Annotated in this window: 90 protein-coding genes and 2 tRNA genes (2 of these 92 cut by a window edge); 40 read left to right on the top strand and 52 right to left on the bottom strand. The window is 59.9% G+C overall.

Features of this window, described 5'->3' with window-relative positions; all coding sequences use genetic code 11:
* The 11 genes from urtB to GQ39_RS27875 all read left to right on the top strand — a co-directional run.
* Nucleotides 1-962 carry the 3' portion of an urea ABC transporter permease subunit UrtB gene (gene urtB / locus GQ39_RS27925; protein WP_047536904.1) on the top strand. It extends 541 nt beyond the left edge of the window, so only the last 962 of its 1,503 coding nucleotides appear in the window; its start codon lies off the left edge, out of view; the stop codon is at nucleotides 960-962.
* Nucleotides 962-2,041: an urea ABC transporter permease subunit UrtC gene (gene urtC, locus GQ39_RS27920; RefSeq protein WP_047536902.1), complete on the top strand. Its 1,080-nt coding sequence runs from the start codon at nucleotides 962-964 to the stop codon at nucleotides 2,039-2,041. The genes urtB and urtC overlap by 1 nt, the downstream gene beginning before the upstream one ends.
* Before the next feature lie 10 nt (nucleotides 2,042-2,051).
* Nucleotides 2,052-2,921, top strand: a complete 870-nt coding sequence (gene urtD / locus GQ39_RS27915) for an urea ABC transporter ATP-binding protein UrtD (protein ID WP_047536900.1) — start codon at nucleotides 2,052-2,054, stop codon at nucleotides 2,919-2,921.
* Between the two features lie 109 nt (nucleotides 2,922-3,030).
* On the top strand, nucleotides 3,031-3,729 hold the full coding sequence (urtE, locus tag GQ39_RS27910; RefSeq protein WP_047536898.1) for an urea ABC transporter ATP-binding subunit UrtE: 699 nt from the start codon (nucleotides 3,031-3,033) through the stop codon (nucleotides 3,727-3,729).
* Nucleotides 3,730-3,772: 43 nt separating this feature from the next.
* The gene (locus GQ39_RS27905) at nucleotides 3,773-4,609 is read left to right on the top strand and encodes an urease accessory protein UreD (protein ID WP_047536895.1); all 837 of its coding nucleotides are present in this window, start codon (nucleotides 3,773-3,775) and stop codon (nucleotides 4,607-4,609) included.
* A gap of 139 nt (nucleotides 4,610-4,748) precedes the next feature.
* Entirely contained in the window at nucleotides 4,749-5,051 is a 303-nt protein-coding gene (ureA, locus tag GQ39_RS27900) for an urease subunit gamma (RefSeq protein WP_007937143.1), read from the top strand.
* A 9-nt stretch (nucleotides 5,052-5,060) separates the two neighbouring features.
* Complete coding sequence (locus tag GQ39_RS27895) at nucleotides 5,061-5,594, top strand: GNAT family N-acetyltransferase (protein WP_047536891.1); 534 nt, start codon at nucleotides 5,061-5,063, stop codon at nucleotides 5,592-5,594.
* A gap of 6 nt (nucleotides 5,595-5,600) precedes the next feature.
* Nucleotides 5,601-6,134 carry a GNAT family N-acetyltransferase gene (locus GQ39_RS27890; protein WP_047536889.1) on the top strand — a complete coding sequence of 178 codons (534 nt, stop codon included), beginning with the start codon at nucleotides 5,601-5,603 and terminating at the stop codon, nucleotides 6,132-6,134.
* On the top strand, nucleotides 6,134-6,439 hold the full coding sequence (locus GQ39_RS27885; protein WP_047536887.1) for an urease subunit beta: 306 nt from the start codon (nucleotides 6,134-6,136) through the stop codon (nucleotides 6,437-6,439). The genes GQ39_RS27890 and GQ39_RS27885 overlap by 1 nt, the downstream gene beginning before the upstream one ends.
* A 139-nt stretch (nucleotides 6,440-6,578) precedes the next feature.
* On the top strand, nucleotides 6,579-8,279 hold the full coding sequence (ureC, locus tag GQ39_RS27880; protein WP_047536884.1) for an urease subunit alpha: 1,701 nt from the start codon (nucleotides 6,579-6,581) through the stop codon (nucleotides 8,277-8,279).
* Between the two features lie 303 nt (nucleotides 8,280-8,582).
* Nucleotides 8,583-8,948: a DUF6124 family protein gene (locus tag GQ39_RS27875; protein ID WP_047536881.1), complete on the top strand. Its 366-nt coding sequence runs from the start codon at nucleotides 8,583-8,585 to the stop codon at nucleotides 8,946-8,948.
* Between the two features lie 116 nt (nucleotides 8,949-9,064).
* On the opposite strand, the gene GQ39_RS27870 is transcribed toward GQ39_RS27875, so the two are convergent.
* The gene (locus GQ39_RS27870; protein ID WP_047536878.1) at nucleotides 9,065-14,314 is read right to left on the bottom strand and encodes an NEL-type E3 ubiquitin ligase domain-containing protein; all 5,250 of its coding nucleotides are present in this window, start codon (nucleotides 14,312-14,314) and stop codon (nucleotides 9,065-9,067) included.
* Nucleotides 14,315-14,562: 248 nt separating this feature from the next.
* Between GQ39_RS27870 and GQ39_RS27865 the strand changes: the two genes are divergently transcribed.
* Both GQ39_RS27865 and GQ39_RS33440 read left to right on the top strand, forming a co-directional pair.
* Nucleotides 14,563-15,690, top strand: a complete 1,128-nt coding sequence (locus GQ39_RS27865) for a sensor histidine kinase (protein WP_047536875.1) — start codon at nucleotides 14,563-14,565, stop codon at nucleotides 15,688-15,690.
* 108 nt (nucleotides 15,691-15,798) lie between these two features.
* Entirely contained in the window at nucleotides 15,799-16,722 is a 924-nt protein-coding gene (locus GQ39_RS33440) for an RHS repeat-associated core domain-containing protein (protein WP_081997988.1), read from the top strand.
* A 62-nt stretch (nucleotides 16,723-16,784) separates the two neighbouring features.
* Here the strand turns inward: GQ39_RS33440 and GQ39_RS27855 are convergent, their stop codons facing one another.
* Both GQ39_RS27855 and GQ39_RS27850 read right to left on the bottom strand, forming a co-directional pair.
* The gene (locus GQ39_RS27855) at nucleotides 16,785-17,090 is read right to left on the bottom strand and encodes a chaperone modulator CbpM (RefSeq protein WP_047536870.1); all 306 of its coding nucleotides are present in this window, start codon (nucleotides 17,088-17,090) and stop codon (nucleotides 16,785-16,787) included.
* 23 nt (nucleotides 17,091-17,113) lie between these two features.
* Entirely contained in the window at nucleotides 17,114-18,058 is a 945-nt protein-coding gene (locus GQ39_RS27850; RefSeq protein WP_047539226.1) for a DnaJ C-terminal domain-containing protein, read from the bottom strand.
* A gap of 297 nt (nucleotides 18,059-18,355) precedes the next feature.
* Here GQ39_RS27850 and GQ39_RS27845 point away from each other — a divergent pair, with 297 nt between their 5' ends.
* A complete protein-coding gene (locus tag GQ39_RS27845; RefSeq protein WP_047536869.1) occupies nucleotides 18,356-19,621 on the top strand; it encodes an Hsp70 family protein in 1,266 nt (421 codons plus the stop codon).
* A 212-nt stretch (nucleotides 19,622-19,833) separates the two neighbouring features.
* Here GQ39_RS27845 and GQ39_RS27840 read toward each other — a convergent pair whose 3' ends face one another.
* From GQ39_RS27840 to GQ39_RS27825, 4 genes are all read right to left on the bottom strand, one after another.
* On the bottom strand, nucleotides 19,834-20,847 hold the full coding sequence (locus GQ39_RS27840; RefSeq protein ID WP_047536867.1) for an AI-2E family transporter: 1,014 nt from the start codon (nucleotides 20,845-20,847) through the stop codon (nucleotides 19,834-19,836).
* Between the two features lie 191 nt (nucleotides 20,848-21,038).
* Nucleotides 21,039-21,347, bottom strand: coding sequence for a PsiF family protein (locus tag GQ39_RS27835; protein ID WP_047536865.1), 309 nt, complete (start codon nucleotides 21,345-21,347; stop codon nucleotides 21,039-21,041).
* A 90-nt stretch (nucleotides 21,348-21,437) separates the two neighbouring features.
* Nucleotides 21,438-25,754, bottom strand: coding sequence for a dermonecrotic toxin domain-containing protein (locus tag GQ39_RS27830; RefSeq protein WP_236693123.1), 4,317 nt, complete (start codon nucleotides 25,752-25,754; stop codon nucleotides 21,438-21,440).
* A gap of 215 nt (nucleotides 25,755-25,969) precedes the next feature.
* Complete coding sequence (locus tag GQ39_RS27825; RefSeq protein WP_047536863.1) at nucleotides 25,970-26,752, bottom strand: AraC family transcriptional regulator; 783 nt, start codon at nucleotides 26,750-26,752, stop codon at nucleotides 25,970-25,972.
* Between the two features lie 97 nt (nucleotides 26,753-26,849).
* Between GQ39_RS27825 and GQ39_RS27820 the strand changes: the two genes are divergently transcribed.
* On the top strand, nucleotides 26,850-27,737 hold the full coding sequence (locus GQ39_RS27820) for a DMT family transporter (RefSeq protein WP_047536860.1): 888 nt from the start codon (nucleotides 26,850-26,852) through the stop codon (nucleotides 27,735-27,737).
* A 90-nt stretch (nucleotides 27,738-27,827) separates the two neighbouring features.
* Here the strand turns inward: GQ39_RS27820 and GQ39_RS27815 are convergent, their stop codons facing one another.
* Nucleotides 27,828-28,718, bottom strand: coding sequence for an esterase/lipase family protein (locus tag GQ39_RS27815; protein ID WP_047536857.1), 891 nt, complete (start codon nucleotides 28,716-28,718; stop codon nucleotides 27,828-27,830).
* A gap of 211 nt (nucleotides 28,719-28,929) precedes the next feature.
* Nucleotides 28,930-31,005 carry an AsmA family protein gene (locus tag GQ39_RS27810; RefSeq protein WP_047536854.1) on the bottom strand — a complete coding sequence of 692 codons (2,076 nt, stop codon included), beginning with the start codon at nucleotides 31,003-31,005 and terminating at the stop codon, nucleotides 28,930-28,932.
* 376 nt (nucleotides 31,006-31,381) lie between these two features.
* Between GQ39_RS27810 and GQ39_RS27805 the strand changes: the two genes are divergently transcribed.
* From GQ39_RS27805 to GQ39_RS27775, 7 genes are all read left to right on the top strand, one after another.
* Nucleotides 31,382-31,837 (top strand): hypothetical protein, encoded by a 456-nt coding sequence (locus GQ39_RS27805; RefSeq protein ID WP_047536851.1) that lies wholly within the window; start codon nucleotides 31,382-31,384, stop codon nucleotides 31,835-31,837.
* Nucleotides 31,838-32,007: 170 nt separating this feature from the next.
* Nucleotides 32,008-32,640, top strand: a complete 633-nt coding sequence (locus GQ39_RS27800) for a TetR family transcriptional regulator (RefSeq protein WP_047536848.1) — start codon at nucleotides 32,008-32,010, stop codon at nucleotides 32,638-32,640.
* Nucleotides 32,641-32,840: 200 nt separating this feature from the next.
* Nucleotides 32,841-33,341, top strand: a complete 501-nt coding sequence (gene ureE, locus GQ39_RS27795) for an urease accessory protein UreE (RefSeq protein WP_047536845.1) — start codon at nucleotides 32,841-32,843, stop codon at nucleotides 33,339-33,341.
* Complete coding sequence (locus GQ39_RS27790; RefSeq protein WP_047536842.1) at nucleotides 33,338-34,012, top strand: urease accessory protein UreF; 675 nt, start codon at nucleotides 33,338-33,340, stop codon at nucleotides 34,010-34,012. The genes ureE and GQ39_RS27790 overlap by 4 nt, the downstream gene beginning before the upstream one ends.
* A 23-nt stretch (nucleotides 34,013-34,035) precedes the next feature.
* Nucleotides 34,036-34,650 carry an urease accessory protein UreG gene (gene ureG, locus GQ39_RS27785; protein WP_047536839.1) on the top strand — a complete coding sequence of 205 codons (615 nt, stop codon included), beginning with the start codon at nucleotides 34,036-34,038 and terminating at the stop codon, nucleotides 34,648-34,650.
* Between the two features lie 29 nt (nucleotides 34,651-34,679).
* Nucleotides 34,680-35,252: a HupE/UreJ family protein gene (locus tag GQ39_RS27780; protein WP_047536837.1), complete on the top strand. Its 573-nt coding sequence runs from the start codon at nucleotides 34,680-34,682 to the stop codon at nucleotides 35,250-35,252.
* Between the two features lie 165 nt (nucleotides 35,253-35,417).
* Complete coding sequence (locus GQ39_RS27775; protein ID WP_047536834.1) at nucleotides 35,418-36,551, top strand: AGE family epimerase/isomerase; 1,134 nt, start codon at nucleotides 35,418-35,420, stop codon at nucleotides 36,549-36,551.
* A 120-nt stretch (nucleotides 36,552-36,671) separates the two neighbouring features.
* Here GQ39_RS27775 and GQ39_RS27770 read toward each other — a convergent pair whose 3' ends face one another.
* From GQ39_RS27770 to amaB, 8 genes are all read right to left on the bottom strand, one after another.
* The gene (locus GQ39_RS27770; RefSeq protein ID WP_047536831.1) at nucleotides 36,672-37,442 is read right to left on the bottom strand and encodes an SDR family oxidoreductase; all 771 of its coding nucleotides are present in this window, start codon (nucleotides 37,440-37,442) and stop codon (nucleotides 36,672-36,674) included.
* Between the two features lie 853 nt (nucleotides 37,443-38,295).
* The gene (locus tag GQ39_RS27765; RefSeq protein WP_047536828.1) at nucleotides 38,296-39,012 is read right to left on the bottom strand and encodes an ABC transporter ATP-binding protein; all 717 of its coding nucleotides are present in this window, start codon (nucleotides 39,010-39,012) and stop codon (nucleotides 38,296-38,298) included.
* Entirely contained in the window at nucleotides 39,009-39,884 is an 876-nt protein-coding gene (locus GQ39_RS27760; RefSeq protein WP_047536826.1) for an ABC transporter ATP-binding protein, read from the bottom strand. The genes GQ39_RS27765 and GQ39_RS27760 overlap by 4 nt, the downstream gene beginning before the upstream one ends.
* On the bottom strand, nucleotides 39,881-41,164 hold the full coding sequence (gene livM / locus GQ39_RS27755) for a high-affinity branched-chain amino acid ABC transporter permease LivM (RefSeq protein ID WP_047536823.1): 1,284 nt from the start codon (nucleotides 41,162-41,164) through the stop codon (nucleotides 39,881-39,883). The genes GQ39_RS27760 and livM overlap by 4 nt, the downstream gene beginning before the upstream one ends.
* A gap of 3 nt (nucleotides 41,165-41,167) precedes the next feature.
* Nucleotides 41,168-42,082, bottom strand: coding sequence for an ABC transporter permease subunit (locus GQ39_RS27750; RefSeq protein WP_047536821.1), 915 nt, complete (start codon nucleotides 42,080-42,082; stop codon nucleotides 41,168-41,170).
* A gap of 171 nt (nucleotides 42,083-42,253) precedes the next feature.
* Nucleotides 42,254-43,387 carry an ABC transporter substrate-binding protein gene (locus GQ39_RS27745; RefSeq protein WP_047536819.1) on the bottom strand — a complete coding sequence of 378 codons (1,134 nt, stop codon included), beginning with the start codon at nucleotides 43,385-43,387 and terminating at the stop codon, nucleotides 42,254-42,256.
* Nucleotides 43,388-43,747: 360 nt separating this feature from the next.
* The gene (gene amaA / locus GQ39_RS27740) at nucleotides 43,748-45,031 is read right to left on the bottom strand and encodes an L-pipecolate oxidase (protein WP_047536816.1); all 1,284 of its coding nucleotides are present in this window, start codon (nucleotides 45,029-45,031) and stop codon (nucleotides 43,748-43,750) included.
* A 159-nt stretch (nucleotides 45,032-45,190) separates the two neighbouring features.
* Complete coding sequence (gene amaB / locus GQ39_RS27735) at nucleotides 45,191-46,681, bottom strand: L-piperidine-6-carboxylate dehydrogenase (protein ID WP_047536813.1); 1,491 nt, start codon at nucleotides 46,679-46,681, stop codon at nucleotides 45,191-45,193.
* 175 nt (nucleotides 46,682-46,856) lie between these two features.
* Here amaB and GQ39_RS27730 point away from each other — a divergent pair, with 175 nt between their 5' ends.
* The 3 genes from GQ39_RS27730 to nadE all read left to right on the top strand — a co-directional run bounded on the left by GQ39_RS27730 (nucleotide 46,857) and on the right by nadE (nucleotide 49,964).
* Nucleotides 46,857-47,768 carry a LysR family transcriptional regulator gene (locus GQ39_RS27730; RefSeq protein ID WP_047536810.1) on the top strand — a complete coding sequence of 304 codons (912 nt, stop codon included), beginning with the start codon at nucleotides 46,857-46,859 and terminating at the stop codon, nucleotides 47,766-47,768.
* 140 nt (nucleotides 47,769-47,908) lie between these two features.
* Entirely contained in the window at nucleotides 47,909-49,132 is a 1,224-nt protein-coding gene (gene pncB, locus GQ39_RS27725; protein ID WP_047536807.1) for a nicotinate phosphoribosyltransferase, read from the top strand.
* Between the two features lie 4 nt (nucleotides 49,133-49,136).
* Nucleotides 49,137-49,964 (top strand): ammonia-dependent NAD(+) synthetase, encoded by an 828-nt coding sequence (gene nadE / locus GQ39_RS27720; protein ID WP_047536805.1) that lies wholly within the window; start codon nucleotides 49,137-49,139, stop codon nucleotides 49,962-49,964.
* Nucleotides 49,965-50,139: 175 nt separating this feature from the next.
* Here nadE and azu read toward each other — a convergent pair whose 3' ends face one another.
* On the bottom strand, nucleotides 50,140-50,586 hold the full coding sequence (gene azu, locus GQ39_RS27715; RefSeq protein WP_047536804.1) for an azurin: 447 nt from the start codon (nucleotides 50,584-50,586) through the stop codon (nucleotides 50,140-50,142).
* A 343-nt stretch (nucleotides 50,587-50,929) separates the two neighbouring features.
* Here azu and GQ39_RS27710 point away from each other — a divergent pair, with 343 nt between their 5' ends.
* Both GQ39_RS27710 and GQ39_RS27705 read left to right on the top strand, forming a co-directional pair.
* Nucleotides 50,930-51,517: a TIGR00730 family Rossman fold protein gene (locus GQ39_RS27710; protein ID WP_047536801.1), complete on the top strand. Its 588-nt coding sequence runs from the start codon at nucleotides 50,930-50,932 to the stop codon at nucleotides 51,515-51,517.
* Nucleotides 51,518-51,585: 68 nt separating this feature from the next.
* Nucleotides 51,586-51,765, top strand: coding sequence for a hypothetical protein (locus tag GQ39_RS27705; protein ID WP_047536798.1), 180 nt, complete (start codon nucleotides 51,586-51,588; stop codon nucleotides 51,763-51,765).
* Nucleotides 51,766-51,985: 220 nt separating this feature from the next.
* Here the strand turns inward: GQ39_RS27705 and GQ39_RS27700 are convergent, their stop codons facing one another.
* The 11 genes from GQ39_RS27700 to rnr all read right to left on the bottom strand — a co-directional run bounded on the left by GQ39_RS27700 (nucleotide 51,986) and on the right by rnr (nucleotide 68,756).
* A complete protein-coding gene (locus GQ39_RS27700; protein WP_047536795.1) occupies nucleotides 51,986-52,876 on the bottom strand; it encodes a transglutaminase family protein in 891 nt (296 codons plus the stop codon).
* Complete coding sequence (locus tag GQ39_RS27695) at nucleotides 52,876-55,362, bottom strand: circularly permuted type 2 ATP-grasp protein (RefSeq protein ID WP_047536792.1); 2,487 nt, start codon at nucleotides 55,360-55,362, stop codon at nucleotides 52,876-52,878. Before GQ39_RS27695 ends, GQ39_RS27700 begins: the two co-directional genes overlap by 1 nt.
* An 89-nt stretch (nucleotides 55,363-55,451) precedes the next feature.
* Nucleotides 55,452-58,724, bottom strand: a complete 3,273-nt coding sequence (locus GQ39_RS27690) for a transglutaminase family protein (protein ID WP_047536789.1) — start codon at nucleotides 58,722-58,724, stop codon at nucleotides 55,452-55,454.
* Nucleotides 58,725-58,944: 220 nt separating this feature from the next.
* The gene (locus tag GQ39_RS27685) at nucleotides 58,945-61,245 is read right to left on the bottom strand and encodes a YgiQ family radical SAM protein (protein WP_047536786.1); all 2,301 of its coding nucleotides are present in this window, start codon (nucleotides 61,243-61,245) and stop codon (nucleotides 58,945-58,947) included.
* A 186-nt stretch (nucleotides 61,246-61,431) separates the two neighbouring features.
* On the bottom strand, nucleotides 61,432-62,829 hold the full coding sequence (gene dnaB / locus GQ39_RS27680; RefSeq protein ID WP_047536783.1) for a replicative DNA helicase: 1,398 nt from the start codon (nucleotides 62,827-62,829) through the stop codon (nucleotides 61,432-61,434).
* 134 nt (nucleotides 62,830-62,963) lie between these two features.
* On the bottom strand, nucleotides 62,964-63,410 hold the full coding sequence (rplI, locus tag GQ39_RS27675) for a 50S ribosomal protein L9 (protein ID WP_007939577.1): 447 nt from the start codon (nucleotides 63,408-63,410) through the stop codon (nucleotides 62,964-62,966).
* A gap of 19 nt (nucleotides 63,411-63,429) precedes the next feature.
* The gene (locus GQ39_RS27670) at nucleotides 63,430-64,323 is read right to left on the bottom strand and encodes a hypothetical protein (RefSeq protein ID WP_047536780.1); all 894 of its coding nucleotides are present in this window, start codon (nucleotides 64,321-64,323) and stop codon (nucleotides 63,430-63,432) included.
* A 36-nt stretch (nucleotides 64,324-64,359) separates the two neighbouring features.
* Nucleotides 64,360-64,590, bottom strand: coding sequence for a 30S ribosomal protein S18 (gene rpsR / locus GQ39_RS27665; RefSeq protein ID WP_002551829.1), 231 nt, complete (start codon nucleotides 64,588-64,590; stop codon nucleotides 64,360-64,362).
* Between the two features lie 28 nt (nucleotides 64,591-64,618).
* A complete protein-coding gene (rpsF, locus tag GQ39_RS27660) occupies nucleotides 64,619-65,041 on the bottom strand; it encodes a 30S ribosomal protein S6 (RefSeq protein ID WP_008035342.1) in 423 nt (140 codons plus the stop codon).
* Nucleotides 65,042-65,355: 314 nt separating this feature from the next.
* A complete protein-coding gene (gene rlmB / locus GQ39_RS27655; RefSeq protein WP_047536745.1) occupies nucleotides 65,356-66,123 on the bottom strand; it encodes a 23S rRNA (guanosine(2251)-2'-O)-methyltransferase RlmB in 768 nt (255 codons plus the stop codon).
* Nucleotides 66,120-68,756, bottom strand: a complete 2,637-nt coding sequence (gene rnr / locus GQ39_RS27650; protein WP_047536743.1) for a ribonuclease R — start codon at nucleotides 68,754-68,756, stop codon at nucleotides 66,120-66,122. The genes rlmB and rnr overlap by 4 nt, the downstream gene beginning before the upstream one ends.
* A gap of 225 nt (nucleotides 68,757-68,981) precedes the next feature.
* Between rnr and GQ39_RS27645 the strand changes: the two genes are divergently transcribed.
* The 4 genes from GQ39_RS27645 (at nucleotide 68,982) to GQ39_RS27630 (ending at nucleotide 72,173) form a co-directional block, all read left to right on the top strand.
* Nucleotides 68,982-69,068, top strand: a tRNA-Leu gene (locus tag GQ39_RS27645).
* Nucleotides 69,069-69,234: 166 nt separating this feature from the next.
* Nucleotides 69,235-69,321: transfer RNA gene (locus GQ39_RS27640), tRNA-Leu, on the top strand.
* Nucleotides 69,322-69,597: 276 nt separating this feature from the next.
* Nucleotides 69,598-70,608, top strand: coding sequence for an extracellular solute-binding protein (locus tag GQ39_RS27635; protein WP_047536741.1), 1,011 nt, complete (start codon nucleotides 69,598-69,600; stop codon nucleotides 70,606-70,608).
* Entirely contained in the window at nucleotides 70,608-72,173 is a 1,566-nt protein-coding gene (locus tag GQ39_RS27630; RefSeq protein ID WP_047536739.1) for an ABC transporter permease, read from the top strand. The genes GQ39_RS27635 and GQ39_RS27630 overlap by 1 nt, the downstream gene beginning before the upstream one ends.
* A gap of 46 nt (nucleotides 72,174-72,219) precedes the next feature.
* Here the strand turns inward: GQ39_RS27630 and GQ39_RS27625 are convergent, their stop codons facing one another.
* The 12 genes from GQ39_RS27625 to GQ39_RS27570 form a co-directional block, all read right to left on the bottom strand.
* On the bottom strand, nucleotides 72,220-74,154 hold the full coding sequence (locus tag GQ39_RS27625) for a methyl-accepting chemotaxis protein (RefSeq protein ID WP_047536738.1): 1,935 nt from the start codon (nucleotides 74,152-74,154) through the stop codon (nucleotides 72,220-72,222).
* A gap of 150 nt (nucleotides 74,155-74,304) precedes the next feature.
* Nucleotides 74,305-75,597, bottom strand: a complete 1,293-nt coding sequence (locus GQ39_RS27620) for an adenylosuccinate synthase (RefSeq protein WP_047536735.1) — start codon at nucleotides 75,595-75,597, stop codon at nucleotides 74,305-74,307.
* Nucleotides 75,598-75,651: 54 nt separating this feature from the next.
* A complete protein-coding gene (locus tag GQ39_RS27615; protein WP_047536733.1) occupies nucleotides 75,652-76,839 on the bottom strand; it encodes an ATP phosphoribosyltransferase regulatory subunit in 1,188 nt (395 codons plus the stop codon).
* A gap of 304 nt (nucleotides 76,840-77,143) precedes the next feature.
* Nucleotides 77,144-78,013, bottom strand: coding sequence for a protease modulator HflC (hflC, locus tag GQ39_RS27610; RefSeq protein WP_047536730.1), 870 nt, complete (start codon nucleotides 78,011-78,013; stop codon nucleotides 77,144-77,146).
* Nucleotides 78,013-79,185 (bottom strand): FtsH protease activity modulator HflK, encoded by a 1,173-nt coding sequence (gene hflK / locus GQ39_RS27605; RefSeq protein WP_047536727.1) that lies wholly within the window; start codon nucleotides 79,183-79,185, stop codon nucleotides 78,013-78,015. Before hflK ends, hflC begins: the two co-directional genes overlap by 1 nt.
* A gap of 96 nt (nucleotides 79,186-79,281) precedes the next feature.
* Nucleotides 79,282-80,583 (bottom strand): ribosome rescue GTPase HflX, encoded by a 1,302-nt coding sequence (hflX, locus tag GQ39_RS27600; protein ID WP_046819838.1) that lies wholly within the window; start codon nucleotides 80,581-80,583, stop codon nucleotides 79,282-79,284.
* Between the two features lie 12 nt (nucleotides 80,584-80,595).
* Entirely contained in the window at nucleotides 80,596-80,856 is a 261-nt protein-coding gene (gene hfq / locus GQ39_RS27595) for an RNA chaperone Hfq (protein ID WP_007902656.1), read from the bottom strand.
* A 94-nt stretch (nucleotides 80,857-80,950) separates the two neighbouring features.
* Nucleotides 80,951-81,922: a tRNA (adenosine(37)-N6)-dimethylallyltransferase MiaA gene (miaA, locus tag GQ39_RS27590; RefSeq protein WP_047536719.1), complete on the bottom strand. Its 972-nt coding sequence runs from the start codon at nucleotides 81,920-81,922 to the stop codon at nucleotides 80,951-80,953.
* A complete protein-coding gene (gene mutL / locus GQ39_RS27585; RefSeq protein WP_177329369.1) occupies nucleotides 81,922-83,820 on the bottom strand; it encodes a DNA mismatch repair endonuclease MutL in 1,899 nt (632 codons plus the stop codon). The genes miaA and mutL overlap by 1 nt, the downstream gene beginning before the upstream one ends.
* Before the next feature lie 8 nt (nucleotides 83,821-83,828).
* Nucleotides 83,829-85,259, bottom strand: a complete 1,431-nt coding sequence (locus GQ39_RS27580) for an N-acetylmuramoyl-L-alanine amidase (RefSeq protein ID WP_047536714.1) — start codon at nucleotides 85,257-85,259, stop codon at nucleotides 83,829-83,831.
* Entirely contained in the window at nucleotides 85,260-85,730 is a 471-nt protein-coding gene (gene tsaE / locus GQ39_RS27575; RefSeq protein WP_047536712.1) for a tRNA (adenosine(37)-N6)-threonylcarbamoyltransferase complex ATPase subunit type 1 TsaE, read from the bottom strand.
* Nucleotides 85,718-87,217 carry a bifunctional ADP-dependent NAD(P)H-hydrate dehydratase/NAD(P)H-hydrate epimerase gene (locus GQ39_RS27570; RefSeq protein WP_047536709.1) on the bottom strand — a complete coding sequence of 500 codons (1,500 nt, stop codon included), beginning with the start codon at nucleotides 87,215-87,217 and terminating at the stop codon, nucleotides 85,718-85,720. Before GQ39_RS27570 ends, tsaE begins: the two co-directional genes overlap by 13 nt.
* 63 nt (nucleotides 87,218-87,280) lie before the next feature.
* Here GQ39_RS27570 and queG point away from each other — a divergent pair, with 63 nt between their 5' ends.
* On the top strand, nucleotides 87,281-88,351 hold the full coding sequence (gene queG / locus GQ39_RS27565) for a tRNA epoxyqueuosine(34) reductase QueG (RefSeq protein WP_047536706.1): 1,071 nt from the start codon (nucleotides 87,281-87,283) through the stop codon (nucleotides 88,349-88,351).
* A 13-nt stretch (nucleotides 88,352-88,364) separates the two neighbouring features.
* Here queG and GQ39_RS27560 read toward each other — a convergent pair whose 3' ends face one another.
* From GQ39_RS27560 to orn, 5 genes are all read right to left on the bottom strand, one after another.
* A complete protein-coding gene (locus tag GQ39_RS27560; protein WP_047536703.1) occupies nucleotides 88,365-93,113 on the bottom strand; it encodes an RHS repeat domain-containing protein in 4,749 nt (1,582 codons plus the stop codon).
* 90 nt (nucleotides 93,114-93,203) lie between these two features.
* On the bottom strand, nucleotides 93,204-94,238 hold the full coding sequence (locus GQ39_RS27555; protein WP_236693122.1) for a hypothetical protein: 1,035 nt from the start codon (nucleotides 94,236-94,238) through the stop codon (nucleotides 93,204-93,206).
* 358 nt (nucleotides 94,239-94,596) lie between these two features.
* Nucleotides 94,597-98,436 carry a dermonecrotic toxin domain-containing protein gene (locus GQ39_RS27550; protein ID WP_236693121.1) on the bottom strand — a complete coding sequence of 1,280 codons (3,840 nt, stop codon included), beginning with the start codon at nucleotides 98,434-98,436 and terminating at the stop codon, nucleotides 94,597-94,599.
* A 278-nt stretch (nucleotides 98,437-98,714) separates the two neighbouring features.
* Nucleotides 98,715-99,326 carry a trimeric intracellular cation channel family protein gene (locus tag GQ39_RS27545; protein ID WP_047536697.1) on the bottom strand — a complete coding sequence of 204 codons (612 nt, stop codon included), beginning with the start codon at nucleotides 99,324-99,326 and terminating at the stop codon, nucleotides 98,715-98,717.
* A gap of 244 nt (nucleotides 99,327-99,570) precedes the next feature.
* Nucleotides 99,571-100,113 carry an oligoribonuclease gene (gene orn / locus GQ39_RS27540; protein WP_047536695.1) on the bottom strand — a complete coding sequence of 181 codons (543 nt, stop codon included), beginning with the start codon at nucleotides 100,111-100,113 and terminating at the stop codon, nucleotides 99,571-99,573.
* Between the two features lie 107 nt (nucleotides 100,114-100,220).
* On the opposite strand from orn, the gene rsgA reads away from it, so the two are divergent.
* The 4 genes from rsgA to GQ39_RS27520 all read left to right on the top strand — a co-directional run bounded on the left by rsgA (nucleotide 100,221) and on the right by GQ39_RS27520 (nucleotide 103,324).
* Complete coding sequence (gene rsgA / locus GQ39_RS27535; protein WP_047536692.1) at nucleotides 100,221-101,252, top strand: small ribosomal subunit biogenesis GTPase RsgA; 1,032 nt, start codon at nucleotides 100,221-100,223, stop codon at nucleotides 101,250-101,252.
* 211 nt (nucleotides 101,253-101,463) lie between these two features.
* Nucleotides 101,464-101,871 carry a TIR domain-containing protein gene (locus GQ39_RS27530; protein ID WP_047536690.1) on the top strand — a complete coding sequence of 136 codons (408 nt, stop codon included), beginning with the start codon at nucleotides 101,464-101,466 and terminating at the stop codon, nucleotides 101,869-101,871.
* Between the two features lie 2 nt (nucleotides 101,872-101,873).
* Nucleotides 101,874-102,833 carry a caspase family protein gene (locus GQ39_RS27525; RefSeq protein WP_047536687.1) on the top strand — a complete coding sequence of 320 codons (960 nt, stop codon included), beginning with the start codon at nucleotides 101,874-101,876 and terminating at the stop codon, nucleotides 102,831-102,833.
* Nucleotides 102,833-103,324 (top strand): toll/interleukin-1 receptor domain-containing protein, encoded by a 492-nt coding sequence (locus GQ39_RS27520; RefSeq protein WP_047536684.1) that lies wholly within the window; start codon nucleotides 102,833-102,835, stop codon nucleotides 103,322-103,324. The genes GQ39_RS27525 and GQ39_RS27520 overlap by 1 nt, the downstream gene beginning before the upstream one ends.
* 49 nt (nucleotides 103,325-103,373) lie before the next feature.
* Here the strand turns inward: GQ39_RS27520 and motB are convergent, their stop codons facing one another.
* Nucleotides 103,374-104,444, bottom strand: a complete 1,071-nt coding sequence (motB, locus tag GQ39_RS27515; RefSeq protein ID WP_047536681.1) for a flagellar motor protein MotB — start codon at nucleotides 104,442-104,444, stop codon at nucleotides 103,374-103,376.
* A gap of 2 nt (nucleotides 104,445-104,446) precedes the next feature.
* Nucleotides 104,447-105,298: a flagellar motor stator protein MotA gene (gene motA / locus GQ39_RS27510; protein WP_047536678.1), complete on the bottom strand. Its 852-nt coding sequence runs from the start codon at nucleotides 105,296-105,298 to the stop codon at nucleotides 104,447-104,449.
* Nucleotides 105,299-105,463: 165 nt separating this feature from the next.
* On the opposite strand from motA, the gene GQ39_RS27505 reads away from it, so the two are divergent.
* The 3 genes from GQ39_RS27505 to asd are packed head-to-tail and all read left to right on the top strand — an operon-like array spanning nucleotide 105,464 to nucleotide 108,739.
* Nucleotides 105,464-107,002, top strand: coding sequence for an HDOD domain-containing protein (locus tag GQ39_RS27505; RefSeq protein ID WP_047539216.1), 1,539 nt, complete (start codon nucleotides 105,464-105,466; stop codon nucleotides 107,000-107,002).
* Nucleotides 107,003-107,044: 42 nt separating this feature from the next.
* A complete protein-coding gene (locus tag GQ39_RS27500; RefSeq protein WP_047536675.1) occupies nucleotides 107,045-107,860 on the top strand; it encodes a rhodanese-like domain-containing protein in 816 nt (271 codons plus the stop codon).
* Nucleotides 107,861-107,878: 18 nt separating this feature from the next.
* Nucleotides 107,879-108,739 (top strand): archaetidylserine decarboxylase, encoded by an 861-nt coding sequence (asd, locus tag GQ39_RS27495; protein WP_047536672.1) that lies wholly within the window; start codon nucleotides 107,879-107,881, stop codon nucleotides 108,737-108,739.
* 128 nt (nucleotides 108,740-108,867) lie between these two features.
* On the opposite strand, the gene serB is transcribed toward asd, so the two are convergent.
* Nucleotides 108,868-110,082: a phosphoserine phosphatase SerB gene (serB, locus tag GQ39_RS27490; RefSeq protein WP_047536669.1), complete on the bottom strand. Its 1,215-nt coding sequence runs from the start codon at nucleotides 110,080-110,082 to the stop codon at nucleotides 108,868-108,870.
* A gap of 135 nt (nucleotides 110,083-110,217) precedes the next feature.
* Between serB and GQ39_RS27485 the strand changes: the two genes are divergently transcribed.
* On the top strand, nucleotides 110,218-111,732 hold the full coding sequence (locus GQ39_RS27485) for an AhpA/YtjB family protein (RefSeq protein ID WP_047536666.1): 1,515 nt from the start codon (nucleotides 110,218-110,220) through the stop codon (nucleotides 111,730-111,732).
* Between the two features lie 273 nt (nucleotides 111,733-112,005).
* On the opposite strand, the gene GQ39_RS27480 is transcribed toward GQ39_RS27485, so the two are convergent.
* The 3 genes from GQ39_RS27480 to GQ39_RS27470 form a co-directional block, all read right to left on the bottom strand.
* Nucleotides 112,006-112,719, bottom strand: a complete 714-nt coding sequence (locus GQ39_RS27480) for a PqiC family protein (RefSeq protein WP_047536663.1) — start codon at nucleotides 112,717-112,719, stop codon at nucleotides 112,006-112,008.
* A 176-nt stretch (nucleotides 112,720-112,895) separates the two neighbouring features.
* Nucleotides 112,896-115,163: a DNA topoisomerase IV subunit A gene (gene parC, locus GQ39_RS27475; protein ID WP_047536659.1), complete on the bottom strand. Its 2,268-nt coding sequence runs from the start codon at nucleotides 115,161-115,163 to the stop codon at nucleotides 112,896-112,898.
* Between the two features lie 10 nt (nucleotides 115,164-115,173).
* Nucleotides 115,174-115,343, bottom strand: the 3' end of a protein-coding gene (locus GQ39_RS27470) for a retropepsin-like aspartic protease family protein (RefSeq protein WP_047536656.1). Its footprint extends 352 nt past the window's final position; the window shows 170 of its 522 coding nt (coding positions 353-522); its start codon lies beyond the right edge, outside the window; the stop codon is at nucleotides 115,174-115,176.

Raw genomic sequence — 115,343 nt, 5'->3', positions numbered from 1 at the left:
ATGCCGGCGTGCGCACCGCCGCCGAAACCAGCCTGGCTCAAGTCAAACGCAAACTGCTGGTCGGCGAGTTGCTCGGCCAGGCTTTCAGCGGCATGTCACTGGGCTCGATCCTGTTGTTGGCGGCGCTTGGCCTGGCGATCACCTTCGGCCTGCTCGGCGTGATCAACATGGCCCACGGCGAGATGCTGATGCTCGGCGCCTACTCGACCTACGTGGTGCAGTTGATGTTCCAGCGCTTTGCCCCGCAGGCCATCGAGTTCTATCCGCTGATCGCCTTGCCGGTGGCGTTTTTCGTCACGGCGGCCATCGGCATGGCCCTTGAACGCACGGTGATTCGTCACCTCTATGGCCGCCCGCTGGAAACCCTGCTCGCCACCTGGGGCATCAGCCTGATGCTGATTCAGCTTGTTCGATTGGTGTTCGGCGCGCAGAACGTCGAAGTGGCCAACCCGGCCTGGCTGTCGGGCGGGATTCAAGTGCTGCCCAATCTGGTGCTGCCGTACAGCCGCATCGTCATCATCGCCTTCGCGCTGTTTGTGGTGGTGCTGACCTGGCTGCTGCTGAACAAGACCCGCCTGGGCCTGAACGTGCGCGCCGTCACCCAGAACCGCAACATGGCCGCCTGCTGCGGCGTGCCCACCGGCCGCGTGGACATGCTCGCCTTTGGCCTCGGCTCGGGCATCGCCGGCCTCGGTGGCGTGGCCCTGAGCCAGATCGGCAACGTCGGCCCGGACCTGGGCCAGAGCTACATCATCGATTCGTTCCTGGTGGTGGTGCTCGGTGGCGTCGGGCAATTGGCCGGTAGCGTGCTGGCGGCCTTCGGCCTGGGCATTGCCAACAAGATTCTCGAACCGCAAATCGGTGCCGTGCTCGGCAAGATCCTCATCCTCGCGCTGATCATTCTGTTCATCCAGAAACGTCCGCAAGGCCTCTTCGCACTGAAAGGACGGGTGATCGACTGATGAACCAGCCCCTGCTCGTTACCGCAACACAAAAAGCCGGCCCCAAAGTCACGATTGCCGTGGGTGCAGTCATCCTGATCCTGCTGCTGGCGTTGCCGTTGCTGTCGCTGTTATCGGCGGACAGCGCCTTTCACGTTTCGGCCTACACGCTGACGCTGGTGGGTAAAATCCTGTGCTACGCCATCGTCGCCCTGGCGCTGGATCTGGTCTGGGGCTATGCCGGATTGCTGTCCCTCGGCCACGGTTTGTTCTTCGCCCTGGGCGGCTATGCGATGGGCATGTACCTGATGCGCCAGGCTTCGGGCGATGGCCTGCCGGCGTTCATGACCTTCCTGTCATGGACCGAACTGCCCTGGTTCTGGACCGGCACCAGCAGCTTTCTCTGGACCTTGTGCCTGGTCGTGCTGGCGCCAGGGTTGCTGGCGCTGGTGTTCGGTTTCTTCGCCTTCCGTTCGCGGATCAAGGGCGTGTATTTCTCGATCATGACCCAGGCCCTGACCTTCGCCGGCATGCTGTTGTTCTTTCGCAACGAAACCGGGTTTGGCGGCAACAACGGCTTCACCAACTTCCGCACGATCCTCGGCTTCGGCATCACCGAACCGGGCACCCGCGCCGTGCTGTTTTTCGCCACGGTGCTGTTGCTGGTGGCGAGCCTGTTCATTGGCTGGCGCCTGGCGCAGAGCAAGTTCGGCCGAGTGCTGACCGCGCTGCGCGATGCGGAAAACCGCCTGATGTTCTGCGGCTACGACCCGCGCGGCTTCAAGCTGTTCGTCTGGGTGCTCAGCGCAGTGTTGTGCGGGCTGGCCGGTGCGTTGTACGTGCCGCAGGTCGGCATCATCAACCCCAGTGAAATGTCGCCGACCAACTCCATCGAAGCGGCAGTCTGGGTGGCACTGGGCGGTCGCGGCACGCTGATCGGCCCGCTGCTCGGCGCCGGCGTGGTCAACGGCATGAAGAGCTGGTTCACCGTGGCGTTCCCTGAGTACTGGCTGTTCTTCCTCGGCGCGCTGTTCATCGTCGTGACCCTGTACCTGCCCAAGGGCGTGATCGGTTTGCTGAAGAAGAACGGCGAACAATGAGGATTGTAAAATGAGAACCACTGCGACGGCTGAATTCATGCTCGAACCAGCGTTTTTCCCCGTGGAGCCCAACAAGGACGCCGGCACCAGCCGCGACACGATCGGCCTCGGCCAGCGCGCCGGCAAAGGCCTGAACACTCGGCACGGCACCATCCTGACCCTGGAAGACATCAGCGTCAGCTTCGACGGCTTCCGCGCACTGAACAACCTGAACCTGTACATCGGCGTCGGCGAGTTGCGCTGCATCATCGGCCCCAACGGCGCGGGCAAGACCACGTTGATGGACGTGATCACCGGCAAGACCCGCCCCAGCCACGGCAATGCCTGGTTCGGCGAAACCCTGGACCTGACGCAGATGAGTGAAGTGCAAATCGCCCAGGCTGGCATTGGTCGCAAGTTCCAGAAGCCCACGGTGTTCGAAGCGCTGAGCGTGTTCGAGAACCTGGAACTGGCGCAGAAAACCGACAAGTCGGTATGGGCCAGCCTGCGGGCACGGCTCAGCGGCGAGCAGAAGGATCGCATCGCCGAAGTGCTCGACACCATCCGCCTGACCCCTTCGGTCAATCGCCCCGCCGGTTTGCTCTCTCACGGCCAGAAGCAGTTCCTGGAAATCGGCATGTTGCTGATGCAGGACCCGCAACTGCTGTTGCTCGACGAACCGGTGGCCGGCATGACCGACGCCGAAACCGAATTCACCGCCGAGCTGTTCAAGCGCCTGGCCGGCAAGCATTCGCTGATGGTGGTGGAACACGACATGGGCTTCGTCGGCTCGATTGCCGACCACGTCACCGTGTTGCACCAGGGCAGCGTACTGGCCGAAGGGTCGCTGGAGCAGGTGCAGGCCGATGAGCGAGTTATTGAGGTTTATTTGGGTCGGTGAATCGGCCAGCTACAAGCTTTCAGCTACAAGCGGCAAGTTACGAGCGAAAAGCCGTCCGGCTTTTTCTTGCAGCTTGTAGCTTGCCGCTGACAACTGCCCGGAGGGCCCTATGCTGCAAGTCGACAAACTGCACCAGTACTACGGCGGAAGCCACATCCTGCGCGGCCTGACGTTTGACGTGAAGGTCGGCGAAGTCACCTGCCTGCTCGGGCGTAACGGCGTGGGCAAGACCACGCTGCTCAAATGCCTGATGGGCCTGCTGCCGGCCAAAGAGGGCGCGGTGAATTGGGAAGGCAAACCGATCACCACGTTCAAACCGCATCAAAGGGTGCATGCCGGGATCGCTTACGTGCCCCAGGGCCGGGAAATTTTCGGGCGCCTGACCGTGGAAGAAAACCTGCTGATGGGCCTGTCGCGCTTTCCCGGCTCCGAAGCCAAAGCAGTGCCGGCGTTCATCTACGAGCTGTTCCCGGTGCTGCTGCAAATGAAGCACCGACGCGGCGGCGACCTGTCCGGTGGCCAACAACAGCAGCTCGCCATCGGCCGCGCCCTGGCCAGCCGTCCACGCCTGTTGATTCTCGACGAGCCCACCGAAGGCATCCAGCCGTCGGTGATCAAGGAGATCGGTGCAGTGATCAAGAAGCTCGCAGCTCGCGGTGACATGGCGATTTTGCTGGTGGAACAGTTCTACGACTTCGCCGCCGAACTGGCCGATCAATACCTGGTGATGTCACGGGGCGAGATCGTGCAACAGGGTCGCGGTGAAAATATGGAAGCCGAGGGTGTGCGCGGCCTGGTTACCATCTAAAGTTGCGATCTGATCCGTAGCATCCTAACGATAATTAGACATCATGAATCTACCCGCCTCGCCGTTGTTCACGCCCAGTTGGCATGCCGAACTCGAACTGGCTTACGCCCGTTTCGGTGACAGCACACGTCCGGTGCAGCGCCGCCACCTGGGCCCGTTGCGGGTGCAGAAGCACCTGTACGCCGAAGGGCCGCAGGTCTGCCAGCACATCATCGTCCACCCGCCGGGCGGAATCGCCGGCGGTGATCGCCTGAACATCTCGGCCAGCGTCGGCCGCGATGCCTGGGCACAGATCACCAGCCCCGGCGCGGCCAAGTGGTATCGCGCCGCCGGCCCCGCTTATCAGCAATTGAAATTGCAGGTCGCGGCCGGTGCGACACTGGAGTGGTTGCCACAAGAGACGATCGTTTTCAGCGCGGCGCAGGCTGAACTCAGCACCGCCATCGACCTTGAAGGCGATGCGCGGTTGTTCTACTGGGATGTCGTCGCCCTGGGTCGCCCGGCCAGCGGCGAGCGTTTCGACCTCGGACACTTTCAGGCGCAACTGGATATCCGCCGCGATGGCCAGTTGCTCTGGCACGAACGCCAGCGCATTGTCGGGGCTGACGGTTTGCTCGACTCACCGATTGGCCTGGACGGGCAACCGGTGTTCGCCACCCTGTTGGTGACCGGGGAAATCGATAGCGATTTGTTGGAGCGTTGTCGCTCGCTGCCCCATGCCGTACGCGGGGATCTGACGCAATTGCCGGGGCTGTTGGTCGCCCGGTGCCTGGCCAGCGAAGCGCTGCTGGCCCGTGGCTGGCTGATTGATGTGTGGCGAATGCTCAGGCCTGTGTTGCTCGGCCGTGAAGCGGTCCCACCCCGAATATGGAACACCTGAACACTGATCCCTGTGGGAACTGGCTTGCCAGCGATGCTTTTGGCGACCTTGAGGTCCCCATCGCTGGCAAGCCAGCTCCCACAGGGGTCGTGTTTATGTACCCGAATACCTTTTTAATCTGCCCTGATGGATTGCACCAATGGACCTGACCCCACGCGAAAAAGACAAGCTGCTGATCTTCACCGCAGGCCTGGTGGCCGAGCGGCGTTTGGCGCGCGGCGTAAAACTCAATTACCCGGAGGCCATGGCCTACATCTCCGCGGCGCTGCTCGAAGGTGCCCGCGATGGCCAGACCGTGGCCGAGTTGATGCACTACGGCACCACCCTGCTCAGTCGCGAGCAAGTGATGGAAGGCATCCCGGAAATGATCCCGGAGATCCAGGTCGAAGCGACTTTTCCCGACGGCACCAAACTGGTCACCGTCCATCAACCGATCGCCTGAGACCACGCCATGACTTACCACATCCGCGATGCGGTACATGCCGACCTGCCGGCCATCCGCGACATCTACAACGACGCCGTGCTCAACACCACGGCCATCTGGAACGAACAGGCCGTGGACCTGGGCAATCGCCAGGCCTGGTTCAGCGCCCGGCAATCCCAGGCGTACCCGATCCTGGTAATCGTCAACGCCGAAAACCAGGTGCTGGGCTACGCTTCATTCGGCGACTGGCGGCCTTTTGATGGCTTTCGTCACACCGTCGAACATTCGGTTTACGTCCGCAGCGACCAGCGCGGCAACGGCCTCGGTCCTCGGCTGATGGAGGTGCTGATCGAGCGCGCCAAGGGATGCGACAAACACGTGATGGTGGCCGCCATCGAAAGCGGTAACGCCGCGTCCATTCGCCTGCATGAGCGCATCGGCTTCGTGACCACCGGGCAAATGCCTCAGGTGGGCACCAAGTTCGGGCGCTGGCTGGACCTGACCTTTATGCAATTGACCCTCAATCCTGGCGCGCAACCCCCGAGCGCCAACAAGGAGTGATACCCCATGAACCCCGCCCAACTGCGACGCGTCAATGTTGAGAGTTTTGCGCACTATCGTCAGGGCTTGATTGATCTGCTTCTGGACGCCGTGGGCTATGGCGCCAGCGTCGGTTTCATGGCCGACCTGGATGCAACTCAGGCCCGCGCGTATTTCGATGAAGTCCAGGAAAACCTGAACAAGGGCCATGTGCTGCTGTGGGTGGTGGTCAAGGACGAACAAGTGCAGGCCAGTGTGCAACTGACCCTGTGCCAGAAAGCCAACGGCCTGAACCGTGCCGAAGTGCAAAAGCTGCTGGTGCGCGAACACGCGCGGCGCCGTGGGTTGGGCCAACAGTTGATGAATGCACTTGAGCAAGCGGCCCTGCAGCACAAGCGCGGCATGCTCTACCTCGATACCGAAGCGGGCTCTGTGGCGGAAGATTTCTACAAGGCCCTGGGTTACACCCGAGCCGGCGAAATCCCCGACTACGCCTGCGACCCGAGCGGACGCTACAAGCCGACCGCCCTCTACTACAAGATTCTGCAAGGAGCCCATTGATGATTCCCGGTGAATACCAGATCCAGCCCGGCAACATCGAACTCAACGCTGGCCGTCGCACCCTGAGCCTGACGGTGGCCAACAGCGGCGACCGGCCGATCCAGGTCGGCTCGCACTACCACTTCTTCGAAACCAACGACGCCCTGACCTTCGACCGCGCCGCCAGCCGAGGCATGCGCCTGAACATTCCCGCCGGCACCGCCGTGCGCTTCGAGCCGGGGCAGAGCCGCGAGGTCGAGCTGGTCGACCTGGCCGGGCATCGACGAGTGTTCGGGTTTGCCGGGCGGATCATGGGAAATCTCTGATTAAGGCAGTGTCTGTTCCGGCCCCTTCGCGAGCAGGCTCGCTCCCACAGGGAAATGCGATCAACTGTGAGAGCGAGCCTGCTCGCGAAAGTGAGCGCAGCGAACGATTTCAAATTCAATTGAATCTCAAGGCAAACGAATGAAAATTTCCCGTCAGGCCTACGCCGACATGTTCGGCCCCACCGTCGGCGACAAGGTGCGCCTGGCCGACACCGACCTGTGGATTGAAGTGGAAAAAGACTTCACCACCTACGGCGAAGAAGTGAAATTCGGCGGCGGCAAAGTGATCCGCGATGGCCAGGGCCAGAGTCAGTTGCTCGCCGCCGACGTGGTCGACACCCTGATCACCAACGCGCTGATCATCGACCACTGGGGCATCGTCAAGGCTGACGTCGGCCTCAAGGACGGGCGCATCGCCGCGATCGGCAAGGCCGGCAACCCGGATGTCCAGCCCGATGTCACCATCGCCATTGGCGCCGGCACCGAAGTCATCGCCGGCGAAGGCATGATCCTCACCGCCGGCGGTATCGACACGCACATCCACTTCATCTGCCCGCAGCAGATCGAAGAAGCGCTGATGAGCGGCGTCACCACCATGATCGGCGGCGGCACCGGCCCGGCCACCGGCACCAATGCCACCACCTGCACTTCCGGCCCGTGGCATTTGGCCCGGATGCTTCAAGCCGCCGATGCCTTCCCGATGAACATCGGCCTGACCGGCAAAGGCAACGCCAGCCTGCCGGGGCCGTTGATCGAGCAGGTCAAGGCCGGCGCCATTGGCCTGAAGCTGCACGAGGATTGGGGCACCACGCCCGCGAGCATCGACAACTGCCTGAGCGTCGCCGACCAGTACGACGTGCAGGTAGCGATCCACACCGACACCCTCAACGAATCCGGCTTCGTCGAAACCACCCTCGCCGCCTTCAAGGGCCGCACCATTCACACCTACCACACCGAAGGCGCGGGCGGTGGTCATGCCCCGGACATCATCAAGGCCTGCGGTTTCGCCAACGTGTTGCCGAGTTCCACCAACCCGACCCGGCCGTTCACCCGCAATACCATCGACGAGCACCTCGACATGCTGATGGTCTGCCATCACCTGGACCCGAGCATTGCCGAAGACGTGGCCTTCGCCGAAAGCCGCATCCGCCGCGAGACGATTGCCGCCGAAGACATCCTCCACGACCTCGGCGCGTTCTCGATGATCAGCTCCGACAGCCAGGCCATGGGCCGCGTGGGCGAGGTCATCACCCGCACCTGGCAAACCGCCGACAAGATGAAAAAGCAGCGCGGCCCGCTGCCCGGCGACGGTGAAGGCAACGACAACTTCCGCGCCAAACGCTACATCGCCAAATACACCATCAACCCGGCGATCACCCACGGCATCAGCCATGAAGTGGGCTCGGTGGAAGTCGGCAAATGGGCCGACCTAGTGCTCTGGCGCCCGGCGTTCTTCGGGGTCAAACCGACGCTGATCCTCAAGGGTGGCGCCATCGCCGCCAGCCTGATGGGCGACGCCAACGCTTCGATTCCGACGCCGCAACCGGTGCATTACCGCCCGATGTTCGCAAGTTACGGCGGCTCGTTGCACGCCACCAGCATGACCTTCATCAGCCAGGCCGCACAGGAGGCAGGCCTGCCCGAAGCCCTGGGCCTGAAGAAGAAAATCGCCGTGGTCAAAGGCTGTCGCCAGGTGCAGAAAACCGACCTGATCCACAACGACTACCTGCCGAACATCGACGTCGACCCGCAGACCTATCAGGTCAAGGCCGACGGCGTGTTGTTGTGGTGTGAGCCGGCGGATGTGTTGCCGATGGCGCAGCGGTATTTCCTGTTCTGAAGGTGAGCGGCTCGCCAAATAAAAACCCGATGGCGGTCACCCTCCATCGGGTTTGCTTTTTCTGCCGTACGCGTCAACAGGCTTAACTGTAGGCAATGGTCAAAGATTTTGTAGCTCTGATGACATAACCCTGAAAGCGCTTAAACAGGCCCTGTCGAAATGCGTTTAGCGGACAAAGACGCAACGTTTAGAAACGATGAAAACCCTTGAAAAATCGAGGAAGCATCCGACGTAGTTTTAGGGTTGGCCGTCGGAAGTCAGAGGGGTAGCGTGGCCACTCCAGACCTTCCACGGAGACTCTCCATGCCTAACGTCACCGACTCACCCGCTGGAACAGAAACTCAAAACACCGATGCGCACCTCTGCACGCCGTCAAAAAAGCTTCACCCTGCGGTTGATCGCGCACTGGACTATTACCTCAAACCCAATATGCCGACGACGGCCGCCACGCGTTCGCCCAGCACCATTTTTGTCGTTGCACCGGACGTCGACAACGAAACGCTATTGGCCCATGCCTGCGAGTCGTTGGCGTCGGCGAGCGTGATGGCGAGCGAGTTTGCCGGGATGCTGGACGGGGCCAGCCGCAACGCCATGCTGGCGCTTCAGCAGGTGATCATGCTCAGTGAGCTGGCGGTGAATCGGGTATTGGATAATCGTGCGCGAACCTGAAAAAGCGCTGTTCGGTTCAGGACCAACACCGTACCTGTGGCGAGGGAGCTTGTCGGAGCGCCGCCCCGGAACAAGCTCCCTCGCCACAGGTTTATGACTGTTGTACGGGCTCGCGGTTATTGACCAGGCTCAAGCTCAAGGCGCGGTAACCGGGCTCGTTCGATCGCTTGTTGAGTGATCGATTTCAGCGTCTGCCGGATCTGCCGGTCGATGTCGGTCAACGCTTTGATGTAGTCCTCATCACTCATGACCTGCCCCTCGCTGAAGGCGTTTTCGTCGCGGTTCAACTCGCGACAGAGCGCCTTGATCTCCGCCTCAAAAGCCACCTTCGCCGTCGGTTCCACGGCCTCGGAGCGACGCAGCAACGCATCTTGCAACTCCGTGGTCGCGTCGATCTGTCGCTTCAAACTGTCCAGTTCTTTCGCGCTGGAAGACTCCAGCCAGGTGTTCCACAAGGGCTGTTCAAGGATTCGATCCGTGAGCAAGTCGCCTTCCTCCAGCGCCACGATTCGCCGGAACGCCGCCTCGATCATTTCCTTGCTGACCCCGGCAATCTTGCGGAACTGCATGCCCCGGGCCTGCCACGGCAAATCAAGGCGCTGCGCCAGGTCAGTCATGTAAGCCAGGTGCACTTCCACCTCATCGATGGTCCCGGTGACATTGCCCTGCCCGTCGAGTCGCCGAAACCGCTCCCCCGCCGCCAACCGTGCCGCCACCCGTTGACGAGCGATGGCGCCCAATTCATCGAGCCTGGATTTGCCCTGGGCCAGCTCCAGCAACCGAGTTTCGATCAGGTCCGCGCTGCCCAGGGCGTAGGCCTCGTGAATCAGCACTTGCAGGCCCATGGCGTTGAACAGTTGCGTGCCGCCATCCACACACTCGGTGGGCGTGGCGGCCTCGTTGAACAACTTGACCCGCAGTTCGCTGTCCTTGGCCATGGCCTCGAGCATGCGCCAGACCTTGGCGGTCAAGTCCGTCTTGTAGGCGCCGCCCGCCGTGAAGTCGGCCGATTGAGTGAGCTTGCGGATTTCATTGAAGAATGGCACCGAGTCGAACTCATCCTCGACCTCGTTCCAGATTTCCTGTTTTTCCTGCCATTGCCGATCGGTCATGCCCATCCACCAGTCAGAGCTGTCCAGCGTGCCGCGCGGTGGGTACGGTCGCTCCGGGTCCATGCCCACCGATTCAATGTAGGACTTGAGGGTGTCGAGGTTATCCGGCGAAATCCAGCGGGGTTCACGGCTGATCAAGGTGCGCGCCAGCAGTTCGGCGCGAAACGAACCCGGTGCGACCTCCGGGATCCGGGTGATCGGGTTGTGTCGCAGATCGAGGTAAATACTGCGCGGCCGCGACTGGGAAAACAGTCCGACGGGCCAGCTGTCCAGGCCCGTTTCGTTGAGCAAAATGACCTGCAATTGCGGCATCCGGCTGATGTTCGGCGCGAGCTTCAACGGGTTGCCCCGCAAGCCCAGCGACCGCAATTGAACCAGCTTTTTCAGGCGATCCACCGCCAGCGCATCCAGTTCGATACGATTTTCATTGAAGGAAAGGTCCGTGAGATGACTCATCTCGTTGATCACCTCTGGAACGGCGGTCAGCAGGTTGTCCTGCAGGTTGAGATAACGCACCCGGCGAAACGAGCTGAGAAACCCCAGGTGCTCGTTGCGCAACTCGCCGCTGCGCACGCTCAGGCTGGTGACGTGATCGAAATTGGCCTCCAGTTTCGGCAGCGTCTCAAGCAGCCGACGGATCAGAGGAAAATCGTCGAGCTGCAGCCATTGCGTGTGCGCCACACCTGCCACTTGCACGCCCTCGGGCCCGCTGCGCTGCCAGCATTGCCGGATCACCTTGTAGAAGCGCTCCCGGGCGCGCAATTCGGCAATCCCTGACGGCGTGAAACGGAAGGACGCCGTCGGTGAAGTCATCCAGTTTTGCATCGTCCGGTTCAATTGATCGAACTCGGCCTCCAGCGCGGTCAGCCTTTCATGGGCCGAACCACCGTTCTGAGTGAACTCGGTCAACAGCGTTTCAACCTCTTGCGCAGTGAAACCCGGATACAGCGAACGAGCCCGGCGCCGCAATCCCATGCCGCGCGGGACCTGTGCATAACCTGGCATGCCGCCGCGCAAGCGCATGACGCTCGGGTCGTAGGACGGCTTGAGGACCGGGTTGTCCCGCAGGACCGGTTCGAACACGGATCGATCCAGCGGCAGTGCCTTTATCGCTTGCTCAAGTCCCGCAGCATCATGGATTTCATAACCCAGGGCTACGCGCTGTTGGTCGGGCAATGCGTGCAGCACGGCGGCATAAAGCGTGTCCGCGCCGTGCAGATGTTGATCGAGCGCATCCCGCGCTTCATATCGGCCATCCTCGCCCAGAATCAGCACCTTGCGGATCGGCGCGTCCTCCGGGCCAAGACTGTCGCGCAACGTGCCCGAAAATGAATATTCACGAATCTCCAGACGCAGGTCCGCAGGCCAGCCAGGCAGGGCTGCCAGGGAGTGCAGCTGCAGTCGCTCGGTGTCGGTGTTGTGCAATTCGCCGAGGTACAGGCCCTCATACGCTCGCGCCACCCTGAGCTGGTGCGCCGCTTCCCGGGCCTGTTGCGAAAGCCTCAAGGGCACGCGTTTTTTCTCGGCCAGATGCCGCAGGTCCGAAGGGTCTGCGTGATCCAGAAGCGCTTGCGCCACGCTGGTCGACAGCGAGGACTCGTCGCCCTTGAGCAAATTCAGTCGGGCATCGTCCGTACCCTCCCGGCGCTCGTACAACTTGTCGAACAAACGCCTTTTACTGCCTCGCGCCTGATCGGCCAGGCGATCGCGCAACGCCTTGACACGCGCCTTTGAATCCCCGGAAAACCACTGCCCCAGCATTTCGCGCAGGGCCTGTTCATCCAAGAACCCGACCACACGCCCAGGCAAGGCACCGGCCAACAAATCCTGCCAGGTCATTTGCAAGGTGTCGGCCGGCAACGCGTCGGCATAGCCCTCCTTGATCGCCGCCCCCGACAGGCCCGGCCCCTCGAACACTTCGATGGCCTTGCCCTCGGGCCAGCCTGGCAGTTCCGTCATGAAGCGCACGGCATAATCGCCCCAGTCCTGGCCGACTCGATTGGCCTGAATCTGTTCCGCACAGGCCTCGGCGTCGGCGTATGCCCTGAAGCGCTTGAGGGTATCGGTCAGCAGCGCGGGCGGGGTTTCGTGTTCCACGTGCAGCCGGCGCAATGCATCTTCGTGAACGCCACTGACGGTCAGGATCTGCTCCAGGGTTTGATCCGTGAATCCGTCCACCGAGGCGCCCAAACGCTGGAGCAATTGACGCCGATCCCATTCCAGCGGTTGATCAAGCTCCGTCTTCCACAGGCCCGCGCCGTTGTGTTCCAGCAAGGGTTGATAGGCGTTTGCACGGGTTGGGTGTTGCAGGCGATGCTGGCCCGTGTCCGGGTCCTGTTTGACTTCATAGCATTTTTCATCGATGCGCAGCAGGTCCCGATCCTGATGCCGGTACAAGCCTTTTTCACCGACGACGCCCTCCTTGGGCACGGTGACCGATTGCTCATAGGGCGTCAGATCCGGATTCCACAACCGCTGCTTGCCCGCGACCTCCACAGGCTTGAGCCCTTCGACGAAGGGCGAGACCTTGAGCGGTGTCAGCTGGCCGCTTGGCAATGCATGACCGGCGCTCATCAGCGCCAACTGTGCAAAGTTGATCAGCACGCCATTGAAGTAGGCAGAGGCCTCTTCCTTGTCGCCTTTGCTCCAGTCTTCGACACCTTCGGCTACCTCGGCGAGCATCTGCGCAATCATGATGCCGAGCATCGCTTCGCCCACGCCGGGCACCAGCATCGCGGCGAAATTGAACAGGTTCCAGCCGATGTCCAGGTAACTGGTCAGGCGCTTGAAGCGGGCGTTGGCGTCCTCATCGTCGGTCGGCACCGCGATGCGTCGGGCATCGGCGATGGCCTTGTCGCGGCGCTGCACGAACAGTGTCGCCCACAGATCGCCGGTGATCTGATTGGTAATGGGTTCCGCATCCGGATTCTCCACCGCCGTTTCGCGCCACCACGGCCCCATGTCCAGCGGCTCGCGTTGCTGCCAGGTAAACGTCTTGAGGCGCTCGTTGACCCGGTGGAAAAACAGCCCTTTGTCCTTTTGCGCCACGAACCGGCTGAAAAAGGCCTGGTACTTCGCGTCGCGCAGCTGTCCGATCAGGGTTTTCATGAACTCGGTCAGCGACGAGTATTCCTTGAGAGGATGCTCCGGATCATCCGGAACATAGGCGATCAAGTGGCCGGACAAACGACTCTGATGGTAGACGTCGTCCCGGCGCAGAAGCTCATCGCTGAGACCCTGGGGCCCATTGGCAAAAAACGCCTGCAGCAGTTTGAACCGCTCGTACTCTGTTCCGGGCAATACCGGGACACGCTGCGACCATTCGCTCCAGAACTTCAACCCTTCAGGGGTCAAGGCATCGATCGCCTGCTTGATCTGCGACGGATCGCTCACGGCGCTGAACAGCACGATGCCCGTCAACCGAAAGCCCATCAGCGACAATCGGTGGCACTGCAACGGCCGATCGTACAGCGTGGTATTGGCCTGGCTCTCGCGTATTTGCCTGAGCTTGCCGTAGGCATGGTCGCTGATATCGCCCTTCAATCGCGCGACCAGTGACGCCAGCTGAAACGTGGCTTTTTCACTGGCCACGGATTCGTCCTGCAAGGCGCTCCGGGCTTCGGCTGTTGCGGGCAGCAGGACGGATATGATGTGCCGCTGGTACTGTCCGCCAAGGTCGAGGCTGCGGCACATCGATGCAAACCCGGACAAGGAAATCGCGGGCTCAAGCGCAAGAGCGCCACGCTCATCCTTGCGATAGATGCCGGAGTTGATGCGCCAGGCGTCCTCGGTGGTTTCAGATTCCTCGAAATTGTGCAGCGCCGCCTCCAGCAACGTGGACTGCCGAACGCGACTGGCCCCGGTATCAATGACAAGGCCAATTTTGCTGGGCACTTCAAGTTGTACGCTGAGCCCGTCGATGCCTTTGACGTTTTTGAAATTCGATTGCATTGCCGTGCGCAGCAGTGGCTCGGCGAAGGCATTGATGTCGTGCTGCAAATCGCCCAGGGTCTTGTCCAGTACGCCTTGCAGACGCCCCTGTTCTTCAATCAATTCCTTCAGGTATTGGCGGTCGGTTTCCCGTGCACTGCTATACCACTCGGGGGGCTCTGGCCTGAGCGTTTCAAGGCTTTCCAGTCTCGACATCGAGGCCTTTTTGATCGCCTCAGGTAGTACCGCGAGTACACGACGGTAATAAACTCCATTATTTTGCGCGGGCGTTGCCCGCACGTTGCTTCCATGCAAATCAGACACTGTTCAATCACCTTGATGACAGGATAGGAAGCCACAGGTTCATTCACCGGAGCGGGAAAAAAAAGAGCAAATTCCTGCTGGACCACTCCATAAAACAGGTGCAAACGGGTCGAAAATCAAAGAGCTATCGATAGGTATGTACCGCCACAAATGCGCTGGGTCATGCCGTCGCATCAGCGGTCGTATTTTTCCCGCCAAAGAGACTAATATTCGAATCGCTGTCCCCGATTCATGCTCAGGTAACCACCATGCGTCTTTCCGAATTCATCGCCTTGAACGTTAATCGAATCGTCGATGAGTGGGAGCATTTCGCCAAAACCATCACCCCGGCCGCGCATTCGATGGATAGCGTCTCGCTGCGCGACCATGCGAAGTCGATCCTGCTGGCCGCGGCCAGGGACATGACAAAGCCTCAGACCCCCAGCGAACAGGCGGCCAAAGCCCGCGGCGAAGGGCCGGAAAAAACCCCAAGCCTGGATGAGGCCGGCGCCAGTCATGGCGAATTGCGCCACAACGTGGGGTTTGATCTGGTGCAGATGACCAGCGAATTTCGCCATTTGCGCGCCACTGTGATTCGTTTGTGGGTCGGCAGCCTGGACAGCCCCAACCTGGCTTACTTCCAGGACATGATTCGCTTCAATGAAGCCATCGACGAAGCCCTGGCCGAGTCCACGGCGGCCTATGCCGAACAAGTCAATCGTTCACGGGACATCTTTCTGGCGATTCTCGGCCACGACCTGCGCGCGCCGCTGCAAGCGGTGAGCATGTCTACCGAACTGCTGATGCGCAAAACCACACTGGAGGGCGATGCCCTGGCCTGCGCGTCCCACATCCAGCGCGGGACGCGCCATATGGCGGTGATGGTCAGCGATTTACTGGAACTGGTACGCAGCCGCCTGGGGCGGAGCCTGCCGATCGAACCGGCGCCCATGGACATGGCCGAAGCAGCACACGCGGCGATTGCCGAAGCCTGTGCGGGCAATCCGGAGTGCGATCCGACGCTGCAAGTGCTGGGCGACGCTCGTGGTAACTGGGATCCGGGGCGCATCGCTCAGATGTTGCAAAACCTGATCGGCAACGCCTTGCAGCATGGTTCGAACAAACGCGACGTAATCGTGACCCTCAAAGGCGAGCCGCTCTCCGTTCGTCTTACCGTGCACAATTTCGGAATACCCATCCCCGAAGACGCTATCGCCACGATTTTCGATCCACTGGTGCGCAACGCCGACGAAGAACTGGGCCAACCTTCAACCAGCCTGGGTTTGGGGTTGTTTATCGTCAAGGAGGTGGTGGATGCCCACAAGGGGACGATTGAGGTCAGCTCGAATGAAGTTGAGGGCACGACGTTCACCGTCGTTTTACCAAAGCGCACATAACGTCAGCTTCCAGTCCTATCAGATCTGTTAGTACCGGGCCCCGAATATTGCGAGTACAAAAGGATGATCCGCTTAACGTCAACCTTATGACTCCCAAGGAAGGCCGCCGTGACTCGCTCAGATACCAATGTCCCCAACAACTCGCGTCAGCAACGCACCGTCCTGTTGGCCACCGATCAGAAAAACTCGGCGCTCGCCGATATCGGTGGCGACGGCATCAATCGCATGGCCTACAGCGCCTATGGTTTTCAATCCACCGAACATGAGGTGGACACGCGACTGGGATTCAATGGCCAGTTTCGCGAGGCATTGAACTGGTATTTCCTGGGCAATGGCTATCGCGTCTACAACCCGCGACTGATGCGTTTTCATAGCCCGGACAGTTGGAGTCCGTTTGGGGAGGGCGGTTTGAATGCGTATATGTATTGCGCGGGCGATCCGGTGAATTTTTCGGATCCGACGGGGCATATGCCTATTAATTTTTTAAAAAAAATTAACCTGCCTCGCCATCCTGTAAGCCGAAATGACAGTACGTCCAGCCTGACTCAACTAATCCCTGCCGATGGATCTCCCCTACTAACAAGGGCTGTTGCCCGTCCAGTGGGTTCAGCCAATGGGCCTGCATCAACCAGTCTCGATACTGTCAGCGAACGACCACCCATGCGGAGTTCTGACAGCATGACACCGCGACGGGACCCGACCACTAGAGAATATATCCACAGTACTTTGCCTAGCGGACGACGGTACTTGACTCCGCCGTCATCATCCCCGCTACCAAGAGAGATGATGACTTATGAGGAAATGGCTCAACGACAAGGTCACACTGGAGGGGGCTCGATGCCAGGCCTGGCAAGCCAATCACCTCCTGGCCCACCGGTGGACAGGTCCACAAAGCCGAAGATCCGCAAATCTGCCCAACGCGCTTTGCCTCTTACTCCCGATGATCACGCAATGGGCTTGAGCATGGACTCAACCGGTGAAGTACGTGTGGATTTGAACACTTACAGCCAACACATGAGAAGAAAAACGTAGGGCAGCAACCAGCGTGGACAATTATCCAAGCTCATTGGTTTACGCGTATTCCAAAGCTTGGCCTACTCCACCACCAACCGCCCCAACCGCTGCCGCAACATCCGGTTCTCCGCCCGCAGTTGCTGCACCTCTTCGAGCAGGTTCAGCGCCAGGGCGACGCCTTCCCATTCCAGTTCCAGGTCGCGCCGCAGCTTGGCGGCGCGCTTGGCCAGGGTCAGTTCGTAATCGGTGAAGCGCCAATCCTTGGGCGTGCCCCCTTGGGGTTCGAGGATGCCGTGTTCGACGATTTCGATCACGTAGACGTCCGACAGGTCGGTCGCCTCACAGAATTCGGCCAGGTCCAGTTGAACGATCAGAGGGCTGCTCATTACGGGCTACTCCGGGTCTTGGATCAGAAATTTTCTCTCGGGTCGAACGCGGCTTTTTGCGCCAGTTCCTGCCACAGGGCCTTAATGTCATCGTCCGATTTTTTCGGCATGACGGCCTTCAGTTGCACGAACAGGTAACCCCGCTCGCCCGCCTTGCTCCGCAGGCCATGGCCCTTGGCGCGCATGCGCTGGCCGTTCTGGCTGCCGGCCGGCACCTTGAGGTTGATCTTGCCGGTCAGGGTCGGCACGGCCACTTCGGTGCCCAGGGCCAGTTCCCAGGGAGCCAGAGGCAGCGTGATGATCAGGTTTTCGCCTTCGACATCGAATTTCGGGTGCGGCGCGAAACGGATGGTCAGGTACAGATCGCCATTGGCGCCGCCACCGACACCCGGCGCGCCCTGGCCCTTGAGGCGAATGCGCTCGCCGTCGGTCACGCCGGCGGGGATCTTCACGTTCAGACTTTTAGTGGTATTGCTGACGTGCTGGCCGGCGGCGTTGTACTGCGGCACCTGGAAGGTGACCTTCTTCGACTCGCTCGAAAGGGTTTCTTCCAGAAAAATCGCCAGTTCCATTTCCACGTCCTGTCCTCGACGCCCGCTGCTGCGACGCGACTCTGCCCCGCCAAAGCCGGGGCCACGGTTACCGAAGATCGAACTGAAGAAGTCCGAAAAATCGCCAGTGTCCTGACCGCCGCCACCGAAACCGCCACGGCTTTGCCAGCCTGGCGGCCCCTGGAACGGTTGACCATGCTGGCCATAGCGGCGCAAATCGTCGTATTCGGCGCGTTTGTCGGCGCTTTTCAACGCCTCGTAGGCCTCGGAGACATCCTTGAACTTGGCCTCGGCGTCCTTTTCCTTGCTGACGTCGGGGTGGTATTTGCGCGCCAGCTTGCGATAGGCGGCCTTGATCGCCTTGTCGTCTGCGGTCGGCTCCACACCGAGAATCTTGTAATAGTCTTTGAAGTCCATCGTGGGAATCACCATCCGTTATCGAAATCGCGCCACCTGACACAGCATGCGCCTTATTTGCCGCACAGAGTTTGACCGATCTCAAGTTTGTGACCGGGCAGCGCTTCATAAGTTTATCGGCAGCCGGAGGGGCTTCTTGCGATTGCCCTGCGGCTGTCCGGTTGATGCAGGGTAGTTTGGGGGTGATCGCGCCTCTTTCAAGCGGTTGATCGGCAGAATTAGCGGATGGTCGGCCTTCGATTCTGTGCCGCACTGACATACACTGCGCGGCCGTTTTTTAACCGGAACTTGAAAGACATGAAAAACGCATCTCCAGCCCGTGCCTGTGGCATCGACTTTGGCACGTCCAACTCCACCGTCGGCTGGCTTCGCCCTGGCATGGAAACGCTGATCGCGCTGGAGGACGACAAGATCACCCTGCCTTCGGTGGTCTTCTTCAACATGGAAGAACGTCGCCCGGTGTACGGCCGGCTGGCGCTGCACGAGTACCTGGAAGGCTACGAGGGGCGCCTGATGCGCTCGCTCAAGAGCCTGCTGGGTTCCAAGCTGATCAAGCACGACACCAGCGTGCTGGGCACGGCGATGCCGTTCAAGGACCTGCTCGGACTGTTCATCGGGCAGCTGAAAAAGCGTGCCGAGGCTGCCGCTGGTCGGGAATTCGAAGAAGTCGTGCTGGGTCGCCCGGTGTTCTTTGTCGATGACGATGAAATGGCCGACCAGGAAGCGGAAAACACCCTGGTGGACGTCGCCCGCGCCATCGGCTTCAAAGACGTGTCCTTCCAGTACGAACCGATTGCCGCGGCATTCGACTACGAGTCGACCATCGAAAAAGAAGAGTTGGTGCTGATTGTCGACATCGGCGGTGGTACTTCGGACTTCTCCCTGGTGCGCCTGTCCCCGGAACGTCGCAACCACGACAACCGTCACGACGATATCCTGGCCACCGGTGGCGTGCACATCGGCGGGACCGACTTCGACAAGCAACTGAGCCTGCAGGGCCTGATGCCTCTGTTCGGCTACGGCAGCCGGATGAAAAGTGGCGCCTACATGCCCACCAGCCACCACATGAACCTGGCGACCTGGCACACCATCAACTCGGTGTACTCGCAAAAGTCGACCCTGGCGCTGGGCAGCATGCGGTATGACATCGAAGACACCGGTGGCATCGATCGCCTGTTCAAGTTGATCGAACAGCGCGCCGGACACTGGCTGGCCATGGAAGTGGAAGAAACCAAGATCCAGCTGACCCATGCCCACAGCCGCCACGTCGCGCTGGACCGCATCGAACCCGGCCTGAGCGTGGAATTGAGCCGTGCACTGTTCGAGTCAGCCATCGAGAACCTGCTCGAGCGCGTGCGCGACAGCGTGACCCGGTTGCTGGCGGACGCCGATGTGCGGGTCGATCAGGTGGACACCGTGTTCTTCACCGGTGGTTCGAGCGGGATTCCGGCCCTGCGCAACAGCGTTTCGGCGATGCTGCCGAATGCGCGGCACGTGGAAGGGAATATCTTTGGCAGCATCGGCAGTGGTCTGGCCATCGAGGCCGCAAAACGCTATGGCTGAGGAGCAGCTTCAAGCTTCAAGCTTCAAGTAAAAGCAGGACGGTGTTCGCTCTGGGTTCTTACTTGCAGCTTCAAGCTTCAAGCTTCAAGCTTCAAGCTTCAAGCTTCAAGCTTCAAGCTTCAAGCTTCAAGCTTCAAGCTTCAAGTAAAAGTAGGACGGTGTTCGCTCTGGGCTCTTACTTGCAGCTTGAAGCTTGCAGCTAATAGCTACCGTCAAACCATCCCTACCTGCTTCAACTCGCTCTTCAGATACGCGTAATAAATCGGCCCTGCCACCACCCCAGGCAGGCCGAACGCGGCCTCGAACACCAGCATCGCCAGGAGCAACTCCCAGGATTTGGCACTGATCTGTCCGCCGACAATGCGCGCATTGAGAAAGTATTCGAGCTTGTGGATAAAGATCAGATAACCCAATGCCGCCACGGCCACCCAGATCGACAGCGACAGGCCGACGATGGTGATCAGGGTGTTTGACATCAGGTTGCCGATCACCGGCAACAGTCCCAACAGGAAGGTCAGCACGATCAGGGTTTTGGTCAGCGGCAGCTTGATGCCGAACAGCGGCAGGATCACCGCCAGAAAAATCCCGGTAAAGAATGTATTGAGCAGGGAAATCTTGATCTGCGCGAACACGATGTTGCGGAATGCCTGGACCAGCAGGTGCAGGCGATCAAACAGCGCCGCGGCCAATGGCTTGCGCTTGGTCAGATCCGGAACGCGCTGCAAGGCAATGATCGCACCCAGCACCATTCCGATCAGCAGTGTCACAAACATGTGCGCCGCGTCTTTGCCCACCAGTTGCAAGTCGCTGAGGTGCTTGCTCATCCACTCGCCAATCGCCACGCGAAACTCGGCGGCGCTGGCCGGCAGGTAAGCGTCGATGAACGGCGGCAGCTGTCCGCGAGCGCGGTCGACAACGTGCATGAATTTATCGAGGGAAGCGCCTGGGTTTTCCGCCTCGTGCAGCAGAAAACTGATGGCGCCGGCGAAGATCAGCGTCAGCACACTGACCACTAATGTCCCCAGCAACGCCACGGCCAGCCAGCGCGCGCGCCGCCCTTCGATCAGCCGCTGCAGCTGCGGGGTGAGCATGTTGACCAGTTCAAACACCAGCAACCCGGCCAGCAGGCTGGGCAGCAACCGCAACGGAATCACCAGCAGCAGCCCGCCGAAAATGATGACCCAGCTGATGACCAGCAACACTTGACGCTGAGAAAACGTTGGCATACAGCCTCAAAACGAACGGCGTAAAAGGATGGGCAGTCTGCCAGCGATCCGGTGGCAGCACTAGAGATTGTGTGGGACGACCTTGGTGGTGCGGCGTTCGGTTATTTTTCTGCGGCCGTACCGGCCCCATCGCAGGCAAGCCCGCCATGAGGCCCGAACAGTCACCGCAGGCCCGCGCCCCGGCCCATGACTCATTTTTTCTTCAGGCAATCGCTCATGAACGCCTTGCGCGCGTCACCCTTGAGGGCTTTGGTGGTGGCGTCGGCGTTACAGGTTTTCATCTTCTCTTGCTGAGGGGTCAGGGCTTTGCCGGCATCGTTGGCCGCTGGAGCGGCTTTCAGACAATTGCTCATGAAGGCTTTGCGCTCATCGCCCTTGAGGCTTTTAGCGGTAGCGTCGGCATTGCAAGTGGTCATTTTGTTCTGTTGTTCAGTGGCCGCGAAACCCTGGGAACAGAGCAGCAAACCGATCATCAACAAGGGGACACGCACTATCTTCATGGAGTTTTCTCCTTGTCGCCGCATCGAGCGATGCAGCCTCCCCGAGGAGTGTAGTCAAGCCTTGTTACACCTTCCTCCAGACATAAACGATCATTGCCCCGCAGATTCGATTGCGGCCTCTTCGGCCAAAAGATCCTTGAAGGCCAGGTTATAGCCTTCCCAGGCCGAGATGCGATTTTCGATCACTGAGACAGGCACTCGCTCGAACGACACCCCGACTTCTCCCGGCAGACTGTACTGCGTGCCCAGCGCCTTTACAGACGTGAACTGGGTGAAAGCCCCCGACTTATACAGTTTGTTGATTTTTATCTGCCGGAAGGTGTTGCTCTGCGAAACCTCCGGCAACGCAGCCCGGCCAGCCGGCACATCGTTGATAAAGGCAAATTCCGCGCTTGCCGGACCTGGCTCAAGGGTTTCAATGGGCGGCAGTTCGAACTGGAAACAGCCGTTGTCCGCCGTATGCGCGGCCGGGAACTCCGGCCACGAATCGGCAACGACCAGTTGCTTGAGATTGGTCAAGTCATCGCCGATCACCACGTACTGATGATCGAATGCGGTGGCTTTGACGAGGTGGATCCGGGAGGTTCTCGGTTGGCTGGCCAACAACGCAAACGTCACCTTGGAATTTTCCGAGCAGTTACCCCCCTTGATTTCAATGGCTTTACGCGCATGTTCGGCAATGGTCATGCGTGCGGTGAACTCCCCTTCGTGAAGATCCAGCCCTCGCAGCCCCTTGATTTTCGCGATCGCTGAACCGCCGTTTTCCCAGATGCTCACCAACTGGTTGCCCGACAGAGGCAGCAGTTCCTTGGTTCGATAGATGGCGCGCTGTGCCAGTTGCAAGTCAGCCATGACCTGGGGCGTCACTTCAGTCGGCTGGGCTGCCGTCGTGACGTCTGATATCAAATCGTTTGCATAGCTTTCCAACGGGGCCCATCGCTCGCTGGACGTCGGCATGTAGTCCCTCACGGCACGTTGCAGAGCCTGATACTCATCCAGACGCCCGGTTTGCTCGAGATTGCGCGCGAGGGCACCCAGATTGCGCTCGGATTCCGTAAGCGCCACCAACCCATCCTCGGGGAACAATCGCTCGATCAATGCCAGATACTGTTCGGTCGACATCAGATTCTTGAGATCAGGCAACACTTCAATACTTTGTACGGTTCTCAGATTGGCCTCGGCGCTCTCGCCGTTCGCCTTGGCAAGTCCATCCCAGAGTAAGCCCTGGCAATCGAGGTACAAGGTGTCGACCATCAGCTTGAGGCCGCGCAGGAAGTTGTATCGTTCAATCGAGGGAACGCTCGGATGGAACGCTCCGCTGACGAATTCCGGAAATTCTTTCTCGACCGTTTGCAACTGCGCGAGTTCGCCCGCCTGCGTGGGGGCTCCGCCACGCAGACGCATGATTGTCGGATCGAATGCCGCGCTTTTCAGCTCCGGCAAATCGGAAAGGACGCTTAACAGCCTGTAGGGTTTCAGGGCATTGTCGCGCAATGTCGCCTTCAGGACCGGGCCCTGGCCGATCTGAATCTGCAATGCATTTCGCTCGGCATCGGGTAGCGCCTGCAGGATCGAGGTAAACAAATCAGCGCCTGAATGCAGGACGTTCCCCTGCTCGTCGCACGCCTGGAAAACGCCGCTGTCGCTCATGACCAGCGTACGTCTGATCCCAGCGTCATCAGGACCGATGCTGTCCAGTTTTTGCCCGTCGAAGCGGTAGTGACGCAGCTCGATCCTGACATCGGCATTCCAGCCAGGCAGGTTTTCCAGGGAATGCAACGCCAGGGCGTCGAAGTCCGGATTGTCGACCGACTCCAGGTAAAAGCCCTCGTACGCACGGCTGATCCGCACGTCCCTGAGCGCCCAACGGGCCAAGCCTTCAAGCCGCTGGGGAAGCTTGCGCAGTTTGAGCGCCTGCAGCTCATCCGGACGCGCCTGCAGCACCAGCTCCTGTGCGACGATACCGGGCAATCCGACGACCTCGTCCTGGATGAACCTCGCCTCGGCACTGACAGCGCGCTCGACGCTTCGGTAACGCCTGTCGAACAACGAAGCCTTGCGCTGTTGCGCCCGTTTCGCGAGCTCCCCCCTCAAACGCTCGGCATTGCGCACGCGATCGCCGACCGGTGCATCGGGCTCATCACCCAGCAGTTGACGGGTCTGGGCGTCATCGAGCAACAACAGCAGAACGTCGATCAGATCCGTGTCCGCCAGTTGATCCGTCGGGAAAGACACCGGTTCTTCACCGGCCCCGATGCTGTACAACACACGGCCGTCGGCGCCCTTGAGCTCGATCGCCCTGCCGGGCCACATGCCATCCAGCAGTTGAAACTGCCAGAGCGGATCGGCCTGCAGATAATCCTGAGCGCGGGCACTGCCGATGTTGCGGATGAAGGTGTCGATGTCCCGGTCGATCCTGAATCGGGTCACCGTATCGCTCAGCAAAGGGATTGCGCGTTCGTTATCGGCGTACATGCGTACAAGCGCGCCGATGTCCGCACGGCTGACGGTGCGGATGTCACCGAGCCTGTCCGTCAACCCCTCGACCGACGGGCCGAGTCGCTTGATCAGCGTATCGGCATCCCAGGCATGGGGTTGCTCGCCCTCGATCACAAAAGCCCCCGTACCGTTAGTCTTCGCCACCGGCTGATAGGCCTCGGGGCGGGTCGGATGCTGGACGCGGTGCTTGCCGGTGCGCGAATCGACCTTGAGTTCGAAATGGCGATCATCCAGCGGCAAAATCTGCCGGCCCTGGTGCTGATGCAGGCCATGGAGGTCAGGTTTGGAGTCCGCCGCCAGGCGCAGATTCTGTTGCTGGTAGGGCTGCAGATTTTGCCCCCATAGCCGCTGTTCACCGTTTCTCAGCGTGACGGGGCGGGCCCCTTCGAGAAATGACGACAACCTGGGCTTCAGCACTTGGGTGGCGATAACCCCTCCCGCGGCAAAGGTGCCCAACTGAATCAGGTTTTCAGCGACCCCAACCAGATGCTCCGCGGCTTCCACATACTCGCCCTCGGCAAGCTCCACGACACCTTCCACGACCCCGTCGACCAGTTGATAGACGACGTACCCCAACATGAGCTCGCCCAGCACCGGCACAAACGGGGTGGCGACGAACAGGGCCACTTGCAGGATGTCGGTGAGCATTTTTTCCAGGTTTTCAATCCAGGCCCAGCGCGCGGTACTGTCCGCATCGGCGCTGGACACGGCCAGCGCGCGCCCGTCGGAAAGGATCTTGTCCACCTGCCGCTGATAGAGATAAGACCACAGGTCGCCGTTATAACGGTTGGCGGTGTCGCTTTCGAACGACACGGTGGTCAATCGCAAGTCAGGGCGTTCAACCCGGGTTTCGCGCCAGGCAGGCAAATTGGAGCCAGGCTGCGCACCGTGATAGGTGACTTCCCACAATTTCGCCTTGAGCGCGGCGAAGAAATGACCGCGCTGGGCATGGTCCACGAATCGACTGAAAAACGCCTGATACGTTCGCCGGGATGAAGGGGGCGCCTGATCATCGCTCTGTAGCTGGCGGGTCAGCTCACGCACGAAATCGACCGACGAGGAATACTCCTTCAGTGGATGCTCTGGATCGTGCGGCACATAAGCGATAACGCGGCGGACATTGGCATTAGGCGTGTCGAGATCGGCGGCGATCAGCACAATCCCGGTCAGACGGGTGCCGAGCATGTTCAAGTGATAGAAGCGTACCGGCGAGCCATCAAACACCAGCCCCCGCTTGCCCAGGGCCAGGTTCAATACCGTCAGGTACGCCTCGGTCCCGATGTCTTTTTTCATCAATGCCAAATGAGCTGCGGCTTTCATGGCGCTCTGCTGGCTGGCGACAATACGCTTTTGCAGCAACGCCCGGGCCATGGCCTCTTCGGGCAACAGGTAACTTTGCAGATAGGTCTGATAGCGGGCGCCGATATCCAGCGTTCGGCAAAGTGCCTTGAACTGTTGGACCGTTATACCTAACTTCTTTATTTCAAAGCGATCGGCTGCGTCAGGCTTTGTGATAAATGCAGAGTCGGCGGTAAACACTTCGCCTTCGGCAAAGTTGTGCAGCGATGCATCGAGTAAAGAAACCGTTCGACTACTGACACTACCTGTAATGTTAAAGGACCAGGCCGATGTTTTGGCCGGGTAATACAAGCGCAGAAAAGTTTCACGAACATCCAGTCGCAGACCGTACTGGTCATTGAGGGCACGGGTCAGCAGTGGCTGGGCGAAGGACACCACATCTTGCAGCTTCCCCAGCATTCGATCGACTGTATTCTGCGCCTGCCAACTGGCCTGCATGGCACCTTTCGCGGCCAGATGTTCCAGGTAGGTTGCCGCTTTGCTCCATTCGGGAAGCACTTTGGGAGTGGTGCGCAAATCCGCGATTCGCTGCAGCGAGGCATTGGTCATCCAGTCGGGAATCACGCTTTTTATAAAAACCGAATGAATACTTTCCCGGCGCTCAATATCGGAAGTTTCCGAAGCACGTTCAGAATTAATTATTAAGTCATTCACAATAGTTACCCACAAACTTATACAAAGAGCGTCGAAGCCTACAACGCCTCAATCCTGCCCCCGTGAAGCTTGTTTCGGATAATGCTGTATGAAACATCTCAACAAGTTGGTTAAAACATCTTATTGCGCCGATAGTAATCCGGTGTACATCCAGCCTGGCGCTGGAACATCGCGATAAATGCCGAGCCGGTGCTATAGCCCAGGTCAAAGGCGATTTCCTGAATGCTGCGGTGGCTGTCCAGCGCCTCAATCGCCGTCAGAAAGCGCAAACGCTGGCGCCACTCGCCGAAACTCATGCCCAGCTCGCGGACAAACTGCCGCGCCAGGGTGCGTTCACTGACATGAATGCGCCCGGCCCAATCCGCCAGTGGCCGATTATCCCCGGGATCGGCTTGCAGCGCTTCGAGTATGCCCAGCAGCCCGGGCGTGCTGGCGTAGGGCAAGTAACACTCATGCACCGGCGCCTGTTGCAACTGGTCCACCAGGATCTGGGCCAGACGTTTGTCGGCCTCCCGCTCGGGGATCTTCACGTCCCGGGCCGCGAAGTCCTTGAGGATCGCCTTGAGGATGTCGCTGATGGCCAGCGTGCAAGCCTGCTGTGGCAGATCGGCACAAACCGTCGGCGCCAGGCATACGGCACGGTAATTGATCGGCTGATGGCTGTAGAAACTGTGCTCGACTTGCGGCGGCACCCACACCGCATATTGCGGCGGCGACATGAAACGGTTGCCGTCGACATCCATATGAAGCACCCCGTGGGCCGCATACTCCAGCGTGCCCCAGGGGTGGCGGTGCGGTGCGGCGAATTCATGGGTATCGAAGTCGGCGTAGCGGAAGTAGACCGCTGAAGGCAGTTCGCTGAAATCCAGCAGGTCGATGTGTTTTCGGTTCATGCTGTCCGGAATCAGGGGCGGGTTGTCTGGATCGAAGTATAGGCTTGCATCCAGACAGGGGATAATCACCCTTCATTAACGTTCTGGTTTTTCCCTGATGCAATACGCGTATCCCCTGCTGGCCATCTTTATCTGGGCCGGCAACACCGTGATCACCAAAATGTCGGCCGGGGCGATCTTCCCCGCCGAGATCGGCTTCTACCGCTGGCTGCTGGCCGGACTGCTGTTCACCCCCTTCATGCTCAAACCGGTGATCGCCCATTGGCCGGCGATCCGCCCGAACCTGGGCAAGATCTTTGTCCTCGGCGTGCTCGGCATGGCGGTTTACCAAAGCCTGGCGTACTTCGCCGCAGGACTGACCTCGGCCACCAACATGGGCATCATCCTGTCGTTGATGCCCTTGATGTCACTGGCCATGGCGATCATCAGCCTCGGCCAGCGCCTGACCATCGGCGCACTGGCCGGAGCGGTGCTGTCGTTTGCCGGGGTATTGGTGGTGATCTCGTCCGGCAGCCTGGGCGTACTGCTCGAGCATGGCGTGAACCTGGGCGATGCGATGATGCTGATCGCCACCCTGGCCTACGCGATCTACAGCACGTTGCTGAAAAAATGGCAGCTGCGCTTGCCGCCCTTGGTGTTGCTGTACTTGCAGGTACTGGTTGCGGTGGTGGTGCTGTTTCCACTGTTTCTCGCCTCACCGAAAGTCGGCCCGACTTTGCAGAATATTCCGCTGGTGCTGTACGCCTGCCTGCTGGCCTCGATGGTCGCCCCCCTGGCGTGGATGCAGGCCGTGGTGCGCCTGGGACCGAGCCGGACCACGTTGTTTTTCAACTTGCTGCCGTTGATCACCGCGCTGATTGCGGCGGTGGTATTGCATGAGCAGTTGGCGCTGTATCACTTGGTGGGCGGCTTGTTGACCTTGGGTGGGGTGATTCTTTCCGAGCACTGGACTACGGTGTTGGGCCGCAAGACAAGCGTTGCCTGAACTGGCCTCATCGCGGGCAAGCCACGCTCCCACAGGGATCGCGCCATACCTGTGGGAGCGTGTCTTGTCCGCCAGGAACAAGAACGCGGTCTAGAGACCTGCCGCGTTCAACCGGGCCGCATGTTCGACAAACAACCGGATCGGCTCGGCCTCCTTGCCCACCCACCCCCAGGGCTGATTGACGATGTCGAAATGGTTCAGCGGAAACTCGTCGCCAATCACCCTTCCAAGGTGCGAGCTGTAGCGCCCGACCATCCCGTCGCAATACCCGGATTCGCGAACGAAGGTTTTGGCGAACAACCGGCAACTGCGATGGGTGCCATCAAGCGGATTGCGCCCCCGGTCGGTCTTGCCCGGTTGCAAGGTTCCGGACCAGGAGTAATAACGCACGCCGTTGACCTCTTCCGGTCCGTGCCCGCCCCAACACTCGGGCAAGCCTTGTGGATAACGTTGATTGAACAACGCCACGCCTGCGCTGGTGAGTGAATGGTGGGAGGCATGGATATCCACCGGCAGCTTCGGCCCGCGATAGCCGGTTTCGAGCAGGCTCATCAGCGCCGCGACCCACCGTAGCAGGCTGCTCAGCATCCGCCCTCTGACGCTGTCATGGGGATAGTGTTCGTGCAGGTAGTCCGCCAGCTCCGAGCCGTGATTCGGCCCCGCCACCGATGTGACTGACGCCACCCGGTCAGGGCGTTTGGCGGCGGCGTATCGAGCGGTCAACGAACCCTGGCTATGACCGATCAGGTTGACCTTCTCGGCCCCCGTCTCGCGCAGAATCTCGTCGATCCGCGCCAAGAGTTGCTCACCGCGCACTTCGCTGGAATGCAGCGGCGAAACCTGTACCGCAATCACCACCGCCCCACCCTGACGCAGCGCGGAAATGATGCCGTGCCAATAGGGATAAAGCAGCAACCGGACAAACCCGAGCATTCCCGGGACCAGCACCAGCGGGTAACGCGGAGCGGAATCTTGCGACATGGGCGGACATCCTGATGATCGATGAGGCGATGCAAGGCGCGAAGCAAAGACTCGCCAAGCATCGCCAGCAAAGATGACAACTCATACACCAGTTTATGACATCCACCCTGCTTCAGATCCCCCCGCGACGATCAGCCCGACGAGAGCGACTCGATCACGGGCAGGCAATACTCAGCGGCCGGCTCGCGATGGGGCCCTGATGGACGCCCGATTACCGGGTGGGCTTGACGGTCACCGGGGCCTTGCCCGACTTCATCTGCTCCAGCAGCGGCGCACACTGATTCGGCTCGCCCCCACTCGGGGCCACCAGCGCCAGCAAGCCTGCCGCCGGCGCGGCGATCACGCCCAATGCGACCATGCCGGCGCCGCGCAACATCAACGGCACGGCTTTCACCCCGGCATCAGGCTTGATGAACTTGCCCCGCACGTACAGCGGCGAACGCAACGAAATCAAGCGCCAGCCCTTGGATTCCGGGGTGATGGTCAGGTCCAGTTGCTCGGTTGCCATGTTCGCCGTGCCATCGATGTAGATGATCGCGTTCTCGGTATCGAACACGAACAGCCGAGTGGTGGCCAAGCCGGTCTTGATGTCGAAGTCGGCGGCCGCGCAGTTGATCTTCACCTCCTTGTCGCCAAAGATCCGACCGACCACATAATTACCGACGTTCAACCCGGCCAGCTCCATCAATTCGCGACTGATGGCACCGTCGTTGATCAGCATCTTCAGAGTGCCGTTGGCGCTGCCCAGCAATTTGGCCACCGAGTTGCCGCGACCGGTGATGTCGGCATCGCCATTGAGCTCGCCGAAACTGGTTTTCATCGGCTCGAAGGTCGGGAACAACTGTTTGAGCTTGAACCCCCGGGCCGTGAGTTTGGCCTTGCCTTCCAGCGGCTCGGTCTGACCGTTCAGGCGAATCTGCGCATCCAGTTTGCCGCCCGCCACGCCGAATCGCAGCGGCTCGAGGCTGAGGACGCCATCGGTGAGCACCAGGTGCGTATAAAGATCGTTGAACGGCAGTTTTTCGCTGTGGACGATGCGCTTGCCGGTGAATTCGACATCCGCGTCCATATCGCGCCAACGCTCGGTCTTGAATGCTTCGACCGGCAACACTTTGTCCGCCGGTTGCTTGCTCTCACCACCCCGGGCCTTCTGTTTGGCATTGGAATCAGCACCGATCAGCGGCGCCAGGTCGGCAAACAACAATTGATTGGAAAGCAGCGAGCCGCTGAGTTTCGGCCGAGGCTGGCTGGCGACGTAAGCCAGACTGCCGTGGATGTCGCTGGCGCCGATCTTGCCGTTGAAGTCCTCATAGCGGAACACCGCGCCAGTCGGCTCGTGCAGCTTGGCGATCAAGTGACCGTCGGTGGCGTAAGGCGGTGTGTCCGGCAGGGTCACGCCGGTCAGTGGGTAGAGATTGCCCAGACTGGTGCCGGCCAGTTTCAGACGCAGATCCAGGGCGCCAAGATTCAGCGGATCGGTCAGGGTGCCGGCCAGTTCGACGCTGGTGTCGGCAATCGTTGCCTGTGCCTGGAGCGGAAACGGTCTGGCGGCATCCTGCAAGGCCAGCAAGCCGCCGACCTTGCCCTGACCCGCGAGTTTCTGCCCATGGTATTGGCCTTTGACCTTCAAGGCGAAGGCGTAGTCCTGGGGGGCTGCGCCCTTTTCTTGCGCGGTTTTCGCGGCTTTGTCGCCAACGATCTCGTTGAATGGAATCGGTTTGCCCAGCGGGTCGATCAGCAGGTCGAGTTGAGTCTTGAGGCTCTGGTCATCCAGCGTGACGTGCCCCTTGTCGAAGCCGATCGCGCCGATATCCACCACCCACGGAGACGGTTGGGCATTCGGGTCTTTGGGGTCGAACTTGAAGGTCCAGTTGGCGCGACCGTCGGCCAGACGTTGCAACTCGGCATTGGGCTCAGTGAGGTCAATGCGCGGGATCACCACGCGCTGCGCCAGCAGGGCCAGGGGCGAGATGCGCAGTTCGACACGCTTGAGACTGGCCATCTGCGGCGCTTTCGACCAGTCCGGGTTGCCCAGACTCAGGTCCTCGGCCACCACATGCGGCCAGGGCACCCACGCCCGCCAGCCACCCTCATCGAGTTCACGCCGCCAGACCACCGCCAGGTTGCCGTTGATGGCGAACGGGCGGTGCAGTTCTTCAGAGACTTTGGCATTGAGGGCTGGTTTGATCCGGTTCCAATCGAAGAACACGATGATCAGAACCAGGGCCGCCAGCAGAACAACCAGGCTGACGATGCTCCAGGCGAGAATTTTACGAGTGCGCGTCATTGCACAGGGCTCCTGATACGACTGAGCGCCCCGACCGCGACGCACATGAGAAACGCGGAGCCAGAACCGGCCCGCTATGGAATCTACGACTGAAAAACCACCCGCAGGTTTAATCGAAAAGCCGATTTTGCCGCCATCGCCCCACCGAACGCAGCGCTCTTGCGCCCCCAGCGTTACCTTCCCCGCACTTTTGCGTGGCGCCAGTGAGTCGAAAATACCCACCTCGGTGCACCGCAAAGGCCCGTTTTACAAGGGCTGCAGAGAACAATCAATTCCGTTGATTATTACCATTGCGTTTATGAACTTTTATATCGACTTATCGAGAGTAGCATTGCCTTCGTACCCAATTTATCGCCCTCCTACGGAGCACCCGAACATGAAACGCCAACTTCTGCTTAGCCTGACACTCTCTATGTTGGCCAGCACTGCATTTGCACTGCCGGCCGCCGAGCAAGCCACTCCACAAGTGAAAGACAGCCACTCGGTGTTCAGCCACACCCTCGCCGCTGACGGTTCCGACCGCACTCCTGGTCAAACCCTGGCCGAAGGTGGTAACGATCGCCTGAAAGAAAAAGGTCTGATCACTGAAGATGGCTACGACAAGACCCCTCAGGGCCAAACTGTGGCTGCCGACGGTTCCGACCGTACCCCAGGCCAAACCCTGGCTGCCGATGGTTCTGACCGCACCCCTGGTCAAACCCTGGCTGCCGACGGCTCCGACCGTACTCCAGGCCAAACCCTGGCTGCCGATGGTTCTGACCGCACCCCTGGTCAAACCCTGGCCGAAGGTGGTGGTGATCGTGTGATCGAACGCAACAGCGCTATGAGCTAAGCCCATGGCGGCCGTGAAAAAAGCCCAATCACCCGATTGGGCTTTTGATTTTCTGGCGATTCACCTGATAGAAATCGCCTCTGTGCAATTGATCTCCTCTCGTCGTTCGACGCCAGCAAAGCCGATTTGCTAGAGTGCGCCGCTCTCCTTCTCCAGAAAACGCCCTTGCGATGCTGCCCCGCGCCGAACAGAAGCAACAAACCCGCACTGCCCTCATGGACGCTGCTCGCCATTTGATGGAAGGCGGCCGAGGATTCGGCAGTTTGAGCCTGCGCGAAGTGGCGAAAACCGCCGGGATTGTCCCCACGGGTTTTTACCGGCACTTCGCCGACATGGACGAACTGGGTCTGGTGCTGGTCAGCGAAGTCGGTCAGACCTTCCGTGAAACCATCCGCCTGGTGCGGCACAACGAGTTTGTCATGGGCGGCATCATAGACGCCTCGGTGCGGATCTTTCTCGATGTCGTCAGTGCCAACCACTCGCAATTTCTGTTTCTCGCCCGCGAGCAGTACGGCGGCTCGCTGCCGGTGCGCCAGGCCATCGGCCGCCTGCGCGAGGACATCAGCTCGGACCTGGCCGCCGACCTGTCGTTGATGCCGAAGCTGCAACACCTGGACATCGCCGGCCTGAGCGTTATGGCGGACCTGATCGTCAAAAGCGTGTTCGCCACGTTGCCAGACATCATCGACCCGCCTCTAGAGGCGCTGCCTGCACACCTGACCCCTCAGGCCAAGATTACCCAGCAACTGCGGTTCATCTTTATTGGCTTGAAGCACTGGCAAGGGCTCGGCAGCACTGAATAACCCTGTCGAGCAGGTTCGCGCCCCCAGCAAATCGTCGCGCATTAAATCGGTGCGCTCAAAAAAACAACGCACCAAAATCATCCAAAACCTGCACCAAGACCGACCTCGCCCTCCCTTTCCCACAGGCATTTCCTACAATTCCATCGATTGGCAAGCCCCTTGCTCTAGCCTGAGCATTGTCCATTGCTGGAAGCTTTCCGATGCTGGTGATTCACCGCAGAATCGACCCTCAACCCGTCTGGGCCGCCGAGTTGCACCTGACCTTCGAAGCCCGGAGCAAAAGCCGGCTGCGCTGTTTCAGTGCCGAGGGCGAAGACGTCGGTTTGTTTTTGGAACGTGGTCAGTCGCCTCTTTATGACGGCGAATGCCTGCAGGCCGAAGACGGGCGCATCGTCCGCGTTTGCGCCCGCCCCGAACAACTGCTGCACGTCACCTGCGCCAATGCCTTCGAACTGACCCGTGCCGCCTATCACCTGGGCAACCGGCACGTCGCCTTGCAGGTCGGCGACGGCTGGTTACGCCTGCTCGATGACTACGTGCTCAAGGCCATGCTCGAACAACTCGGCGCCACCACCGAGCACATCGAAGCGCCGTTCCAGCCGGAACACGGGGCTTACGGCGGAGGCCATCACCATTCGCGCCACGGCGATGAAGACTTCAACTACCCGCCCAAACTGCACCAGTTCGGCGTGCGCCCATGAACCCGGCCTGGGCGCTGCTGCGTCTGGCCAGTCCGCAATTGCCGATTGGCGGCTACAGCTATTCCCAAGGCCTGGAAATGGCCGTGGAGAACGGTCGCGTTCATGACCCTGCCAGTGCTCGGCGCTGGATCAGCGATCAGTTGCTGTTGAACCTGGCCCGCTTCGAAGCCCCGCTGTTACTGGCCCATTGCATGGCGGCAGCCGAGGACAACTGGAGCGAACTGCTGCAGTGCTGCGAAGAACACCGCGCCAGTCGGGAAACTCGCGAGCTGCATCAGGAAAGCCGGCAAATGGGCTACTCCCTGCAACAACTGCTCAATGGCTTGCCCGAACTCGATGCACCGGCCCGCACCTTCCTCGAACAACGCGCCGAACCGCACCTGGCCCTGGGCTGGGCGCTGGCCGCTCGCGCCTGGCATATCAGTCCGCAGGACGCGCTGGCCGCCTGGCTCTGGAGCTGGCTGGAAAACCAACTGGCGGTGCTGATGAAAACCCTGCCGCTGGGCCAGCAAGCCGCGCAACGCCTGACCAGCGAACTGCTGCCGCTGTTGCAGCAAGCCCAGCAGAACGCTACGCGAATCAACCCCGAACACTATGGCAGCGCCGCTTTCGGCCTGTCCCTGGCGTGCATGGCTCACGAGCGCCAGTACAGCCGTCTGTTCCGCTCCTAGGGCCCTTTATTTTGGAGAACCACATGAACACACAACCTCTGCGCGTCGGCATCGGCGGCCCGGTCGGTTCCGGCAAAACCGCCTTGACCCTGGCCCTGTGCCTGGCCCTTCGCGACCGCTACAACCTGGCGGTGGTCACCAACGACATCTACACCCGCGAAGACGCCGACTTTCTGGTGCGCAATGAAGCGCTCGCGCCGGAACGCATCATTGGCGTGGAAACCGGCGGCTGCCCGCACACGGCGATTCGCGAAGATGCCTCGATCAACCTCGAAGCCGTGGATCAACTCAACCGGCGCTTTCCTGGCCTGGACCTGATTCTGGTGGAGTCCGGCGGCGACAACCTGTCGGCCACCTTCAGCCCGGAACTGTCGGACCTGACCATCTACGTGATCGACGTGTCGGCCGGCGACAAGCTGCCGCGCAAGGGCGGGCCGGGGATCTGCAAATCCGACCTGCTGGTGATCAACAAAATCGACCTCGCACCGCTGGTGGGGGCATCGCTGACCTTGATGGACAGCGACACCACCCGCATGCGCAACGGCAAGCCTTTCGTATTCAGCAACCAGAAAACCGGCCAGGGCCTGGAAGAGATCATCGCCTTCATCGAGCGCCAGGGCCTGCTGACGGCAGCCTGATCATCACTTATCAACAAGGAAGCTTATCCATGACACTCAAACGCATCCTCGGCACCCTGGCACTGCTGCTGACCCCGACCCTCGCCTTCGCCCACCCTGGGCACGGCGACAACGGCTTGATCGCCGGCATCAGCCACCCGCTCGGCGGCCTCGATCACTTGCTGGCGATGCTGGCCGTCGGCCTCTGGGCGGCGCAGCAACAAGGCGCCGCGCGCTGGGTGCTGCCGTGCACCTTCGTCGGCACCCTGCTGATGGGCGGGCTGCTGGGCTTTGAAGGGCTGAACCTGCCGGCGCTGGAAAGCGGGATTGCCGCGTCCGTGCTGGCGCTGGGCCTGGCCGTGGCGCTGGCGGTGCGTCCGCCGTTGAGCGTGGCGGTGGCTGCAACAGCGCTGTTCGCGCTGTTCCATGGCGTGGCCCATGGCCTGGAACTGCCGGACATGTCGAGCCCCTGGACCTATGCCGCTGGTTTTGTAGTGGCGACAGCTGCATTGCATGCGGCGGGTTATGCCATGGTACGCGTGCTGCCCCGGGCAGCAGCGCCGTTGGTTCGACTGGCGGGTGCGGCTTCGGCGGCGACGGGAGTGTGGTTGTTGGCAGGTTGATTCTCTATAGCCTGTGATGGCCTCTTCACGAGCAGGCTCGCTCCCATATTGAAATGCCTGCCCCTGTGGGAGCGAGCCGGCTCGCGAAAGCGGCCTGACAGACAACACACCGCTCAGGCCTGCTAACATGTCGCGCAATCGCCCCTGCCGTGACGACGCCAGCCAATGCCGCATGTTTCCCGCTCCGCCTCCCAGCCTGAACTGACCGCCCTGTTCTCCTCGGTGCAACAGCACTTCCAGGACGTGATCGTGCCCCTCTGGCAAGGCCCCGGCTGGAATGCCGACATGGCGCTGCCCTATGAGGCGCTGGATGCCGAGCATCAACCTCTGCCCCCTCAGCGCTACCGGGCCATGGCCTGTGCGCGACAGCTGTACCTGTTTTCCAGCCTGATCGGCCAGGTGCCGGCCGCCGAAGAACGCGCGGCAGCCCTGTTCCGCTCTTTGCAGCGGCATTTTCACGACGCCGAGCATGGCGGCTGGGTTTACAGCATCGACCCGCACGGCGCGCCGCTGGATCAGCGCAAAGACCTCTACACCCACGCCTTCATTCTGTTCGCCTGCGCCCATTACTGGGACAAAGTGCGCGAGCCGCTGGTGGAGTCGGTGCTCAACGCCGCCCTGGAAGTGATCGCCCGGCGATTCGCCACGGGTGACGGCCTCTACGAAGCCAGCCTCGACCGCAACTGGTGCTCCCTGGGCAGCGGGCCGCTGCAGAACCCGTTGATGCATCTGGCGGAAGCCTTTCTCGCCACGCTCTCGGTACGCGAAGACCGCGCCGTGCAACGAGCACTCCTCGAGTTATGCACAGCCATGCAGAAGCGTTTCATCGATCCGCGACACGGCGTGTTGATGGAAAAACCGCTGGGCGCTGTGGATAACTGGTTTGAACCGGGGCACCAGTTCGAATGGTATTTCCTGCTGGAGTCATCGCCGCTGCTACGCGGCTCGACACTGCATGCGTCCCTGGAACGCGCCTTTGCCTTCACCGAACAACTGGGGGTCGATCAACAGACCGGTGCGGTGCGGGCCATGCTCGACTTCGGACCGGACGGCGGCTGTCGGGACGCCACACAGCGCATCTGGGCCCAGGCCGAATACCTGCGCGCGTTGACCCTGCGTCCGGACAGCGAGCCAGCGGTGTTGCGCCAGTTGCAGGCGCTGCAACAGCATTCGCTGCACTCGCGTGGCTGGTACGAGTGCCGTGACGAGCAGGGTCAAGTAAGCCGTCGGGACATGCCGTCGACCACGCCTTATCACTTGGCGACCTGTTATCGCGGGTTGGCCGAGTATCTCGCCTGACCGATAGATTGCTATCGCGGGCAAGCCCGCTCCCACAGTGGATTGTTGTGAGCAAAGATAGCTTGCACACCGTAATGCCCTGTGGGAGCTGGCTTGCCAGCGAATGGCCGTTACGCGGTCTTAAGCCTTGCCACCACTGCGATCAATGGCAAACCCGGCCCAGGTCTGGCTCACCGGCATCAGCTCCAGGCTGTTGATGTTGATATGGGCCGGCGCATTGAGGACCCAGAAAATGGTGTCGGCGATGTCTTGCGGCTGGATCGGATCGGCACCGGCGTAAGTGGCGTTGTAACGCTCCTGATCACCGGCAAAACGCACCAGCGAAAACTCGCTCTCGCACAGGCCAGGTTCGATGTTGCTGACCCGCACGCCGGTGCCTTGCAGATCGCAGCGCAGGTTCAGGGAGAACTGTTTGACGAACGCCTTGCTCGCGCCATACACGTGGCTGCCCGGGTACGGGTAGTTGCCGGCGATGGAACCCAGGTTGACGATGCCAGCCCCGCGACCATGGGCGATCAGGCGAGGCAGCAGCAGACGGGTGCTGTACATCAGGCCTTTGATGTTGGTGTCGACCATGGTGTCCCAATCATCCAGATCGCACTTGGGTGCCGGGTCAACGCCCAGGGCCAGGCCAGCGTTGTTGATCAGCCCGCGCAGCTTGGCGAAGGACGGCGGCAGGTTGGCGATGGCCTCTTCCATGGCCTTGCGGTCACGCACATCGAGGACCAGGCCATGAACCTCAGTCTGCTTCGACAGTTCGGCGCACAGCGCGTTGAGGCGTTCTTCACGACGACCGGTCAGCACCAGTTTCCAGCCGGCCTCGGCAAAACGATGGGCACAGGCTTCACCAAAACCGGAGGTCGCGCCGGTAATAAACAGGGTGTTGGACATCGTGTTCTCCTTGCTTCGGCTGATCGACAGCCATTGGAATAGAAAATCAGCAAGCAGCATGCCCGGCCTTGTCCACAGCGGCAACCACCACCCAACCTGTACAAAAAACGATCAGACCTCGTCACCCCTTGTCCAGCGTGGCCTGCAGACAGGTGCGCGCATGTTATCCACAGGTGGGTCCACAGTCTTTGGGGGCAAGTGTAAAAAGCTGAAAGCCGCTATCCACAAGGCTTTGCGACGGATTTTGAAATTTTTTTACTTGACCCTCATTGGTCTGCTGTGCACCAAAGGGCAAACAACCCGACCGGGCGGTCAAGTCGATGATGGCGCCAAGCCTCTAACTACGGCCTTTATCCGGGTCTTTCCAGAGTTTAGTCACAGACTTATCCACAGGCTTGTCCACGCCTTTTCGAGCGGTTTTCGACGCCAATAAAAAGGTTGACAAAGCGGCCTCATGGCTGCGCAAAAACGCCTGATCAAAAAACAACCACACGCCTGCAGGCCTCGAATTCAAAGGCGTTCAGCCAGCTACTCCCACGTTATTCACAGCCAGCTCCACAGCAAACGGGGACAAGTCAAAACCTCGGTAAAACAACTATTTGCAGCGGCTTTATGTCGCGCTTTCAGAGCTTGGCTAATTTGTTTTCCACAATTTCCCGAAGGCACACCACAGCCCACTGTAGGAGCGAGCTTGCTCGCGATGGACGTTAACGAAAACGCGAATATTCTGAATAAACGCGTAGTACTGAAGACCTTCGCGAGCGGGCTCGCTCCTACAAGGGATTGTGGCGAATTGGAGGTGTAAAAAAGCCCCGGCGATTGCGCGCCGGGGCTTGGATTACATCAGGTGGAATCAATGCCCGCCGAGATAGGCGTTACGCACGTCCTCGTTGACCAGCAGCTCCTTGCCTGTGCCAGTCATGCGAATCTCGCCGTTGACCATCACATAGGCCCGGTCCGAAAGCCTCAGGGCGTGGTTGGCGTTCTGCTCGACCAGGAAGATGGTCATGCCGGTCTTGGCCAGTTCCCGCAGGGTGGCGAAGATCTGTTTCACCACAATCGGCGCCAGCCCGAGGCTAGGCTCGTCCAGCAGCAGCAGTTTCGGGCGGCTCATGAGCGCACGAGCGATGGCGAGCATTTGCTGCTCGCCGCCGGACATGGTCATGGCGCGCTGGTTGCGCCGCTCTTCGAGCCGCGGGAACAATTCGAACATGCGCTGCATGTCTTCCTTGGCGTACTTGTCACCGATCGGGATGGTGCCCATCAGCAGGTTTTCCTCGACGGTCATGTCGGGGAACACCCGCCGCCCTTCCGGCGATTGCGCGATGCCGTTGGAGGCAATGTAGTGCGACGACTTTTGGGTGATGTTCACCCCCTGATAAATGATCTGCCCGTCCGCCGCCCGTGGCTGACCGAAGATCGACATCAGCAGGGTCGACTTTCCGGCGCCGTTGGAGCCGATCAGGCTGACGGTTTCCCCTTCGTTGATGTGCAGCGAGACTTTCTTCAGGGCCTGGATCGGCCCGTAAAACACGTCCAGATCCTTCAATTCGAGGATGGGTTGGCTCATAGCACCACTTCCTCTTCATCAGCGCCCAGGTAGGCCGCAATCACTTTCGGATCGTTACGGATCGCATCAGGTCCGCCCTCGGCAATGACAATGCCGTGGTCCAGCACCACGATGTGGTCGGAAATACTCATAACCATGCCCATGTCGTGTTCGATCAGCACCACGGTCAGATCGTGCTCGTCGCGCAGCAGCCGGATCATCGCGCTCAGCGCTTCGGTTTCCTGAGGGTTGAGGCCGGCGGCCGGTTCGTCGAGGCAGATGATCTGCGGGCGGGTGCACATGGCCCGGGCGATTTCCAGGCGACGTTGCTGGCCGTAAGACAGTTCACCGGCCAGACGGTTGGCGCAGTCCACCAGGTCCACCACTTCCAGCCAGTAGAACGCATGGTCCAACGCATCGCTTTCGGCCTTGCGATAGCCCTTGGTGTTGAGGATGCCGGCCAGCATGTTGCGGTTGACCCACATGTGCTGGGCCACCAGCAGGTTTTCCAGCACCGACATTTCCTTGAACAGGCGAATGTTCTGGAAGGTCCGCGCCAGGCCGGCACGGTTCACCAGGTGGGTGCCACCGAACGCCTTGTAGAACAGGCGACTGGCGAAGGATTTCGGCGAGACGAAATCGGTCGGTTTGAACGATTCGCCGAGCAACTTGATGACGTTGGTTTTCTCGCCGCGCACATTCAGTTCGATCTTGCCGCCCGAGGCCTTGTAGAACCCGGTCAGGCAGTTGAACACGGTGGTCTTGCCGGCACCGTTGGGGCCGATCAGGGCGAAGATCGAGTTGCGCTTGACCTGCAGGCTGACATCATTCAACGCCTTGATGCCGCCGAAGTGCATCATCAGCTTCTCTACGGAGAGTACGACTTCGCTCATGGCGCTACTCCTTTACGCGGGGTCACACCGGTACGGCTGATCCGAATCAGGCCGCGCGGTCGCCAAATCATCATCAACACCATCAGGATGCCGAACAGCAGCACGCGGTACTCCGCAAAGCCGCGCAGCAGTTCCGGGGCCACGGTCAGCACGAAGGCTGCCATCACGACACCGATGGTCGAACCCATGCCGCCGAGCACCACGATGGCGAGGATCAGCGCCGATTCGAAGAAGGTGAACGAGGTCGGGTTCACAAAGCCCTGGTACGTGGCAAAGAACACGCCGGCCAGACCGGCCGTCGAAGCGCCGATGGTAAACGCCGAGAGCTTGACCAATACGTGGTTCAGCCCCATGGAGCGGCAGGCGATTTCATCTTCACGCAGGGCTTCCCAGGCACGCCCCACCGGCATCTTGACCAGACGATGCTTGATGTAGAGCACAGCCAGCACCACCAGGAACAACACCGCATAGATGAAGTAGTACTTCACGTCCGGGTTATAGGCGATACCGAAGAACTCGTGGAAAGGCACCCCGCCATCCTTCGCCCGCTTGCCGAACTCGAGGCCGAAGAATGTCGGCAACGGTGCCGGCATGCCGTTCGGGCCACCCGTCAGGGACAGCCAGTTGTTGAGGATCAAGCGGATGATTTCACCGAAACCCAAGGTCACGATCGCCAGGTAGTCACCGTGCAAACGCAGCACCGGGAACCCGAGGATGCAACCGGCCAGACCGGCGGTGATCGCCGCCAGAGGCAGCACCGTCCAGAAACCCAGTCCCAGGTACTGATACCCGAGCGCCAGACCGTAGGCCCCGATGGCGTAGAACGCCACATAACCCAGGTCGAGCAGGCCGGCCAGGCCGACCACGATGTTCAGCCCCAGCCCCAGCAACACATAGATCAGGCCGAGGATAACCACGCCCAGCAGGTAGGAGTTGGAGAAGAACGGAAACACCACCGCGATGACGATCACCAGCGGGATGATCCAGCGCAAGCGGGATTTGTAATCGGGTGGCAGCACATGCACCCCGGAGCCGGTAGTTTCAAAACCTTCGAGGATTTTCAGGCCCTTCGGGGTTTGCAGGAACAGGCTCAAGACAAAGCGACCGGCCATGACGATGGCGACAATCCATGCCACCCGGGTCGTTTCCAGGTTGAAGCCGTAGCCGTCGAGCACGACGCCGACGATCGGTCCGAACACAATCAGGGCGATGAGACCGGCAAGAATCGCGTCAACCAGACTTTTTTTGACATCAATGGATTTTTTAGTGGTTGAAGACATCGCTTACACCTTCGACACAAGAGGACGGCCGAGCAGGCCTTGAGGCCGAAAGACCAGAACGAGAACCAGCAGCGAGAAGCTGAAAACGTCTTTGTAGTCCGAGTTGACCAGACCAGAGAACAGCGACTCGGAAATCCCGAGAATGATCCCGCCGAGCATGGCGCCAGGCAGCGAACCAATCCCGCCGAGTACGGCGGCGGTGAACGCCTTGATGCCGATGATGAAGCCGGCATAGAAGTCGAATGTGCCGTAGTTCATGGTGATCAGCACGCCGGCCAGGGCCGCCATCGCTGCACCGATGATGAACACATAGGAGATCACCCGATCGGTGTTGATCCCGAGGATCGAGGCCATCTTGCGATCTTGCTGTGTTGCGCGGCACATGCGGCCGAGCTTGGTGTACTTGATGATGTAGGTCAGCACGGCCATGCCGGCAAACGCAGCGACCAGAATGAAGACCTTGGTGTAGGTCAACTGCACGAAACCGGTGCCGATGTCGACGCGCCAGGCACCCGTCAGCAAGGTCGGTACACCTTGTTGCTTCGCGCCTTGGGCGATCTGTGCATAGTTTTGCAGGATCAGCGAAATACCGATGGCGCTGATCAGCGGTGCCAGTCGGGTGGAGTTACGCAGGGGTTTGTAGGCGACACGCTCGATGACCCAGCCATACACCGCCGTGACGACGATGGTGAAGATCAGAGTGCCGAGCATCAGCAGAGGGAAGGATTCAATACCGAAGTATGCCAGCAGAGCCAGACTGATTGCCGCGAGGTAAGCGGAAATCATGTAAACCTCGCCGTGGGCGAAGTTGATCATGCCGATGATGCCATAGACCATTGTGTAGCCGATGGCGATCAGGCCATAGACCGACCCGAGGGTCAGGCCGTTGACCAGTTGCTGCAGGAAAATACCATCCATAACGCAATCTCACGCATTTGAGAGACTGCACAGAAGCCGGTTGCGACGGACCGGGGTTCAGCCGCCGGCGCAACACGGTTGTGTGCAGCTCTACGAGAAAAGACAGGTACTGCACGGACATGTTTCAGGATTGCCCGACACCCAGGGCGTCGGGCAAATCAGCTGTTCATATCACTTCTGTTTTTCCAGTTGATGGTATTTGCCGTCCTTGTCCCACTCGTAAACCACGTAGTCGGAGACTTTCAGGTCGCCCTTGCTATCCCAGGACTTCTCGCCCATGACGGTCTTGACCGGGTGTGCTTTCAGCCATTTGGCAGCGTCCTCACCCTTGTTGGATTTGGCGCCGTTGAACGCTGCTGCCAGAGTCTGGACCGAAGCGTAGGCATACAGGGTGTAGCCCTCTGGCTCGGTGCCATGTTTGCGGAACTCGTCAACCACGGTCTTGCTGTCTGGCAGCAGGCGTGGGTCGGCGCCGAAGGTCATCAGCACGCCGTTGACGAATTGCGGGCCGCCAGCGGTGGTCACCAGTTCGTCGGTCACGATGCCGTCGTCGGACATGAACTTGACGTCTTTGAGGCCTTGTTCACGCAGTTGACGAACCAGAGGACCGGCTTCCGGGTGCAGACCGCCAAAGTAGACGACATCGGCGCCAGCACCGCGGATTTTGGTCACGATGGTGCTGAAGTCTTTCTCACCACGGGTCAGGCCTTCGTACAGCACTGGCGTCACGCCGCGCTTGACCAGTTGAGCCTTGGTGGCATCTGCCAGACCCTGGCCGTAGGTGTCCTTGTCGTGCAGCACGACAACCTTCTTGCCCTTGAGCACGTCGACGATGTAGTCACCGGCCACGATGCCTTGCTGGTCGTCACGACCGCACATACGGAACATGGCGCTCAGGCCGCGTTCGGTAACCTGTGGGTTGGTCGAGCCTGGAGTGATGGCGATGATGCCCGCTTCGTCGTAGATCTCGGACGCCGGGATGGTCGACGAGGAGCAGAAGTGACCGACGACGCCGGCGACTTTCTGGTTGGTCAGGTCCTTGGCGACCGTCACAGCCTGTTTCGGTTCGCAGGCGTCATCGCCCTTGACCAGTACGATTTTTTCCCCGTTTACGCCGCCCGCTGCGTTGACCGCATCGGCAGCTGCCTGCGCACCCTTCATGTACTGCTCGCCAAATGCCGCGTTGGCGCCCGTCATTGGACCCGCTACGCCGATCTTGATGTCAGCCTGAGCAAACGCAGAAACACCCAACGCAGTTGCCACTGCGAGGGCCAGAAAGCCTTTCTTGTAAAACGTCTGGGACATGAGGTGGTGCTCCAAGGTTTTTTTAGTTGGCACTGCGACTTCATTAATGCTCAGAGCAAGTGCCGTGCCATCGGTTTTTTATTCTGAAAAAAGTCGCTGCTTTATTGTTATTTTGACTGTTTCGATCCCATTTTCATTGGGTGTGCAACCGTCTAAACCGGAGAAGGTGAAACCTTTTATTTATTGAGGCGCAACCCTCCCGTGCCATCATTGCAACCCCTACACCAAACGGTGTGCAACCCGCCTGTAACAACGCACGTCACCGAACTGCACACTGCTGGTGCGGTACTGCTACAACCCGCACCATTACAGGCTAGTCGCTGCGCGAAAAAGCGCCGCTCTCCAGCACGATTTCAATCATCAAATGACGATCCGCAGGCACTGGCCCGCGTGATACAGCGAAAAGCCCGCCTCATAAAGACAACTGCGCAACCCGACCCCGGCCAATGGCTGCATGGGTGCAAAGGGAATCGGTAGCGCTTGAGGATTTCCGTTACACAAATAATCGGCAAAGGCTTTACCGACGACTGTACCCGTGGTCACGCCCCGGCCGTTATAACCGGTGACTGCCACTAAACCGGGCGCCGGTTCGAACAGACGCATCAAATGATCGGGGGTGAACGCAATGCGACCGGTCCAGGTGCACTCCCACTCCACCGGTTTGAGGTAAGGGAAGTAATGCTGCTGGACGCGATCGGCCCACGCCTTGAGGAACCAGGTCGGCTTCTGATTGCCGTTGCCCAGACTGCCGAGCAATAGACGGCCGTCTTTATCGCGGCGAATACTGCTGAGCACCTGGCGGGTATCCCAGGAACCCTGGCCACCCGGAAGAATGTGTTGCGCAGCCTCTTCCGTCAGCGGCACCGACGCCACCTGGTAGTAATAACCGGGGAAGAAATTGCGCCGTAATTCCGTCCAGTCGCCCTCGGTGTAAGCGTTGGAGGCAATCACCACTTGCTCGGCCAGTACCGAGCCCTGTGCGGTCTGCACCGACCAGCGCTGGCCCTGACGTTCGAGTCGGGTGACCGGAGAATGATCGAACAATTGACCACCGAGGCCGATAGCCGCTTTGGCCAGCCCCGTGGTGTAGGCCATGGGATTGACCGTGCCGGCACGCCGGTCGAGCAAGGCGGCGGCAATCTTTTTGGTGCCCGTGGCTTGTTCGCAAGCCTGCCCGGTCAGTAGCTCGACCGGCGCGCCACGGCGCTTCCACTGTTCTTCGCGACTGCGCAGATCCGCTTCACCGCGGGCGTTGTGCGCCATGTGCAACGTGCCTTCACGGCGTAACTGGCAATCGATGTTGTATTTGTCGACCAGGCTGAACACCAGGGCCGGTGCCGCACCGAGCATGCGGTTGAGCTGACTGCCGACCGCCTCGCCAAACCCGGCTTCAATGTCGTCCGGTGGAATCCACATGCCGGCATTGACCAGCCCGACGTTGCGCCCGGAACCGCCATGACCGGCGCGATGGGCTTCGAGCACGCAAACCGTTTTACCCTGCTCCAGCAAATGCACGGCCGCCGACAGACCGGTAAAACCGGCGCCGATGACGCAGACATCGACCTTCACCTCTCCCTTGAGCGCCGCGTTGTCAGGCCTTTGCGGCGTCAGTTTTTCCCAAAGACACTCTTCGCGTAACGGCATTGCCAGACTCCAACAGAAACCCAACAAACACACAATTCAACTGTAGGAGCGAGCTTGCTCGCGATGGACGTCAACGATGACGCGCGCTGTCTGGATGACTGCGTTGCCCTGACGTTTTTCGCGAGCAAGCTCGCTCCTACAAAGGGATCGACTCAAGCATCAGTCGAACGTAATACCCTGTGCCAATGGCAATTCCAGCGAGTAGTTCACGGTGTTGGTCTGACGGCGCATGTAGCCGCGCCATGCGTCGGAGCCGGACTCGCGACCACCGCCGGTTTCTTTCTCACCACCAAACGCGCCGCCGATTTCCGCGCCGCTCGGGCCAATATTGACGTTGGCGATACCGCAATCGCTGCCCACCGCCGACATGAACTGTTCGGCTTCACGCACGTCGGTGGTGAAGATGCACGAAGACAGGCCTTGCGGTACAGCGTTGTTCAAACGCAGGGCTTCGTTGAAATCGCTGTAACCGACCACGTACAGGATCGGCGCGAAGGTTTCGTGGCAGACCACGTCGCTCTGCTCCGGCATTTCGACGATGGCCGGGGAAACGTAGTAAGCGTTCGGGAATTTGTCTTCAAGCTGACGCTCGCCGCCGAATACCTTGCCGCCTTCGCTCAGGGCCTGCTCCAGCGCGTCCTGCATGTTTTCGAAGCTTTGCTTGTCGATCAGCGGGCCGACCAGGTTGCCTTCCAGTGGATGGCCGATACGCACTTTGGAGTAAGCGGCTTTGAGGCGGGTGACTATCTCTTCCTTGACCGATTCGTGGGCAATCAGACGACGCAACGTGGTGCAACGCTGACCGGCAGTGCCGACGGCGCTGAACAGGATGGCGCGAACGGCCATGTCCAGGTCGGCGCTTGGGCCGAGGATCATGGCGTTGTTGCCGCCCAGTTCCAGAATGCTGCGGGCGAAGCGCGCGGCGATTTTCGGCGCCACTTCACGGCCCATGCGGGTGCTGCCGGTGGCGCTGACCAGCGCGACACGCGGGTCGTCGACCAGGGCTTCGCCGGCATCGCGGCCACCGATGATGACCTGGCTCAGGCCCGCAGGCGCATCGCTGAAGTTCTTCAGCACGCGGTCGAACAGCGCCTGGCAGGCCAGTGCGGTCAACGGGGTTTTCTCCGATGGCTTCCAGATCACCGGGTTGCCACAGACCAGTGCCAGCGTGGCGTTCCAGGCCCAGACCGCGACCGGGAAGTTGAAAGCACTGATCACGCCGACGACGCCCAGCGGATGCCAGGTTTCGCGCATGTGGTGGCCAGGACGCTCGGAAGCGATGGTCAGACCGTACAACTGACGGGACAGGCCGACGGCGAAGTCGCAGATGTCGATCATTTCCTGAACTTCACCCAGGCCTTCCTGAGTGATCTTGCCGGCTTCCCAGGACACCAGCTCACCGAGATCGGCCTTGTATTCACGCAGGATGTCGCCCAGTTGACGCACCAGTTCGCCACGGCGCGGCGCCGGAACCTTGCGCCACAGCTCGAACGCATGATCTGCGCGACTGATGTGCTGCTCAACTTCGGCGGCACCTTCCCAGTTCACGGCGGCGATGCGGCTGCCATCGATAGGCGAATGCACCGGCACTTTGCCGTTCTGGTACAGGGCCGGGTTTACACCAAGACGATCAAGCAATGCGGCAACCATGGGTGACTCCTCAAGCAAAAAACGGAACGGGCGCAGCCGGAAAATCACGGCTGATCAGGCCTGTAGTTTTAGCTCCCCGGAGGTTACTCAACAAACGACCTTTAAGAGAGATATCATTCCGTTTATTCATGTTGTGCATTGCTGGCAATAAAGAGACAAGTACAAAGGATCGCCCATGCTGAACAAACGCTATTTGCCATCGATCGCTGCGCTGCAGTGTTTCGAAGCCGTGACCCGGCATCTGAGCTTCACCCGGGCCGCCGAAGAGTTGAATCTGACCCAGAGTGCGGTGAGTAAACAGGTCGCGCAACTCGAAGAGCTGTTGCAACACTTGCTGTTTCGCCGGGTGCGCCGACGCCTGCAAATGACGCCAGCGGGCGACTTGTACCTGGTCGAGGTCAGAAAAATCCTCACGCAAGTCGAGATGTCGACCCATTACCTGCGCTCCTATGGCGGTGAAACCGAAGTCCTGCGCGTTTCCACGCCACCGACGTTCGGCGCGCGCTGGCTGGTGCCACGCCTCAAAGGCTGGCGCCTGCGTCATCCATCGATTCACCTGGACCTGTGCAGCGAACAGGAGGCCGACGATCTGCTGCAAGGGCGCAGCGACCTGGCGTTCTACTTTGGCCAGGGCTCACGGCCCGGCACCGAATGCCTGAAGCTGTTCGGTGAAGAACTGGTGCCCGTCTGCGCCCCCGGCAGCCTGCCGGCCGAGCCGTTCACCGATCCCACGCAACTCACCGATCTGGTCCTGCTGCAAAACGCCTCGCGCCCCCAGGCCTGGCATGACTGGTTCGACAGTCAGGGCTACCACACCGAACATAGCTACCACGGCCCGCGTTTCGAAACCTTCTACATGTGCATCCGCGCCGCGCAGGTTGGCTGTGGCGTGGCACTGCTGCCACGGTTTCTGGTGGAAGAAGAGCTGGCGGACGGCAAATTGGTCATTCCCTGGAAGCATGCGATGCCCAGCACCGATGCGTATTACCTGGCGTACCCGGAGCATTCGGCGGAAGTGCCCAAGGTGCGGGATTTCGTGAAGTGGATGCTGGAGCAGGTTGATAGCCCGCAGCCGCCACCACTTTAGGCTTTAGCCATCCCCTGTGGGAGCGAGCTTGCTCCCACAGGGGATCTGTTGTGATCCAAGAAATCGCTGGCAATCCAGCCCTCTGATATGCGCCACTAGCGCCACCGATCAATACCGCTGCAACGCTGGAGAATCCCGTTATGAGCGAGAGTGTGTTTGCCGATCGCATCGTGCAGAACCTGCTCGACACCGACTTCTACAAACTGACGATGATGCAGGCGGTGCTGCACAACTACCCGAACGTGGAAGTCGAATGGGAGTTTCGTTGCCGCAACAGTGAGGATTTGCGCCCTTATCTGGCGGAAATCCGTTACCAGCTCGAGCGCCTGGCCGAGTTGAGCCTGAGCGCCGACCAGCTGAGTTTCCTGGAACGCATCAGCTTCATGAAGCCGGATTTCTTGCGCTTTCTCGGGTTGTTTCGCTTCAACCTGCGCTACGTCCATACCGGTATCGAAAACGGCGAACTGTTCATCCGCCTGCGCGGCCCCTGGCTTCACGTGATTCTGTTCGAAGTGCCGATGCTGGCGATCGTCAGTGAAGTGCGCAACCGCTACCGCTATCGGGAAGTCGTTCTGGAACAGGCGCGCGAGCAGCTTTATCGCAAGTTCGACTGGCTGACCGCCAACGCCAGCAGCGACGAGCTGTCCGAATTGCAGGTCGCCGATTTTGGCACCCGCCGCCGCTTCTCGTACCGTGTGCAGGAAGAAGTGGTGAACGTGCTCAAGCATGACTTCCCGGGACGTTTTGTCGGCACCAGCAACGTGCACCTGTCCCGGGAACTGGACATGAAACCGCTGGGGACCATGGCCCACGAATGGATCATGGCCCACCAGCAGCTCGGCCCGCGACTGGTCGACAGCCAGATCGCGGCGCTCGATTGCTGGGTCCGAGAATACCGTGGCCTGCTGGGCATCGCCCTGACCGACTGCATCACCATGGATGCCTTCCTCGGTGATTTCGACCTGTTTTTTGCCAAGCTTTTCGACGGCTTGCGCCATGACTCGGGCGATCCGGTGGTTTGGGCGGAAAAAGCCATCGCCCACTATCACAAGCTCGGCATCGACCCGATGAGCAAGACGCTGACGTTCTCCGACAGCCTGACACTGCCCAAGGCCCTGGAAATATTCCGCGCGCTGCGTGGGCGGATCAACGTCAGCTTTGGCATTGGCACCAACCTGACGTGTGACATACCGGGTGTCGAACCGATGAGCATCGTGCTTAAAATGACCGCCTGCAACGGCCAACCGGTGGCAAAGATCTCCGACGAGCCCGGCAAGACTCACTGCAAAGACCCGAATTTCGTCGCCTATTTGCGACATGTTTTCCAAGTTCCTGCCCTTCCCAGCGTATCTAGCAAGGAGTGAATTCATGCAAGCCGTACAGCGTGAGATTGCTGAACAGCTCAAGGTCCAACCGCCGTTTGCCGACGAGGCCGCCCTCAAGGCTGAAGTCGCCCGGCGGATTACCTTTATCCAAGACTGCCTGGTCAATTCCGGGCTCAAGACCCTGGTACTGGGCATCAGTGGCGGTGTCGACTCCCTGACCGCCGGCCTGCTGGCCCAGCGTGCCATGCGTGAACTGCGCCAGCGCACGGGAGACGACCAATACAAGTTCATCGCCGTGCGCCTGCCGTACGAAACCCAGTTCGATGAACACGACGCCCAGGCCTCCGTGGATTTCATCGATCCGGACGAGCGCCACACCGTGAACATCGGTCCGGCGGTCAAGTCGCTGGCCAACGAAGTCGCGGCCTTTGAAGGCAAGCACGCGGTCTCGGTGGACTTCGTACTCGGCAACACCAAGGCGCGGATGCGCATGGTCGCCCAGTACACCATCGCCGGCGCGGCCCACGGCCTGGTGATCGGTACCGATCACGCGGCAGAGGCAGTGATGGGCTTTTTCACCAAGTTCGGCGATGGCGCTTGTGATCTGGCACCGCTCAGTGGCCTGGTGAAAAACCAGGTCCGGGCGATCGCCCGCAGCTTCGGTGCGCCGGAGTCGCTGGTGGAGAAAGTACCGACCGCCGACCTCGAGGACCTGTCCCCTGGCAAACCGGACGAAGCGTCCCACGGCGTGACTTACGCCGAGATCGACGCCTTTCTGCATGGCGAACCGGTGCGCGAGGAAGCGTTCAAGATCATCGTTGGCACTTACAACAAGACGCACCACAAGCGGGTGATGCCGTTTGCGCCTTGATTCGTGAATGAATGAAAAAGCCCGCTGAAGTGTTGATCTTCAGCGGGCTTTTCTTTGGCCGCAGGATGCGGCGATGCAACCGGCCTCTTCGCGGGCAAGCCCGCTCCCACATGGAACACCACTGTACCTGTGGGAGCGGGCTTGCCCGCGATGAACGTTAACGCGGTGCTTCGGCTTACTTCAGCGTCACGGTGCCTTTCATCATCGAGATGTGGCCCGGGAACGAGCAGAAGAAGCCATATTTTTCAGCGGCGTCGAGCTTCGACACGTCGAAGGTCACCGAATCTTTCTCACCAGCGCCGATGACTTTGGTGTGCGCGATGATGCGAGCATCACCTTCTTTCAAGTAGTTCTTTTCGATACCGGCGCCCAGGCCGTCGGTGGCGATCGGCTGCATGTCGGCTTCTTTGCTCAGCACCCAGTTATGGCCCATGACGGTTTTCGGCAAAGCGCCGGAGTGGGTCAGTTCCACGGTGAAGGTCTTGCAGCTCTTGTCGATTTCAATGGCCTTGGTGTTGAAGGACATCTGATCAGTGGAGTCGATAGTCGTTTTGCACTCTGCAGCCATCAGTTGGCTGCTGGCCAGTGTCAACAGAGATACCGCAACGAGTTTGGCAAACATGGTGAATCTCCAAGGCAGGGTTAACAGAAATGCGAGTGGACAGAAGACTGCCTGAAAACTTCGCAAGTTCCTATGACCTGAATCAAAAATTGTATACAACTTTCGGGCTATGACACCCATCGAAACAATCTACCAGCCAGACCTCTGGGCCGGGCCTATGATCAGGCCATCACCCCCAACTGGAGCGTCTGCCATGTCCCTCAATAGCTTGTTGTGCAGCTTGCTTGCCGCCTACGCCTGTGGCGCCAGCGGCACTTACGAAACACCCAAGCGCGAAGTCTAGCCCTTGGAGCGTCGCGCGCCTGCCTTTACTCTGTGGCCCTGATCGACCATGGAGTAAGGCATGTCTTTAGTATCTGTTTGTGTATTTTGTGGTGCCAGCACCGGGACCCATCCCGCTTATCGGGAAGCGGCCGAGGCCCTCGGCCGGGCACTGGCTGAGCGTAAGCTAACGCTGGTTTACGGCGGCGGCGCTGTCGGACTGATGGGCATCGTGGCCGATGCCGCGCTGGCGGCCGGTGGCGAAGTCGTGGGCATCATCCCGCAAAGCCTCATGGACAAGGAAATCGGCCACAAAGGGCTGACTCGCCTGGAAGTGGTGGACGGCATGCATGCGCGCAAGGCACGGATGGCCGAACTCAGCGATGCCTTCATCGCCCTGCCGGGCGGCCTGGGCACGCTGGAAGAGCTGTTCGAGGTCTGGACCTGGGGCCAACTCGGCTACCACGGCAAGCCGCTGGGCTTGCTGGAAGTGAACGGTTTCTACAGCAAACTCACCGGTTTTCTCGATCATATCGTCGGCGAAGGCTTCGTTCGCGCAGCGCACCGTGACATGCTGCAGGTGAGCGAATCGCCAAAATCTCTGCTCGACGCCCTCGATCAGTGGCAACCCACCGTACTGCCCAAGTGGGTCGAGCAAAAACCCGACTAACGACTTGGCACCGATACAGGGCAGAATACGCGCCGCTCAACCTCACCTTCGACCCCAGAGGATCGCCCATGGCTAAACCCAACTACTCCTTCGCCAAACGTCAGCGTGACCTGGCCAAGGAACAGAAGAAAGAGGAAAAGCTTCAGCGCAAGAAAGCGATGGCTGAAGACACTGAACTGAACCCTGACGGTGAAGTCGCTGCAGAAGATGATGTTGATGCACCGAAAGATCAGGCGCCGGACGCCTGAGTCCCTCCGGGCCGGATGATCCAGTCAGGCCCACCGGATCTGTGTCCAGGGCTGGCAGCGTTGCTGCCGGCCCTCACAGACCGATCTGAAACACCCTATCCAGAACAGACCACGCACTAGCTTGCTCGCGATGATCGCCAACGGTGACGCGTTTTTATCTGGATTAACGTGGCACCCGTTGGCCCATCGCGAGCAGGCTCGCTCCTACAGTTGATCTTCATTATTCCAAAGGCATCACCGTGACGCGCACTTCCGGGTCATGGTTTCCTCCGCCCAGAATCACCCCGCGCAACGGCGAGACATCGGAAAAATCCCGGCCCCAGGCCAGCGTGATGTGCTCCAGCGCCGGTTGCACGTTGTTGGTCGGGTCAAAATCTACCCAACCCAGCACCGGGCAAAACACCGAAACCCAGGCATGGGACGCATCGGCACCGATCAGTCGTGGCTGGCCCGGTGGCGGTTGTGTCAGCAGGTAGCCACTGATGTACCGCGCGGCCAATCCACGGGAACGCACGCAAGCGAGCATCAGGTGGGCGAAGTCCTGACAGACACCCCGCCGACGCTCCAGCACTTCCACCAGGGGCGTCGCCACTTGCGTCGCTTCGGCGTCGAAGGTGAACTCACTGAAGATTTTCTCCATCAGGGCCTGAACCCCCAGCAGCAATGGCCGCCCCGGAGGAAAACAACTCTGTGAGAACTCGACGAAATTGCGCTTGAGATGCACGTAGGGTGATTCGAACCGGTAGCGGCAGGCGTCCAGGATTTGTGGGGACAGTGGCTGGCTGCTGTAGGTCAGCGCATTGCGGGTGTCTTCCCAGGCCGGAGACTGATTGAAATCCAGCACCGGCCGGGGCAGCACTTCGATCATAAGGCTCGCATTGACCAGCAATTCATCATGGGGACGTTCGAACGCCAGCCGGGTCAACGGATTGCCGAACACATCCAGCTCATCACGGCGCGAGGTCGGTTCCGGGCTGATCTGCAATTGCTGTGCGGTACAGCGCTGCCAGGCACAGGGGCGCGGCCACAGGTGCGCCAGTTGCTGGGCCAGGGATACCGGGCTGTCGTAGTGATAATGGGTGTCGTGCAAGATCTGGTAATGGGCACTCATCAGACGGACACCGTGCGTTGGCTGACATCATCGACATGGGCGAAATGGCGCAAGGCCAGGCGATCCGACACTTGCCCGCTGGCATCGGCGATTTCTTGCAGCAGATCGGCCAACCCCTCGATGGCGGCGCCCACGCTGGCGGCGCCAAACAACGGGTTTTCCAGGCAGCCCAGATCGAAGCGCCCCAGGCGCTCCACCAACTGCGGCAGGCCGGCTTCACGGGGCACGCCGAAATCGTCGTTCAGGCGTTTGAGCGTGCGGGTCACCAGTTTCAGCTGGAACAGCACGGCATGAGGGTTCTGTTCGTCGAGCAGCAACAGGTCGAGCACCGGAATCAATTGCGCCACCGCCAGGTAACGCGAACGGTAGGTAATGCTGCTGTTGCCCAGTTCCAGCAGCCATTCCAGCCCCGCCTGATCGAAGGCCCCGGCGCCACGCAGGAACGCCGCCAGGCTGCCACTGAGAAATTGCAGGCGCTCGATGCGCCGGCCGATCATCAAAAAGCGCCAGCCTTCGTCGCGGGTCATGTCGTCCAGTGCAAACCCTGACAATGCCGCCAGGGACATCACCAGTCGGTTGAGAAAATCCAGCAACTCACCGAAGTCCGGCTCTTCGGTTTCCAGCTCCATGGCTTCGCGCTGCAATTCCACCAGCGCCTGCCAGTTTTCCCGCGAGAGCTTGCCACGCACCTGCGAGGCCGCCCATTGCAAACGTTGCAGGTTGGAACGCAGGCTGAAGGGCCAGTCATCGCCCAGTATCGCGGCCAGCAAGCGCTCAGGCAGTTCGCCTTCTTCGGGCAGCAATATCAGGCGCTCCCCGAGATCGACCGCCGCGTCCAGCGCCTGCGGGTCATCGCCGTCGACATAGCGCGCCAGCATGATCCGCAACAACCGCGCACTGTCATCGCAGCGCTCGCAGTAGCGGCCGAACCAGAACAGGTTTTCCACCACCCGCGACGGCAGATACGGATCGCGGCGCACCAGATCATGCACGCCGATGTTGCGTTGGGCTTTCCATTGCTCGCCGCTCGGCGGCCGGTCGCCCAGGACCCAAGTGTCCTTGCTCGCCCCGCCGCGCTGCATCGACACCACTTCAGCGTCCGCCTCGGCGGCGACGCGGGTCAATCCACCGGGCAGGACTCGGTAACCATCACGACTGGCCACGGCGTACACACGCATGCCAATGGCCCGGGGTTGCAGTTGACCGTCCTCGGCCTGCCAGATGGGCGCCTGGGAGAGTTGAGCCAGTTCTTGCGCAACATAAGCGTAAGGACGCGCCTGCATGCGCTCAGCGAGCGATTGCCGCTGTTTTTCGCTCAGATCACGGCCAAATACCGGTGCAAAGCTCTGGGACGGAAATGCCGGTTTGATCAGCAATTCCGGCAATTTTTCCAGGGCCTGTGCCAGCACGGGCGCTTCGCCGCACCACCAAGTGGCGATGGACGGCAAAATCAGCTCTTCACCAAACAGGAACTGATTGATCTTCGGCAGGAACCCCAACAGTCCCGGCGATTCGAGTACGCCGCTGCCGAGGGCGTTGGCCACCAACACCCGCCCCTGCCGCACGGCCTCAAGCAAACCCGGCACACCCAGAGCCGAATCGGTACGCAGCTCCAGCGGATCGCAGAAGTCGTCGTCGAGCCGGCGCATGATCGCGTGGACCCGGCGCAGGCCACTGAGGGTTTTCAGGTAGACCGTGGCGTCGCGCACGGTCAGGTCGCCGCCCTCCACCAGCGGGTAACCGAGCTGACGCGCCAGGTACAGGTGTTCGAAATAGCTTTCGTTGAATCGCCCCGGCGTCAGCAACACCACCAGCGGCACCTCTTCATCGCTCGGTGCCTGGCGCGCCAGGGTTTCCTGGAGCGTGCGGAAGAACCCGGCCAGGTGCTGCACCTTCAAATCGCGGTACAACTCGGGAAAGGCGCGGGACACGATGGTGCGGTTTTCCAGCGCGTAACCGGCCCCGGACGGTGCTTGCGTGCGGTCTGCCGTCACCCACCAGCGACCATCGGGGGTGCGCGCCAGATCCACGGCATACAAATGCAGAAAGGCCCCTTCAGGCGGATTGATACCCTGACAGGGCCAGAGGAAGTTGTTGTGGCCGAATACCAGCTCCGCCGGCAGCAAGCCTTCGGCGATCAGGCGTTGCGGGCCGTACAGGTCGGCCAGCACGGCATTGAGCAATCGGGCGCGCTGGGCGATGCCGGCCGACAGCTGTTCCCATTCATCGGCGGCAATCACATGGGGCAGCAGGTCCAGCTCCCAGGGACGATCGGCGCCCTTGGGGTCGGCGTAAACGTTATAGGTGACACCGTTTTCATGAATCTGCCGGGCCAGCAGTGCCTGGCGCTGCACCAGTTGCGCAGGCGTGCTGCGCTGCAATTGGTCGAACAACCGTCGCCAGTGCGCGCGCACGGCGCCGCTGTCGTCGAGCAGTTCATGATAAGTGCCCGCCGTCAGCGGGTAGCGGTCAAGCAGGTCAGGCATTGGAAAGCTCGGCAGACAGCAGGGAAAGGTCAGACTAACGCAGGCTCATGACGCCCGGATAGACGAAACATCCGGGCGTCGCGTACGGTTTAGAAACGTCGTAAATCGAGCGTCATCGGCAGTTCGTCGTTAATTTCCAGAATCGGCACAGGAAGTTTCCCGGGGGTGTGTCCGATCCGGAAGAAGCGCGCCATCCGGCGGCTCTCGGCCTCGTTGGCATTGACCGGCAAGCTGTCGTAGTTGCGCCCGCCCGGATGGGCCACGTGATACTGGCAACCGCCCAGCGAACGCCCCATCCAGGTGTCGAGCAGATCGAACACCAGCGGCGCATGCACGGGAATGGTCGGTTGCAGGCAGTTGGCCGGTTGCCATGCACGGAAACGCACCCCGGCGACAAACTCGCCGACGCGCCCGGTGGGCTGCAGCGGCACCGGGATGCCGTTGCAGGTCAGTAAATAGCGCTGCGGCGGCAACCCGTTGAGTTTGACCTGCAGACGCTCCAGGGACGAATCCACGTAGCGCACCGTGCCACCGACCGCGCCCTCCTCGCCCAGTACATGCCACGGCTCAAGTGCCTGGCGCAGTTCAAGCGCAATGCCACTGACGGCGTAATCGCCGACCTTGGGAAAGCGGAACTCCAGATGCGCCGCAAACCACTCGGCCCGCAGCGGATAACCGGCGGCGTTGAGGTCGACAATGACGTCGGCGAAATCCTGCTCGATAAAGTGCGGCAACAGGAACCGGTCGTGCAGCTCCGTGCCCCAGCGCGCCAGTTTCGGCGGTGCATAAGGCTCGCGCCAGAAACGTGCGACCAGCGCCCGCAGCAGCAGCTGTTGAGCCAGGCTCATGCGTGCGTGAGGCGGCATTTCAAAGGCACGCAACTCAAGCAATCCCAAGCGACCCGTTGCACCGTCCGGCGAGTAAAGCTTGTCGATGCAGAACTCGGCGCGGTGAGTGTTGCCCGTCACGTCGATCAACAGATTGCGCAGCAACCGGTCGACCAGCCACGGCGCGCATTCCTCGCCGGGTTGCGGCATCTGGGCGAAGGCGATTTCCAGCTCATACAGGGCATCGTTGCGCGCTTCATCGACCCGTGGCGCCTGCGATGTCGGGCCGATGAACAGCCCGGAAAACAGGTAGGACAAAGACGGGTGGTTATGCCAGTAGCTGATCAGGCTGCGCAACAGATCCGGACGCCGCAGGAACGGTGAGTCGGCCGGTGTCGCGCCACCCAGTACAAAGTGGTTACCGCCACCGGTGCCGGTGTGGCGGCCATCGATCATAAATTTCTCGGTGGTGAGCCGGGTTTGCCGCGCCTGCTCGTAAAGGAATTCAGTGCGTTCGACCAATTCATCCCAGGTGGCGGACGGCTGCACGTTGACCTCGATCACCCCCGGGTCCGGTGTGATGCGGAAGTTGCTCAAACGCGGATCGCTCGGCGGTTCATAGCCTTCCAGCAATACCGGGCAATGCAGCTCTTCAGCGGTGGCTTCAATCGCAGCGACCAGTTCGAGGTAGTCCTCAACCCGCTCCAGCGGCGGCATGAACAGGTACAACCGACCTTCCCGCGCCTCGGCGCAGAAGGCGGTGCGGGTCAGCCAGCCGGCGGATTCGTCGATTTTCGGCGCACGATCGGCCACAACGGCAGGGCCCTGGCTTTGCAATTGAGCGGTGTCAGGCAATGCCGGGAAATCCTGGTTCGGGTCCTGCGGATGAATGAACGGGTATTCCGCGGCTTTCACCCAGGGCTGCGAGCCGAGGGGCAAGCGATAGCCCAGCGGTGAATCCCCTGGCACCAGGCGACAGTGCTCATCGCGCAGGTACCAGCGCCCGCTCTGCCACTGATCGCCCTTGGCGGTCCGCGCCAACGGCAAGACCTGGCCAATCACCTTATCCAGGCCCTGGCTGAAGACTTTACGCAGTCGCGCACGCTCCAGCGGTTCCTCGAGACGTGAATCTTCGGCGCTGACGTTCTGCGGCAATGTGCCTTCGCGCCAGAGGTAATAGAAATTGTCTTCGTAGGCGGGGAACACAAAACGTGTCGGAATTTTCAGGCGTTCGGCGACACTCGCCAGGAATCGCCCGGCCAGTTCGCCATCAGCGCCATAGTCTTGCTGCTCGTCGGCGATCAGCGCGGGGTTGTGCCAGATCGGCACGCCATCGCGGCGCCAGTAGCCATTGAGCGACCAGCGCGGCAATTGCTCGCCGGGGTACCACTTGCCCTGGCCGAAGTGCACCAGCCCTTTGGGCGCGTAGTGCTGACGCATGCGCTGGAACAGTTCGGCAGACAGGCGACGTTTGTCCGGCCCCAGCGCCGCGGTGTTCCACTCGGCACCGTCCGGGTCATCGATGGAGACGAACGTCGGCTCGCCGCCCATGGTCAGGCGGACATCGCCTTCCAGCAGGTCGGCATCGATCTGCCGGCCCAGGCTCTGAATCGCCAGCCACTGCTCTTCGGTGTAGGGCTTTGTGACCCGAGGCGCCTCCCAAATCCGCTCCACGGACATTTCGTGGCTGAATTGACACTCGCACGGCTCCACCAGGCCACTGATCGGTGCCGCGGAGGACGGATCGGGACTACAAGCCAACGGAATATGGCCTTCACCGGCAAACAGCCCCGAGGTCGCATCCAGGCCGATCCAGCCGGCGCCGGGCAGATACACCTCGCACCAGGCGTGCAGGTCTGTGAAATCCACATCCGTACCCGAGGGACCGTCCAGGCTTTTGACGTCGGCCGTCAGTTGGATCAGGTAGCCGGAGACAAAACGCGCGGCCAGTCCGAGGTTACGCAGCAGTTGCACCAGCAACCACGCGGAATCGCGGCAAGACCCGGAGGCGTGTTCAAGGGTGTGCTCGGGCGTTTGCACGCCCGGTTCCATGCGGATCAGGTAGCCGATGTCTTCGCTCAGTCGCTGATTGAGCGCGACGAGGAAATCCACAGCGGGTAACGGTGTGCGGTCGATGCCCTCCAGGTACGCCTTGAACTTCGGCGTCAGCGGCAAGGTTTCCAGGTAGGGAGCCAGCTCCTTGCGCTCATCGGCGGCATAGGTGAACGGAATTTTTTCCGCGTAGGGCTCAAGGAAGAAATCGAACGGATTGAACACCGCCATTTCCGCCACCAGGTCGACTTCGATCCGCAGTTCATCGGTTTTTTCCGGAAACACCAACCGCGCCAGGTAATTGCCCTGGGGGTCCTGCTGCCAGTTGATGAAGTGTTGCTCGGGCGAAACCTTCAGCGCATAGGACAGAATCCGCGTGCGACTGTGGGCGGCCGGACGCAGGCGAACGATCTGCGGACCGAGCTCAACGGCACGGTCGTAGCGGTAATGCGTAATGTGATGCAATGCGACATGAATCGACACGGCGTGCCTCCTGCGAGCCCTAAGCGTATGTGAAAGCGCGCAAGACTTATGCCACCCAGCAGTGCTGGCGCTTTCTCCGGTTACTGGAGGCAGTACAGCACCAAAATCGGGCGAGGCGGGGAATTGGTTTGGCGACGCTGCACATATTTGTGGCGTTACGCGGCCCGGAAATGCAAAACGCCAACCCGAAGGTTGGCGTTTTGTTCAGCCCAAGCGCGGTTTAGCGCGGTACGACCGGCTTGCGAGCCGGTTTCGGCCCTTTGCCTTTGGCCGCATCCTTGCGCTCCTTGGCCGCCTGCTGGTTACGGGCGAATGCCGCAGCCTTGGCTTGTTCACGCTTGTCCCACGGGTTACCGCCGTCGCTGGCGCGTGGTGGCAGGCCGGTGTGCTGGGTCAGGATCTTGGTCGTTTCCTTGGCCACCTTATGGCTGCCGGCCGGCGTCGAGTTCTTGCGACGGGCACTCTGGTAGCTGTCGGTGGACGGCTGGTGCAACGGGATCAACTGGTTCTTGCCCGGCCCGATCAGGTCGCTGCGGCCCATGCGGATCAATGCTTCACGCAGCATCGGCCAGCCTTTCGGGTCGTGATAACGCAAGAACGCCTTGTGCAGACGGCGCTGCTCTTCGCTCTTGACGATGGTCACCGCGTCACTCTTGTAGGTGACCTTGCGCAGCGGGTTCTTGCCCGAGTGGTACATCGCGGTGGCGGTGGCCATCGGCGACGGGTAGAACGCCTGCACCTGGTCGGCACGGAAACCGTTGCCCTTGAGCCACAGGGCCAGGTTCATCATGTCTTCGTCAGTGGTGCCTGGGTGGGCAGCGATGAAGTACGGAATCAGGTACTGCTCTTTGCCGGCTTCCTTGGAGTACTTCTCGAACATGCGCTTGAACTTGTCATAGCTGCCGATGCCCGGTTTCATCATCTGGTTGAGCGGACCTTCCTCGGTGTGTTCCGGGGCGATCTTCAGGTAACCGCCAACGTGGTGGGTCACCAGCTCTTTGACGTATTCCGGCGACTCGACCGCGAGGTCGTAACGCAGGCCGGAAGCGATCAGGATCTTCTTCACACCCGGCAAGGCACGGGCACTGCGATATAGCTGAATCAGCGACGAGTGATCGGTGTTCAGGTTCGGGCAGATACCCGGGAACACGCACGACGGCTTGCGGCACGCGGATTCGATTTCCGGCGTTTTGCAGGCGATGCGGTACATGTTCGCGGTCGGGCCGCCAAGGTCGGAGATGACGCCGGTAAAACCTGGAACCTTGTCGCGGATCTCTTCGATTTCGCGAATGATCGACTCTTCGGAACGGTTCTGGATGATCCGGCCTTCATGCTCGGTGATCGAGCAGAAGGTGCAGCCGCCGAAGCAGCCACGCATGATATTCACCGAGAAGCGGATCATGTCGTAGGCCGGAATCTTTTCCTTGCCGTACGCCGGGTGCGGAACGCGCGCATAGGGCATGCCGAACACGTAGTCCATTTCTTCGGTGGTCATCGGAATCGGTGGCGGATTGAACCAGACGTCGACTTCGCCGTGCTTCTGGACCAGTGCGCGGGCGTTGCCCGGGTTGGTTTCCAGGTGCAGCACGCGGTTGGCGTGAGCGTAAAGCACCGCGTCGTTACGGACCTTTTCCACCGACGGCAGACGGATCACGGTCTTGTCGCGGGTCATTTTCGGGCTGGCCAGGATCTGCACGACCTTGGCTTCCTGCGGATCCTCAACCGGACCTTTTTCCTGCTCGATGGCGCAGGCCTGAGTGTCCTGGGTGTTGACGTACGGGTTGATGATCTTGTCGACCTTGCCCGGACGGTCAATGCGCGTGGAGTCGACTTCGTACCAGTCTTTCGGCGTGTCGCGACGGATGAACGCGGTGCCGCGCACGTCGGTGATGTCTTCGATCTTGTGACCGTAGGACAGGCGCTGGGCGACTTCGACAATGGCACGCTCGGCGTTGCCGTAGAGCAGGATGTCGGCGCTGGCGTCGATCAGGATCGAGTTGCGAACGCGGTCCTGCCAGTAATCGTAGTGAGCGATGCGGCGCAAGGACGCTTCGATACCGCCAAGCACGATGGGCACGTGCTTGTAGGCTTCCTTGCAGCGCTGGCTGTAAACCAGGCTCGCGCGGTCCGGCCGCTTGCCCGCCAGGCCACCCGGCGTGTAAGCGTCATCGGAACGGATTTTTTTGTCGGCGGTGTAGCGGTTGATCATCGAGTCCATGTTGCCGGCCGCGACACCGAAAAACAGGTTCGGCTCGCCGAGCTTCATGAAGTCGTCTTTGGACTGCCAGTTTGGCTGGGCAATGATCCCGACGCGGAAGCCCTGGGACTCCAGCAGCCGGCCGATGATCGCCATGCCGAACGACGGGTGATCGACATAGGCATCACCGGTGACGATGATGATGTCGCAGGAATCCCAGCCAAGCTGATCCATCTCCTCCCTGCTCATCGGCAGGAATGGCGCTGGCCCGAAACATTCGGCCCAGTACTTGGGATAGTCAAATAACGGCTTGGCTGCTTGCATGTCGATAACCGGTGTTGGCTTTCATTGAATTTCGCGGGCGCGGAATATAGCACAAATTTTGACCAATTCCGACGGCTATGGTCGGAAATTGCGGCGCGTCTATCGCTGGCAAGCCAGCTCCCACCGGGATCGCATCAGCCCTGTGGGAGCTGGCTTGCCAGCGATGGGGCCCTTCAAGACGCTGAATTACTCGTCATCATCGAAGTTATAGCTACCCGGTGCCAGGTTCTCGAACCGGGTGTACTTGCCGATGAATGCCAGGCGGATAAAGCCGATCGGCCCGTTCCGCTGCTTGCCGATGATGATTTCGGCGATGCCTTTGTGCTCGGTTTCCGGGTGGTACACCTCGTCGCGATACACGAACATGATGACGTCGGCGTCCTGCTCGATCGCTCCGGATTCCCGCAAGTCGGAGTTCACCGGGCGCTTGTTCGGCCGCTGTTCCAGGGAACGGTTGAGCTGGGACAACGCCACCACCGGGCAGTTGAATTCCTTGGCCAGCGCCTTCAGGGACCGGGAGATCTCGGAAATCTCGTTGGTCCGGTTGTCGCCGCTGGAACCGGGGATCTGCATCAGTTGCAGGTAGTCGATCATGATCAGGCCGACATCACCGTGCTCACGCACCAGACGCCGGGTCCGGGCGCGCATTTCCGACGGGCTGATGCCGGCGGTATCGTCGATGAACAGCTTGCGGTCGTTGAGCAGGTTGACCGCCGAGGTCAGGCGCGGCCAATCGTCGTCTTCCAGCTGGCCGGAACGGACCTTGGTCTGGTCGATGCGTCCCAGGGACGACAACATACGCATGATCAGCGATTCACCTGGCATCTCCAGCGAGTAAACCAGAACCGCTTTCTCGCTGCGCAGCACGGCGTTTTCCACCAGGTTCATCGCAAAGGTGGTTTTACCCATGGATGGACGGCCGGCAACGATGATCAGGTCGGCCGGTTGCAGACCGCTGGTTTTCTCGTCGAGGTCGGTGTAGCCGGTGGACAGGCCGGTGATGGCGTTGTCGGTGTTGAACAGGGTGTCGATGCGGTCGATGGCCTTGGTCAGCAGGTCATTCACGCCCACCGGGCCACCGGTTTTCGGCCGGGCCTCGGCAATCTGGAAGATCTGCCGCTCGGCTTCGTCGAGAATCTCGGCGGCGGTACGGCCTTCCGGGTTGAACGCGCTGTCGGCGATTTCGGTGCTGATGCCGATCAATTGGCGCAAGGTGGCCCGCTCACGAACGATCTGCGCATAGGCCTTGATGTTGGCGACGGACGGCGTGTTTTTCGCCAGTTCGCCGAGATAACCAAGGCCGCCGACTTGCGAAGTCTGACCTTCCTTGTCCAATTGCTCGGCCAGGGTCACGACGTCGATCGGCGAGTTCTGATCGGCCAGTTTGGCGATCGCACGGAAGATCAGGCGGTGGTCATGTCGATAGAAATCACCGTCGGAGACTTGATCGAGGACGCGTTCCCAGGCGTTGTTGTCCAGCATCAGACCACCGAGTACAGCCTGTTCGGCTTCGATGGAATGCGGCGGCACTTTCAGCGCGGCGGTTTGCAGATCGTATTGCTCGGGAGCGGAAATTTCGTTCATGGCCACTTGGTATTTTTTGGAGAAGCAGGGGTTAAAAAACGGAACTGCCAGAAAGACAAAGGGCACGACCTGTAAACAGGATCGTGCCCGATGTTACCGGCAAGCACCCGAGGGTGCCAGCCGACAAGTGCTGCTTAAGCTGCTACCACGACAACGCGTACGGTGGCTTCAACTTCGGCGTGCAGGTGCACGGCTACGTCGAATTCACCTACGTTGCGGATGGTGCCGTTCGGCAGACGAACTTCGCTTTTTGCAACTTCAACGCCAGAGGCGGTCAGTGCATCAGCGATGTCGTGAGTACCGATCGAACCGAACAGCTTGCCTTCGTCACCAGCGGTGGCAGTGATAGTCACTTCCAGCTCAGCCAGTTGGGCAGCGCGGCTTTCAGCCGATGCTTTACGGTCTGCTGCAGCTTTTTCCAGCTCAGCGCGACGCTCTTCGAACGCAGCCAGGTTGGCTGGGGTCGCAGCGGTAGCTTTGCCGTAAGGCAGCAGGTAGTTACGACCGTAACCAGCCTTAACGTTCACTTTGTCACCCAGGTTGCCCAGGTTGGTGACTTTTTCCAGAAGGATCAGTTGCATGTGAAAATCCTCTTAACTTTTAACCTTCACCGTTCGCGTTATCGGCGTCTTTCGGCGCCAGACGACCGCGAAAATCAATCAGGCTGTCGACGATGGCCAGGACCACCAGCAACGGATAGATCAGCTGCATGAACAGCAACAGCGTGACGTACAACCCCACCAGCCAGAATCTGGCCAGTCGCTTTTGCGCCACCAGCCCGTGAATCAGGGCCAGCCCGGCGAAAACCAGCGGTACGCTGCACAACGGCACGAGCATGGACATCTGGACACCGAAGTTCGGTGTCACAACCATGCCGGCCAGCAGCAACATCGCGGGACCCAGCGGGATTCGAATGGCGCGAAACTCGCGACCGAAACCACCCGGGTTGTACAACAACGCCTGCCAGTAGCGCCCGACAATCAGGCTCAGCACACTGACGATTTGCAACAAAGCCGCAATTAGGCCGGTCAGGATTGGTGCAATCAGGGACGCGAAACGCGCTTGCTCGTCTACCGACATCTTCTGGTAGACCTCACCGAGTAGCGACGGCATGACTTTTATCAAAGCCTGCGCCAGCATCTCGATCTGAGGACCAAAAGCCGTCCCCAGCACCACTGAAAACACCACTCCCATCGCTATGCTGACCAGCAGCACGCGGTTCCAGGACTCGCTTGCGCGCAAAACCAACGCAAGGCTCGCAGACCCCAGCAGCACCAGAAGTGCCCGTGGATCGTCGAATTTCAGCCACCAGATCAACGCCGGCAGCAGCCCCAGAGCAAGAACGCCCAAGGCGTCCCTCAATCCGCGCCGCAGGAGCACAAGGCATCCGGCGGCAGCACCCAACCAATACAACAACGGCAATGCCGCGCATCCGGCCACTACCAGAGTGGCCTGCATACGGCCCCGCATGATGAACTCAGCTAAGGCACGCATACATTCAATCCTTTGCTACGTGTCGACTGCCCGGTCTCAGCGGCCGTGGCTGTCGGTGTAGGCCAGCAGGGCCAGGAAGCGGGCGCGCTTGATAGCGGTGGCCAGCTGACGCTGATAACGAGCTTTGGTACCGGTGATGCGGCTTGGAACGATTTTGCCGGTCTCGGATACATAAGCTTTCAGAGTGTTGAGATCTTTGTAATCGATCTCTTTCACGTCTTCAGCGGTGAAGCGGCAGAATTTACGACGACGGAAGAAACGTGCCATGTAATTGGCTCCTCAAAAGGTCCGTGGATTACTCGTCAGCGTTATCGCTGTTGTCGCTGTCATCACCATCAACGCCTTCAGCGTCGGAGTGCTCAGGACGGTCGCGACGCTCACGGCGCTCACTGCGGTTTTCTTCAGCCTTGAGCATCTCGGATTGGCCGGTAACGGCTTCTTCGCGACGGATGACCAGGTTACGGATCACTGCATCGTTGTAGCGGAAGTTGTCTTCCAGCTCGGCCAGGGCCTTGCCAGTGCACTCAACGTTCAGCATCACGTAGTGAGCCTTGTGAACATTGTTGATTGCGTAGGCCAGTTGACGACGGCCCCAATCTTCCAGACGGTGGATTTTGCCGCCGTCTTCTTCGATCAGCTTGGTGTAACGCTCAACCATGCCGCCGACTTGCTCGCTTTGATCCGGGTGGACCAAAAAGATGATTTCGTAATGACGCATGAATGCTCCTTACGGGTTGTAGCCTGCCGCTCAAAAGCGGTCAGACAAGGAGTGAATGACACTTATGGACTTGTGGACGCTAGACACATGCGTGCCTGCCATCGCAGCAAGGGGCGCAATTGTAGAGAAGGGGCGAGAGAGGCGCAAGGTAATTGGTGATTATTTGAACAGTTCGTTTGCCCGCCATTTTTTGGCTGGCCAGAAACCATTGTGGGAGCGAGCGTGCTCGCGATGAGGACACAACATTCAACATTGATGCCGAATGTTACACCGCTATCGCGAGCACGCTCGCTCCCACAGGGATTGCAGCCGGATCAGGCCTTCTTGGCGGCAGCCGCAGCCTTGACGCGGCGCTGACGCTGCGCCTCGAACAGACATACGCCCGTCGCCACGGAAACGTTGAGGCTGCTGACGCTACCGGCCATCGGCAAATTGACCAGGTAGTCGCAATGCTCGCGGGTCAGGCGGCGCATGCCTTTGCCTTCGGCACCCATGATCAGGATGGTGGGGCCGGTCAGGTCCTGGTCATACAGACTGACTTCGGCCTCCCCCGCCGTACCGACAACCCACAAGCCACGCTGCTGGAGTTTCTCCAGGGTGCGCGCCAGGTTAGTCACGGCGACCAGCGGAATCACTTCCGCAGCACCGCAGGCGATTTTTCGCACAACCGGCGTCAGGGTCGCCGACTTGTCCTTCGGAACAATCACCGCCAGCGCGCCCGCCGCATCGGCGGAACGCAGGCAGGCACCCAGGTTGTGCGGATCGGTTACACCGTCGAGCACCAACAGCAACGGCGCACCTTCGGTACGGTCGAGCAGTTCGTCGAGCATCGCTTCGCCCCAGACCTGGCTCGGGCTCACGTCCGCGACTACACCCTGGTGCACACCTTCGACCCAAGCGTCCATTTCACGGCGCTCAGCCTGGCCGACCTGGACACGATTCTCGTTGGCCAGCTCGATCAACGTCTGTACGCGCGGATCACTGCGACCTTCGGCCAGCCAGATCTGCTTGACGCGTTTCGGGTGATGACGCAGCAATGCTTCTACAGCATGCACGCCGTAGATTTTTTCCAACTGACTCATGGCTTGGCCTTAGGTTTACGCGCCCCGCCACTTTTGGCTGGGGCCGAGCCCGCTTTTGGCGGGCCTTTACGATGTTTGCTCGGTTTGGCAGGCTTGCCGCCGACGGCCTTTTCAGGCGTCGACCTTCCGGTCTTTCCCGCAGACGCCGCTTTACCGCCGCTTTTCGCATCGGCCAGCAAGGCCTGCTTCATTTCACGGCTTTTGCGTACTTCGGCGTTTTTCGCCGCCGCATCGCTTGGGCGATAGGCCTCTACAACCTTTTCTCTGGCAGGACGACGACCGGTTTTCTCCGGCACCGGCTCTGCGGCTGTTTTTGCAGCAGATGCTGCTGGCGCCGCAGTTTCAGTACCGCGTTTTTTACGACCGATCGGTGCGCTGATGGTTTTTTCGGCCATCTCGAAGTCGATCTTGCGTTCGTCGAGATCGACGCGCATGACCCGCACTTCAACAGTGTCGCCCAAACGGAAGCTGCGACCGGTACGCTCACCGGCCAGGCGGTGATGCACAGGGTCGAAGTGGTAGTAATCGCCCGGCAACGCGGTGACGTGGACCAGGCCTTCGACGTAGATATCGGTCAGTTCGACGAACAGACCAAAGCCGGTTACGGCGGTGATCACACCCGGGAACGATTCGCCCACGCGGTCTTTCATGAACTCGCACTTGAGCCAGTTGACCACGTCGCGGGTCGCTTCGTCGGCACGGCGCTCGCTCATCGAGCACTGCTCGCCGAGTTGCTCCAGGGCCGCTTCGTCGTACGGATAGATACGCGCCTTCGGAATGGTCATCGCGCCAGCACGGCGAACGTGCGGGGTGTCCTGCTTCGAATGGATGACGCTGCGGATTGCCCGGTGAGTCAGCAAGTCCGGGTAGCGGCGGATCGGCGAGGTGAAGTGGGTGTAAGCCTCGTAATTCAGACCGAAGTGGCCCTGGTTATCAGCGCTATACACCGCCTGGCTCAACGAACGCAGCATGACGGTCTGGATCAGGTGGAAATCCGGACGATCCTTGATACCGGCCAGCAGTGCCTGGTAATCCTTCGGCGACGGGCCGTCCTTGCCTTTGTGCAGGGACAGGCCGAGCTCACCCAGGAAGGCGCGCAGTTTTTCCAGGCGCTCCGGTGGCGGACCATCGTGGACGCGATACAGCGCCGGGATTTCGTGTTTTTTCAGGAATTCGGCAGTGGCCACGTTGGCCGCCAGCATGCATTCCTCGATCAGCTTGTGGGCATCGTTGCGCACGGTCGGGCGAATTTCCGCGATCTTGCGCTCGGAGCCGAAGATGATCCGGGTTTCCTGGGTTTCAAAATCGATCGCGCCACGCACATGACGGGCCGCCAGCAACACCTTGTACAGCGAGTACAGCTGCTTGAGGTGCGGCACGACATCGGTGTACTCGCCACGCAGCTTGCGCGCTTCGGTGGCTTTCGGCGTTTCGAGCATGGCGCTGACTTTGTTGTAAGTCAGGCGTGCATGGGAGTGGATCACCGCTTCGTAGAAGCAGTAGTCGGTCATTTCGCCGGTTTTGGAGATGGTCATCTCGCAAACCATGGCCAGACGATCGACCTGCGGGTTCAGCGAGCACAGACCGTTGGACAGCTGCTCAGGCAGCATCGGGATCACGCGCTCGGGGAAGTACACCGAGTTGCCGCGCACCTGGGCTTCAGCGTCCAGCGCCGATCCGAGCTTCACGTAGCTGGATACGTCGGCAATCGCCACGTACAACTTCCAGCCACCCGAGAACAGGCGCAACTTGCCCTTACGGGCTTCGCAATAGACCGCGTCATCGAAGTCACGGGCATCTTCGCCGTCGATGGTGACGAACGGCAGATGACGCAGATCGATGCGCTTCTCTTTGTCTTTCTCTTCGACTTCGGGCTTGAGCTTGGCCGCTTCCTTGAGCACCGCCTCAGGCCAGACGTGAGGAATGTCGTATGTGCGCAGGGCGACGTCGATTTCCATGCCCGGCGCCATGTAGTTACCCACGACTTCCACCACATCGCCCTGAGGCTGGAAGCGTGGCGTCGGCCAGTGAGTGATCTTCACTTCGACGAACTGACCGATCTGGGCGTTGGCGTTGCGACCCGGCGTCACCAGCACTTCTTGCTGGATCTTCGGATTGTCGGCAACCACGAAACCGATACCGCCCTCTTCGAAATAGCGCCCGACGATAGTCTCGTGAGCACGGGAGACCACTTCGACGATCATGCCTTCGCGGCGACCGCGACGGTCGAGGCCGGACACCCGCGCCAGGGCACGGTCGCCATCGAACACCAGACGCATTTGCGCCGGGCTCATGAACAGGTCGTCACTGCCATCGTCCGGTACCAGGAAACCGAAGCCGTCACGGTGACCGCTGATGCGGCCCAGGATCAGGTCGAGCTTGTCTACCGGTGCATATGTGCCACGACGGGTATAGATGAGTTGAGCATCGCGCTCCATCGCGCGCAGGCGGCGGCGCAGGGCTTCGATCTGGTCCTCTGTGGTCAGACCAAACTCTTCGACCAACTGCTCGCGGTTAGCAGGCGAACCTCGATCAGCAAGGTGCTGAAGGATCAGTTCGCGGCTAGGAATAGGGTTTTCATATTTTTCCGCTTCACGAGCGGCCTCGGGATCGAGGGACTGCCAATCGGCCATTAGAGAGTTTTCACCTTGTCTATATACGGGTTAGTTTGGCATAGGCGTAATGAAACGGGAAATTTCAAGCTATGACGGCCCTTCTAAAGCCTTTTATCGACGTCACAAAGCTGATTTGAAGACCGCTGGTGAAATTTTTCAGGTTTTTTTGATGTCGGGGGTTTACAGTTAAAAAGACGCTCCGTATAGTGCGCGCCATCGACGACGGACAACGTTGCCGATACTGCCCAGATGGTGAAATTGGTAGACACGCCAGCTTCAGGTGCTGGTGGCCTTACGGCCGTGGAAGTTCGAGTCTTCTTCTGGGCACCAAATTCGAGTTTGAGATTAGTTCAATTTCAAGACTCACACAAAAACCCGCGAAAGCGGGTTTTTGCATTTCAGACCGTTGATTTATTTATTTTAAATCAGGGGTTTACAGATCAAATCGCGCTCCGTATAGTGCGCCACATCAACAGCGGCAACGCTGAAGATGAATGCCCAGATGGTGAAATTGGTAGACACGCCAGCTTCAGGTGCTGGTGGCCTTACGGCCGTGGAAGTTCGAGTCTTCTTCTGGGCACCAATTCAAATTCAAGGTTACGGCCTTGGATTTCACAGAAACCCGCGAAAGCGGGTTTTTGCGTTTCTGGCTTTCAAAAAATCAACCCCCCCTGTAGGAGCGAGCCTGCTCGCGATGGACGTTAACGAAAACGCGGGGCAACTGAAGCACCGCGTTGTCCTGTCGTTTTTCGCGAGCAAGCACGCCCCCCCCCACAAGAATCAGCAGTGCGCATTTGAGAAACAATATCGTTTATCATTGTTGCAAGTTTTTGCAATGCGACAGTGAGGAACCCTGCGAATGATGTTTCGAAATACCCTGCGCCGCGGCCTGACCCTCAGCCTGTTCGGCCTGGCGCTCGCCACGCCCCTCACCCAGGCCGCCAACCCGGTTTCCCTGACCCTCTATAACGGGCAACACAAGGAAGTCGGCGATGCCCTCGCCAAAGCCTTCGAAACCCGGACCGGCATTCACGTCAACGTGCGCAAAGGCAGCAGCAACCAGCTCGCCAGCCAGGTCGTCGAAGAAGGCGATCGCTCCCCCGCCGACGTGATCTACACCGAAGAATCACCGCCACTGAACAAACTCAGCGAACAAGGCCTGCTGGCTCAGACCGACCCCGCCACGCTCGCCGTGCTGCCCAAAGAGTACGTCGCCGGCAATGGCACCTGGATCGGCATCACCGCCCGGGTCCGGGTCGTCGCCTACAACCCGAAACTGATTGATGAAAAAGACCTGCCCAAGTCAGTGATGGGCTTCTCCGACCCGAAATGGCAAGGCAAGGTCGGCTTCGTGCCCTCCAGCGGCGCGTTTCAGGAGCAAGCGGTTGCGATCATCAAGGTTCACGGCATGGACGCCGCCGAAGAGTGGCTGACTGGCCTGCGCGCATTCGGCAAGACTTACAGCAACAACATGGTCGCGCTTAAAGCAGTAGAAAACGGCGAAGTCGCCACGGTACTGTTCAACAATTACTACTGGTTCGCCTTGCAGCGCGAAAAAGGCCAGCTCGACTCGAAACTGCACTACTTCACCGGAGGCGACGTCGGTGGGTTGATCACGGTGTCCAGCGCCGCTGTACTGAAATCCAGCAAGCATCCAAAAGAAGCCCAGCAATTGCTCGCCTACATGGCCAGCGAAGAAGGGCAGCGCGTGATCACCCAGACCACCGCCGAATACCCGCTGCACAAAGGCATGGAGTCCGATCGCGACCTCAAGCCATTCAGCGAACTGGAGGCACCGAAAGTCACTCCGGCCGATCTCGGTAACGCCGAAGAAGCCCTGAACCTGGAACGCGACGTTGGCCTGAACTGATGAGCGCATCGCTTTCCGCTTGCGCCATGCGCAGTGCTTACAGACCTCGACGCAAGTGGCCTTCAATCTGGTTGCTGCTACCGGTCATGGTGCTGGTTGTGCTCAGCCTGTTGCCGCTGGCCTATGTCGGGCTAAAGGCCTGGCAAGCAGGATGGGCCGAGGCAGTGCATTTGCTGTGGCGGCCCTACGTGTTCGGCCTGCTGCGCAACACTCTCGCGCTGATGCTCGGCGTGACGCTGGCCTGTTGCGTGATCGGCCTGTCGCTGGCCTGGCTGCTGGAGCGCAGCAATCTGCCGGGGCGGCGACTGTGGGGCGTAATTCTGTGTTTGCCCTTCGCCGTTCCGGCGTTTGTCAGCAGCTTCACCTGGGTTTCGCTGAGCGCCCACTTCGAAGGGCTGGGCGGGGCGATCCTGGTGATGACACTGTCCAAATACCCGCTGATATTTCTGCCCGTGGCGGCGACCCTGCGCAACCTCGATCCCTGCCTGGAAGAGTCCGCCCGCACCCTGGGGCAGAATCGCTGGGGCGTGTTCCTCAAGATTACCCTCCCCCTGCTCTGGCCATCGCTGCTGGCCGGCTCATTGCTGATCGCCCTGCACATGCTGGTGGAATTTGGCGCACTGTCGATCATTGGCCTGCAAACCTTCACCACCGCGATCTATCAACAGTTCGAGCTGGAATTCAGCAACGCCAATGCAGCGATGCTCTCGGCGATATTGCTGGCGTTGTGCCTCGCACTGCTATGGCTGGAGCTGCGCGTGCGCGGCAAGGGCCGGCATGTGCGTACCGGCCAAGGCGCGGCACGACAGGCGGCACAGGTTCGTCTCGGTCCTTGGTCGATGGCCGGGCAACTTTACTGCGCGTTGCTCGCGATCATTGGCAGCGGCATTCCATTGGGCATGCTCGGGTACTGGCTGGCCGTGGGCTCCTCGGCGGCATTCCCGGCGGCGGCCATTGGCGAGGCATTGTTTTCATCCCTGGCACTGTCGTTGGGTGGCGCAGCGCTGTGCCTGGTGCTGGCGGTACCAGTGGGCTTGCTGGTGGTGCGCTATAAAGGCCAATTGGCTATCTGGGCCGAACGCCTGCCCTATCTGCTGCATGCATTGCCTGGCCTGGTGATTGCGCTGGCCCTGGTGTATTTCGCCCTGCACTATGTGCCGATGCTGTATCAGACTTCGACGCTGTTGCTGATCGCTTATGCGCTGCTGTTTCTGCCCTTGGCTCAGGCGCCGATTCGTACGGCACTGAACAAGGCAGCTCCACAACTGGAAGAGGCGGCACGCACGCTGGGATCGTCGTCATTCAGTGCGTTTTGCCGGGTGACCCTGCCGATCATCTTTCCAGCGCTCGGCGCGGCTTTTGCGCTGGTATTCCTTGATGCGATGAAGGAGCTGACGGCGACGTTGTTATTGAGTCCAACCGGGCTCAACACACTGGCAACGGAAGTCTGGGCGCATACCGCGAACGTGGAATTTGCGGCGGCGGCGCCTTATGCGGCGTTATTGATATTGGTGTCGGGGCTACCCGTTTATTTATTAACAACCCGGATGTACTTGACCCGCTGATCAAGCAAAAGATCGCAGCCGCCCAAGGCTGCGATCTTTTGATCATTCAAGCCCTGAACTGCCCCAGACTCGCCTTCAACTGCGCTGCCAAGCCGTCCAGCACCTTGCCACTGGCCGTGGTTTCCACCACTGCCTGAGCCGCTTTCTCGGCCTGCGCATGAATGGTCTCGACCCGACCACGCACCGCTTGCGCACCCTGAGCCTGTTGCGCGGCGGCCTGGGTCGCCAGACCGATCGCCGCATGCACTTGCTCCACCGAGGCCTGCACTGATTGCTGAAGACGCGCACTGTCCCGCAGCACCAACAAGCCTTCGTCCGCCTGGCGCCCAGCCTGGCCAATCGCCGCCACCGCCTCACGTGCACCCTGCTGCAACGCCACAATGTGCGCCTGAATATCGCCGGTGGAACTCTGGGTCTTGCTCGCCAGCGCCCGCACTTCGTCCGCCACCACCGCGAACCCGCGCCCGGTCTCACCCGCGCGCGCCGCTTCAATGGCCGCGTTCAGTGCCAGCAGGTTGGTCTGCTCGGCAATCCCGTGAATGACCGTCAGCACCACCTCAATCTGCTCGCTTTGTTGCGCAAGTCGCTCGATCACCTGCGCTCCGGTTTCGACTTGACCCGCCAGCGCCTCGATCAGGCTGCCGACTTTCGCCGAAGTCCGGGTGTTTTCGTCAGTGGCCTGACGGATATCCACGACCTGTTTCAAAGCCGCCTGCATGGCCTGGCTTTCAGATTGGGCTTCGTCTGCCATTTGCGACAAAGCACGCAGACTCTCGGCCACTTCATCGCGCTGCATACCCGCTGCCGCATCGGCTCCGGCATTGCGCAGGGTCATGGCGCCGATTTCCACGCCAGTCCGCTGGGCTACGTCGCCTGCTTCGCGCACGATCGGCTGCAACTTATCCACAAACCGATTGACCGCCGACGCCATGTCGCCGATCTCGTCCTTGCTGTTGATTTGCACGCGCTTGGTCAGATCACCCTCGCCCGCCGCCAGGTCATCCATGGCGATGATCAGCATTCTCAGGCGATTGACCACTCGACGCCCAAGCACCACCGCCAGCAACAGCAGGACACCAAAGCCCACGACCGCCAGGCATATACCGATACGCCAGCGCAGGGTGGCCGCGGCTTCTTGCACGGTACTGGTGGTATTGGCTTTCATTTCAGCCGCCGTGGACTGGGCCGATTGCAGTCGCGAACGCATGGCGGTCGCACTATCGGCCGCCGCCCCCTTCAGACTGTCACCCACCAATTGATCGCTGCTGGCGATCAAGGCGGAGAAGCGTTTGTCCAACGCCGCCAGATCGGCTTCCACCGACGCGGTCGAGACACCCATCAAGACCTTGCCGATTTCCACGCCATTGGGGTTGATCGAGGCTTCGATGTAGAAGACCGAAGGATCGTTCTTCGCCGCATCCAGCACTTTGTCCAGCGCCCGCTCACCCTGACCCTTCTCCAGAAGCGCCTTGTTGATCGGATTCTCCCGGTTGAGATAGCGCGTCAGGTGCTGACCCGTGGCGTCGTCATACACCACGAACAGTACATTGGGGTTGCGCTGGGCCCTGCGCGCGAACTCGGACAAGGTTGGAATGTCGTTGTCCCACATGGCGCGCGGCGCAACCGATGCCAGGAGTTGCGCCATGTCGCCGGCGGAATCCTTCAGGTCCTTTTCCAACGTCTCGCGCAGTTGTGCCTGCTCCTCCTCCAAACGCGAGGACAACCCGGCCGTGAGGCGCTGACGCGTGCTGGTGGAGAGGCTATCGAGGCTCGACGTGACTTCACGCCCCGCCTGCTCGAGTTCGCCAGAGAGCTTCTGACTGTCCGCGCCCAGGCGCATGCCCAGATCGGCTTCCAAAGCGGTCACTGTGCTCCGCGTCAGAGCGACCGCCACCACCACTTGCACCAATAGGGCGATACCAAGCGTAACGAACACAGGCCTCAACAAACGGCTTTGTAACAATGAGAGAACGGCCGACACTAGAAATCCCTCTGCTTTGGCGCCATTAAATTGATAGCACACCTGAAAGGAGGCTCTTTTCAATGTTCACAGCAAAGGTCATGCCGTTCAGCAGGCAAAAACGACAAAGGGCCCGATTATGGGCCCTTTGTGTTTCACATCAATGTGTTATCAAGCAAACGGATGACGCAGAACGATGGTTTCGTTGCGGTCCGGGCCCGTCGAAATAATGTCAATCGGCGCACCGACCAACTCTTCGACACGCTTGATGTAGTTGCGTGCAGCCTGAGGCAGCTCTTCCAGGGTCTTGGCACCCAGGGTCGATTCGCTCCAGCCCGGCATTTCTTCGTACACCGGCTCCAGGCCGATGTAGCTGTCGGCGTCGGTCGGTGCGTCGATCACTGCGCCGTCCTGATTCTTGTAGCCAACACAGATGTTGATGGTTTCCAGGCCGTCCAGAACGTCCAGCTTGGTCAGGCACAGGCCCGAGATGCTGTTCACATCGATGGCGCGACGCAGGATAACGGCGTCGAACCAGCCGCAACGACGGGCACGGCCGGTGGTTGCACCGAACTCGTGGCCACGCTTGGCCAGGAACGCGCCAACGTCGTCGAACAGTTCAGTCGGGAACGGACCCGAACCGACACGCGTGGTGTAGGCCTTGGTGATGCCGAGGATGTAGTCCAGGAACATCGGACCAACACCCGAACCGGTCGCGATACCGCCAGCGGTGGTGTTGGAACTGGTGACGTACGGGTAGGTACCGTGGTCGATGTCCAGCAACGAACCCTGGGCGCCTTCGAACATGATGTCTTTGCCAGCGCGACGCAGCTGGTGCAGCTCGGCGGTGACGTCCAGCATCATCGGCTTGAGCAGCTCGGCGTATTCCATGCACTCGTCCAGCGTCTTCTGGAAGTCGATTGCAGGCTCTTTGTAGTAATTGACCAGTACGAAGTTGTGGTAGTCCAGCAACTCGCCCAGCTTGGCGGCGAAACGCTCGCGGTGGAACAGGTCACCGATGCGCAGGCCACGACGTGCAACCTTGTCTTCGTAAGCCGGGCCGATGCCGCGACCGGTGGTGCCGATCTTCAGCTCGCCACGCGCTTTTTCACGGGCCTGGTCCAGTGCGACGTGATAGGACAGGATCAGCGGGCAGGACGGGCTGATGCGAAGGCGCTCACGCACCGGCACACCTTTCTCTTCCAGCTTGTTGATTTCCCGCATCAGAGCGTCAGGTGCAACCACCACGCCGTTGCCGATCAGGCACTGCACGCCTTCGCGCAGCACGCCCGACGGGATCAGGTGCAAGACAGTTTTTTCGCCGTCGATCACCAGGGTGTGGCCAGCGTTGTGGCCACCCTGGTAGCGCACTACGGCGGCAGCATGTTCGGTCAGCAGATCAACGATCTTGCCTTTGCCCTCATCACCCCATTGGGTGCCCAGGACTACGACATTCTTACCCATAACACTTGTCCTCATTCGCGCAAACTTGGTACCGGCGGTGGCCGGCAGGAAAACTCAAGAAGCCAGTGGCGATACTTGCCAAAGCCCGTTCTGCTGAATCAATTGCCGGTCGCAGTCCGCTTCACGGGCGGCGGCCAAAGGTTGTCCAGGCAAGGCCTGAACGACACGCTGACCCTCACTGCGCAACTGGCAAACCTGCTGCCAGAGTGCCGCATCCGTACTGTCAGGCATCCAGATACCGCCAGACGGTAGCTCGATTTCAGCACGCCCCAGGGTCACCAGGGTTTTCAAATCGGTGGAGAAGCCGGTTGCCGGACGGGCGCGACCGAAATCGGCGCCGATGTCGTCGTAACGACCGCCCTGGGCAATGGACTGGCCAACGCCCGGCACGAACACGGCGAACACCACACCCGTGTGGTAGTGATAGCCGCGCAATTCGCCCAGGTCGAAGTACAGCGGCAAATCCGGGAAACGCACGGACAAACGCTCGGCAATCGCCAGCAAATCGTTCAGCGCCGCCAGAACCGGGGCCGGCGCCCCAGCCAGGCGCTCACGCGCAGCGGCCAGTACTTCGCGACCGCCGCACAGGTCGACCAACGCCCGCAGCATGCCCGACAAATCGGCAGGCAAACCTTCGGTCAAGGTAATGACCTCGTCGATGGCCTTGCGTTGCAATGCATCGAACAACTGCTGTTCGACCTCACCGGACAAACCGGCGGCGCGAGCCAGGCCGCGATAGATGCCGACATGACCGAGGTCCATGTGCACGTCCGGCACATCGGCCAGTTGCAGCATCGCCAGCATCAGGCTGATGACTTCGACATCGCTGCCGGGGCTGCCATCGCCGTACAACTCGGCGCCCAGCTGGATCGGGCTGCGCGAGGACGACAAGGCGCGTGGCTGAGCATGCAGCACGCTGCCGGCATAGCACAGACGACTCGGGCCTTCGCGACGCAGGGTGTGCGCATCGATACGCGCCACCTGCGGCGTGATGTCCGCGCGGAAACCCATCTGCCGGCCCGACTGCGGGTCGATAACCTTGAAGGTACGCAGATCCAGGTCCTGGCCCGCGCCGGTCAGCAGGGATTCCAGGTACTCGATATGGGGAGTCACGACAAACTCGTAACCCCAGCTCTGGAACAGATCCAACACCTGGCGACGCGCAACTTCAATGCGCGCCGCTTCCGGTGGCAGTACTTCTTCGATGCCATCTGGCAGCAGCCAGCGGTCTACCGTTGCCATTACGCCATTCCCCTATATCCGGGCGGCCAGCCAGCCCTCGGCCGAGCCTTGAGTGAAGCAGAAAATGATTGTTCCGCGCATGAACAACGGAGCGAAAAGCCTTCAACCGGCTTCGCCAACCACTTTCCTCGAAAAACCTGTCGAGCCTTTCGACTCGTACGCGTGCACCAAAAACAGCAATCAAACGTGCAGACGCAAAAAAGCCGGGAATTTCCCGGCTGCCGCATCATACACACGTTTTGCCAAAGGATCACCCCGCCAGAGGCGTTAGCCGCCCGGCGGAATGATTCGGGTCAACGCCGTATCAAGGCTTGGCTTTTTCCAGGTAGTGGAAGAAGTCACTGCTTGGGTCGAGGACCATGACGTCGGATTTATTCGCAAAGCTTTCACGGTAGGCGCGCAGGCTACGGTAGAACGCGTAGAACTCCTGGTCCTGACCATAGGCCTTGGAATAGATCGAAGCGGCCTGGGCATCACCGTCACCGCGAATCTCTTCAGATTCACGATAGGCTTCAGCCAGCAACACGCGGCGTTGACGATCGGCGTCGGCACGGATGCCTTCAGCCAGCTCGTTACCCTTGGCGCGGTGCTCGCGAGCTTCACGCTCACGCTCGGTGCTCATACGCTCGAACACGCTACGGTTCACTTCCTTCGGCAGATCGATGGTCTTGACCCGAACATCGACAACTTCAATGCCCAGCTCTTTTTCAGCCATCTTGTTCAGCGAAGCCGTGATATCCGCCATCAGCGCATCACGCTCACCCGACACCACTTCGTGCAAGGTGCGCTTACCGAACTGGTCACGCAGACCAGACTCCAGGCGACGGGACAGGCGCTCGTCGGCAATTTGCTTGAGACCGGACGTCGCGGTGTAGAAACGCTCTGCGTCCTTCACCCGCCACTTGGCGTAGGCATCGACCATCACGGCTTTCTTTTCCAGCGTCAGGAAGCGTTGTGTCGGTGCATCCAGCGTCATCAGGCGTGCGTCAAATTTACGCACCTGGTTAACGTAGGGCACTTTCACATGCAGGCCAGGTTGTACATCGGCCTGAACCACGCGACCGAACTGCAGCAACACCGCACGCTCGGTCTGAGCCACGATGTAGAAGCAGTTCCAGGCAGCGATCGCCACGAGGACGCCGACAATAAGGGCGATCAGCGATTTATTGCTCATCAGCGACTCTCCCTGGTACGTGCTTGCTGTTGCTGCAGATCAGCTGCCGCACGCGTATTCGCTTCATTGCTGGCGGCTGCCGCACCGGTCACCGGAGTGCTGGTGTTGCGACCACTTTCGACCATTTTGTCCAGCGGCAAGTACAGCAGATTGCTCTGGCCATTCTTGTTGCCGGTCACGAGCACCTTGCTGGTGTTGCTGAAGACTTCCTGCATGGTGTCCAGGTACAGACGCTGACGGGTCACTTCAGGAGCCTTGCGGTACTCGGCAACGAGTTTGGTGAAGCGATCAGCCTCACCCTTGGCGCGCGAGACGGTTTCGTCACGGTAGCCATTGGCGTCTTCGAGAATGCGCTGGGCCTGACCACGAGCTTCCGGCACGACGCCGTTGGCATAGGTTTCAGCCTGGTTGCGCGAACGCTGTTCGTCTTCACGGGCCCGGATCACGTCATCGAAGGCTTCCTGGACTTCGCGCGGTGCTGCTGCGCTCTGTACGTTGACCTGAGTGACGGTGATACCGGTGCGATAGGTATCCATGAAGCGTTGCAGACGCTCCTTGATTTCGCTGGCCATCAATTCACGACCTTCAGTCAGCACCTGGTCCATGGCGGTGGAACCCACCACATGGCGCAAGGCGCTGTCGGTCGCGTGCTGCAGACTGATTTCCGGCTGATCGACGCTCAGCACGAAATCCTGCAGGTTGCTGATCTTGTACTGCACGGTCAGCGGCACTTCGACGATGTTTTCGTCTTCGGTCAGCATTTGACCCTGCTTGGTGTACGCACGCTCACGCGTGACGTTTTCCATGTACTTCTTGTCGATCGGCGGGAAATAGATATTCAAGCCCGGGCCGACGGTTTCGTAGTACTTGCCGAAGCGCAGCACGACAGCCTGCTCCTGCTCGTCCACGACATAGACCGCGCTGTACAGCCACATGGCCGCCAGCACGACCAGGCCGATACCGAGCAGGCCGCCAAAGCCGCCACTCTTGCCCGGACCACTGCCGTCATCACCACGTTTCTTACCACCACCGAACAACCCGTTCAGGCTTTCCTGCAGCTTTCGGAAGGCCTCGTCGAGATCCGGTGGTCCCTTGCGGTCGCCATTATTGCGACGCTTGCCACCCCAAGGATCCTGATTATTCGAGTTGCCACCCGGCTCATTCCAAGCCATAGCGCTCTCCATCTGATAAAGCAAAGACGCACCCACGGCGCGCCGACCAATGCTACAGAATGCCTGTCACCACGGCACAACCGCTTTCTCAGGCTTTTATTGCAAAGTGTGTTGCTCGATGAATTCCATCGGCTGCAATCCTTCGCGGCTTACCAGTCGATTCAACTCGACCCGGGGCAAACGAACGGCCAGCAAACTGATGCCTTCTTCGTCGTGTTCTTCTTTTTGCACCGCGCCGAGTTCGAAAAACTGCGCACGCAGTCGAGCGAATCGTTGCGGCAAGCGCAGGGTACCGATAAACAAATCACTGCCAAGTAATTCGGCAATGGCTTGCTCAAGCAATTCCAGGCCAGTGCCATCACGCGCCGACAGCCAGACCCGCTGGGGCTTGCCGTTTTCGTCGCGCTGGATTTGTGGCTCAACACCTTCAAGCAAATCGAGTTTGTTATAGACCTCGAGGATCGGCAAGTCCTGGGCACCAATCTCGCCCAGCACCACCATCACCTGCTCGATCTGCAACATGCGATCGGGTTCGGCCGCATCGATCACGTGCAACAACAGGTCGGAGTTGCTTGATTCTTCGAGGGTAGACCGAAATGCCTCGACCAGCTTGTGGGGCAAGTGGCGAATGAAACCTACAGTGTCCGCCAGGACAATCGGCCCCAGATCGTCCAGATCCAGACGACGCAGGGTAGGGTCCAGCGTGGCAAACAATTGGTCAGCCGCGTAGACGTCGGATTTCGTCACGTTATTGAACAGCGTGGACTTACCGGCGTTGGTATACCCCACCAGCGACACGGTAGGGATATCCGCACGCGAACGACCACGCCGCGACTGTTCGCGCTGGCTGCGCACTTTCTCCAGCCTGCCCTTGATCTGTCGCAGCCGTACCCGCAGCAAACGGCGGTCTGTTTCCAGTTGCGTTTCACCCGGGCCACGCATGCCGATACCGCCACCCTGGCGTTCAAGGTGAGTCCAGCCACGAACCAGCCGGGTGCTCATGTGGTCAAGCTGGGCCAGTTCTACCTGGAGCTTGCCTTCATGGGTACGGGCGCGTTGGGCGAAAATATCGAGAATCAGACCGGTACGGTCGATCACGCGACACTCGAAAACACGTTCGAGGTTGCGTTCCTGGCTGGGCGTGAGGACGTGATTGAAAATCACCAGATCGGCCTCTTCAGCTTTGACCAGGTCGCGCAGTTCCTCGACCTTGCCGCTGCCAATCAGGAATTTGGCGGTTGGCCGATGACGCGGCACGTTAAAAAACGCAACGGTCTCGGCGCCGGCCGAATTAGCCAACTCCTGAAACTCCTGCGGGTCTTCGCGCGCCTCAGGGTCCTGTCCATCCAAGTGAACGAGGATGACTCGCTCACCACCACCGTGGCGCTCAAAGAACAAAGGAGACTCCTATCAGGCGTTACCTGGCTCAGCATCACCTGCTTCGGATTCGGTTGCGCTAGGCAGACGAATTGGACGAACCGGCACTACTGTAGAAATAGCATGTTTGTAGACCATCTGGCTGACGGTGTTTTTCAGCAGGATGACGAACTGGTCGAAAGACTCGATCGTGCCTTGCAGCTTGATACCGTTGACCAGGTAGATGGAGACCCCAACTTTTTCTTTACGTAAAGTATTCAAGTAAGGGTCTTGTAGCGAATGCCCTTTTGACATGTGCCGCACTCCTTTAAGGATTCAATATAAAAAAATAGGTAAACAGATGACTTTGGCCGTCACACCCCCAAGGATAGACGGCAATTGCAAGGACTCAGCTCAATATGGAGATGGTCCCCAAGTATTTCAAGGCGCGCGGCAGATTGTCGCAATCGAGGCTGTCCAGCCAATGTAAATCAGCCCAACTGCGCAGCCAGGTGAACTGGCGCTTCGCCAATTGGCGCGTGGCGATGATTCCACGCTCCTGCATCTCGGCTGACGTCAGCTTGCCATCCAGGTAGTCCCAGACTTGTCGATAACCTACCGCACGTATAGACGGCAACCCGGCATGCAGGTCACTTCGCTTACGCAGGGCTACGACCTCGTCTATGAATCCCTGTTCCAACATTAAAGTGAATCTTTGTTTAATTCGCTCGTGCAATACCTGACGATTTGCCGGAGCAATGGCCAAGTTCGCGACAGTATAGGGCAATTGTTGCCGTCCCGAAGCGGCTGCGTCAGTACTTTGCGCAGATTGTTGCAAGCGCAGCTCGGTCATGCTTCGACCGCTGACGCGATAAACTTCCAGCGCTCGACTGAGTCGCTGTGGATCGTTCGGATGAATCCGCGCCGCAGAAACCGGATCAATGACTGCCAATTGTTCGTGCAAGGCTTGCCAGCCAAGGCGTGTAGCTTCTTCTTCGATCTGCGCGCGAACCTCTGGATCGGCGGCTGGCATGTCCGCCAGTCCTTCGAGCAAGGCCTTGTAGTAGAGCATTGTGCCGCCGACCAGCAGCGGAATTTTTCCGCGCGCGGTGATATCGGCCATGGCCTCGAGGGCGTCCCGGCGAAAATCCGCGGCGGAATAGCTCTCGGCGGGGTCGAGAATATCGATCAAACGGTGGGGAAATTGCGCCAGAAGTTCTTTCGACGGCTTCGCAGTACCGATGTCCATGCCACGGTAAACCAGTGCCGAATCGACACTGATCAGTTCGCAAGGCAGGACTTTGGTGAGTTCGATGGCCAGGTCGGTCTTGCCGGCGGCGGTCGGGCCCATCAGGAAAATCGCAGGTGGGAGCTGGCTCATCAACGACCGCGCAAGAACAGTTTGTCCAGATCGTCCAGGCCCAACTGGGTCCAGGTCGGTCGGCCATGGTTGCATTGACCGCTGCGCTCAGTGTTTTCCATATCGCGCAACAGACCGTTCATTTCCGCCAGGGCCAGACGTCGGTTCGCCCGTATGGCGCCGTGGCAGGCCATAGTCCCAAGCAATTCGTTCAGGTGCGCCTGAATCCGGTCACTGGTGCCGTACTCCATCAGGTCGGCCAACACGTCGCCAACCAGTCGATTGGCTTCAGCCTGCTTGAGCAAGGCCGGAATCTGCCGGATGGCCAGTGTTTCCGGGCCAAGCCGCTGCAGTTCGAAGCCCAGACGCTGGAACCAGGCGACGTGCTCTTCGGCGCAATCGGCCTCGCGCTGGCTGACCGCCAGGGACTCCGGCACCAGCAGCGGCTGCCCGCTCAAGCCTTCGCTGGCCATGGCGACTTTCAGGCGCTCGTACATGATCCGCTCGTGGGCGGCGTGCATGTCCACCAACACCAACCCTTGGGCGTTTTCCGAAAGGATGTAGATGCCTTTGAGCTGCGCCAGCGCGTAACCCAGCGGCGGGATATCGTCCTGACCGGCCGGCAGCGCTACAGCATTGGCCTCCGGCAACGGCGCGAAGAATTCACGATAGGCAGCCTGGGCCTCAGCGGCGGGAACCGCGGACTGAGGTCGCGGGGTGTATTGATACTGATAGCCAGAACCAGATCCCGAGCCGGCCGGCGCATTGAACGACGGTTGCGCTTGAGGCTGCTCCAGCAGCGCATTGGCGGCCAAGCGCATTTCGCCCTGCGGACCGAACTCGCCTGCCTCAAGCCCGGTAGGACGGACAATGGCCGTCGCCACCGGTGCAGCCAGTTGATCTTCCGGTCGCACATCACCCAAGGCTCGGTGCAACGTACCGTAGAGGAAATCGTGGACCATGCGCCCGTCACGGAAGCGTACTTCGTGTTTGGTCGGGTGCACGTTGACGTCGACGCCCGCCGGATCGACTTCGAAGAACAGCACGAAGGTCGGATGCCGGCCATTGAACAGTACGTCGCGATAAGCCTGGCGCACCGCGTGGGCCACCAGTTTGTCGCGTACCGCACGGCCATTGACGAAAAAATACTGCAAATCCGCCTGGCTACGGTTGAAGGTCGGCAACCCCACCCAGCCCCACAGATGCAGACCGTTGCGCTCGATTTCAATCGGCAGTGCCTGTTCCAGGAAGCCCGGACCGCAGATCGCGGCCACTCGCCGGGCGCGGGCCGCATCATCGTGGGCCTCGTGCAGGCTGAGAATGGTCTTGCCGTTGTGGCGCAAATGGAACGCCACGTCGAAACGCGCCAGGGCCAGACGCTTGATCACTTCCTGCAGATGATCAAATTCGGTTTTTTCGGTCTTGAGAAATTTGCGCCGCGCCGGTGTGTTGAAAAACAGGTCGCGGACCTCAACCGAGGTCCCCACCGGATGGGCGGCTGGCTGCACGCGGGGCGCCATGTCACGGCCTTCGGTTTCCACCTGCCAGGCCTGATCGGCATCGCGAGTGCGCGACGTCAGGGTCAAACGCGCCACGGAGCTGATCGACGCCAAGGCTTCACCACGGAAGCCCAGGCTCATGACCTGCTCAAGGTCTTCCAGATTACGGATCTTGCTGGTGGCATGACGGGCCAGCGCCAGCGGCAGGTCATCGGCGGAAATGCCGCTGCCATCATCACGCACCCGCAGCAGTTTGACGCCGCCCTGCTCCACATCGACATCGATGCGTTTGGCGCCGGAGTCGAGGCTGTTTTCCAGCAATTCCTTGATCACCGACGCCGGGCGCTCAACCACCTCACCGGCGGCGATCTGGTTCGCCAGTCGCGGGCTGAGCAGCTCGATGCGGGCAGCGTTGGTCAGCACCTGATTCATTCTTTGGCCGCCAGTTCAGTGCCGGGAATGGTCAAGTGCTGACCAATCTTGAGTTCGTCGCTCGACAGGTTATTGGCACTGCGCAGCGTGGCCGGCGACACCTGGTAACGCACGGCGATCATCGCCAGCGTCTCGCCCGGGCTCACCCGGTGGTCACGCGGGCCCTGGGCGATTTTGCCCGAGTCACGCAACCAGGCGATGTAGGTGCCAGGTGGCGGGTTTTGCTGGAAGAACTGACGCACGCCACTGCTGATAGAGCGCGCCAACGCCTGCTGATGGCTCGACGCCGCGAGTTTCGAGGCTTCATTGGCGTTGGAGATGAACCCGGTTTCCACCAGAATCGACGGAATATCCGGCGACTTCAGCACCATGAACCCGGCCTGCTCCACCCGCTGTTTGTGCAACGGCGTGACCCGGCCGATGTTGGTCAGGACTTTCTGACCGACGTTCAGGCTGGAGGTCAGCGACGCCGTCATCGACAAGTCGAGCAACACGCCTGCGAGCATGCGGTCCTTGTCGTCGAGGCTGACGTTGCCGGCACCACCGATCAAGTCGGAACGGTTTTCACTGTCGGCCAGCCAGCGCGCAGTCTCCGACGTGGCGCCGCGATCAGACAGGGCGAACACCGAGGCCCCGAATGCGGCAGCTGAAGGCGCGGCATCGGCGTGGATCGAAACGAACAGGTCGGCGCCCTTCTTGCGGGCGATTTCGGTACGGCCGCGCAAGGGAATGAAGTAGTCACCGGTACGGGTCAGTTCGGCACGGAAGCCTTTCATGCCGCTCACCTGGCGTTGCAGTTCGCGGGCGATGGCCAGCACCACGTCTTTTTCGCGCTGACCGCGAGAGCCCGAAGCACCCGGGTCTTCGCCGCCGTGGCCGGCGTCGATCACGACAATGATGTCGCGCTTGCCGGCCGGCGCTGGCGGCAGCTTGATTGCAGGTTCCGCAGGAGTAACCGGCACTGCCGGCACGGTCGCGACCGAAGGCGTCGGCGCTGGAGGTGGCGCGGCGTCGGACGGATTGTCGAACAGATCGACCACCAACCGATTGCCATACTGCGCGCTCGGTGCCAGGGAGAAACTTTTCGGGGTGACAGCCTTTTTCAGGTCGATGACCACCCGCAGGTCGGTCGGCGTGCGTTGGGCCGAGCGCATGGCGGTGATCGGGGTATTCGAGGTGTTGACGCTCAACGGCGAACCCAGGGTCGCGCCATTGATGTCGATGACCAGGCGATCCGGGGATGTCAGGGTAAAGACACTGTGCTGCACCGGGCCCGTCAGATCAAACACCAGTCGCGTGTTGTCCGGCGCCCGCCACAGGCGAACACTGTTGACCTTCGTGTCGGCCACAGCGTCGACGGTTACCGCCAAAAACAACACCCCAACGGCAGCAACCAACGCGCGAAAGCGCATACCTAACCCCATCATTTATTTGGATTCCAATGCCAAAGCGGCACACCAGGACTCGCCACGCGAGCCTTGAGGCAAAATTTTCAGTGAACGCCCGCTGTCATGCGGGCTAATGGTAATGGTCAGGTCGGGCTTTGGCAAAAAGCCTGCACCCTTGTCAGGCCATTCGATCAGGCACAGCGCGTCATCTTCGAAATAGTCGCGGATGCCGAGGAACTCCAGCTCTTCCGGATCGACCAGGCGATACAGATCGAAATGAAAGGCACGAATATCGCCGATCTCGTAGGGCTCAACCAAAGTGAAGGTCGGACTTTTTACCGCCCCGACATGCCCCAGGCCACGGATGATGCCCCGGGACAGCGTGGTTTTCCCCGCCCCCAGATCTCCCTCGAGAAAGATCAGACCGTGCCCTTTCGTGGTTTGGGCGATGCGTGTACCCAATTCAGTCATCGCCGCTTCATCAGCCAGGTACAGGGTTACTTCAGACACGGTGCTTGCTCCTCCAACAACTGACGAATGGCTGGAATCAGATCACTGGCCGCCAGCCCACGGCCGAATTTACCTTGTTGCTCACCGGCATTGGCATGCAGCCAGACCGCCAGGCACGCGGCGTCGAATGCCTCCATGCCTTGGGCCAGCAACGCGCCGACCAAACCCGCCAGCACATCACCCAACCCGGCGGTGGCCATCGCCGGATGCCCCTGGTGACACACTGCCAGCCGCCCGTCAGGGCTGGCGATCAAGCTCCCGGCGCCTTTGAGCACTACGACCGCTGTATATTTTTTGCTCAACGCATGGGCCGCCGCAGGTCGATCGGCCTGAACATTCGCCGTACTCACGCCCAATAAACGCGCAGCTTCACCGGGATGCGGGGTGATCACACAATCCCTGGGCAACCTCACCCGTCCCTCGGCCAGCATGTTCAGCGCGTCGGCATCCCAGACTTGCGGCAACGGCGCGTTGGCGGCAGCCGACAATAGACTGCGCCCCCAAGCCGCCTGGCCCAAGCCTGGGCCAACCACCAACACGGAAACCTTTTGAAGCAATCCCATCAGTTGATTGGCTGACGAAGCGCCCACCACCATCGCCTCGGGGATCCTGGCCAATGCGGCAGGCACGTGTTCGCTGCGAGTGGCCACCGACACCATGCCGGCACCGCTGCGCAGCGCACTTTGCGCACTCAGCAGGATCGCACCACCGAAACCGCGATCGCCGCCCATCAGCAGCACATGGCCGAATTTGCCTTTATGGGAAGCAGGCTGACGCGCAGCCAGACACGGCAGCTTGCCAGCCGTCAGACGACGGGCGCTGACCGGCGCGCTTTCAAGTAACTGCGGATCGGCGTGCAAGTCGTTGAACACCAGTTCGCCCACCACATCCGCCGCGTCACCGGTGAACAAACCCACTTTCAAACCGATGAACGTCACGGTCAGGTCCGCCCGGACCGCGTGAGCGAGGATGCGCCCGGTATCGGCGCTCAGACCGGAAGGGATATCCACCGCCGCCACCGGCAGACCGCTGGCATTGATCGCGGCAATGGCACTGGCATACGGGTCGCGCACGTCACCGCTCAGACCCGTGCCGAGCAAGGCGTCGAGCACGACACCGCGCAATTGCGACTGCTCGCGCCACGCTTCAATAGAGACCTTTTCAGACACGGCCTCGGCATGTGCCAGGCCGGCATCGCCTTGCAACCTTTGCGGATCGCCTACCGCCAATACCCGCACCGTCCATCCGGCGCGCCGGGCCAGCACCGCCACCAGATAGCCATCACCGGCATTGTTGCCTTGCCCTGCCAACACGCTCAATTCGGTCGCCGATGGCCACTGACGAACCAGCGCTCGCCAAGTTGCCCGAGCCGCACGCTGCATCAATTCGAAGCCCTTTGTTCCGGCCGTGATCAGGCTCGCATCAAGTCCCCGGACCTGTGCGGCGCTGTACAGCGCGTCGGGTAAATCATCTTTAGTGTGCGGCATGCGTCTTCAGGCTCCGATGTCTGGCAGAATTATACGCACCTCAGCTCCGGTTTCTCTCGCCTCATGCCCGCTATTACTCCAGACCTGCCCACTCTCGCCCAATCCATCAAGGACTGGGGCCGCGAGCTGGGCTTTCAGCAAGTCGGCATCAGCGGTCTCGACCTGGGCGAGCATGAGCAGCACCTGGAGCGCTGGCTCGACGCCGGCTACCACGGCGAAATGGACTACATGGGCGCCCACGGCAGCAAACGCTCGCACCCGGAAGAACTGGTGCCGGGCACATTGAGAGTCGTTTCCCTGCGCATGGACTACCTGGCGGGCGACACGCAAATGGCGCAGATGCTCGCCCAGCCGGAAAAAGCCTACGTCTCACGTTATGCCTTGGGCCGCGATTACCACAAATTGATCCGTAAACGCGTGCAACAACTGGCGGAAAAGATTCAAGCTGAAATCGGCCCGTTCGGCTATCGCGCCTTTGTCGACAGTGCGCCTATCCTGGAAAAAGCCATCGCCGAACAGGCCGGCCTGGGCTGGATCGGCAAGAACACGCTGGTTTTGAATCGCAAGGCCGGCAGTTATTTCTTCCTGGCCGAGCTGTTTGTCGATTTGCCGTTGCCGGTGGACCCGCCCCACGCCACCGAGCACTGTGGCCGATGCAGTGCCTGCCTCGATATTTGTCCAACCAACGCCTTCGTCGGCCCCTATGTGCTGGACGCCCGGCGCTGCATTTCCTACCTGACCATTGAACTCAAAGGCGCGATCCCCGAAGACTTGCGACCACTGATCGGCAATCGAGTGTTCGGTTGCGATGACTGCCAGATCGTTTGCCCATGGAATCGTTTCGCCCGGCCGTCCGGCGAAAGCGACTTCAAGCCCAGGCACAATCTGGACAACGCCGAGCTGGCCAACCTGTTTATGTGGGACGAGGATAAATTCCTCAACAGCACCGAAGGCTCGCCATTGCGCCGCACGGGTTATGAAAACTGGTTGCGTAACCTGGCGGTGGGCCTGGGCAATGCGCCTTCAACGATTCCGGTGCTGGAAGCGTTGAAGGCGCGGCGGGAATACCCGTCGGAACTGGTCAGAGAGCATGTGGAGTGGGCACTGCGTCAACACTCGGCCCGACAGGCTTAGCCGGAGTGCCGGGTCAGGTATGTCCTCCCACTTCCAGAATGGTGACTAACCGATCAGTATCATCCACCAGATACGTGACACGATCTTTCCCTCCGATCCGTACCTCCCACATGTTGACTTTGTTGGTTGCGTTGCCTTGGGCGTCTCGACCAGCCTTGGAGACGCTTTGCAGCATTTTTGGATAAGGGTTATCCATGTTTCGCGCGGCCTCGGAAGGGTCGACTCCCCCGTGATAAATGGCGTTCTTGAACTTGTCGTACTCGCCCTGTTGGGATTTGCCCAGTTGCTTGATGATCTTGTCGGGCTTGGCCAGCTTGATTTTCCAGGGGCCGTTCCCTCTGAAAGCGTCATCCATACCGGCTGTCGCGGCCCGAGCCGACCTTGAAGTTCCCTGCCCCATTCCCCTGGCCATGGCCCTCGCTGCATCCGCGGGTTTTCCACTCAACCCGGGCTTGAAGGCATTAGCCAATTTACCCCCCCATTGCGTGGCACTTTTGCCCAAGGCGCCCAAACCGGCCCCTGCCGACAGCACACCAGTGGCCAGGCTGGCCCAGCCCAAAATCTCTCCGATGCCTGACTGCGGCGCCACTTCGTCGACAATGATGCCGGCAATCCCCAACGTTGTAGATGCCGCCGCCAGCGTCAGGCCAATAACCGCCAGTGGCGTGGCTGCGCCCATTGTCACGACACTCAGGGCAAGGCCGGCAATAGACATTGCTATCCCCAACAAGGCTTTCCAGAAATGCCCTGTCGGGTCCACCCGATTGATGGAGTCGCCGCCGCAGTAGGCGTAGGGGTTCAATCCGCCGGCGCCGAACGGGCTCATGCTGTCCGGGCTGACAAAGCGCATCAGCACAGGGCTATAGCCACGGTAGCCATTGCCCAGCAAGTACAAGCCTGTCGAAGGATCGAGCGCTTCGCCACTGAAACCCAGCACGCTGAACAGGCCGCCCTCTGCCAGACGATGTCCATATGGGCTGTAGGCAAAATCCTGGCGCCGCGACCCAGTGACTTCGCTCAACACACTCTGCTGCTGGTCGGCACCCAACAACCAGGTGCCGGCGCCCTGCCCTTGCCGGTTCTGCCCCAATAAAATGCCGGCGTTGCGCAAGCAGGTGCTCTGGTCCCGGCCGCACACTTCGTTCAGCACGCGGCCTTCGCGGTAATATCGCTGGGTCGGCGGGCCGACCGGCTGCGACAGTTCGACCAACCGATCCTGCGCGTCGTAGTGATAGCCGCGCACCACGTCCCCGACGGCGCTGGCCACTTGAGTCAGGCGCCCTAGCGCATCGTAAGTCAGCCTGCGGGCCTGTTCGTCCCTGATCAACTGACCGTTGGCGTCATACTCCAGCACGACCGGCGCCGGATAATCCTTGTGGCTGTGCCGGATGCCGATCAATTGAGTAGGATCGCTGGCACTGTAATCGAAGGAAGCCAGGTTTTTACCGCCGGGAAATTCGGTTTCCAGGGAGACGATGTTGTCCATCGCATCAAACACGTAGGTTTGCTTGATGATCTCTTTGCCATATGGGTCGCGCGGTCGGTGCGTGCCACGGCTGCTGTACTGGCTCAGGCGGCCGCGCGAGTCGTACGTGAAGCGCTCGTCACGTATGACGTCATCGCCGCTTTTCAATGTGCGCTGCGCCAACTTGCTGGTCGGTGTGTAACTTGAAGTCAGGGTTTGGCTGCCTGATTCGCTGGCCTCGAAACGGCGCGAGATTTCGCGCCCCAGATCATCGTAAGCCAGTCGGGTGACCAGCGAACTTTCCCCCTTCATGTCTTGGGCGTCGACCTCAGTCAATTGGCCCAACGCGTTGTAGGCAAATGCGGCTTTGAGTGCATGTTGTTCAAACGATTTTGGACGCCCCCATTCATCGTAATCCGTCGTGTGTCGGTGACCGAGCACATCGGTGCACGTGAGGGGACGCCCCCCCAAGGAATAGCTATAGAGGGCCTTCTCCTGCTTTTCTCCCACGATGGACAGCTCACGCTTGAGTCGCCCGGAAGGGTAATACTCGAAACGGGTCTCGCGTCCTTGTTCCGTGCACATCGCCGGCAGGCCGAGCGTCGGATGGTAGGCATACCTGGCCACTAATCCATTGGCACTGCGTTGAATCACTTGCCCGCCCAGGTTGCGTTCGTACTGGTATTCGATCCTTTCACCGCCTGGTGCCTGCTCCCAGGCGGGCTTGCTGAAGCCCGACTCGAACCCCACCCTGGTCACTCGACCGCCGACGTTGCTCTGGATCAACCGTCCGACCCCATCAAAGGCCTGCTGACCCAGACTACGGCCCGCGACTTTGACCTCGACGGGCATTTGTCCGGGACTATGGAGTGCATACTCGGTTTCCACAGCATGGCCATCGGGCAATACACTGCGCCGGAGTCGATTGAATACGTCGTACTGATAACGCGTTGTATTCCCCACCGGATCGGTTCGACTGACAGCCCTTCCCAGGCCATCATATTCGTGAAGGGTCTTGCCCAGACTCCTTCCCTTCAGGTCGAACACCTCGACACTTTCGGGTTTGCCGAAACCCTGGTAGAGCGTGACGGTCTTGCCCATGCCTTCCTGCCACTGCTCTTTGCGAAGGGTCACTGGATCGAATTCCACGTGCTCTTTTCGACCGTCACCATGGAGTGTGGTTTTTACCTGCCCCCAATCATCAAAGATGAAGGCGGTTTTTATCGCCAGGGGAGCGCCCTGCAACCAGTCAGTGCCGGTTTCTTCGATGAGCTGGCCCGCCGCGTCGTATTGCGCCGAGTAAACCAGGCGTAGCGGCCCATCGGCCTGGTGGTCGCTGTCTTGCTCCTCGATACGAATCGTACGCCCGAGACCGTCAAAAGTGACGCGCTGCTGCTGGCCGTTTACGTCAGTGCTGACAATCGTCGCCGGCGTGCTATTGCCAACCGCAGGCTGATAGATATTGCGGCGCCTGGCGGTATATGCGGTGTCAGGCGCCACGGTCTCCGTCACCACTCGGCCAAGAGCGTCGTACTCGAAGACAACGGTCCCTTCATCCTCGTTGCGCTCGGATAATTTCACCCCATTGAGGGCCGAATAGGCGGTGGTGACCGTTTTGCGGGTGCCATCAAATCCTATCAGCGTGGTTTGCAGCGTGCGGGTCGTGCCACCATGGCTGTACTGGAATTCAGATTGGGTCGATTGGCCATTACAGGTGATGGTTTGCTTTTCCAGCAGACCGTGAACCAGGGGATCGGTGGGGCGATCGATGTAAACCAGGTCAGTTTGAGAGCAGAGCGTCTCGCTGCCCTGTACCCGTTCAAGAAATTGCTCGTGCACGCGGACGATGTTCTGCACTGATGCGCCGTTCACCCCACGCTGTAGCTGATAACGATAACGTGTGGTGGTGGTCTCGGCCGCAGCGAATCCAGGTGCTGGAAAGACTGTTCGCTGTTTCTCGAACCGCACGAAACCCAAAGGGTCCGCCGGACAGCCATCGGCGCCCGCCGCCGGGTAGAACTCACAAACCGTGGTCACGCCACTCGGTTCGACCTGTTTGAGCAAGTTGCCAAAAGCATCGAATTCGGTACGCAGTACCTCGTCCCGCGATGTGTTCGTCTCGCGGTCGTGGTAACGCAGGGTCTGAATTCTTGGCAACCTGAACTGTGCTGGCTGCTCTGAAAAATCTCTGCGCGGATCAAGGTGATACTCAATCCGTTGCGAGGTAGCCACCTTCTTGCAATTCGCCACCTCCGAGACCTGCAGATGATATTTGTTGTAGGTACGGACAGTAGAGCGATGAACCTTCCCATCCAGCATCAAGCGCTCGGTCGAAGTATAGGAATAGTCGTCTGAGGCCTGATAAAGGTTATCTCCTTCCTCCGTCCACTTGATGCCTTCGGCGTCGAAGCCCAGAAAATTGTTGTCGGAAAACTCGTAATTGGTGGTTATCGCCGGCTGATTATGCCGAGGGAACACCGTATGCGAGTTGACATAGGGAATGGATCGCAGGGGAGCTCCGCGCGGAAACCGATGCCCCTGCTGCTGATAACCAATGAACTCGCGTGCACCCAGCGGCGAGTCGACTTGCTTCAGATAACTTCGACCTTCGATATCCTCGTACGTCAGGATCCACGCATCACCGGTCGGCAAATCAATGGATACAACCCGGTCATTGACGAGCGACAGAACAAAGCGCGCCTCACAGGGGGTGCCGGGGTATTGAACAAGGCGAACTGCACCAGGGGTGCGCGAAACACTCAGCAAAATACGCTGATCGTCCCTCGCCTCCCTGAGTATTGGCTGATCGTTTATAGCGGTGTAATCGAGCGTGATGCTGCCGCCATTTGGCGCGACAATACGCTTTGGAACCGCTATGTCACTCGCACCGTAGACTTCGAGTTCTTCACGCAGGCCGTTCTTATGCACAATGTCGTAGCGATTGGGTGCGGGACGACTGGCCTTGATGGTTTCCAGCTTCAGTTCATCGAAGGCCAAGCGTGTGGCCAATGTCCTGGCCTTATAACTTTCGCCACTGGACAGCGTCAGCGTCTGCGCCGCCGAGTCATAGCGGGTCAATGCCAGCGACCATCCCACCCCCAAACCGATATCAGCGCCATTGAGCGGATTGAAATACAGGTTGATCGGCAAGGAGGGGCCATTTAACCCACCGGACTTGATTTCACCCATCGTTATGGAGCAGGTATAAATTCCCGTACGTGGGTCGACCCCCCCGGAAATAAAATCATGAAAATTAAAAGCATTCGAATAAATATTTCTTGAATTACTTGTAGTCATTTGACGTTCCCATCAGCATGAATCCCAGTCTCTTTCATAGAGACGAGACTGGCGCCAAACTTCCGAAAAAATTCAGGCGCCAAGCGAGTATCAACCCCTGCGCAGATTAAACTTGAGATTATGCTCGTCTATTTCGATCGACAGGGCATGATCATTACCGTATTCATCAATAACGGTAAACGGAAACACCTCATTTCGAGTCTGAAAATTACCGCCAAGTCTTGACGAAAAACCATTAACCAACGAGAGCTCCCCAGAACGCTTATGCACTTCAATATCGTATTGCCCGCCGGGCAAATTGACTCGAACACTTTTCTGAGTAGCAGAAGGTAAAACACCAGTGAAATACTTGATCGCCCACGCGAGACTATTCGGGCGCACCCGACAAAACTCTATTGGGTATCTGTTATCCGGGTTGTACCTGGCACTTTCCCAAGAGAACAGCTCGACCTGTCTCGAACCAAGATAGAGCCCAAGATGGTATAAGCTAAAACTGTTAAATGCATCACCAACCTTGAGCTGCTCCGACTCCCAGCGAAAGTGTTCAACGGCATAAGTCGCCTTCTTCTCAGCATGAAGAACGACACTTTTGTTAATTTTTGTGCCATCTGGGTTAGTTGTATTGTTACTTCTGTAAACTTTCCCTTGCAGCGTCACCTCTACCGCGACTTGTGTCTGTCCGACCACAGAGGACGACACCCAAAACACCAGGGGTGCCTGTCGAAATGCGGAAAGACGATCGCTGATCAAGGACGACAGCCCCCATCCCGGCACCTCGTGGGAATACTTGTTCTCGACATGGCTGGAGTTCCAGCCCTGCAACGGTCTGCCGGTATAGACATCCTGCTGCAAGGGCTTGCCAGTGTGATATTCAATCAGCCTTGCCGAAACCAGGTCAGGAAAATATGGCAGCGAAACAGCATTGCCATCTGCATCCTGGGCTTCTACAAAGACCCATACCCTTACTTGCATTCTGCCATTGGCATATAACCGTTTCGACTCAACGCCAGGCGCTTCGAATCTGACTTCAAGCCGGGTTACTTTATCGATCTGCACGGATGCCTGGGCTTGCAACGCATTTGCAACAGAACCCACTTCGACACCCAGTTCTTTCGAGTCACTCATATCCATATTCCTTGCCATTTTTTTAGTAGCAACCTTTTGGCTGCATTGGATGCTGCACCCAACAACTGGCAACTTCACCAACTGCCTGACTACACGCGCTTACCAAAAACAAATAACAAGAAAGATAGATCGCGACCATTCATAAGATTAACAGACTATTTCCACTCCCCCCTATAACCACCGAGAACACTCAGCACTCGAAGAAACGGAAGAGCTGAAGACCGCACGCCCTCTAACTTAAGCACTTGGCGCGCGACCATCTCAGCTCTTCTTGACTTGATATTTCTAAAACCAGACCGGCTACAGCCCTCAGAAAAACACGCAGCAATCGCAACAACAATCAATACATCGATTGTGTTCAGTCGTCATCCACACTACTTTCACCACCCGTTTCCAGCCCACTTTCATCGGATTCCGTTTCGATACCCAGATCATGAAATTCGTCTACCAACTCGTCATCCACCTGAATCAGGATCTGCTTATCAATGCTGAAATTGTTTTTATATTCGGCAACCCGTTGCTGACTCGCAGCACTCAGGGGGTTATCCGTAAAGTTGTAATTCACAGGGCGGGTATCAGGCACATCAAATAACTCATCAGGCATTTCTACAATGTCATTGAACGTCAAGTCGGCAAACGCCAACTTTTCCAACCCAAACAGTCCATCGGGCACTTCCCTCAATCCGGTGGACTTCAAGTGGAGCCGCTCAAGCTTCTTCATGTGGACCACCTGAGGGCTGAGACCCAACGGATTATTGTCCAGGTCCAACTCTTCAAGGTTCTCCATATGAGCCAACCCTTCTGCAGTAGCCTGCGTCAAACGAAGGTTGCAATTCTCGAGCGTCAGGCAGATGAGTGATCGCATCTGAAAGGTCTCGACAGGGAAGGCTTCCAGGCGAACGCCCCTCATCGTCAGGAACTGAAGATTGGGGAAGCGTTCAAGAAAGCGGCCCGCCCTTAGACAACCACTGCTGTTGACCAGCAAAAACTCGGACACATGACTGAAATCCGCCGACAGTTCAGGCAAGTCGCCAATGACGTCCAGTTTTGAAAAGAACCGGCTAGTGTCAAAGCGGTTTTCCGGGGTCAGTTGCCGGCGCCAACAGGCCTTCACCACCTCAATGAAAGCGGCGCGGTTACGCCTTTGCGCGGCGCTCACTTCGGCAGACAGCGCAACATCCGTCAGAGGGTGACGGGCGGGCACATCGTCGGCCCAGATCTGCAGGTCATTGAGCAGTGTCAGGTGTTCATTTTCCAGGTGGGCCAGGGCTGGCAACGGATCGGCACCCAGGCGGGTCTCTCGCAAGGTCTGTAAATCTTCTTCCGCCAACGTGGGAAACAGCCTGCGCAAGCGCGGCTCAATCGCGCCGGATGCCGCGGGCAGGCTGTCACCACCGCCCAGCAAATAACCAGAACGACCAACCGCCAGCCCCATGGGAGAGCGCGTACCGGGTTCCAGAGGCGGTTGCCCGAACAACGCTCGCAATTCGGACCGCGGCAGCAATGGCCGACGCCTGATGGCCTGCTCCAACTCCCCCCCCTGCCCGACGTGAGGCAAACCAATGGCTTCGCGCTGCGCCTGGGGCAACGCATGCTGGACAGCACCGAACAGATTATCCAGGCCATGGAGCGCCTCGCCATGCTCATCAAAGGCCTCGTATCGCCCCTGTTGCCTGACCAGAACCTTGCGTATCGGCGCATCGGGGCGGCCGATGCTGTCATGCAGAGCGCCCGCCACATCGACGTCACGCACTTCGATGCGAATGTCCGCCGACCAGCCGTCGAGCGTTTCGAGCATATGCAGGGCCAGCATGTCCGTATCCGTGCTTGATTGCGCCTCCAGGTAGAGTCCCTCATAGGCGCGGTTCAGGCGCAATTCACGCAGGTAGTACAGCGCTTCGTGAGCCATTCGCCGCGGCATGCCATGCCTGTTGTGCAGGTGCAGGCGTTCGGCGGCTCCGGACTCGGCCCACAACTCCTGCGCGATCGTGCGCGGCAACCGTGGAAAAACCCGGCGCATCTGCCGGGTGTGGCTGTCCGCGCCTGACTCGAAAGCCTCCTCAAGGGCCTCGAACAACTGTTCGCGACGGGTTTGTGCCCATTGCGCCATGCGGCTGCGCAGCAGCGAGGCACGAACCGTCACTGACGGCAGCGCGTCACCCGGCGCGGTGCTTAACCCAAGGAGTCTTTTCAGGGCCCCCTCTTCCAGTGTGGTCACAACGGTTTGAATCACGTTGCCGTCAAGCAACTGTCCCTCGGACAACACCACCTCCTGCGTCTTCAGCAGCTCCAATTGCAGAGACACGTCAGCCTTGGCGTAAATGCCAGGGTCCGGGCTGGCAACGTATTCACGGAACGCCCGAACCCGCTCATCGACCTTGAAACGTCGAATCGTATCCTCCAGCAAGGCCGGTGGACGCCGCGCGTTAACGTGCAGGTGCCGCAGCATCGCTTCATCGATCCCGCTGACCGCCAATATGCGTTGCGCGGTCTCGTCGGAAAATTCTGCAACCGAGTGCCCCAGCCGCCGGAACAGTTGCGCACCCTGCCATTGCATCGGTCGCTCGACCTCGTGGGCCCAGGCGCCGGCGCCGTTGTGGGCGAGTCGCGGTCGGTAGGCGTCGGCCCGCTGCGGGTGGCGAATGGAATATGTACCGCTTTCAGCCTCGGCGCCCACTGCATAAGTGCGCCCCTCAAGCGTCAAAAAGGTTTTGCCAGCGTGATGCTGTAGCCCCTGCTCGTCCGGTATGCCGCCGGTCGGCAGCGCAGCGGTTTGTTCGTAGGGTTGCAGGTCGGGATTCCATAAACGCATGCGACCGTCGGGCAGTGCTACCGGTTTAAGCCCCTCGATAAACGCCGACGGCTTGAGAGGGAGCACCTTTGCGGCCACAGCCCCCGCCACCCCGAAAGCGCCGAGCTGCGCGAGGTTCTCGGCGATGACCAGCAGATGATCAGCGGCCTCGGACACTTGCCCTTCAGCCCAATCGAGAACACCGGTAAAGGCTTCATCGAGCAATTGATAAGCGGTATACGCCAGCATCACTTCACCCAGAAACGGCACGAAGGGCATTGCCACCAGGGTTGCGACCTGCACGACGATCGAAGCCACGTTTTCCAGGCTGTCCCACAGCGCCCAGCGCGACTGGCGATCCTCATCGGCCGTGGGCACGGCGATGATGCGCGCGTCATTGAGGATTTTGTCGAGCTTGTCCTGATACAGCCATTGCCATGGATCACCCTGAACCGGGTGCGCGTGGAATCGCAACTTGGGGTTGTCGACGGGCGTGCGTCGCCAGGCCGGCCGTGGGTCACCCGGCTGTACTGCATGCCAGGTCTCGGCATTCAAGTGCTGGTCGAGCGCGGCAAAAAAATAACCGCGCTGTTCATGGGCGATAAACCGGGCAAAAAACCGTTGATAGGCCGGTGAACGCAGTTGCTCCGTCAATGCCGTCTTGAACGCCAGGGCCGACGGGTACTCTTTGATCGGATGCTGCGGATCGTCAGGCACATACACGATCAACGGTTCCACGCGGGATGAACCTTCCAGATCACCCGCCAGCACCATGATCCCGGTCAGCCGGGCCGTCATGATCTGCAATTGGTAGCAGCGCAACGCCAGACTCGCCACGCCATCCAGCAGCCGCAGCAGCGACACCAGGGAATCGGTGCCGATGTCACCTTTCATCCGCGCCAGGAGCACAGCCGCCCTGAACGCATCTTTTTGACTGGTCTTGACCCTGAACGCCAGTCCGACCCGGGCCACTGAATCCCTGGGTAACAGAATCGCCTCCAATTGTGATGCGTACTGACCGCCGATATCCAGTTCGCGGCACATTGAAGCAAAGGCGCCGATCGTTATTCGTTCGTTAATGGGCAATACATGAAAATGGCCATGGCTATCAGGTTCGCTGATAAAACAGGATGCATTATCAAAGTACTGGTCAGCGGCTTCCTTCTTCTCAAAGTTATGCAGGGCCGCGTCTAACAGGGAAAGGGTTTTAACTTGATACCCCGGCAAAATGCCTTTGGGCAAATAGAGCCGCACGTATGAGTGGGTAACATCGAGTTCGACGCCAAAACGATTCTTCAGCGCCTGGCGCAGCAAGGGCTCGGCAAACCGACGGGCATCGGCCAACGACTCGAACACCCGGTCCAGCTTGGCCTGGGATATCCAGCTGGCTTTGACAGCCTGCGCCAACTCTGCGTGTGAAGCCGCTGATACCATTCGGTACCATTCAGGAACGATGACAGGCGCTTGCCGTAAAGCCAAGCGTCTGTCGGGTGATGCCTGGGTTAGCCAATCCGGAATTTTTTCTTCAATGAATCGCTTATGACCATCATCAGTGCAATGTTCTAAACATAGATCAACCATACAAGCAGCCTATAAACCGAAGTTGAACTTCAGCTTATAAAAACCAACCACCCAGCCTGCGTTAAATAATTACCGCATCTTCGCTTGCACGTTATGCAGATCCTTCACTGCTCATCGTTATAGACAAACTTTGGCATTTCCCAGTGAAAACGAATCGCCAACAAGCGCAACAGGAAACCGCCGAACAGGGTGATCAGGATGGCCTGTTCGCCGGGCAAATTCAGGTACAGACAAAGCATGTAGCACCACGCCGCGGCGAACGAGACGCTGGCGTAGAGCTCACGACGGAAGATGAGTGGAATATCGTTGCAGAAGATATCCCGCAGGATGCCGCCGAACACCCCGGTGATGACCCCGCTGACCGATGCGACCAGCATGCCATGGCCCATTTCCAGGGCGGTCATGCAGCCGATCAGGGTAAACGCCACCAGACCGACGGCATCGAGCACCAGAAACAGCGAACGCAGGTGACGCATCCAGCGTGCCGTGAACACCGTCACCATGGCCGCGACAGAGGTCAACACCAGGTATTCCGGGTGCTTGACCCACGTCAGGGGGTAATGCCCCAGCAGCACATCACGCACCGATCCCCCGCCCAGCGCCGTGACGCACGCAATCAAGACCACGCCAAACCAGTCCATGCCGCGACGGCCCGCAGACAGGGCGCCGGTCATGGCTTCGGCTGTGATGGCGATCAGGTAGAGCATCAGCAACATGGTGGCGGTCCTTGCAGAAAGGCGCGCAGTCTACTCACTTCACCCAAGCACCAAAAGAGGGCAATCGGAAAACCTTTGGCGAGGGGCTAGCCGGGACGCCGCACCGCCCTGTTGGCGTGCTAAGCGCTCCCTTGCAGCCTTCCAGTCAGACCGCGTTTACAGGTTTACGACTGCTGCGCAGCCGAGCGGGGCGGTGCGGCGTCCCGACAAGCTGCCTCGCCACAATGGCCCTCGCGATGCATGATCAGAACTTGATGAAATGCTTGCGGTAGTGCTGCAACTCGGCGATGGACTCGCGGATGTCGTCCAGGGCCAGGTGGGTACTGCCTTTCTTGAAGCTGTCACGCACATCCGGCGCCCAGCGCGCCGCCAGTTCCTTGAGCGTGGACACATCGAGGTTGCGGTAGTGGAAATAGCTTTCCAGGGATTTCATGTGGGTATAAAGGAAGCGACGATCTTGGCAGATGCTGTTGCCACAAATCGGCGACTTGCCCTTCGGCACCCACTTTTCGAGGAACGCGATGGTTTCGGCCTCGGCCTCGGCCATGCTGATGCGGCTCTCGCGCACGCGTTGGGTCAGCCCCGAACCGCCGTGTTGACGGGTGTTCCACTCGTCCATGCCGGCGAGGACTTCGTCGCTGTGATGGATGGCGATCACCGGGCCTTCGGCCAAAGTGTTCAGGTCACTGTCGGTGACGATGGTGGCCATTTCGATGATGACGTCGGTATCCGGGTTCAGACCGGTCATTTCCAGGTCGATCCAGATCAGATTCTGCGGGTTTTGCATGTGTCGGCTCCTAGGCAATGCTGCGCAGTTTAGCCTAGGCCGGTGGCCGGGCGTGCTAAACTCGCGGCCGTTTTACCTAATCGCTGCATTCTTTATACGGAACACCCATGGCCAAACGCCAACTCAATCGTCGTCAAAACTGGCGCATCGAAAAGATTCAGGGCGAACGCGCTGCCCGCGCCGCCAAACGCGAGTCCTCGGCTGTCGAGGCACTTGAGGGCGGCGACCTCGGCCCGGAACAGCACGGTCTGGTGATCGCGCACTTCGGCGTGCAAGTCGAAGTCGAGGCCGTAGATGGCGAACAGGCCGGTGAAGTTTTCCGTTGCCACCTGCGCGCCAACCTGCCAGCACTGGTGACTGGCGACCGAGTGGTCTGGCGCGCCGGCAACCAGGGCATCGGCGTGATCGTGGCCCAATTGCCACGCAACACCGAACTCTGTCGTCCGGACAGCCGTGGCCAGCTCAAGCCAGTTGCGGCCAACGTCGACATGATCGTGATCGTCTTCGCCCCGCTGCCCGAGCCCCATGCCAATCTGATCGACCGTTATCTGGTCGCAGCCGAGCATGCCGGCATCAAGCCGCTGCTGTTGCTGAACAAATTCGACCTGATCGACGAAAACAACGCGCCGGCACTGAACGCTCTGCTCGCGGTTTACCGCACGCTGGGTTACCCGGTGCTGGAAGTGTCGGCGCACCATGGCAACGGCATGGAGCAACTTCAACAGCAGCTGGACGGACGCATCAGCGTGTTCGTCGGCCAGTCCGGTGTCGGCAAGTCATCGCTGGTCAACAGCCTGCTGCCCAACGTCGAAACCCGCGTCGGACCGCTGTCCGAGCTTTCCGGCCAGGGCACGCACACCACCACCACCGCGCGACTGTTCCACTTCCCCGGTGGCGGTGAGTTGATCGACTCCCCGGGCATCCGCGAATTCGGCCTGGGCCACGTCAGCCGTGCCGACGTCGAAGCCGGTTTCATCGAGTTCAACGACCTGCTCGGCACCTGCCGCTTCCGCGACTGCAAGCACGACCGCGAGCCTGGTTGCGCCCTGCTCAAGGCCCTGGAAGATGGCCGCGTGCAGCAGCAACGAATGAACAGCTACCGCTCGATCATCGCCAGCCTGCCGGAAAACGGCTACTAAACAGACGCATCGCCCGCCCTGCCCCCAGTGGGGCGGGCGATCGCTCGTTCCTGCCTACAAATACCCTCTCGCCTTAAACGTCAGACGCCTCTGTAAGACACCTGCCCACACACTTGCAGGGCATTTCTGATTCACCGCGCAAGCCTTGTTAGCGCCACTCAATTGCATACATTCGAACCCTCTTCGCATTCAGGCGACACCGAGGGCACCCATGCAAACCTATCACCTGTTCATCAGCCATTCGTGGAACTACTCCGATGCCCACGACAGACTGGTAAAACTGCTCACCGCGCACCCGACCTTCACCTTCAAGAACTTTTCAGTCCCCCCACACAATCCAATCGTTGGCGCACAAACCGACAAGCAACTTGAGCTGGCCATTGAAAACAAAATCCGCCCTTGTTCGGCGGTGCTGATCATGGCCGGGATGTATTCGGCCTACAGCAAGTGGATCAACAAAGAGATCGAAATCGCCAAGCGCATGGGCAAGGTGATCATTGCGATCAAACCGTTCGGCGCCGAGCGTATTTCCACGGTGGTGCGGGACGCCGCACATGCCGAATGTGCGTGGAACACCAACAGCATTGTCAGTGCCATTCGTCAGCATACGGCGGTGTAACCATGCGCAAGGGATTGTTTATCGGCATTAACAACTACACCCATGTTTCCCAGTTGATTGGCTGCAACAACGACGCGATGGCCATGGCCTCGGTATTGAAGACCGACGCCAATGGAGATCCGAACTTCAAGAACATCGTGCTCACCTCCGCCGAAGACTACTTGAGTCGCGAAAAGCTCGAAGACCAGATCCGCGAACTGTTCTCCGGTGACTGCAACGTCGCGCTGCTGTATTTCGCCGGCCACGGCAGTTTCGACCTCGATACCGACGAAGGCATGCTGATCCCTCAGGATTACAAGTCCGCGAAGGACGGCATCCGGATCAGCGATATCCTGAACTGGGCGAGCAAAGCCACGAAAATCAAAAACAAGGTCATCATTCTCGACTGCTGCCAGGGCGGGTCGGCCGGCGAAATACGCGCATTGCGCAGCGAGAGCAGCGTGATTGGCGAGGGCATGACCATTCTGACGGCGTGCAAAAAAGAACAGCCGGCGATGGAAGGCGCCGGCCACGGAGTCTTCACCGGTTTGCTGCTTCAGGCATTACACGGCGGTGCCGCGAACATCCTCGGCAAAATTACGCCCGGCAGCCTCTATTCATTCGTCGACAACGCCCTCGACGCCTGGGAGCAGCGGCCGGTGTTCAAGACCAATGTGTCGCAGTTCATTTCCCTGCGCGAGGTCTCGCCGCTGATCCCCAAGGAAATCCTGCGCAAGCTGCCCGAGTGGTTTGCCGAAGCGGAGTCGGTCTACCCCCTCGCCCCCAGCTTTGAGCCCACCGAACCTGAATTCAACCCGGAGCACGGCGAAGTCTTCGCCCAACTGCAAAAGTGCAACCGCCACAGCCTGGTCGAACCAGTGGATGCCGAACATATGTATTACGCGGCCATTCACTCCACCGGATGCCGCCTCACCGCCCTCGGCGCCTATTACCGCGAACTGGCCATCAAGGGACATTTCTGATGCCTGTGTTTATCAGCTACCGCCACATGGATCGCGCCTATGCGATGAACATCAACAGCCGCCTGATGCAGGCCAACATCAGAACTTATCTGGATGTGATGGACCCAGAGTCCCAGACCACCGACGACATCACCGGCGTAATCACCCGCAATATCAGTGAGTGCACGCATTTGCTGGCGGTGGTATCGGAAAAAACCGCGCTGTCCTGGTGGGTGCCGTTCGAAATTGGCGAGGCGACCATTACCAACCGGCGCATCTGCTCGTTCAAGACCGGACCGACAGAATTGCCGCTGTACCTCGATAAATGGCCGAAACTGACGCGTGAAAAGGACATCGATTTTTTCATCGAGGCCTATCGCGATGAAGCGACACTCAAACGCTCGATGTCACTGGAATCGCTCACCGGCAGCGAATCTGTACGAAGCGTCAACAGGACTAACGCCGATCGCTTTCATACTGACCTCAAATCCAGAATCTCTCGCGGTTTCTGAAATCGCGCCCACAAAAAAGGCCGACAGCGATGTCGGCCTTTTTTGTGGATCACTGCTTCGGCGCTGGGGCCGGTGCAGTGGCGGGGGCTGGTGCCGCACTCCCGGGTGCTGACGGTTTCGGCGCCGGATCTTCGAACAAATTCAGACGCTCACGAAGCTCGTGGGCCGGCAGCGGTTCCTTGTCCGCCGGCAACGCATTTGGATCGGCGGGGGTAGCCGGCGCTGCTCCGGGCGTCTCGCTTCCTTTCGTGGCATCAGGGGCAGGTTCGGCCCCTTGCGAGCCTTCGATGGCGCGTTGGGCTTTCTTGGTCAGCACGATGATGTCGATACGACGGTTGATCGGATTGAACGGATGTTCACGATCAAACAGCGCCGATGAGGCATACCCCACGACACGCGCCACCTGCTGATCCGGATAGCTTCCCGCGACCAGCGCACGGCGGGCGGCGTTGGCACGGTTGGCCGAAAGTTCCCAGTTGCCGAAATCACCGGTGCCGGTGTACGGCTTGGCATCGGTATGGCCACTGATGCTGATCTTGTTCGGCACCGCTTTGATGGTGTCGGCCATGGCCAGCAGGATGTCTTCGAAATACGGCTTCAAGCGGGCACTGCCGGAGTCGAACATCGGCCGGTTTTCGGCGTCCACGATCTGGATGCGCAAACCGTCCGGAGTGATCTCGAACATGATCTGGTCTTTGAATTTCTGCAGCTGCGGATTCTCTTCGACCTTGTTCTGCAACTCTTGCAGCAACAGTTCGAGACGCTCCTTCTCGACCATCTCGGCCATGCCTTCGACCTGTTCGGCGTCGACGGTTACCTTGTCCGGTTGTGGCTGGGACTTCACCTCGGGGTTGAGGGTGTTTTCCGGCGCCAGGGTCGGCGTGCCGCCCAGATCGATGATGTACGGCGTGCCGCTTTCCGAGAAGCCGATCGGGTCCTTGAAGTAACCGGCGATGGCGATCTTCTGCTCCGGCGTCGCCGTGGACAACAGCCACAACACCAGGAAGAACGCCATCATCGCCGTGGCGAAGTCGGCGAAGGCGATTTTCCAGGCGCCCCCGTGATGCCCACCGGCATAGCGCTTGACGCGCTTGATGATTATCGGCTGATTGTTCTCCATGCTTAACGACCGCGAACCGCTTGTTCCAGCTCGGCGAAGCTAGGACGGTGCGCCGGGTACAGAACCTTGCGTCCGAACTCCACGGCCAGCGATGGCGGCATGCCGGAAGCCGAGGCGACCAGCGAGGCCTTGATGGCTTCGTAGACGTTCAGTTCTTCCTTGGAATCGTGGGCCAGGGAAGTGGCCAGCGGACCGAAGAAGCCGTAGGCGGCGAGAATACCGAAGAACGTACCGACCAGTGCCGCACCCACGTGCAGGCCGATGGACTTCTGGTCACCTTCGCCCAGGGACGCCATGGTCACCACGATACCCAGTACCGCCGCGACGATACCGAAACCGGGCATGGCGTCGGCGACGCCGTTCACGGCGTGGGATGGATGCTCCAGGTCTTCCTTGAGGCTGAAGAGTTCCATGTCAAACAGCCCTTCAAGCTCATGAGGTGCCATGTTGCCGGAAGACATGATGCGCAGGTAATCGCAGATGAACGCCGTCATGCGCTCATCCTTCAGGACCGCCGGGTACTTGGCGAAGATCGGGCTCGCGGCGGCATCTTCGATGTCACCTTCGATCGCCATCATGCCTTCACGGCGGCTCTTGTTGAGAATTTCGTAGATCAGGCCCAGGACTTCAAGGTAGAAGCCGTGGCTGAAACGCGAGCTGAACATGCTCAGGGATTTCTTGAGCACGTGCATCGTCATGTAGCCGGGGTTGGCCTGCAAGAATGCGCCGAGGGCCGCGCCGCCGATGATCATCACCTCGAAAGGCTGGATCAGCGCCGCAATTTTGCCGTGGGAGAGCACGTATCCGCCGAGCACGCTCGCGAATACGACGATGATGCCGATAATTTTAGCCATAGGTAGGAGAGCACTTACTGAGTCGGGTTCAAGGTCATATTCGGAAGTTAAAAAATCTCTTCTTCTACTTATCGGCAAAACTGCGCCAGACTATAGCCAGTTCAGGCGAAAAGCCAATTTGACCCACTCCGGGCACAGTTAACGCTGACGATGATCGCCTCCACCATGGTTAACGAAACGAACGTTCCAATTCCAAAACCGACCACACTCGAAGGCTGGGTCAAGCTTCTGGATGATGTGCGCCTGCCGGTTCCCAAGGCCATCCATGATCGTGTCTGGCTGGCCATTCGCGACCATCGCAGCTCGTTGCGCGACATCGCCGAATTGATGCAGGAAAGCCCGCCCCTGGCCTTGAGCGTGATCCGCGAAGCCAACCGGCATACCCATGGCAGCATGACCGAGCCGGCGGAAAACCTTGAGGTCGCCATCAATCGCCTTGGCCTCAAACGCACTGAAGAATTGCTCGACCGGATGCCCGTACTGCCGCAAACCGACATCCCCAAAGCCCTGCGTCAGTTGCAGATGATCAGCCAGCACGCCACGCAACAGGCCAATGGTTTTTTTGCCAGTCGCCTGGCGCGCCTGTGGCAGGACATCTACTGGGGCAGCCTGTTGTTTCTGTCGCCGCTATGGCCACTGGCCCTGACTCACCCGCAATTGCTGGAGGACTGGGAACTGCGGGTCATTCATAAAGGCGAGTCGGCGCGCAAGGTCGAAAAGCAATTGTTTGGCGTACGCCTGCTGGACATCGGCCAGGCCCTGGCGGACATCTGGCGCCTGCCGATCTGGGTGCAGCAGGGCTACCGTCTGCTGCTCACCGAGCAACGGGAACTGGTGAAGGTTCTGCGCATTGCCCGCGACAGCGAGCATCCATTGCGCCAGCAGAACCGTCTCGATGACGATCCGACCCTGCGCCGCTGGCTCAATCAACCGGCCAATACCGTGTTGCTGGCCAACGGTCTGGCATTGTCGGCGCACCAGGCCTGGGACAGTCCGCACAGCCAGCGGTGGCAGTATCTGACCAGCCTATACCTGCAAGTACCGATGGAAGACGTGCAACAGCAATTGCACCAGCAGGCCGCCAACAGTGCGCGCCATCACGCCATGCCCGACCTTTGGCACCCCGCCGAAGCGTTGATCTGGCCGTGGGGCATGAATCGCGTCCATGCCGCTTTGCTGCCGGCACCCGCGCCCACCGCCGAGGACCTGGCGAAATGGCGCAAGCAATGCGCCGAGCTATTGGTCGAACCGAGTCACTTCACCAATGCCATGCACTTGACCATCGCTGCCCGGGACGCCCTCGTCGCCTGCGGCATGCGCCGCGTGATGATCCTGATGGCCGACCGCACCCACGCCAACCTGCGAGTGCACCAAACGGCGGGGCTGCCCAAAGAAGTGGCGGCGATGAACTTTGCGGTCAGCCAAAGCACCGTGCTGCAACGCTTGCTTTCGCAACAGGCCCAGGTACGGATTAACCCGACCAACAACGCACAATTTTCAGCCCTGCTGCCCAACGGCCTGCGCGCGCAGTTCAGCGGCGAACACCTGCTGCTGCGCTCGCTGGTCAACAATGGCCGGGTGATCATGATTGTCGTGGCGGATCAGGGCGGCGGGCCGTTTTCGGAAATCACCGTGCAAGCCTTCGGCAAAACGGCACAGTGCATCGAGAAAGCGCTGCATAACTTTAGCCGCCGCGGCCAATAGCGCTGCGCTACAATCCTCCCTTTTGTGCTCTGGAGACCTCACATGTCTGACTTCTCTGGCTTGCCGCTGGTGATCGAACCGAGCGACTTGCTCCCTCGCCTCGATGCCCGTGATCTGATTCTGGTGGACCTGACCAGCAGCGCCCGCTACACCGAAGGGCATATTCCCGGTGCGCGGTTTGTCGATCCGAAACGCACACAGCTCGGCCAGGCGCCCGCCCCAGGCCTGATGCCGTCGCAAGCCGCACTCGAAGCGTTGTTCGGTGAGCTGGGGCACAATCCCGATGCGGTCTACGTGGTTTATGACGACGAGGGCGGCGGTTGGGCCGGGCGTTTTATCTGGCTTCTGGACGTCATTGGTCACAGCAATTATCACTATGTCGACGGCGGCCTGACGGCCTGGCTGGCAGAAGGCTTGCCCATGTCGATCCAGGTCCCCGCTCCTGTGGGTGGCCCGGTTGCATTGACCCTGCACGACGAACCCACCGCGACCCGCGAATACCTGCAAAGCCGTCTCGGCGCCGCCGACCTGGCGATCTGGGACGCGCGCGGGCCGCTGGAGTACTCCGGTGAGAAAGTCCTGGCGGCCAAGGGCGGACACATTCCTGGCGCGGTCAATTTCGAATGGACCGCCGGCATGGACAAGGCCCGGAACCTGCGCATCCGCACCGACATGCCGCAGATCCTCGAACAACTCGGGATCAGCAAAGACAAAGAAGTGATTACCCACTGCCAGACTCACCACCGTTCTGGCTTCACCTATCTGGTGGCCAAGTCCCTCGGTTATCCGCAGGTCAAAGGCTACGCCGGCTCCTGGGGCGAATGGGGCAACCACCCCGATACCCCTGTAGAGATTTAAGGTTTTTAAGGACAGTTAATGAATAAGCGTCTGTTTATCCTCAGCCAGTACCTGCTGCCCCACCATTTGCTCTCGCGACTAGCCGGCTGCATCGCCGAATGCCGCGTGCGCTGGTTCAAGAATGCATTCACCGCGTGGTTCGCCAAACGTTATCAGGTGGACATGTCCCAGGCACTGGTCGAAGACCTGACGGCCTACGAGCACTTCAACGCCTTCTTCACCCGCGCCCTGAAGGACGGCGCGCGTCCTCTGGACCAGACACCGGGCGCGATCCTCAGCCCGGCCGACGGCGCGGTCAGCCAACTCGGGCCGATCGAACACGGCCGCGTGTTCCAGGCCAAGGGCCACAGCTTCAGCGTGCTCGAATTGCTTGGCGGCGATGCGGCGAACGCCGCGCCGTTCATGGGTGGCGATTTCGCGACCATTTACCTGTCGCCGAAGGACTACCACCGTGTGCACATGCCGCTGGCCGGCACCCTGCGCGAAATGGTCTACATCCCGGGCCGGATTTTCTCGGTGAATCAGACCACCGCCGAAAACGTGCCGGAACTGTTCGCCCGCAACGAGCGTGTGGCGTGCATCTTTGACACCGAACGCGGGCCGATGGCCGTCGTGCTGGTGGGCGCAATGATCGTGGCATCGATCGAAACCGTGTGGGCCGGGCTGGTGACGCCGCCGAAACGCGAGCTGAAAACCTTCCGTTACGACGAGGCCGCTCGTGCGCCGATCCATCTGGAAAAGGGTGCGGAACTGGGCCGCTTCAAACTGGGTTCGACCGCTATCGTGCTGTTCGGGCCGGATCAAGTGAAGTGGGCTGAAGAATTGGCGGCAGGTTCGCCGGTGCAGATGGGCCAGGGAATGGGCTCACCGAAAGCCTGATAGAGACACACAAATGTAGGAGCGAGCCTGCTCGCGATGGACGTTAACGATGACGCGGGCATTCTGGATGTCCGCGGCGCCGTTACGTTTTTCGCGAGCAGGCTCGCTCCTACAGGTGATTTGCGGCGTTACAGTTGTCCGTCGCGATCGCGGAAGCCCAGCAGATACAACACGCCATCGAGCCCCAGGGTTGAAATTGCCTGCTTCGCCGACTGTTTAACCAGCGGCTTGGCGCGAAACGCCACGCCCAACCCGGCAATTGCCAGCATCGGCAAGTCATTGGCGCCGTCGCCGACCGCAATGGTCTGCTCCAGACGCAAACCTTCCTTGTGCGCCAACTCTTTGAGCAGATCAGCCTTGCGCTGCGCATCGACAATCGGCTCGATCGCCACGCCGGTCACCTTGCCATCCACCACTTCCAGCTCGTTGGCGAACACATAGTCAATACCCAGCTTGGCCTGCAATTGCTTGGCGAAGTAGGTGAACCCGCCCGACAGAATGGCGGTTTTGTAACCCAGTCGCTTGAGTTCAGCGAACAGGGTTTCAGCGCCCTCGGTCAGGCGCAGGGATGCACCAATGGAATCGAGTACGCCAACATCCAGCCCCTTGAGCAAGGCAAGACGCTCTTTGAAGCTGGCGCGGAAGTCCAGCTCACCCGCCATCGCCCGCTCGGTAATTTCCGAGACCTGGTCACCCACACCGGCAGCCTTGGCCAGTTCGTCGATCACTTCGGCTTCGATCAGGGTCGAGTCCATGTCGAACACCGCCAGGCGACGGTTACGACGGAACAGCGAGTCTTCCTGGAAGGCGATGTCGACGTTCAGTTCCTGGGCGACGCTGAGGAATTCGGCACGCAGCGCCTGCGGATCGGCCGCTTCGCCACGTACGGAAAACTCGATGCAGCCCTTGCCTTTATCCGCTGGCGTATCCAGCGGCATGCGCCCTGACAACCGATCAATGTGGTCGATGTTCAGGCCATATTTGGCGGTGATGGAACTCACGGCCTGCAATTGCCCGGCCGTCACTTTGCGGGTCAGCAGGGTCACGATGTGGCGTTTTTTGCCCTGGTTGCCGACCCACTGCTGGTAATCCTCTTCGGACACTGGCGTGAAACGGACCTGTTGATCGAGCTCGTAGCCCTTGAACAGGATGTCCTTGAGCACCGACTTGCCTTGCTCGGTACCAGGAATTTCAACCAGGATGCCGAACGACAGGGTGTCGTGGATCACCGCCTGACCGATGTCGAGAATGTTCACACCACCCTGGGCCAGAACGCCGGTAATGGCCGCAGTCAGACCGGGACGGTCGACTCCCGTGATGTTTATCAGGACGATTTCGCGCAAGGCGCACCCCCGCAGGTGGAAAAAAACCGCATTCTACCCACTTTCAGTGACCATCGGGCACCGTGAGCGCTTTGCCGGTCTAGACCCTGTCGCTATACTGCGCGTCAACTTCACAGATAAAAGAGCCGAGCTCAAGTGAACCGGCCCACGCCAGTAAAAACCGACAACTTCTTCCTGCTGATCTTCCGGGCACTGCGCCACCGCCGTGTACCGATTGCATTGCGCATCGCCAGCCATAACGTGATCCTGGTCGCTCTGGCCCTGGTCATCTACGCCTGCGTGATGGGTTTGCAGTTCAAGCAGGCCATGCACGAACAAGCGGATGCGCTGGGCGAAAGCCTGACCACGCAGACGGCCACCTCGGCCACCGAGCTGCTGGTGTCCAACGACATCCTCAGCCTCAACGTACTGCTCAACAACCTGACCAAGAACAAGCTGGTGGCCCACGCCGCCATCTATAGCGTGGATAACCGCATCCTCGCCGAAGCCGGACAGCGTCCCAAGCATGGCCTGCTGGGTGAAGCCGAGGGCATGTACCAGAGCAAGATCACCTTCCAGGACGTGACCGCCGGTCAACTGCGCATCAGCCTCGACATGGACCAGTTCCAGCAACCGATGACCATCAGCCTGCAAAGCATGGGCATCCTGAGCGCGATTCTGCTGGCCCTGTCCCTGGCCTTGAGCCTGCGCCTGGGCCGACACATCTCCACGCCGCTCCTGCAATTGCGGGTGTGGCTGCGCAATATCGACGAATACACCCCGGCCACCGAGCGTCAGGACGAAATTGGTGACCTGGCTCGCCAGTTGCACGCCAACTTCGCGCCGGAACCTGCCGAGTCGGAGCCCGTGCCAGAGCCGGAATTCGATGACATCGACGACGCAGAGCCGGGTTTCGAAGTACGCAATCTGCGCGACCCAAGCTTTGACGAAAGCCGTCCGATGGCGGCGATGAAAGCTGCACCACGGCGTACCATCAGCACCGTCGAAGACGATGACGAAGAGGCCTTCGCCGATTTGCTCGATGATTCGACAGACAGCGCACCGATTCCGGCCGCTCGACCTGTCGTTTCGAACGTGCCGCAGCACAGCGCCGTACTGGCCGTGCAACTGGGCTCTCAGGAGCAACTGCGTCGCCTGCCTCGCACACGCCTGGAAGAACTGCTCGAGCGCTACCGCGACTGCCTCGACCAGGCCGCCTCGCTCTATCAGAGCGAATTGCACACCCTGAACGACGGCAGCACGCTGATGCTGTTCCATACCGAAGACAGCGGCGACGATTACCTGACCAATGCTATCTGCTGCGGCGAGTTGCTGCGGGCGCTGGGCCATCAGCTGCAGATCGAAGTCGCCGACAGTGGCATCACCCTGCAATTGCAACTGGGCCTGACCCTGGGCGACGACCTGTTCGGCCTGAGCCAGATCGACCTGCTGCTGACCGACACCGCCCAGGATGCCCTGGCCTTGTCGCAACACAGCCGCAACCTGCTGCTGGTGGAGCGCAAGATCAGCGACGACGCACTGATCCGCCAGCGCGCGCGGATCCGCCCGATTGCCAGCCCTGAAGGTGCTTGCTGTGTGGAGCGTTTGATGGAGCCTTATCCGTCGATGCTTGAACGACAGCTAGCGCGGATGCATGAGCGCCGGGCGTAAGCCGTAGCTGCCGAAGGCTGCGATCTTTCAGCCTTACATATTGAAGCCCGCAGATGATCACTCGTCTGCGGGTTTTTTATTGCCTGTACAGTCGCTATCGCTGGCAAGCCAGCTCCCACAGTGGTTGATGTCGTACACACAATCTGCGCTCAACAGATCCCCTTGTGGGAGCTGGCTTGCCAGCGATGAGGCCATCAGCCGCACTGGAAGTCTCCAATCAGCAGAAACAACAAAGCCCGCACAAGGCGGGCTTTGGTTTGACTCGATCCAGACTTAGAAGCGGAACACTTCCATATCCGTGCGAATCGGTGCAGCCATCGGGATCTTCGGCTGTTTTTCCTGTTCTACCGCCGGTGCCGCAGGTTTGGCGGCCGGTTTACGTGGCGCTTCGGCAATCGGTGGCTGGTTGGCCAACGGCTTGAGCGCGACAGACAACTGTTCCGCCAGTCGCTGCAGCAACACACCCTGAGCCTGAACCTGGGCCGCCGTGTTACCGGCATGTTGCTCCTGCAGATGAATGATGCGGTTATCGCGCACCTGACCACGGCGGTCGATCAAACGCCATTGCGCATCGAGGATCGCCGGTTGCTTTTCACCCGAGTCCAGTCGCGTGATGGTCAGCAGCACCTGCACATCCGGCGTGAAGCCCAGGTTGGCGGGCGCCAGAACGACACGCTGGCTGTCCAGATGACCGGCGACCTGACGCAGTAACAACTGGTCGATATCGGAAGACAAGCTACCGGCCCAGCGACCATCGAGCGAAGCTTGCAGGCTGCCATCGGGTTGACGCTGCAACAGGGTTTCGCGTTGCAGGTAGTCAGCGACGGTCACCGGACCCAACAAAACCGCCATGCCCGCGCTTTGCGCAGGCTGAACCGGACTTCCGCTGTCCAGTTGATACAGCGACACCGGCTGGTGAACGCTGCAACCCGCCAGGCCAAGAACGCCAGCGAGCATCAAGATAAAAGGAAGGCGCAGAGCAGTCATCGTCCCATCCAGGTGATCGCCACAAGGCTGACCACAGTGAAAATACTCAATAAATATGAAGAACGCTCGGCCACGCCGGCGCTTGAAAGGCCATATCATCCGTGAATATGCGTTCCGACTCCAGCGCGAAAGCGCCGATCTACGGGTTAAATCGTAGATCGGAGCCTCTAGTACGCCTAATTGAGGTTTTCGACGAGCAGCGCATCTACCCTCTGGAAGCCACGTGGCAATTTGTTACCACGACGCCCACGCTCACCTTTGTAGTGCTCGAGGTCGTCCGCCTTCAGTGACAAGGTGCGTTTTCCGGCCTGCAGCACCAAGGTGGCGCCCTCCGGTAAAACGGCGATGTCCGTCACATACTCTTCACGACTGGCCACTCGCTCACCGGAAATACCGATGATCTTATTGCCTTTGCCCTTACCTAATTGTGGCAGATCGCTGATTTTGAAGATCAGCAGGCGACCTTCGGTGGTCACCGAAGCCAGCCAGTTCTGCTCACGATCAGCCACAGGACGCGGCAGGATCACCTTGGCGTTGTTCGGCAGGCTCAACAGCGCCTTGCCGGCCTTGTTTTTGGCCTGCAGGTCTTCACCCTTGACCACGAAACCGTAACCGGCGTCGGAAGCAATGACGTACAGCGCGTCATCCTCGGGCATCAGCACGCATTCAAAACTGGCCCCCGGCGGTGGCGTCAGACGGCCGGTCAGCGGCTCGCCCTGTCCACGGGCCGATGGCAAGGTGTGCGCCGCCACCGAATAGCTGCGACCCGTGGAATCTATAAACACCGCAAACTGGTTGGACCGCCCCGCCGCCAGGGCTTTGAAGCCATCCCCGGCCTTGTAGGAGAGCCCGGTGGCATCGATTTCGTGCCCCTTGGCAGAACGAACCCAGCCTTTTTCCGACAGCACGACGGTGACTTTCTCGTTCGGCAGCAGATCGTGCTCGGTCAGGGCCTTGGCTTCGGCGCGCTCGACGATTGGCGAGCGACGGTCGTCGCCATAGGTTTCGGCGTCTTTGATCAACTCGGTGCGCACCAGCTTTTTCAGCTTGGCTTCACTGCTCAGCAAGGCTTGCAGCTTGGCTTGTTCCTTGAGCAGTTCATCCTGCTCGGCACGCAACTTCATCTCTTCCAGTCGCGCCAACTGACGCAAACGGGTGTCGAGGATGTAGTCGGCCTGGATCTCGCTCAGGGCAAAGCGCTCGATCAGTGCGGCTTTCGGATGCTCCTCGGTACGGATGATATGAATCACTTCATCCAGGTTGAGGTAGGCAATCAGCAAACCGTCCAACAGGTGCAGGCGACGCTCGACCTTGTCGAGGCGGAATTGCAGGCGACGACGAACGGTCTGCACCCGGAACTCCAGCCATTCGACCAGCAGGGCCCGCAGGTTTTTCAGTTGCGGCTTGCCGTCCAGCCCGATGATGTTGATGTTGACCCGGTAGCTCGACTCCAGCTCGGTGCTGGCGAACAGGTGTTGCATCAATGCATCGTGGTCAAAGTTTTTGCGTGCGCCCGGAATGATCACGATCCGGCATGGGTTCTCGTGATCGGATTCGTCGCGCAGGTCGGCAATCTGCGGGGCCTTGGACGGCTTGGCCTGCATCATCGCGGCGATCTGTTCCAGCACCTTGGCGCCGGAAACCTGATGCGGCAACGCGGTGACGATGATGTCGCCGTCTTCGACGTGGTACACGGCGCGCATGCGCACGGAACCGCGACCGGTTTCATAGATTTTCAGCAGATCGGCGCGCGGTGTGATGATTTCCGCTTCGGTCGGATAATCCGGGCCCTGAATGTGTTCGCAGAGCTGTTCGACCGTGGCCTTGGGCTCATCGAGCAAACGTACGCAGGCGCTGGCGACTTCGCGCAGGTTGTGCGGCGGAACGTCGGTGGCCATGCCCACCGCGATACCGGTGGTGCCGTTGAGCAGGATGTTCGGCAAACGTGCCGGCAACACCAGCGGCTCGTCGAGGGTACCGTCGAAGTTCGGCCCCCAGTCCGCAGTGCCCTGGCCCAGTTCGCTGAGCAGCACTTCGGAGTAACGCGACAACCGCGCCTCGGTGTAACGCATGGCGGCGAAGGACTTGGGATCGTCCGGCGCACCCCAGTTACCCTGGCCGTCCACCAGCGTGTAACGGTAGCTGAATGGCTGGGCCATCAGGACCATGGCTTCGTAGCAAGCCGAGTCGCCGTGGGGGTGGAATTTACCGAGCACGTCACCGACGGTACGCGCCGACTTCTTGTGCTTGGAGTCGGCGTCCAGCCCCAACTCGCTCATGGCGTAGATGATGCGCCGCTGGACCGGTTTCAGGCCATCGCCGATATGCGGCAAGGCACGGTCCATGATCACGTACATGGAGTAGTTGAGGTAGGCATTTTCGGTGAAGTCAGCCAGCGAACGGCGTTCTACGCCGTCCAAGCTGTCTGCAAGGATATCGCTCATGCGGGCCTCATCAATTCGTTGTCTGGCGCAGCAGCATGGTGCCACCGCGCTGGGTAAATTCAAGTTTGTTCAGTGCGCTCATGCCGAGCAGCACTTGATCGCCATGCAAACCGGGTGCGACCAGTGCGCGTACATCGCGCAACACGATGTCGCCCAGTTGCAGCCGGTCGATGCGGGTTC

Origin of the sequence: Pseudomonas sp. 11/12A (assembly GCF_000800055.1) — a bacterium.
Lineage (GTDB): Bacteria > Pseudomonadota > Gammaproteobacteria > Pseudomonadales > Pseudomonadaceae > Aquipseudomonas > Aquipseudomonas mohnii.
Note: the sequence above shows the minus strand (reverse complement) of the source record. Positions and strands in the feature narration are given on the sequence as shown.

What these genes read in the sequence shown, in the direction of transcription:
- GQ39_RS27905 (WP_047536895.1), top strand. Translation starts at nt 3,773, where the DNA reads ATGAATCTACCCGCCTCGCCGTTGTTCACGCCCAGTTGGCATGCCGAA.
- GQ39_RS27555 (WP_236693122.1), bottom strand. Translation starts at nt 94,238, where the DNA reads ATGAGTGACTCGAAAGAACTGGGTGTCGAAGTGGGTTCTGTTGCAAAT.
- GQ39_RS27895 (WP_047536891.1), top strand. Translation starts at nt 5,061, where the DNA reads ATGACTTACCACATCCGCGATGCGGTACATGCCGACCTGCCGGCCATC.
- motA (WP_047536678.1), bottom strand. Translation starts at nt 105,298, where the DNA reads ATGGCTAAAATTATCGGCATCATCGTCGTATTCGCGAGCGTGCTCGGC.
- GQ39_RS27620 (WP_047536735.1), bottom strand. Translation starts at nt 75,597, where the DNA reads ATGGGTAAGAATGTCGTAGTCCTGGGCACCCAATGGGGTGATGAGGGC.
- GQ39_RS27770 (WP_047536831.1), bottom strand. Translation starts at nt 37,442, where the DNA reads ATGTCCAACACCCTGTTTATTACCGGCGCGACCTCCGGTTTTGGTGAA.
- GQ39_RS27810 (WP_047536854.1), bottom strand. Translation starts at nt 31,005, where the DNA reads ATGACGCGCACTCGTAAAATTCTCGCCTGGAGCATCGTCAGCCTGGTT.
- GQ39_RS27800 (WP_047536848.1), top strand. Translation starts at nt 32,008, where the DNA reads ATGCTGCCCCGCGCCGAACAGAAGCAACAAACCCGCACTGCCCTCATG.
- parC (WP_047536659.1), bottom strand. Translation starts at nt 115,163, where the DNA reads ATGAGCGATATCCTTGCAGACAGCTTGGACGGCGTAGAACGCCGTTCG.
- GQ39_RS27560 (WP_047536703.1), bottom strand. Translation starts at nt 93,113, where the DNA reads ATGACTACAAGTAATTCAAGAAATATTTATTCGAATGCTTTTAATTTT.
- GQ39_RS27670 (WP_047536780.1), bottom strand. Translation starts at nt 64,323, where the DNA reads ATGCGTGCCTTAGCTGAGTTCATCATGCGGGGCCGTATGCAGGCCACT.
- orn (WP_047536695.1), bottom strand. Translation starts at nt 100,113, where the DNA reads ATGCAAAACCCGCAGAATCTGATCTGGATCGACCTGGAAATGACCGGT.
- GQ39_RS27805 (WP_047536851.1), top strand. Translation starts at nt 31,382, where the DNA reads ATGAAACGCCAACTTCTGCTTAGCCTGACACTCTCTATGTTGGCCAGC.
- rsgA (WP_047536692.1), top strand. Translation starts at nt 100,221, where the DNA reads ATGGCCAAACGCCAACTCAATCGTCGTCAAAACTGGCGCATCGAAAAG.
- GQ39_RS27780 (WP_047536837.1), top strand. Translation starts at nt 34,680, where the DNA reads ATGACACTCAAACGCATCCTCGGCACCCTGGCACTGCTGCTGACCCCG.
- GQ39_RS27710 (WP_047536801.1), top strand. Translation starts at nt 50,930, where the DNA reads ATGTCTTTAGTATCTGTTTGTGTATTTTGTGGTGCCAGCACCGGGACC.
- GQ39_RS27885 (WP_047536887.1), top strand. Translation starts at nt 6,134, where the DNA reads ATGATTCCCGGTGAATACCAGATCCAGCCCGGCAACATCGAACTCAAC.
- GQ39_RS27635 (WP_047536741.1), top strand. Translation starts at nt 69,598, where the DNA reads ATGATGTTTCGAAATACCCTGCGCCGCGGCCTGACCCTCAGCCTGTTC.
- GQ39_RS27505 (WP_047539216.1), top strand. Translation starts at nt 105,464, where the DNA reads ATGGTTAACGAAACGAACGTTCCAATTCCAAAACCGACCACACTCGAA.
- urtE (WP_047536898.1), top strand. Translation starts at nt 3,031, where the DNA reads ATGCTGCAAGTCGACAAACTGCACCAGTACTACGGCGGAAGCCACATC.
- GQ39_RS27830 (WP_236693123.1), bottom strand. Translation starts at nt 25,754, where the DNA reads ATGACCAATGCCTCGCTGCAGCGAATCGCGGATTTGCGCACCACTCCC.
- rpsF (WP_008035342.1), bottom strand. Translation starts at nt 65,041, where the DNA reads ATGCGTCATTACGAAATCATCTTTTTGGTCCACCCGGATCAAAGCGAG.
- livM (WP_047536823.1), bottom strand. Translation starts at nt 41,164, where the DNA reads ATGTCTTCAACCACTAAAAAATCCATTGATGTCAAAAAAAGTCTGGTT.
- GQ39_RS27815 (WP_047536857.1), bottom strand. Translation starts at nt 28,718, where the DNA reads ATGTCGCAAGATTCCGCTCCGCGTTACCCGCTGGTGCTGGTCCCGGGA.
- hfq (WP_007902656.1), bottom strand. Translation starts at nt 80,856, where the DNA reads ATGTCAAAAGGGCATTCGCTACAAGACCCTTACTTGAATACTTTACGT.
- GQ39_RS27765 (WP_047536828.1), bottom strand. Translation starts at nt 39,012, where the DNA reads ATGAGCCAACCCATCCTCGAATTGAAGGATCTGGACGTGTTTTACGGG.
- GQ39_RS27520 (WP_047536684.1), top strand. Translation starts at nt 102,833, where the DNA reads ATGCCTGTGTTTATCAGCTACCGCCACATGGATCGCGCCTATGCGATG.
- GQ39_RS27730 (WP_047536810.1), top strand. Translation starts at nt 46,857, where the DNA reads ATGCTGAACAAACGCTATTTGCCATCGATCGCTGCGCTGCAGTGTTTC.
- GQ39_RS27545 (WP_047536697.1), bottom strand. Translation starts at nt 99,326, where the DNA reads ATGTTGCTGATGCTCTACCTGATCGCCATCACAGCCGAAGCCATGACC.
- amaB (WP_047536813.1), bottom strand. Translation starts at nt 46,681, where the DNA reads ATGGTTGCCGCATTGCTTGATCGTCTTGGTGTAAACCCGGCCCTGTAC.
- GQ39_RS27705 (WP_047536798.1), top strand. Translation starts at nt 51,586, where the DNA reads ATGGCTAAACCCAACTACTCCTTCGCCAAACGTCAGCGTGACCTGGCC.
- hflK (WP_047536727.1), bottom strand. Translation starts at nt 79,185, where the DNA reads ATGGCTTGGAATGAGCCGGGTGGCAACTCGAATAATCAGGATCCTTGG.
- GQ39_RS27790 (WP_047536842.1), top strand. Translation starts at nt 33,338, where the DNA reads ATGAACCCGGCCTGGGCGCTGCTGCGTCTGGCCAGTCCGCAATTGCCG.
- GQ39_RS27745 (WP_047536819.1), bottom strand. Translation starts at nt 43,387, where the DNA reads ATGTCCCAGACGTTTTACAAGAAAGGCTTTCTGGCCCTCGCAGTGGCA.
- GQ39_RS27685 (WP_047536786.1), bottom strand. Translation starts at nt 61,245, where the DNA reads ATGCAAGCAGCCAAGCCGTTATTTGACTATCCCAAGTACTGGGCCGAA.
- GQ39_RS27820 (WP_047536860.1), top strand. Translation starts at nt 26,850, where the DNA reads ATGCAATACGCGTATCCCCTGCTGGCCATCTTTATCTGGGCCGGCAAC.
- ureA (WP_007937143.1), top strand. Translation starts at nt 4,749, where the DNA reads ATGGACCTGACCCCACGCGAAAAAGACAAGCTGCTGATCTTCACCGCA.
- miaA (WP_047536719.1), bottom strand. Translation starts at nt 81,922, where the DNA reads ATGAGCCAGCTCCCACCTGCGATTTTCCTGATGGGCCCGACCGCCGCC.
- GQ39_RS27775 (WP_047536834.1), top strand. Translation starts at nt 35,418, where the DNA reads ATGCCGCATGTTTCCCGCTCCGCCTCCCAGCCTGAACTGACCGCCCTG.
- GQ39_RS27570 (WP_047536709.1), bottom strand. Translation starts at nt 87,217, where the DNA reads ATGCCGCACACTAAAGATGATTTACCCGACGCGCTGTACAGCGCCGCA.
- nadE (WP_047536805.1), top strand. Translation starts at nt 49,137, where the DNA reads ATGCAAGCCGTACAGCGTGAGATTGCTGAACAGCTCAAGGTCCAACCG.
- GQ39_RS27525 (WP_047536687.1), top strand. Translation starts at nt 101,874, where the DNA reads ATGCGCAAGGGATTGTTTATCGGCATTAACAACTACACCCATGTTTCC.
- urtD (WP_047536900.1), top strand. Translation starts at nt 2,052, where the DNA reads ATGAGAACCACTGCGACGGCTGAATTCATGCTCGAACCAGCGTTTTTC.
- GQ39_RS27865 (WP_047536875.1), top strand. Translation starts at nt 14,563, where the DNA reads ATGCGTCTTTCCGAATTCATCGCCTTGAACGTTAATCGAATCGTCGAT.
- GQ39_RS27500 (WP_047536675.1), top strand. Translation starts at nt 107,045, where the DNA reads ATGTCTGACTTCTCTGGCTTGCCGCTGGTGATCGAACCGAGCGACTTG.
- amaA (WP_047536816.1), bottom strand. Translation starts at nt 45,031, where the DNA reads ATGCCGTTACGCGAAGAGTGTCTTTGGGAAAAACTGACGCCGCAAAGG.
- asd (WP_047536672.1), top strand. Translation starts at nt 107,879, where the DNA reads ATGAATAAGCGTCTGTTTATCCTCAGCCAGTACCTGCTGCCCCACCAT.
- GQ39_RS27890 (WP_047536889.1), top strand. Translation starts at nt 5,601, where the DNA reads ATGAACCCCGCCCAACTGCGACGCGTCAATGTTGAGAGTTTTGCGCAC.
- GQ39_RS27480 (WP_047536663.1), bottom strand. Translation starts at nt 112,719, where the DNA reads ATGACTGCTCTGCGCCTTCCTTTTATCTTGATGCTCGCTGGCGTTCTT.
- GQ39_RS27695 (WP_047536792.1), bottom strand. Translation starts at nt 55,362, where the DNA reads ATGCCTGACCTGCTTGACCGCTACCCGCTGACGGCGGGCACTTATCAT.
- dnaB (WP_047536783.1), bottom strand. Translation starts at nt 62,829, where the DNA reads ATGAACGAAATTTCCGCTCCCGAGCAATACGATCTGCAAACCGCCGCG.
- GQ39_RS27530 (WP_047536690.1), top strand. Translation starts at nt 101,464, where the DNA reads ATGCAAACCTATCACCTGTTCATCAGCCATTCGTGGAACTACTCCGAT.
- GQ39_RS27700 (WP_047536795.1), bottom strand. Translation starts at nt 52,876, where the DNA reads ATGAGTGCCCATTACCAGATCTTGCACGACACCCATTATCACTACGAC.
- GQ39_RS27840 (WP_047536867.1), bottom strand. Translation starts at nt 20,847, where the DNA reads ATGCCAACGTTTTCTCAGCGTCAAGTGTTGCTGGTCATCAGCTGGGTC.
- ureG (WP_047536839.1), top strand. Translation starts at nt 34,036, where the DNA reads ATGAACACACAACCTCTGCGCGTCGGCATCGGCGGCCCGGTCGGTTCC.
- GQ39_RS27630 (WP_047536739.1), top strand. Translation starts at nt 70,608, where the DNA reads ATGAGCGCATCGCTTTCCGCTTGCGCCATGCGCAGTGCTTACAGACCT.
- rlmB (WP_047536745.1), bottom strand. Translation starts at nt 66,123, where the DNA reads ATGAGTCAGTTGGAAAAAATCTACGGCGTGCATGCTGTAGAAGCATTG.
- ureC (WP_047536884.1), top strand. Translation starts at nt 6,579, where the DNA reads ATGAAAATTTCCCGTCAGGCCTACGCCGACATGTTCGGCCCCACCGTC.
- motB (WP_047536681.1), bottom strand. Translation starts at nt 104,444, where the DNA reads ATGGAGAACAATCAGCCGATAATCATCAAGCGCGTCAAGCGCTATGCC.
- GQ39_RS27835 (WP_047536865.1), bottom strand. Translation starts at nt 21,347, where the DNA reads ATGAAGATAGTGCGTGTCCCCTTGTTGATGATCGGTTTGCTGCTCTGT.
- GQ39_RS27855 (WP_047536870.1), bottom strand. Translation starts at nt 17,090, where the DNA reads ATGAGCAGCCCTCTGATCGTTCAACTGGACCTGGCCGAATTCTGTGAG.
- GQ39_RS27750 (WP_047536821.1), bottom strand. Translation starts at nt 42,082, where the DNA reads ATGGATGGTATTTTCCTGCAGCAACTGGTCAACGGCCTGACCCTCGGG.
- GQ39_RS27825 (WP_047536863.1), bottom strand. Translation starts at nt 26,752, where the DNA reads ATGAACCGAAAACACATCGACCTGCTGGATTTCAGCGAACTGCCTTCA.
- rnr (WP_047536743.1), bottom strand. Translation starts at nt 68,756, where the DNA reads ATGGCCGATTGGCAGTCCCTCGATCCCGAGGCCGCTCGTGAAGCGGAA.
- GQ39_RS27615 (WP_047536733.1), bottom strand. Translation starts at nt 76,839, where the DNA reads ATGGCAACGGTAGACCGCTGGCTGCTGCCAGATGGCATCGAAGAAGTA.
- GQ39_RS27760 (WP_047536826.1), bottom strand. Translation starts at nt 39,884, where the DNA reads ATGAGCGAAGTCGTACTCTCCGTAGAGAAGCTGATGATGCACTTCGGC.
- urtC (WP_047536902.1), top strand. Translation starts at nt 962, where the DNA reads ATGAACCAGCCCCTGCTCGTTACCGCAACACAAAAAGCCGGCCCCAAA.
- GQ39_RS27850 (WP_047539226.1), bottom strand. Translation starts at nt 18,058, where the DNA reads ATGGACTTCAAAGACTATTACAAGATTCTCGGTGTGGAGCCGACCGCA.
- rpsR (WP_002551829.1), bottom strand. Translation starts at nt 64,590, where the DNA reads ATGGCACGTTTCTTCCGTCGTCGTAAATTCTGCCGCTTCACCGCTGAA.
- ureE (WP_047536845.1), top strand. Translation starts at nt 32,841, where the DNA reads ATGCTGGTGATTCACCGCAGAATCGACCCTCAACCCGTCTGGGCCGCC.
- GQ39_RS27580 (WP_047536714.1), bottom strand. Translation starts at nt 85,259, where the DNA reads ATGATGGGGTTAGGTATGCGCTTTCGCGCGTTGGTTGCTGCCGTTGGG.
- rplI (WP_007939577.1), bottom strand. Translation starts at nt 63,410, where the DNA reads ATGCAACTGATCCTTCTGGAAAAAGTCACCAACCTGGGCAACCTGGGT.
- queG (WP_047536706.1), top strand. Translation starts at nt 87,281, where the DNA reads ATGCCCGCTATTACTCCAGACCTGCCCACTCTCGCCCAATCCATCAAG.
- pncB (WP_047536807.1), top strand. Translation starts at nt 47,909, where the DNA reads ATGAGCGAGAGTGTGTTTGCCGATCGCATCGTGCAGAACCTGCTCGAC.
- GQ39_RS27875 (WP_047536881.1), top strand. Translation starts at nt 8,583, where the DNA reads ATGCCTAACGTCACCGACTCACCCGCTGGAACAGAAACTCAAAACACC.
- azu (WP_047536804.1), bottom strand. Translation starts at nt 50,586, where the DNA reads ATGTTTGCCAAACTCGTTGCGGTATCTCTGTTGACACTGGCCAGCAGC.
- GQ39_RS27845 (WP_047536869.1), top strand. Translation starts at nt 18,356, where the DNA reads ATGAAAAACGCATCTCCAGCCCGTGCCTGTGGCATCGACTTTGGCACG.
- hflC (WP_047536730.1), bottom strand. Translation starts at nt 78,013, where the DNA reads ATGAGCAATAAATCGCTGATCGCCCTTATTGTCGGCGTCCTCGTGGCG.